The sequence below is a fragment of the Mycobacterium gallinarum genome (genome assembly GCF_010726765.1).
Classification (GTDB): Bacteria; Actinomycetota; Actinomycetes; order Mycobacteriales; family Mycobacteriaceae; genus Mycobacterium; species Mycobacterium gallinarum.
The window spans coordinates 5,575,310-5,687,939 of record NZ_AP022601.1 but is presented as its reverse complement, the minus strand read 5'-3'; the positions used below and the strand labels follow the sequence as shown (position 1 = coordinate 5,687,939).

Genomic DNA, 112,630 nt, shown 5'->3' with positions numbered 1-112,630 from the left:
CCATCCCGCGGCACTCGCGTTGCTCTCCCCCGTCCTGGATCTGACGTTCTCCCTGGCGCGCACACGCGAACGGACTCGCCGAGACCCGGCCATCCGCTCGGCGGACGCCATTCGGTTGATCGAGTTGTACTGCGCCGGAGTCGATTCGACGCATCCCCGCCTGAAGCTCGACGTCGCTGAGGGCCGCACTCTGCCGGCGACGCTGATCCAGGCCGGCGGGGCCGAGATGCTGGCCGCCGACGCCATCGCGCTGGCCGAACACATTCGCGCCGCGGGTGGAACCTGCGAACTCGAGGTGTGGCCGGATCAGGTGCACGTCTTCCAGGCGCTGCCGCGGCTGACACCTGAGGCGCGACCGGCGATGCACCGGCTCGCATCGTTCCTCTCGGGAGCATTGCGCGACAACATCATCGACCAGGCAGCGGGATGACAGGCATGGGCCTGTTCGGATCGTCGAAGAAACGCAGCCACGACGCCGCGGCGGTGATCACCGGCGCGGGCAGTGGTATCGGCGCGGCATTCGCAAGAGAGCTCGCCAACCGCGGCGGGCGCGTGGTGTGCAGCGACATCGACGAAACCGCGGCCGGCGCCACGGTCGACGCGATCATCGCCAATGGCGGTGAGGCGTTGGCATCACGTTGCGACGTCTCACAACTCGACGACGTCACGGCGCTGGCCAAAGAGGCACAGTCCTGGTTCGACGGCCCACCGACCGTGGTCATCAACAACGCCGGTGTCGGTGCGGGCGGCCTGCCCATCGGCGAGATGAGCGTCGACGACTGGCAATGGGTGCTCGACATCAATCTCTGGGGACCGATCCACGGCTGCCACGTCTTCGCACCGATCCTGCGCGAGGCGGGATATGGCGGCATCATCAACGTCGCATCGGCCGCGGCGTTCGGAGCAGCGCCCGGGATGGCGGCATACAACGTCAGCAAGGCCGGCACGCTGTCGCTGTCCGAGACGCTGGCCGCCGAGCTGTCCGGCACCGGCGTCAACGTCACCGTGCTGTGCCCGACGTTCGTCAAGACGAATATCGTCGACGCGGGTCGGATCTCCGACAGGTCAACACAACTGGCCGACATGCTGATGCGTTGGACCGGTTTCTCACCAGAGCGGGTGGCCCGCACCTGCCTGGACACCCTGGACCGCGGCGGCCTCTACTGCATGCCGCAACCCGATGCCCGGATCGGCTGGGGTATCAAACGTTTCGCCCCGACGGTGTACACCCGCGCCGTCGGCCTCACCACCCGTGTCACCACGCCGTAGGAGGATCGAGATGGCCCCAAACTCAAAGATCGATATGGACGCGATGCTCGACAAGATCAAGGACCGACAGTGGGCGCTGGCCGACATCGACTGGGACGCACCGGGCGCGGAGCTGATCACCGATGAACAGCGACCCAAACTCAAGGCCTTCATGGCCGACCTCTGCTGGATCGAGAACATCGGTGCCCGTGGCTTTGCAGCGCTGGCCAAGAAGGCGCCCACGCCGACCATCGCCGAGATCTATCGCTACTTCCATGCCGAGGAACAGCGGCACGCCAATGCCGAACTCGCACTGATGAAGCGCTGGGGCATGCTCGAAGACGGGGAAGTTCCCGAACCCAACATCAACATCCGGCTCGCCATCGACTGGCTGGACCGCTGGGCCGACGACATGCCGCTCTCGCTGCTGGGCACCGTCATTCCGATGCTCGAGGTCGCACTCGACGGCGCACTGCTGAAGTTTCTGCTCGACGAAGTGCACGACCCCGTTTGCCATCAGGTGTTCGAGAAGATCAACAACGACGAGTCCCGGCATCTGGTGGTCGATTTCGAGGTGCTCGACATGATCGGCCACGCCAAGATCCGCAGGCTCCTGATCGACTTCGTCGGCCACAACGCCACCCCGGGACTCATCATCGGCGCGGTCATGGGCGCACCGCTGATCAACAGGATCCGCAACGAGATCACGGCCATGGGCATGGAACCCGAGCGGCTGTACCGAGCTGTAAAGCGATTCAAGGAACTCGGCGATCGCGGCCAGCACACCCACCGGGTACCGACATATCTGTTCCTGCGGCGCTACGCCGGAGTCGTGACCAATCCACGTCACCCGTATCACCTGTTGGCCAACTCGATGGTCTGGCTCTCCGACCGGTATCCGCGGCCACTGCTGCCCTCGGTCCCGAGCTGGGTCAAAGAGGTCACCCACGAGCCGGCGGCGTGACGATGAACATGAGCGTGGGCACCCACACCTACGACACCCTGATCGTCGGCGCCGGATTCACCGGCATAGGTGCGGCGATCAAGCTCAGCGAGGCCGACGTCGACGACTTCGTCATCCTGGAGCGCAGCGACCGCGTCGGCGGTACCTGGCGGGACAACACGTATCCCGGTGCGGCATGTGATGTTCCGTCGCTGCTGTACTCGTATTCGTTCGTGAAGAACTCGTCATGGTCGCGGGCCTACTCCCCCGCTGACGAGATCTGCCGGCATATCGAGGACATGACCGAGAAGTTCGGCATCGAACGCCGTATTCGATTCGGCGTGGAGGTCAACGGCCTGGAGTTCGACGAGACGACCGGCACCTGGACCGTGCAGACCAAGGGGCGAGAGAGTTTTCGGGCCCGCACCGTGGTGATGGCCTCCGGCCCACTGCCCGACCACAAATGGCCGGACATCCGCGGCCTCGACACCTACCAGGGGCACAAGATCCACAGCGCCCGGTGGGACCACGATTACGACTTCTCCGGCAAGCGCGTCGCGGTCATCGGCACCGGCGCCAGCGCTGTGCAGATCGTGCCCGAACTGGTCAAGCGGGCGGAGTTCGTGAAGGTCTTCCAGCGCACTCCGGGCTGGATGCTGCCTCGTCTGGACACCGCCGTCCCTGCCGCGGCACAGGTGTTGTTCGCGAAAGTGCCTGCCGTACAAGAGCTTGCACGGCAGGCATTGTTCTGGGGTCACGAGCTCAGCGCGACGGCGCTGGTGTGGAACACGCCGCTGACCGGACTGGTCGCCAGGCTGGGCAAGGCGCACCTGCACAGGCAGGTCAAGGATCCATGGCTGCGACGGCAGCTGACGCCGGACTTCACCCCCGGCTGCAAACGGATGCTCGTCTCCAGCGACTACTATCCGGCGCTGCAGAAGGACAACTGCAAGCTCATCGACTGGCCGATCGCCACGATGAGCCCGGTGGGAATCCGCACCAGCGACGGTATCGAGCATCATCTGGACTGCGTCGTTTTCGCCACCGGTTACGACGTGCACCTGACCGGACCGCCGTATGAGGTCACCGGCATCGGCGGCCGCTCACTGTCGCAGGAGTGGGCGTCGGGCGCACAGGCCTACAAGAGCATCAACGCTCACGGCTATCCGAACCTGTTTTTCATGACGGGACCGAACTCCGGGCCGGGCCACAATTCGTTGCTGGTCTACGTCGAGGGCCAGCTCGACTACGCGGTCAGCGGCATCACCACGATCCTGCGGGAGAACCTGAAATATCTGGACGTGCGCCAGGACGTCCAGGAGCGCTACAACGACCGCATCCAGCAGCGCCTGACCAGGACGACATGGATGTCGGGCTGCAGCAGCTGGTATCTGACGGCCGACGGCTTCAACGCCTCGATGTACCCCGGCTTCGCCACGCAGTATCTTCGTCAGATGCGCGACTACCGCTTCTCCGACTACGTCGCCGTCGAGCACGGCGCGCGCACGGGCAGCGGTGCCCTCTCGAGCGCATGACCAATCCGCCGGAGAAGCCACCGCGCCAGCAGGCGGGGGCGATCTCGGCGATCCTGAAGAGCCTGCGGCGCGCTCCCCGGCGTGTGCGCCGCGGCTCCCGCGATGTCATCGAAACCGCCGTATCGCAGTTGTTCGACGCGGCCGTGCTTCATCCGCACCCCGAATCCACTTCCGGCGAGTACCGCATCGACGAGCTCGCGCGCCTGGCCGGTACCACGACCCGCAACATCCGGGTGTACCGCGACCGTGGACTGCTGCATCCGCCGTTGCGGGTCGGGCGGATCGCGCTTTTCAACGACACACATCTGACGCGGCTGCGCCTCATCACCTCGATGTTGAATCGCGGCTACAACATCGCGCACGTCCACGAGATGCTGTCGGCCTGGGAGCAGGGCAAGAACCTGGGCGACATGCTGGGCATCGAATCGGCGATCGCGGGTAGCTGGGCGACGGAGAAGCCCGAGCGGATGAGCGTCGCCGACGCGCGCCGGCTGGTCGACGACGATCCGGGATTCGACCGCATGGTGGGACTGGGCGTGATCAAGCTGGAAGACGGCGAGGCGGTCGTGGTGCGCCCCAAGCTGATCGAGGCGTTCAACGAGATCAGGCAGTACGGTGTCGCGACCGACAAACTGATCGACCTGCACGAGCAGATCTCACCGCTGCTCGATCAGATCAGCGGACTGCTCGTGCAGGCCGGCATCGAGGAGGTACTGCACCGGGTCAACCCGGGCGCCGCGCTTCCGCCGGATACCGAAGTGGCCGAGCTCATTACGATGCTGGTGCGGTTCCGCACCCAGGCTGTGTCGGCGGTCTCGGCCACGCTGGCCTTCTCCATCGAATCGACCATCGAGTCGACGGTCGGTCAGATCCTCGGCGAGTTCATCGAGAAGGAACCGCCCCCGGACGCCGACGTCTGATCATTCCCATTCGATGGTGCCCGGCGGCTTGCTGGTGATGTCCAGCACGACGCGGTTCACCTCGCGGACCTCGTTGGTGATGCGTGTCGAGATGCGTTCGAGCACTTCGTAGGGCACTCGCGTCCAGTCCGCGGTCATCGCGTCCTCGCTGGACACCGGGCGCAGCACGATCGGGTGACCATAGGTCCGCCCATCGCCCTGCACCCCCACGGAACGAACTCCGGCGAGCAGCACCACGGGGCACTGCCAGATCTGGTGGTCCAGCCCTGCGGACGTCAGTTCCTCCCGCGCGATCGAGTCGGCCCGCCGCAGCGTCTCAAGTCGCTGCGCGGTCACCTCACCGACAATCCGGATGCCCAAGCCCGGCCCCGGGAAGGGTTGGCGCGCAACGATTTCCTCAGGCAATCCCAGCTCGCGGCCAACCGCGCGCACCTCGTCTTTGAACAGCAGCCGTAGCGGCTCGACCAGTTTGAACTTCAGGTCGTCGGGCAGCCCGCCGACGTTGTGGTGGCTCTTGATGTTCGCAGTTCCCGACCCGCCGCCGGACTCCACCACGTCGGGATACAGCGTGCCCTGCACCAGATAATCGACCTCAGAACCGGTGTCCCCCACGATGTCTCGGACCGCACCTTCAAAGGCACGGATGAACTGCCTGCCGATGATCTTGCGCTTACCCTCGGGGTCGGTCACCCCGGACAGTGCTTCCAGGAACCGGTCGGCGACGTCGACGGTGACCAGATTGGCACCGGTGGCCGCGACGAAGTCACGCTGAACCTGCGCACGCTCCCCCGCCCTCAGCAGACCGTGGTCGACGAATACACACGTCAACCGGTCGCCGACGGCCCGCTGCACCAACGCAGCGGCCACCGCGGAGTCCACGCCGCCGGACAGACCGCAGATCGCGCGCCCGTCGCCGATCTGCTCACGCACCTGCTCGACGAGCGCATCGGCGATGTTCGCAGGCGTCCACGTCGAGTCGATACCCGCGAATTCGTGCAGGAATCGACTGAGAATCTGCTGACCATGCGGGGTGTGCATCACCTCGGGGTGGTACTGCACGCCTGCCAGGCCCTTGGCCCGGTTCTCGAACGCGGCGACGGGCGCACCGGAGCTGGTGGCTACCACATCGAAGCCCTCGGGGGCGACGGTCACGGCGTCTCCATGGCTCATCCACACCGGCTGGGTGGTGGGCAGATCGGAATGAAGGTCTCCCCCAGTCACTTCCAGCTCCGTGCGGCCGAACTCACTAGTGCCGGTCCGGGCGACGGTTCCGCCGAGCGCCTGGGCCATCGCCTGAAAGCCGTAGCAGATGCCGAAAACCGGTACCCCCAGGTCGAACACCTCGGCATTCAGCTGCGGGGCACCGTCTTCGTACACACTCGCGGGACCGCCCGACAGTACGATCGCCTGCGGATCGCGTGCCTTGATCTCCTCGACCGTCGCGGTGTGCGGAATCACCTCGGAATAGACCCGCGCTTCGCGGACGCGGCGGGCGATCAACTGCGCATATTGCGCTCCGAAGTCGACGACCAGCACGGGCCGGGGAGAACCTGTTGTCACCCGGTCAGTCTAGTCAGCGACTCCACAGCACCGACGAACCTTCTTCGCTCGCATCCCAGCGCACGCCCGTCAGATCCATGCCCAAGTATGCCCACGGACGAAATTGGGAATGGTGAACTGGAAGCACGCACCCGAGAAGCCAAAGCGAGGTACCCAGTGCTCGGTCTACCCGAACGGATCCGTGCCACACTTTTCGACCTCGATGGCGTGCTGACAGACACCGCCAGCGTGCACAAAAAGGCCTGGAAGCTGATGTTCGACAACTTTCTCGAGGCGCAGGCAGAGCAGGCGGGAACCCAATTCGTGCCGTTCGACGTCGACTCCGATTACCTGAAGTACGTCGACGGCAAGAAGCGCGAGGACGGGGTCCGGTCCTTTCTCGCCAGCAGAGGTATCACGCTGCCCGACGGTGCCCCGGATGACGCTCCGGACGCCCAGACCGTCTTCGGGCTCGGAAACCGCAAGAACGAGGCGTTCCAGCACACCCTGCAGACCGACGGGGTCGAGGTCTTCGACGGATCTCGCCGCTACCTCGAGGCCGTGGTGAACGCGGGGTTCGGCACGGCGGTGGTGTCGTCCAGCGCGAACACCCGCCAGGTGCTAGAGCTGACGGGGCTCGACAAATTCGTCCAGCAACGCGTGGACGGCGTGACGCTGCGGGAGCAGAACATCGCGGGCAAGCCCGCTCCGGACTCGTTTCTGCGCGCGGCAGAACTGCTCGGAGTCACCCCTGCCGAGGCGGCCGTGTTCGAGGATGCGCTCTCCGGCGTCGAGGCGGGCCGTGCGGGAGATTTCGGATACGTCGTCGGTGTCGACCGGGTGGGCCACGCAGAGGCGTTGCGGCGCAACGGTGCCGACGTGGTGGTGGCCGACCTCGCAGAGTTGATGTCGCGATGATCACCGGCGAAAACTTCATAGTCGAACCGTGGCACATTCGTGAAACCTCGTTAGACCTAAGCCTGTTGGACGAATCCGAATCACTGTTTGCGCTGTCCAACGGCCACATCGGCATGCGAGGAAACCTCGAAGAGGGTGAACCGCACGGCCTTCCCGGCACCTACCTGAACTCGTACTACGAGGTACGCCCGTTGCCCTACGCCGAGGCGGGGTTCGGTTATCCCGAGGCGGGCCAGACGATCGTCAACGTCACCAACGGCAAGATCGTCCGCCTGCTCGTCGACGACGAACCCTTCGATGTCCGGTACGGCGACCTGCTCGAGCATGAACGCGTTCTGGATCTGCGCGCCGGCACGCTGACCCGCACCGCACATTGGCGCTCCCCGGCGGGCAAGCAGGTCAAGATCGTCACGACCCGGCTGGTGTCGCTGGCGCAGCGCAGTGTCGCAGCGATCGAGTACACCGTCGAGGCGGTCGACGAGTTCACCCGCGTCACCGTCCAGTCCGAGCTGGTCGCCAACGAGCAGCTCCCCTCCTCCGAAGACGACCCCAGAGTGGCGGCCGTGCTCGACAAACCGTTGGAGGCCGTCGGGCACGAGCACTCCGAACGCGGCGCCATCCTGCTACACCGCACACGGGCCAGCCAGCTGCTGATGGCCGCGGCGATGTCTCACGACGTCGAGGTCCCCGGCCGGGTCGAAGTGACCACCGGGGCGGGCGAGGACTGGGCGACCACCACCGTGATCTGCGGTCTGCGACCGGGTCAACGGCTACGCATCGTGAAATACCTCGCCTACGGGTGGTCGAGCCTGAGATCGCGGCCCGCGCTGCGGGACCAGGCCGCCGCAGCGGTCAGCGGTGCGCGCTACACGGGATGGGAGGGACTGCTCAAGTCCCAGCGCGAGTATCTCGACGACTTCTGGGACTGCGCCGATGTCGAGGTCGAGGGCGACCCCGACAGCCAGCAGGCGGTGCGGTTCGGACTGTTCCACGTTCTGCAGGCCAGTGCGCGCGCCGAACGTCGGGCCATTCCGGGCAAGGGGCTGACGGGCACCGGGTACGACGGTCACGCGTTCTGGGACACAGAGGGTTTCGTGCTGCCGCTCCTGACCTACACGGCGCCATATGCCGCGGCGGACGCGTTGAGGTGGCGGGCCTCGACGCTGGATCTCGCCAGGGAACGAGCCGCACAACTCGACCTCACCGGAGCCGCGTTCCCGTGGCGCACCATCCGCGGCGAGGAGTGCTCGGCGTACTGGCCCGCCGGTACGGCCGGCTGGCACGTGAACGCCGACATCGCCATGGCATTCGAGCGGTATCGCATCGTGACGGGTGACGATTCCCTGGAAGCCGAGTGCGGGCTGGCGGTTCTCGTGGAGACGGCGCGGTTGTGGCTGTCGCTCGGACATCACGACCGGCACGGCGTGTGGCACATCGACGGGGTCACGGGACCCGACGAGTACACGGCGGTCGTGCGGGACAACGTGTTCACCAATCTGATGGCGGCACATAACCTTCGGGCCGCGGCCGAGGCCTGCCTTCGCCACCCCGACCGCGCCGAGGGACTGGGCGTCACCGAGGCGGAGATGGCCGATTGGCGCACTGCCGCCGACGACGCGTTCATCCCCTTCGACGACGAACTCGGTGTCCATCCGCAGTGCGCCGGTTTCACCACCCTCCGGGAGTGGGACTTCACGTCCAACACCGAATATCCCCTGCTGTTGCACGAACCGTATGTACGGCTGTACCCGGCGCAGGTGATCAAACAGGCGGATCTGGTGTTGGCCATGCAGTGGCAGAGCCACGCGTTCACCCCCGAACAGAGGGCGCGCAACGTCGACTACTACGAGCGCCGCACTACGCGCGACTCATCGCTGTCGGCGTGTACCCAGGCGGTGATGTGCGCCGACGTCGGCCATCTCGAACTCGCACATGACTACGCGTACGAGGCCGCGCTCATCGATCTGCGCGACCTGCACCACAACACTCGCGACGGCCTGCACATGGCGTCTTTGGCAGGCGCCTGGACCGCGCTGGTGGCGGGGTTCGGCGGACTGCGTGACGACGACGGTGTGCTGTCGCTTGATCCGCAACTGCCGTCCGGTATCTCACGTCTGCGGTTCCGGTTGCGCTGGAGGGACTTTCGGATCACAGTCGATGCCAACCACAAAGATGTCACCTACACCGTCCGCGACGGGCCGCACTCATTCCTGACGATTCGTCACGCACGCGAGGAAATCAAGCTCGGTACGGACCGCCCGACGACTGTCGCGCTGAGGCGCCGCGAGCCGCTGCTTCCGGAACCGCAGCAACCGCCGGGCCGAGAGCCGTTGCGCCGCAGGATGTTGTAGGGGGTTCAGGCCAGTTTCTTGGCATCCGGCAGACCGCCGGTTGCCTCGAACACGACGCGCCTGCCGATCTCGACGGCGTGGTCGGCGAAACGCTCGTAATAGCGGCCCAGCAACGCGACATCGACTGCGGAGCAGACCCCGTCCTGCCACTTGTTGTCGATCAGCAGCGTGAACAGGTGACGGTGCTCCGCATCCACCGCATCGTCCAGGTCGTGCATCTGCGAAGCCTTTTCCGAATCACTGGACAGCAGCACCTCACGCGCAATCCCCGCCATCAGGACTGCTCGTTTGCCCATCTCCGCAAAGCTGGCCCGCACCTCGTCGGGCAGCGCGCACTCCGGGTGGCGCAACCGCGAGATGCTGGCCACATGCACCGCAAGCGCACCCATTCTCTCGATATCGGCGCCGATGTGGATGGCGCAGACCACCGTCCGCAAATCGCCGGCCACCGGCTGCTGCAGCGCGAGCAGTTTGAGCGCCGTATCCTCGGCCTGCCGGCCCATGACCGCAATGCGTTCCTGCTCGGCGATGACCTCTTCGGCCAGCGACAGGTCCGCTTCCAGCAGGGCCCGCGTCGCATCGTCCATCGCCTTGGCTGCCAGGCCGCACATGTCGGCCAGCCGCGCGCCCAAGCCCGACAACTGTTCGCGATAGGCGGTTCGCATCGGCACTAGGTACCCGAGACCGCTCAGGTAAAACCTGTCAGCTGGCGTTTTTTCCTGCCGAGCTGACCGGTTCGATCGGCAGATGGCGCAGCGCCGCGGGCGCATCGGCGGGAACGACAGGATGTGCCGGCGGAATCGGATCGAGGCGCTTGTAGGGTTCCCCCTGCTTTGGACGCTGATCGATCTCACCCTTGTTCGGCCACAGCGATGCCGCGCGCTCGGCCTGCGCCGTGATCGAAAGCGATGGATTGACACCGAGGTTCGCCGAGATCGCCGCACCGTCGTGCACCGAGAGCGTCGGATACCCGTACACCCGCTGATACGGATCGATGACTCCGTGGTCGGCGGTGTCGCCGATCGCAGCGCCGCCGAGGTAGTGGGCGGTCAGCGGGATGTTGAACAGTTCACCCCAGGTGCCGCCCGCGACGCCGTCGATCTTTTCGGCTATCCGGCGCGTGACCTCGTTGCCCACCGGGATCCATGTCGGATTGGGTTCGCCGTGACCTTGCGTGCTGTCCAGCCGCCGGAAGCCGAACTTCGTGCGCCGGGTGAATGTCGTGATGGAGTTGTCCAGGTGCTGCATGACGAGCGCGATCATCGTCCGCTCGCTCCACTTACGCGGGTTCAGCAACCGCAGCAGCTTGCGGGGGTTCGACCCCGCCTGCACGAAGAACTGCTTCCACCGTGGCACGTCAGAACCCTGCGGCCCCGCGCCGTCGGTCATCAGGGTCTGCAACAGCCCCATGGCATTGCTGCCCTTGCCGTAGCGCACCGGTTCGATGTGCGTATCGGAAGTCGGGTGAATCGACGACGTGATGGCCACCCCGTGGGTGAGATCGAGATCGGGTGAAACCTCGAAACGACCTGCACCGACGATCGATTCCGAATTGGTTCGCGTGAGCACACCGAGCTTCTCCGACAGCTTCGGCAGCTTGCCCTTGTCGCGCATGTCGAACAACAGCTTCTGCGTGCCGAACGTCCCCGCCGCGAGCACCACATGGGTGGCGGTGTACTTGCGCCGCTTGAGTGGCAACAGACCCGTCCGTTTCGCGCGCACCTCCCACACTCCGTCGGACCGCTGCGAGAAACTCGATACCGTCGTCATCGGAATGATCTCTGCCCCAGCCTTTTCGGCGAGGCCGAGATAGTTCTTCAGCAAGGTGTTCTTGGCGCCGTAGCGGCAACCCGTCATGCAGGATCCGCATTCGATGCAGCCGGTGCGCGCCGGACCGGCACCGCCGAAGTACGGATCCGGCACCGTCTTACCCGGAGCCTTCGTGCCGTCGGGGCCGAAGAACACCCCGACGGGCGTCGCGACGAACGTGTCCTCGACACCCATATCGGCGGCGACCTCTTTCATGATGCGGTCGGCGTCTGTGAACGTCGGATTCTGGACCACGCCGAGCATTCGCTGCGCCTGGTCGTAATGCGGGGTCAGCTCGCCACGCCAATCGGTGATCTGCTTCCACTGCGGGTCGTTGAAGAACGCGTCCGGCGGGACGTACAGGGTGTTGGCGTAGTTGAGCGAGCCTCCGCCGACACCCGCGCCGGCCAGGATCATCACGTTGCGCAACAGATGGATTCGTTGGATGCCGTACATGCCGAGTTTCGGCGCCCATAAGAACTTGCGCAGATTCCAGGACGTCTTCGCGAACTCGTCGTCGGCGAACCGGCGACCGGCCTCGAGAACGCCGACGCGGTAGCCCTTCTCGGTGAGCCGTAGAGCGGTGACACTGCCACCGAAACCGGAACCGATGATGAGGACGTCGTAGTCAGGCTTCATCGGCCCAGTATCTAACTACCGGCCGGTAACTACCAGCTAGGTCACCCTAACTATCGAGATCTCAGTTACCGACGGTCAGGCCGACCTTCTGGAACTCCTTGAGGTCGCAATAACCAGCCTTGGCCATCGATCGCCGCAGGCCACCGACCAGATTCAGCGATCCGAAGGGATCATCGGACGGCCCGGTCAGCACCTGCCCCAGCGAAGGCCGCTCGCCCAGCGCGACCTGCAGCAGAGCGCCGCGCGGCAACGACGGGTGCGCAGCCGCGGCGGGCCAGAACCAGCCATCTCCCAGGGCCTCGGCGGCAGTGGCCAACGGGGTGCCGAGCACTACGGCGTCGGCGCCGCACGCGATGGCCTTGGCTAGGTCGCCGGACGTGTGGATGTCACCGTCGGCGAGCACGTGCACGTAGCGCCCGCCCGTCTCGTCGAGGTATTCGCGGCGCGCGGCCGCGGCGTCGGCGATCGCGGTCGCCATCGGCACGCTGATGCCGAGCACCTCGTCGCTGGTGGTGACGCCGCGGGTCGATCCGTAGCCGACGATGACGCCCGCAGCGCCGGTGCGCATGAGGTGCAATGCAGTGCGGTGGTCGAGGACACCACCCGCCACCACCGGTATGTCGAGCTCGGAAATGAAGGTCTTGAGGTTCAGCGGTTCGCCGACCCCGTGATCTTGAGCGACCCACTCCGCGGAGATGATCGTGCCCTGGATGACCAGTAAGTCGACGCCTGCGGCCACCAGCCCCGGCGTCAGCGCCTGCGCATTTTGGGGACTCACTCGGACGGCCGTGGTCACACCGGCATCGCGGATCCGCGCCACCGCGGCACCCAGCAGATCAGGATCCAGCGGCGCAGAGTGCAGTTGCTGCAACAGCCGGATCGCCGCCGCCGGTTCCGGCTCTTTCTCGGCCGCAGCGACGACCTGAGCGATCTTCTCCCCGACGTCGGCGTGCCTGCCGATCAGGCCTTCGCCGTTGAGCACACCGAGGCCGCCGAGACGGCCCATCTCGATGGCGAACTCCGGCGACACCAGCGCGTCGGTCGGGTGTGCCACGACCGGGATCTCGAACCGGTAGGCGTCCAGTTGCCAGGCCGTCGAAACATCTTGGGAGGACCTGGTTCTGCGGGACGGGACGATGTTGATCTCGTCGAGTTCGTAGGTGCGGCGGGCGGTTCGGCCCATGCCGATTTCAACTGTGTCACGCACTGCGTCATCTCCCCTTCGAGCACGCTGTCAGCGGGTGTAGTAGTTCGGGGCCTCGACAGTCATCGCGATGTCGTGCGGGTGACTCTCCTTCAATCCCGCTGCGGTGATCTGTACGAACTGCGCCTGCTGCAGGTGCTCGATGGTGGCCGAGCCCGTGTAACCCATCGCGGCGCGCAACCCGCCCGTGAGTTGATGAATCACTGTCGACAGCGGACCGCGGAACGGCACCCGCCCCTCGATGCCCTCGGGCACCAGCTTGTCCTCGGACAGCGCGTCGTCCTGGAAATAGCGGTCCTTGGAGTACGACCGTGCCCCCGCGCGCCCGGCCATCGCGCCGAGTGAGCCCATGCCGCGGTAGCTCTTGAACTGCTTGCCGTTGACGAAGATCAGCTCGCCCGGCGACTCGGCGGTGCCCGCCAGCAGCGAGCCGAGCATGGCCGTGGACGCGCCGGCCGCCAATGCCTTGGCGATGTCTCCGGAGTACTGCAGGCCGCCGTCGGCGATGACGGGAATGCCCTTCGGCGCGCACGCTGCGACCGCCTCGAGGATCGCGGTGATCTGTGGGGCTCCGACGCCGGCCACCACCCGCGTGGTGCAGATCGAGCCGGGACCGACGCCGACCTTCACCGCATCGGCGCCCGCGTCGACCAGCGCGGCCGCGGCGGCGCGGGTGGCGACGTTGCCGCCGATCACCTCGACGCGGTCGCCGACCGTCGCCTTCAGTCGATGCACCATGTCCAGCACGCCGCGGTTGTGGGCGTGCGCGGTGTCCACGATGAGCACGTCGACTCCGGCGTCCACCAGCGTCGTCGCCCGCGTCCACGCGTCGTCGCCGACACCGACCGCGGCGCCGACGAGCAACCGGCCGTCACTGTCCTTGGTAGCGAAGGGGAATTGCTCGGTCTTGACGAAGTCCTTGACGGTGATCAGCCCGGTCAGCTTGCCGTTGCCGTCGACGATCGGCAGCTTCTCAATCTTGTGGCGGCGCAACAGCCCCAGCGCCGCTTCGGCCGAAACACCTTCCTGCGCAGTGATCAACGGAGCCTTGGTCATCACCTCCGACACCGGCTTCGACTGGTCGACCTCGAAGCGCATATCGCGGTTGGTGATGATCCCGACGAGAGAGCCTTGTGAATCCACGACCGGCAGCCCCGAGATGCGGAACCGCGCGCACATCGCGTCGACCTCGGCGAGCGTGTTGTCCGGTGAGCAGGTGACGGGGTCGGTGACCATGCCGGCCTCCGAGCGCTTGACCGTCTCGACCTGGCCGGCCTGTTCGGCGACGGGCAGGTTGCGGTGCAGCACCCCCATGCCGCCGGCGCGGGCCATCGCGATGGCCATCCGCGATTCGGTGACGGTATCCATCGCCGAGCTGACGAGCGGGACCCGCAGCCGGATCCGTTTGGTCAGCTGGCTGGAGGTGTCTGCTGTGGCGGGCACCACATCTGAAGCGGCCGGCAGCAGCAGTACGTCGTCGAATGTGAGGCCGAGCATCGCGATCTTCGTCGGATCGTCGCCGCCGGTGGGTACCGGAACAGCGAGGGGAAGGCTGCTTTCGGCAATCGACATGGGTGGGGCCTCCCGGGACAGACGAGCTAGATTCCCCATCTTATCGGCATTGACGTCGCCGGTTCTGCTCCACACTCCCGGTTGCGCCATGCCGGGCGGACGGCTGGCGCGAAATGTAGGCGGCTGCGTAATGTGGGAGTCGTGCGCGACCACCTTCCGCCGGGTTTGCCGCCCGATCCGTTCGCCGACGACCCGTGCGACCCGTCGGCAGCGCTCGACGCCCTGGAGCCCGGTCAGCCGCTGGACCCCCAGGAGCGGACCGCGGTCGAGGCCGATCTCGCCGACTTGGCTGTCTATGAAGCGTTGTTGGCGCACAAGGGAATTCGCGGTTTGGTGGTGTGCTGCGACGAATGCCAGCAGGACCACTATCACGACTGGGACATGCTGCGGGCGAACCTGCTGCAGCTGCTGGTCGACGGTACGGTCCGCCCGCACGAGCCGGCCTACGACCCCGAACCCGACGCCTACGTCACCTGGGATTACTGCCGCGGTTACGCCGACGCCTCTCTCAACGAGGCCACGACGGACACCGACGGGTATCGCTGACGGCGCAATCGCTAATTAGCTGCCGTCGCCGCCGGAGCCAGACTCCACTTCGGGAACCACGAACGTCGTCGTAACCGGCGCTCGCCGTTGTACCGGCGGTTCCTCGACCGTCGCCGGAGGTTCCTCGACAGTTGCGGGCGGCGCCTCAACCGTCACAGGAGGTGCCTCAACCGTCGCTGGCGGCACTTCGACGGGCGGCGCCTCCTCGGCGGCCTCAGAGACAGTCGATGACGGCGCAGCAGGCTGCTGGGTCCTCGTGGTCACTGCAACGGTGGTCGTCGTCGTAGGTGTCGCAGTCGGCGAACTCGGAGGCGGCTCTTCCTCAGGCGCGGCCGATGGCGGCGGCGTGCTGGGCGGCAACGACGTCGGCCCCGCCGTTGCAGGCACCGACGATGGGGGCGGCACCTGCACCGGCGGACTGGTCGGTGGCGTCTGGGACGACGTCGGACTGGTCGGCGACGTCGGACTGGTCGGCGACGTCGGACTGGTCGGCGACGTCTCCGACGAAGGAGAAGTTGCCGGCGTCGTTTCCGACGGCGGGGTGGTCTCCGACGAGGTGCTGTCCGACGACGTCGGGGTGTCCAGGACAACCACGTCCGGGAAGACCGGCGGCGGCATGTCGGGCGGCAGCACCGCGGCGGGATCCTGCGCCTCGACCTTCACCGTCAGCTGTTGCCACTCGGAAACCAACTCCTGCTTGGCGACATCGTCATTGACCGTCGCAACGGTGGTGGTGAGTGTCTCCAGTTTGTCCTGAGCCTGTTGCCACTGTCCCTGGTCGACGAGCTGCTGCACCTCGGCGAGTTGCTGCGAGGCAAGCATCACGGCGTCATCCCGCGGAGCCGGCGCCTCGCCGAAGATCATCGTGCGTAGACCGTAGAGCGAGTCGCCCGGTCCCGCGCCCGCCACGACGCTGGCGAAGCCACCGAGACACAGCACCGCCGCGGCGGTCGACCCGACCAGGGCCAGCGTCCGGCGGGACCGCTTGCGTGTGCGCTGGGCGGTGTCGAGTGCGATCACCGCGTCGCGGGGCGTCACCGGCACCGTCATCGGCGCATCACGAATGTCGTCGCGCCAACCGGACAGCAGGCTGATCAGCTCAGCGTCTCCGCGATCGCTTGCATACGCCGGCTGCTGATACGCGAGCGCGTCGAGCAACTGGTCAGTGCGGTTGATCTCGTTGAGCGACGGATCGCCCCCGTTGGAAGTCCAGCGTCCGAAGTCAGGCATGGTCGTGCCCCGTCGAGATGATCTCTTCCTTCAGCCGTGCCAGTGCGCGGTGCTGGGCGACTCGGACCGCGCCCGCAGTACTTCCGACCGCCTCGGCGGTTTCTTCGGCGCTCATGCCGACGACCACGCGCAGGATCAGAATTTCGCGTTGCTTCTCAGGCAATATCGCCAGCAGCTTCTTCATCCGGGCCGATGCCTCGGAATCCAGCGCCATCTGCTCGGGGCCGGCGTCCAGCGAGAACCGTTCCGGCACGACTTCCGTCGGGTCGGAGCGATTCCTGCCCGCTGCGCGATGAGCGTCAGCGACCTTGTGCGCTGCAATGCCGTACACAAAGGCCAGGAACGGTCGTCCCTGATCCTTGTAGCGCGGCAGCGCCGTTATGGCGGCCAAGCACACCTCCTGCGCGACGTCATCAGCTGAGAGGCCACTTCGCTCAGTCGACCCCACCCTCGCCCGGACGTACCGGATGACGATGGGACGAATGGTCTCCAGCACCCTCCGGAGTGCGTCCCGATTGCCCGCTACAGCCTCAGCGACGACATCATCGAGACGTTCTCCCGAAATTGTCATCGTGGGCGATCTCTCCAGCGTTACGTAGCGGACACTTACCGGTGGGCTTGGCTCAGCTAAACAATAACTTTCAGGATGGAGTGCTCCCGTCTCAGCGGACGGCCCACACGCCGCCCCGTGACCTGACTGTGTCGGCGGAACCGTCGCGGATCGACGCCACCTCTACCTCTGAGCGCACCCCGCTACCGATACCGGCCAGCAAGGAGGCCAACGCCCAGCGCAGCGGGACCATTCCGTGTTGTTCCGTGACCTCGAGCGCGGCATCGGCCACCCGCCGCGAGCCGTCGAGGTCACCGACGCAGCACAGCGCGGCGGCCATGACAACCTCGGTTTTGACGGTGTGCCGTACCGAACCGAGCGTGGCGGCGGCCGCCCTGGCCGCGTCCGCGTGATGCACCGCGGACGAACCCTGTCCGCGGGCCATCGCCAACTCCGCGGACACCCAGGCGATCCGCACATGCAGCCGCGCAGGTACCGGGCCGTCGAGAAGGTCGGCGGCGCGGAGCAACGCCCGCTCCGACGCCGCAAACCGTCCCGTGCCGAGCGCATCGGCGGCCAGCCCGATCAGCGCGTCGCCGCCCGCTTCCCGATCGGCACCCGCAAGTGCGGACGCCCTGCCGTCCCAGGTGCGAGCCCGGTCGTGCCAGCCGAGCTGGCGCAGAAACGACGCGCGGGTGCTGTGGGCCAGCGATACCAGCGGGCCGGGCTGCTGACGTCGCAACAAGGAGAGGTCGGCCAACGCGCTGCTGTATCGGCCCTGACCGCCGGCCACCACCGCCCGCAGCCATAGCTGCTGCGGAGTGGTCGCGGGGGGCAGCGGCCAGCGTCCCGGATCGTCCCCGAACGCCGCGTTCGCCAGGTCTGCGGTGGAAGTGATCATCAGTGCCGCGACGCTATCAACGCGTACCAATGGGCCAGTGCAATACCCGGTACCGGCGGACTCGTTTTTCAAAGGGGTCAAAATCACTTTGGTTAACAGTTGGTGCTGCCAAAGTTAATTCCATGTAAGACGGCGCAGGGTTGCGAAAAATTGCCGAAATCGCATGTATCGACGCGATCAGGACAAATAGGCCTCCCCGGCCCCCGCATCACGTTTGCTTAAACACCGATCTCGACGGCGAAGTATCCCAAGATGAACGTGACGTAAATTCTGGACCTGCCGTTATGTCAATTAGCACATGTTCAGGCTATTGACGGAATTTCGTGAGCCCCCCTAGTTTGTGTGCACGAGTAGTCATCGGCGACTTGCGCTCGGATCGGTTCCGTAACTCACGCACTTGTGTAGTTGGCGAAATGGGTGTGTAGAGAGGGGTTTTCCAATGCCACAGCCGCAACAGCTTCCCGGACCCAACGCAGATATCTGGGATTGGCAGATCGCCGGCCTTTGCCGAGGCGTCGACTCGTCCATGTTCTTTCACCCCGACGGCGAACGCGGGCGGGCGCGCGCGCAGCGCGAAATGCGCGCCAAGGAGATGTGCCGCAGCTGCCCGGTGATCACGCAGTGTCGCTCGCACGCGCTGGCGGTGGGTGAGCCCTACGGTATCTGGGGCGGCCTGTCCGAGTCCGAGCGCGAATTGTTGCTGAAGCGGGGTATCCGCCGCGCCTCATAGTCACGAACGCAATCGAGAAGGTCCCATCCGGCGTCCCGGGTGGGACCTTTTCCGTCGGCTGCTCAGGCGTCCGGTTCGGTGTCGGGCTTCGCGACGTCCACGTCTGACTCACCGGCGGGCTTGGTCGCGGCCACCGGCTTGGGCTGACGGGCACCGGCCGCGCGGATGACGCCGTAGCAGAGAGCAACGACGGCGGCCACCACGAGCAGCCACGGCAGCATGAGACCGAACAGCAGCACGAGGTTTGCTGCTACGGAAACCAGTGCGTCCCAACCTCGTTCGACCTGGCCCAGAAATCCCTGATACTGCTTGGGTGCCGGGCCGCCGATTGTTTCTGCCACGAAGGTGACATTGACGGTGCTGTATTCGATGCGGTCGCCTAGGGCTTCACGCTGTGCGCGCAGGCTGTCCAAGTCCGCTTGACGCTGAGAGAGCGCGTCCTCGGCGGCGATGAGTGCTTCGGGGTCGCGGGCGTCGCGCATGATCGCCAGCAGGCGGTCCACCGAAGTCTGCAGCGCCTTGATGCGGGCGTCGAGATCGACCCGCTGCGCCGTCACATCCTCGGAGCTGGTTTCGGCGGTCTGCACGGTGCCCAGCATCTTGAGCTCGCGCACCACGCCGTCGAGCTTGTCCACTGGAACGCGCAGCACGACCGACGTGCGCGCCAATCCCGAGTCGGACCCCGCGTCCTCGCTGCGGCTGTCGACGCGGCCGTCGGCGTCCTCGACCATGACGGCCGCCTTGTCCGCGGCCTCGGAGGTGTTGGCCACCGTGATGGTCATCGATGCGGTCTTGACGACGTCGCGCTGGACGTCGTCCACCGGCATGGGCTCCTGCGGCGGTGGGGCCTCCGGTGCGCCTGCGGCGGCGCCATCGGTGGTGAACTTGGACGCGGGCGCGTCATTCTCCTGGCGCGACGGACCCGATCCGGCACATGCCGTCAACAGCGCGAGAGTCGCGATTCCGGTGATCGCCACCGTCAACCATTTGCGGTACAACTTGCAGGAAGTGCTGCTCATGGCAGCCACCATGCCATTAGCTGTGAAGTTCGACCATTTTCGCTGGTTGGATAGGCAGTCAACGAGGTCAAACGTCAATCACGCGGATGATGGTCTTACCCCGGCCACGACGCGTCGGATCGAACGCGGCGGCGGCATCGTCGAGGGGTCGTATCGTCGCGACGCGTGGCGCGATCCGCCCGTCCCGCAGCCTGAGCTCCAATTCGGCGAGTGCCGCACGATCGGGCTCGACGACGAAGAATATGGCGCGAACATTGTCGGGCGGGCTGGGCGGCGGTTCGGCGATGCTGACGAGTGCACCGTCAGGTCGGACCAACGCAGCCGAGCGGCGGAGGATCTCACCACCGATCACGTCGAACACCATGTCCACTGCGCCGACGTCTTCAAGCCGACCTTCATCCAGGTCCGCGAAAACTTCTGCGCCTAGTCCCAGCGCCACGTCACGATCGGCCGCGCGTCCCGTACCGATGACCCGCGCCCCCGCCTCGAGCGCGAGTTGTACCGCCATCGAACCGACACCGCCGGCAGCGCCGTGAATCAGCACCGTCTGCCCGGCGCAGAGCCGCCCGTGAAGGAACAGTCCCTGCCACGCGGTGAGGCCCGAAATCGGCAGTGCCGCAGCCACGGTGTGGTCGACTCCCGACGACAGCGGCGCAAGATTGCGAGCCTCGACTGCCACGAATTCGGCCAGCGTGCCATTTCGGCACCAGTCGGTGATCCCGAAGACTCGTTGGCCGACCGTCAAACCCGTCGTCCCGTAGCCGAGTTCGGCGACGACCCCGGAGACCTCGTGCCCGGGGATGGTCGGTGCCCTGTCACGTCCGGCCCGGTCGGTCCAGGTGCCCGGCCAGTCGAGCTCGCCCGGTGTGAACCCCGCCGCGTGCACTCGGACGACGACATCGTTCTCCGCGGCGTGCGGGTACGGCATCTCCCCCAGCGCTAGGCCGTGCACCCCGGCAGCGCGGTCGCGCGCGATGATCGCTCGCATCAGTTCAGGGTCGAGATATGAAGCTGGGACTAGTCTTTCGACTCGTCAGAGTCCTCGGACTTGTCGTCATCATCCGAGTCGTCATCGCCCGAGTCGTCATCCTCCTCAGAGCCGTCATCCTCCTCCGAGCCTTCATCAGACTCGTCCTTGGTGTCGTCGTCGTCCGTGGTGTCTGCACCCGATTCGCTGATGCCGTCGGCATGTTTCGTCAGCAGCCTCGCCAGTTGACGGGCCTCCTCCGGCGCCAACGAGTCGTCGATGAGCCGCTCGCCGTCCTCGGATACCCGCTCGAGATAGACCGTGTTCTTCTTCGTGGCGACGTTCCATTGGCCGCCTTCATGCTCCGCCATTGGGCCGGGATACCCCGGCTACCGGTTTGTCATTCACTTTCAGGGCACCCGGGTCCAGGGTTGGCAGTTCCGCGATTCGAAGGCCTTCACTTCGGCGTTGACATTCGCGAACATCGGACCGATCGACATGTTCGTGGCGACCACGTGGTCTTTGTTGGTGTCGGGCGTGCTGTACGCGAACCACGCGCACATCGAGTCCACGGTCGGCACGTCGTTGATCCATACGCCAAACGTCGAGGCCGAACCGGCGGTTTGGTAAAGACCCGGCGCGATATCAGGACCGACGAGAAAGAAGCCGTTGCCCGGGATCGGGTCCAGCGGGGCGGCACTCGCACGCGACACGAACGCGACCGCAGCCAGTGTGGCGACAAGTCCGGCCAGCGCGTACCGCCTGATCACCTCGGCAGCGTAACTCTTCAGGTCAGCGCACCGAATACATTCCTGTGACGCCTGAAAGGATCGGCGCGGCCATGTCGCTCTTGGCATTGTCTGCCGCCCTGAACATCGCCCCGGCCCACGCTGACCCGCTGCCCGGTTTCTGTGTGCCGCCGAGCGTCGTCGACGACGTGTGCACCGTGCGGATGACATCGGTGACGGCCGATGCCGTCAATGGGACGATCACCGGCACACCCGTCGGAGGCGGAACTGCGATTACCGTTGCGGGACAAGGAGATGCCTACCTGACGTCGGTGGGCTTCGGCGACGCCCGGCCGCACCCGATACAACGCTGGGACGAGACGATCGACAGCGTGAACGCCCTCAGCGTCGATCCGTCCAACCCGAACTGGTACGGCAATGCCAAGGCCCAGGCGTTCCTGCCCAGGACACTGAATGACCTGGCCAGCCAGTTCCCGCCAGATGTCCTGGTGGTCCGCTTCACTGGCGACGACGCCCAGCCGGGTTCGTACCGGCTCGTCTCCGTTCAGCCCACACCCCGGTAGGGGGGCTCAATCGGCAGGAGCAGTAACCAAAAGACCTGCGTGAACGCCTATCTCAGCCTTCCGTGTAGGTATATGTCGTTGTGGTGCATACGTCTATGCCGGTGCGCACCAGCTCCTCGCCGTCCTCGAACACGGCCTTGAAGTCGTATAGGCACGCCCCGCTGCCGTCATCGATGTTGATGTTCACCGACTGGCCGACCGGCAGGACGTCCTCGCCGAGAATGTCCTCCTCCCAGGTGCCTCGGTCGACGTTCGAGGCGAAGAACTGCACGATCGCGTGCTGCGTTTCGTTGATGACTTCGACGTGGCGGTCTTGTGCGTTGGCCGGGGCGGCGGTCAGCCCAATCAGGGCGAGAGCCGCCATCACGATGCTGATCGTGAGTTTCTTCAACATCCTGTTCATCTCTTGTCTCTCTTCTCGAATTGCGAAGCAACCCGAACCCCTACCCCCGGCTCGCCCCGCCACCGACTACGGCTTTGTTCCAGCGGGGCAAACTTATCTCGTTTCGGCTGGCAATGATGCCGAACTTGCGCATTTGCAAGCCACACGACCTAGGTCGCTGCCCAAGCGTCGCCGACGAAGATTCTTGGTCGGGCCCAGCCCGGCTCAGTAACAATCTGGGCGTTGCATAGCAAACACCCCCGGCCCATCAGGACCGGGGGTGTCTGTAGAGAACTAGCTAGTGATGGTGATGACCGTGGCCGTGGCCATGGCCGTCGTCCTCCGACTCGGCCGGCTTCTCGACGATCGCCGTCTCGGTCGTCAGCACCATTCGCGCAACCGACGCTGCGTTCTGCACCGCTGACCGGGTGACCTTGACCGGGTCCACGACGCCGTCTGCAGCCAGATCGCCGTATGCGAGCGTCGCCGCGTTGAAGCCCTGCCCGGCGGGCAGTTCGGACACCTTGTTCACCACGACCGAGCCGTCGAGCCCGGCGTTGGTCGCGATCCAGTACAGCGGCGCCGTCAACGCGGAGGCGAAGACGCCTACGCCCAGCGCCTCGTCACCGGAGAGCGACTCGCGCAGCGGGCCGAGCACCGAACCGGCCTGGACGAGCGCCGCGCCGCCACCGGCGACGATGCCCTCCTCGACGGCCGCCTTGGCTGCCGACACCGCGTCCTCGACCGCTTCCTTGCGCTTCTTCAGGTCGGTCTCGGTGGCCGCGCCGACCCGGATGACGGCGACGCCACCGGACAGCTTGGCCAGACGCTCTTCGAGCTTCTCGCGATCCCAGTCGGAATCGGATGCCTCGATCTCCGAGCGCAACTGCGCCTTGCGACCATCGATGGCTTCCGCCGTGCCACCGCCGTCGACGATGACGGTGCTGTCCTTGTCGACGACGACCCGGCGTGCGGTACCCAGCACCTCCAGGCCGACCTCGCGCAGCGCCAGACCGACGTCGGGGTTGACGACCTGTCCGCCGGTGACGATCGCCAGATCCTCGAGGAACGCCTTTCGGCGGTCGCCGAAGAACGGCGCCTTGACGGCAACGGCCTTCAGCGTCTTGCGAATCGCGTTGACCACCAACGTCGAAAGGGGTTCACCCTCGACGTCCTCGGCGACGATCAGCAGCGGCTTGCCCGACTCGGCGACCTTCTCCAGCAGCGGAAGCAGATCAGGCAGCGAGCTGATCTTCTCGCGGTGCAGCAGCACCAACGCGTCCTCGAGCACGGCTTCCTGTGCATCGAAGTCGGTGATGAAGTACGCGGAGATGTAACCCTTGTCGAAGCCGACGCCCTCGGTGACCTCGAGCTCGGTGTTCAACGTCGAGGACTCCTCGACCGTCACCACACCATCGACGCCGACCGTGGTCATGGCCTCGCCCACCAGCTCACCGACCTGCTCATCGCGGGAGGACACCGTGGCGACCTGGGCGATGGCCTTCTTGTCGCTGACCGGCGTCGCGGCCGCGAGCAGCGCCTCGCAGACCGCATCGGCGGCCTTGCTGATGCCGAGGCCCAATGCGATCGGGTTGGCACCCGCGGCCACGTTGCGCAGGCCGGCCTTGATGATGGCCTGTGCGAGCACCGTCGCGGTGGTCGTGCCGTCACCTGCCACGTCGTTGGTCTTGGTGGCGACCGACTTGACCAGCTGGGCGCCGAGGTTCTCGAACGGGTCTTCCAGCTCGATCTCGCGAGCGATGGTGACGCCGTCGTTGGTCACCACCGGACCGCCGTACGCCTTGGCCAGCACCACGTGGCGACCGCGCGGCCCCAGCGTGATCCGCACGGCGTCGGCGAGCTTGTCGACCCCGGCTTCCATTGCCCGGCGCGCAGTTTCGTTGAACTCGATCTGCTTGCTCATGAATGTCCTTACTGACTGAAACTGACTCGAAACGACTCGAAACGAGTGCCGCCCCGGAACTCACCCGTCTATACGGGAAGCTCCGGGGCGGGACACGGGTGCTTACTTGTTGACGACAGCCAGCACGTCGCGAGCGGAGAGAATCAGGTACTCCTCGCCGTTGTACTTGATCTCGGTGCCGCCGTACTTGCTGTAGATGACGGTGTCGCCTTCGGAAACGTCCAGGGGGATGCGCTTCTCGCCGTCCTCGTCCCAGCGGCCGGGGCCAACTGCGACGACGGTGCCCTCCTGGGGCTTCTCTTTGGCGGTGTCGGGGATGACCAGACCGGAAGCGGTCGTGGTCTCGGCCTCGTTGGCCTGTACGAGGATCTTGTCCTCGAGTGGCTTGATGTTCACGCTCGCCACGATGGAGCCCTCCACTAATTTCGGGTTGTCGACCCCGGGGGATCCCGGGGTCTCAATTACCAGGTGTTCGGCATAACGTCCGTGCCTCGCTCCGTCGTCGCGGGTGCCGGCGCAGGGTTTGGGCGCGTCTGCCACCTAGCACTCTATACATGAGAGTGCTAGCACTCAAGATCGGCCTATGCCTATCTCGTAAAGCGAACACGCAGGTCCCCGAAGAAGGCAGTGACCAGCGGGTTGAACAGGTCGGCGCGCTCCCACTGCAGGAAGTGGCCCGCGCCCGGCACCACAATCGGACCCGCTCGGTCGGTGAAGGCCACCTCGCACGTGTGCAGGAAATCGGGACCGATCACCTGGTCGTCCATGCCGTAGAGGATCAGGGTGGGCACGTCGACCTTGCGATCGAGGATCGGCGGCTCGCTCATCTTCCGTCCGTGCATGAGCTGATAGCACGCCCAGCTTGCGCGAAGCCGCTCTTCGGTCGAGAACGGTTCGGCCATGAAATCCGCATCGGCTGCGGTGAACGTGCCTGGTGAGGCCCACAACCGATGTCCATAGAACTCGGAGATGTAGCGCCGGCGCTTGGCCGGGGTATCAAGATCTGCCGCCAGGTCATCGGGTGTCACGCCCTGCCGGTAGCGGTAGTCGGCCGTCGGACCATCGGCTATGCCGCGGATGGACGCCACGTCTATTCCGGCCGCCTCGAACTCTTTGAACAGGAACGGCGGCACGGAGTCGAAGAACACGAACTTCTCCACGAATCCCGGATAGCGGTGGAGAAGATCGCACGCGATGGCGCCGCCGAGGTCGCCACCGACCACGCCACATCGCTCATGGCCAAGCACATCGTGCACCAGCAGGTACAGGTCCCGGCTCCACGCCGCCAGGTCGTACACATCCTCTGACGACAGGTCTGAATCGCCGAAGCCACGCAGGTCGGGGACGATCACCTCGTAGCCGGCCTCGGCAAGCGGACCGATATTGCGCCACCAGATGCGCTTCGTCTCGGGGTAGCCGTGCAGGAGGAGCAGCGGATAGCCACCGCTCCCCTCCTGGACGAAGGCAAGGGACAACCCGTCGCGGCCCTCGCTCGGCGCGACCTCTCGGTGGTGGATGGTGAACGCATCCGGCGCCGGAGTCGGCGGCTGTTCGGGTCGCAGGCGCAGGTCGTAGTGCACGCCCACGCAGTCTGCCGCAGCGACGCTCAGAACTTGGTCGGATCGACCATTAAGTGATCAGACACATTGCCGAGCATTTGGATCTCCACCTTGCGCTCGGTGAAATGCCAGCCGTCGGCGTCACGGCCGAACGTGTCGAAGTACCGCCCCACGACGATCGGCTGGATCGGCACGGACTCGGTGTCTTGGACAACGCAGAACGTGGAGCGCGCGGTCGCCGTGTTGTCGGCGAGGTCGATGATCGGATTCAGCACGAGGTGACGTGTCCGGGGCGTGTTGCCATGGTCGGGATAACGCCGGGTGGTGGCCGCGAACAGCTTGGCGATGTTGTCCGCACCGGAGACTCCCTGGGGTCCGGTGCCGCCGAACGAGGCCTTCGACAGCAGCGCTCCGACGCCGTCGAAGTCGCCCGCGTCGATGAATTCGGCGTAGCGGTAGAGCAACTCGGTGATGTCCAACTTGTCGCTCACGCCACCTGTCCCTTCACCACCGGAAGACCGGGATCGCTTGCCGCGTCCAACGGCGACGGCGCCGCACCCGCGGCGATCAGATGAGCCGCAAACGATGCGATCATCGCACCGTTGTCGGTGCAGAACCGTTGCCGCGGGATGCGCAGTGTCAGATCGTTTTCGGCGCAGCGCTGCTCGGCAAGCTCACGCAGCCGCGAATTGGCCGCCACCCCACCGGCAATCAGCAATGTCGACACGCCGAGTTCCTTTGCGGCGCGGATTGCTCTCAGCGTCAGCACGTCTGCCACGGCTTCCTGGAAACCGGCCGCGACGTCGGCTTGCGAAGCATCCGGGTGGCTCTCGACATACCGGGCGACGGCGGTCTTGAGCCCGGAGAAGCTGAACGCGAACCGATCGTCGCGCGGTCCGGTCATGCCGCGGGGAAAGGCGATCGCGTTACGGTCCCCGGTCCTGGCGAGATCGTCGAGCACCTTCCCGCCGGGGTACCCGAGCCCGAGCAGACGCGCCACCTTGTCGTAGGCCTCCCCCGCGGCGTCGTCGACGGTGCTGCCGAGCTCGACGATCGGTTCGCCCAGCGAGCGCACGTGCAACAGGTTGGTGTGTCCGCCGGACACCAGCAGGCCCACGCTCTCGGGTAGCGGGCCGTGGTCGAAGACATCGGCGGCCAGATGGCCCCCGAGATGGTTGACGGCGTAGAACGGCACCTGCCATGCGGCCGAATACGCCTTGGCCGCAGCCACTCCCACCAACAATGCACCGGCGAGACCCGGTCCGATGGTCGCCGCGACGATGTCCGGCTTCGCCACTCCGGCCGTTTCCAGGGCACGGCGCATCGTCGGTCCCAGCGCCTCCAGGTGCGCACGCGACGCGATCTCGGGCACCACGCCGCCGAAGCGGGCGTGCTCGTCGACGCTGGAGGCAACCTCGTCGGCGAGCAGCGTCACGGTGCCATCCGCACCGAGTTCGGCGACGCCCACGCCGGTTTCGTCACAGGAGCTCTCGATGGCCAGGATGATCGTCATGATGGGCTCCCTTGGGGAAGGCGCTTCATCGTATAGGCGTCCGCACCGCTGGCGCGGTAATAGCGCCGACGCAGACCGACGTTGACGAAGCCGAAGCTCTCATAAAGTTTGATCGCGGGCACATTGTCGGTACGTACCTCGAGGAAAACCACGCTGCCGGAGGCTAATTCGAGGATTTCAGTCACCAGCCGCCGTCCGATGCCCCGACCCTGGTACGCCGGATCGACGCCGATGGTGTGAATCTCGTACTCGTAGGGGCGCACTCGGCCCAGCCGCGCGATCCCGGCGTAGCCGATCAGCTTGTCTTCCGTCTCTTCCTTCGTGCGTGCGGCGATGTAGTGGATGTGCTTGGCCTTGAGTTCGGCAAGAAACGCCCGCTCCGGCCACGGGTCGTCCCCCTCGAACAGCAGGGACTCCAGCTCGGCGCACCGCGCGGCGTCCGAGGGCTTCAGCTTTCCGTAGACGACGGTCATCGGGCCGCCCGCTCGGCCAACGTCTTCGCGTCGGGGCGACGCAGATACAGCGGCACCAGGGGCGCCGGCGGCGACGTCCAATCGGCGACCGCGCGCACCAGACCCTCGGCGGTGGGATGCCGGGGCGGTTGTGCGAGCGCCTCTTCCGCGCCGGGCACGTCGGCAGGCGCGGCGACGGCTGGACCCTCGACGCGCACCCCGTCGCGGTAGCGCGCCCAGTACACCTCGCGCCTGCGCGCGTCGGTGACCACCAGCAGATTGCCACCGCCCACGATGGCGATCGCGTCCAGGCTGCACACGCCGTGTACCGGGACACCCAGCGCATGCCCGAACGCCGCGGCGGTGGCCATGCCGACCCGCAGGCCGGTGAACGGTCCGGGGCCACAGCCGACGACGACCGCCGCGAGATCCTCGACGCCGACCCCGGCGTCGGCGAGTGCGCCGACCGCATTGGGGGTCAGCTGCTCGGCGTGCGCACGGGCGTCGACTGTGACCCGCTGCGCCAGCACCTCGATCGTGTCGCCGTCCCGGCGGACCACCCCGGCGGTGACCGCGGGCGTCGCGGTGTCGATCGCCAGGATCAGGCTGCTCACGGCGTGCTCCACTGCCACATCGCTGTGCGCACTTCGGTGTCGGTGCCGCGTTCGAGACGGATGTCCAGATGGCTGTCGGACAGCCGTTCGGCCAGTCCTTCTCCCCACTCCACGACGACGACCGCATCCTCGAGATCGGTGTCGAGGTCCAGCGAGTCGAGTTCGGCGAGCAGGTCGACCGCGTTGTCGTCGAGCAGCCGGTACAGGTCGACGTGAATCATCGCGGGGGCGTCGGCGCGACGCGCCCGGTGCACACGGGCCAACACGAACGTCGGTGACACGACCGGACCGTCGACATCCATCGCCTGCGCAATACCCTTGGCCAACACGGTCTTTCCCGCACCCAACGGGCCGGACAGCACCACGACGTCACCGGCGCGCAGTTCACTTCCCAGCCGCGCACCGAGGGCGATGGTGTCTTCGGCGGTCGGAAGCTCCGCCGTCCCGGCGGCGCGGTCAGCCATGGTGGCGAACTCGGTCCCGGACGCGGCGCGTGAGGGCGACGAGCTTGGAGGGAGTGGCGCGTTCCACCAGCCGGACGAGCGCGTCGTCGATGATCTCTGGCTGTTCGAGCTCGACGAGATGGCCTGCGCCCTCGACGATCACGAGTTCGGATTTGGGCAGGGCGTCAGCCATGTCCTGGGAGTAGTCCATCGGGGTGAGCAGGTCCTCGTCACCGCACGCGATCAGTGTGGGCACCTTCGCGAGGGTGGCCAGCCCTTCGGTTTCGTCGTGTACTTCGAGCGCGTGCAGGAATTCGACCAGCGTCTCGATCGGGGTGTCGTGCATCATCTTCTCGGAGAATTCGACGACGCTGCGGCTGACCTTCAGATCGCCGTACGAGGCCGCGCGCAGGATGGGAGCGATCACCGACTTGGCGGCGCCGCGGGTGCGGTGCACCGTTTTGGGCGCGTACCGGACTGCGAAGCGCACCGCCTCCAGGGCCGGATTCTTCAGAATCTCGCCCAGCGGCGAGCGTGAAACCCCTTCGGCCGCCGATGCGATGAGCGCTGCGCCGACTACGCGGGTGGGGTACCGCTGCGGGAACTGCCGGGCGTGCGACAGGACCGTCATACCACCCATCGAATGGCCGACGAGCACAACGGGTCCGCGCGGCGCCATCACGGCTAGCACCGTCTCCAGGTCCCTGCCCAATTGCGCCACGTTGTAGGTCTCCGGTGGCGCCTGCCCGGATTGGCCGTGTCCACGCTGGTCGTAGAACACCATCCGGACTTGCGAGCCCCACTCATCGGTCAAGCGGGCACGCTGAAAGTGAAAGGCGCCCATGCGGAGACAGAAGCCATGCGCGAACACAACCGTCAGCGGAGCGTCGGGATCCCCCACCTCACGGACAGCCAGGTCGACACCGTCCGGAGTCGTGACGACTACGCTGCGGTCAGCGTCGAGGAGGCCGAAATCCTCGAATTCGTACGGATCGTCGGTGCTGACGCGTCGGCGTAAGGACCTGGCGACCGACACGGCGGTGGCGGTGCCGACCGCGGTCACGCCCGCGGCACCCGCCAGCCAGCGCGCTCCCTGATCGCTCAACGTCGAATTCCACGGTAGGAGCGCACGACTCGGCCGCGGGGACTCGTGACGACCTCATAGTTGATGGTGCCGAGCAGGTCGGCCCAGTCCTGCGCGGTGGGCTCACCGTCGGACCCGGGGCCGAACAGAATCGCGTCGTCGCCCTCGGACACATCGCCGTCGACACCCACGTCGACCACGAGTTGGTCCATGCAGACGCGCCCGACGCTGCGGCGCAGCCTGCCGTTGATCAACACGTCGATGCGGCCGCTGAGGTTGCGGAAGACGCCGTCGGCGTAGCCGATGGGAAGCAGCGCCAGCGTCGTGTCACGTTCGGCGATCCACGTGTGCCCGTATGACACTCCCTCGCCGGCCTGCACTTTACGCAGCAGTGCCACAGGGCATTTCAGCGTCATCGCGGGGATCAGCCCCATGTCGCCACGCTCGGGAATCGGCGTCTGTCCGTACACCGCGATACCGGGCCGCACCATGTCGAACCCAAGATCCGGCCGCGTCAGCGCCGACGGTGAATTGCTCAGGTGCACGACTTCGTACCGCAAACCCGCACTGCGGGCTTGATCGACCATGTCCTTCAGCCGGCCCGCCTGAATGTCGTTGAGCGGGTGGTCGGGAACGTCACCGTGCACCAGATGCGACATCAGGCCGCGCAACGTCAACGCGTCTTCGGCGAGCATGCGCTTGAGTGCCGGAAGCATCGCCGAGTACTCATCAGGGCCGGCACCGTTGCGGTTCAGTCCGGTGTCGACCTTGACGGTGACCTTCGCGCTACGGCCCGTCCGCTCGGCTGCCTCACGCAGCTCGCCGAGCTGGCGCAGCGACGACACGGCGATCTGCACGTCGGCTTCGAGCGCGGGACCGAAGTCGGTTCCCGGCGGGTGCAGCCACGCCAGCACCGGAGCGGTGATGCCGTCGCGGCGGAGTCTGATCGCCTCCTCGACGGTGGCGACACCCAGTTCCGAAGCACCTGCGGCCAGGGCCGCCCGGCCGGTCTGTGTCGCACCGTGGCCGTACCCGTCGGCCTTGACGACGGCCATCACCTGCGCCAGACCCGCACGGTCGCGCAGCACACCCACGTTGTGTGCCACGGCGTCGAGGTCGATGACCGCCTCGGGAGCCACGTGCGTCGTTCTGGTCGTTTGCATGGTCATGTCACCCTGACCGATTCTCCCAGACAGCGACCGCCGATTGCCGCACGCAGCTGGGTCTCACGCGTACGACAGCCAGGCGAGGCGGGCTGACCTAGGGTTTCGTCCGCGACCCCACCCGGGTGTTTTGGCACACACTAGTGGGCGAACGGTTCCAGACTGTCGAAGTGACCTTGCGGCTTCAACGCATCGAGGTGCGACAACACCGTCTTGGTGTCGTCATACAACGCCCTGGCCAGATCGGCGGAGAACCCCTCGCGAACCACGATCCGCAACATGGTGATGTCCTCGGCGCCCTCCGGCATCGTGTACGCCGGTACCTGCCAGCCGTAGGAACGCAGAGCATGCGACACGTCGAACTCGGTGTAGCCGAAATCGCCCTTCAGCCGGAAGCTGACCACCGGGATCGCCGAGCCGTCGGCGACGACGTCGAAATGCTCGCTCTCCTTGAGCTGGTCGCCGAGCCAACGCGCGGTCGACGACAGGCAATGCATCACTTTGGCGTATCCGCCGCGGCCGAGCCGTAGGAAGTTGTAGTACTGGCCGACGACCTGGTTGCCCGGCCGAGAGAAGTTGAGCGTGAACGTCGGCATGTCGCCGCCGAGGTAGTTCACCCGGAACACCAGGTCCTCGGGCAGGTACTCCGCGCTGCGCCAGACCACGAACCCGATGCCGGGGTAGGTCAGCCCGTACTTGTGGCCGCTGACGTTGATGGAGACGACCCGAGGGAGCCGGAAGTCCCATTCCAGGTGGGGATGCACGAACGGCACGACGAAGCCGCCGCTGGCCGCGTCGACATGCACAGGAACGTCGACTCCGCCGTCGGCGGCCACCTTGTCCAGTGCGGCGCAGATCTCGCCGATCGGCTCGAGTTCTCCGGTGTATGTGGTGCCGAGAATGGCCACCACGCCGATGGTGTCCTCGTCGATGTTCTCCAACACCTGCTCGGGAGTGATCACGTAGCGGTCCTCGGACATCGGGAGATACCGCGGTTCGACGTCGAAGTAGCGGCAGAACTTCTCCCACACCACCTGAACGTTGGCGCCCATCACCAGATTCGGGGTCCGGCCCTTCCAGTCCTTCCCCACCTTCTCGCGCCACCGCCACTTCATCGCCAGCCCCGCGAGCATCACGGCCTCGCTGGAGCCGATCGTGGAAACGCCGACGGCACTGTTCGGGTCGTCATCGCGCAGGTTCTCGGCATGGAAAAGGTCGGCCACCATGCACACGCACCGCTGCTCGATGGCGGCCGTCGCGGGGTACTCGTCCTTGTCGATCATGTTCTTGTCGAACGTCTCGGCCATCAGGCGTTCGGCCTGCGGATCCATCCAGGTCGTGACGAACGTCGCGAGGTTCAGCCGCGAGCTGCCGTCGAGCATGAGCTCGTCGTGGATGAATCGGTATGCGGCGTCAGGCTCCATCGCTTCGTCTGGTAAGCGCAACGACGGGATGGGCGCCATCTCCATCCGGCAGGTGTAGGCCGGGGTGATCTGTTGCGAGTGAGTGCCCTTGCGCTTCATGGCAAGACCTTTCGTTAGAGAGATGCGATGGAAGCCCGTACGTGGGCCAGGATGCGGGATGCTGAAGTCGGGGCCGGGTGCGGGCCGGGGTCGGCGGCGGACAGGTTGGCGGCTCGAGCGTGGACGTAGGCGGCTGCGGCGGCGGCCTGGGCCGGCGGCAGGCCCGCGGCAAGCAGCGCACCAACGATGCCGGACAGCACATCGCCGGAACCCGCTGTCGCCGCCCATGATTGGCCCGCCGGGTTCAGATAGACCGGTCCACCGGGTTCCGCGATGACCGTCACGTTGCCCTTCAGCAGCACGGTGACACCGAGGCGGTCGGCGAGCCTGCGGGTTGCGCCGACCCGGTCGTCCCCCGGCGGCGAGCCGGCCAGCCTTTCGAACTCGCCCGCATGTGGGGTCAAGACCGTCGGTGCGGCGCGATCGGCGACCAGGTCCGGGTGTGCAGCGAGGATGGTCAGCCCGTCGGCGTCGACGATCACCGGCAGGTCGGTCTCCAGCGCGAACCACAGCGCGGTCGCACCAGCCTCGTCGGTCCCCAACCCGGGTCCGACGGCCCATGCCTGAACTCGTCCTGCGGAGGAGACGTTGGGCGTGGCAATGACTTCCGGCCAATGCGAAAGCACCTGCTGTGCGCCACTTCCCGCATAGCGCACCATGCCGGACGTTGCGGCGACGGCAGCGCCGGTACACAGCACGGCGGCCCCCGGGTAGGTGGCCGAGCCGGCCAGGATCCCGGTGACACCCTGGGTGTACTTGTCATCTCTCGGGCCGGGACAGGGCCACAGCGCGGCGACATCAGCGGCCTCGAGCTGGAGTAGGTCGGACTGCGGCAGGTCCAGGCCGATGTCCACCAGTTCGACGCGTCCGCAATCACCAAGGGCATGAACCGGTTTGAGCCCGCCGAAGGTCACCGTCGATGTGGCGTGCACATGCGGGCCGTCGGCGGTCCCCGTGTGCACGTCGATACCGCTCGGGATGTCGACGGCGACCACGGGCGCGGTCACGCTTGCGAACACGTCGGCCGCGTTCGGCCGCAAAGGTCCGGAGCCGGAAATTCCGACGACGCCGTCGATCACCAGATCGGTTGTCGGCGGAATGCTTTCGACGATACGACCGCCGGCCCTCCGGAACGCGGCCAGCGCAGCGGCGTGCGTGCGTTCCGGATTGAGCAGGACCGCGGCGGCCGATGCGCCGCGACGACGCAGGAAGGTCGCCGCCCAGAGCGCATCACCACCGTTATCACCGGAGCCGACGACCGCGCAGACCCGGCGCCCGGCGACGCCGCCCATGTGACGTGCGATCGAGTTGGCCAGTCCGTAGGCGGCACGGCGCATCAAGGCACCGTCGGGGAGGCTCGCCAACAGCGGCGCTTCTGCCTCGCGAATTTGGTCGGCGGTGTAATAGTGCCGCATCGACGCCCACGTTACGTGCCATACGTGCGCATGGTCGGGGTTTCAGGTCGCGCCCGTCCCAAGCCGTCCGCGAGCGCTTCAAGATCATTTCGTTGCCAAAATTGACGTTCGCTACAAAATTTTTCCCGCGACGACGAGATCCGAACGCCGAGGCGGTCGATGATCCCTGCAGTACCAGCGCATGGAACGGCAGGTGAGAATCCGGCACAGACCGGCTATTGTGCAGGGGTGAGCACGCCGGTCGCGTATTTGCTGCAGTCGTGGTTGAACAACCGCGGCGCGTGTCAGTGCGGCTGGCAGGGCAAGCGCCGTTGGTTTCGTGGAGCCGCGGTTGTCGATGTGATCGAGCATTGCCAGACGACCAGTCATGTACCGGTGGGCCTGCCGCCCGTCAGCGCGGTCCGCTCCATCGCTGCCTAAAGGCGGTCATGCCCGCCGAAATCGGGCGTATGGTCACGCCATGACCGCGCCGAGCGACATGGGCGGCCGAGCCGAATTCTTCGCCCCGGTCATTCGGGAATCCGACGAGCCCGTGTTCCACGAACGGTGGGAGGGCCGAGTCTTCGGCTTCGCCAACTTTCTGCTGCCGCTGCTCGGTCGCAATGTGGACATCCTCCGCTTCGGCATGGAGCAGCTGCCCCGCGAGGTCTATCTGTCCAGTTATTACCGACGCTGGCTCGGGGGTTTCGAAACGCTGCTCGAGCAGGCCGGCTATCTCACACCGAGCGAGGTCGAGGCCCGAACCGCCGGCCCATCCGCGCCGGCCCGGCGGCGGATCTCGCGATTGCGCCTCAATGTCACGTCACGGGCGGTGGGCTCGCTCCTGCACCCCACGCTCCCCCGCTGGTATGCCGGTCGGGTGGTTCCCCGACTGCTGGGCACGTCGCGGCCGGCGCTGCGTCGCGGCCGCTTCGCACCGGGCGACCATGTTCGAGTGCGCTCTACCCGAGCGGTGCCGTACACCCGACAGCCGGGATACGTGACCGGGAAGCCCGGCGTGATCGTCGCCAAGCTCGGCGCGACGGTGTTTCCCGACGCAAAGGCGACGGGCAGGCACGCACTGCCCCAGCACCTTTACACCGTCGCCTTCCAAGCTGCCGACCTGTGGGGCGCTGCCGCCGAGTCCGGCACCGAAGTGCGTGTCGACCTCTACGAGTCGTATCTGGAGGCGGTGTGAGCGACGCAATGGCAGCGCGGGTCGAGGCGCTCGAAGCCCTGCTCGTGGAAAAAGGGATCGTCGATTCCAGAGTGGTCGACCAGGTGATCGAACACTATGAGACGAACGTGGGACCACTCAACGGCGCCAAGGTGATCTCCCGCGCCTGGACCGATCCCGGGTATCGACAGCGACTGCTCGCCGACGGCACGCGTGCCATCGCGGAGCTCGGCTTCGGGGGCCCCGAGGGCCACCGGATCGTCGCGGTAGCGAACACGCCCACTGTTCACAACGTCGTGGTGTGCACTCTGTGTTCTTGCTATCCCTGGCCTGTACTGGGCTTACCGCCAGGCTGGTACAAGTCGCCGGCATACCGCTCGCGGATGGTCGCCCACCGCGAACCCTCCTCTCGGAGATGGGGCTCGAGCTGCCTCCCGACGTGCTCGTCAGGGTCTGGGACAGCTCGGCGGAAGCGCGCTATCTGGTGGTTCCCGAGCGGCCGGCCGGAACCGAGGGACTGAACGAGGCAGAACTGGCTCGACTCGTCACGCGAGACTCGATGATCGGGGTGGGGCGACCCCTGTCCCCCGCCGGGGCAGATGACCGCTGACCCGCCGAGTCTGGACACCGATCTGCTGGGCCCGCTGTCCCCGCCCCGCGACAACGGTGAGCTCGTTTTCGCGGCACCGTGGGAACGCAGGGTTTTCGGGCTGACGGTCGCCGCGTGCCGATCGGGCGTCTGCGATTGGGAAACATTTCGGCAGCGGTTGATCCGTCGCATCGCTGCCGACGACACGCGGCCCTACTGGCGCAGTTGGGCCGCGGCCCTCGAGGACATTCTTGACGAGACCGCCGTGCTGGCGCGCGGCGAACTCGATGAACAACATCGGGAGCAATTGAGCCGCCCCGCGGGTTCCGACCACCACACGGGCTAGGCGTCGGCTTCAGCCCAGAAGGCCGCCGCCGTCTCGGCAATCCTTTCGGGATATTCGCCGTTGATCGCATGTGATGCCTCAGGCCATAACTCGACCCGACCGTGCGGCAACAGCTTCCGCGCGCTAGCGGCGGCACGCTCGGCATCATGAATCACGCTGCGGCCCGCGATCAATGCAAGGACCGGGACGTCGAGCGTACGCAACTGGTCAGCGGTGAACAACGTAGGTGCGGGCTGGTGCAGCACGAAATCTCTTGTTCCCGAGGCGATCAGCGCTGCGGCCGGAACGGAATCGTCGACCTCAGCCCCGCCGGCGATCCACCTCAACACCCAGCGGCGCAATCCCTCCGGCACAACAGCGGCGGGTAGACCCATGGGAATCATCATCACCATGGTCCGAACCGAAATCGGCGCGAAGGTCATCACGGGGTCGAGCAGGGTCAGCGACGACACCCGGCCCGGCTTCAGGACCGCATAGTTGGTAGCCGACCATCCGCCGAAGGACACTCCCATGAGATGCGGAGACGTCAACGCCAGCCCGGCGAGCATCTCGTCGAACCACTGCGCCTGGTCCTCGGCACTCCCCAATTCGTGCTCCTGCACCGACAACCCCGGCTCGCCAAGCAGGTCGACCGTGAACACGGTGCGATGGGCCAGCAGACCTGGGAGGTTGTCTGCCCACATCGGGGTGGACGCGTTGCGGCCCGGCAGCAGGACAACCGGACGCCCGTCGGGGCCCGGGAAGCGGTATACCCCGACAGTTCCGAAACTGGTTGGGATGTCGAAGGTCTGGTCGTACGGCGGTAGGTCGGCCAGGCAGTACTGATAGACCGCGAGGAAGTGGGCACGGGCCGCATCGCTGCGGAAGCGCCCAATCCTGGGGTTCGGCACTACTCGACGGTGACGGACTTGGCCAGGTTGCGTGGCTTGTCGACGTCGTAGCCGCGGGCCTGCGCGACGCCGGCGGCAAATATCTGAAGCGGGATGGTCGACAGGAGCGGCTGGAAAAGCGTTGACACCGGAGGGATCTCGAACAGGTGGTCGGCGTAGGGCCGGACGGTTTCGTCGCCCTCCTCCGCGATGACGATCGTGATCGCGCCGCGCGCCTGAATCTCCCTGATGTTCGACAGCAGCTTGGCGTGCAGGGTCGGTGAGTTCTTCGGCGACGGCATGATCACGATGACCGGCAGGTCGTCCTCGATCAATGCGATGGGGCCGTGCTTGAGCTCACCGGCGGCGAAGCCCTCGGCATGCATGTACGCCAGTTCCTTGAGCTTGAGGGCGCCCTCGAGCGCAACCGGGTAGCCGACGTGACGACCGAGGAACAGCACCGTCTGCGATTGGGCGAAGCGCCGTGCCAGCTCGAAGACCGGCTCGACGTTGTCGAGTACGCGGGCGACGAGGTCGGGCATGGCCTCCAGGTCACGGAATTCCCGCTCAACTTCCTCCGGGTACTTCGTACCGCGGGCCTGCGCAAGTGCCAGTCCGACAAGGTAATTGGCGGTGATCTGGGCGAGGAACGTCTTCGTCGACGCCACACCGATCTCCGGACCGGCGCGGGTATAGAGCACCGCATCGCACTCACGGGGGATCTGCGAGCCGTTGGTGTTGCAGATGGCCAGCACCTTGGCCTTCTGCTCCTTCGCGTGCCGCACCGCCTCCAGCGTGTCGGCTGTCTCACCGGATTGCGAGATCGCCACGACCAGCGTGTGACGGTCGAGAACTGAATCGCGGTACCGGAACTCGCTCGCCAGCTCCACCTCGACAGGCAGCCGGGTCCAATGCTCGATCGCATACTTGGCCAACAGCCCGGAGTGGTATGCGGTACCGCAGGCGACGATGAAGACCTTGTCGATCTCGCGCAGCTCCTGATCCGACAGGCGCTGCTCGTCGAGCACCACGCGGCTGTCGGCGAAATGGCCGAGCAATGTGTCGGAGACCGCGGTCGGCTGCTCGGCGATCTCCTTGAGCATGAAGTATTCGTAGCCGCCCTTTTCGGCAGCCGAGACGTCCCAGTCGATATGGAATTCGCGCGCATTGGCGGAGTCGTCGTCGCCGTTGAAGTCCGTGATGCGGTACCCGTCGGCCGTCACCACGACTGCCTGATCCTGTCCCAATTCGACAGCATCGCGCGTGTATTCGATGAACGCGGCCACATCCGACCCGACGAACATCTCACCGTCACCGACACCTAGCACCAGCGGCGTGGAACGTCGGGCCGCGACGATCGTGCCCGGTTCGTCGGCGTTCGCGAAGACGAGGGTGAAATGGCCTTCGAGTCGGCGCAGCACGGCAAGCACAGAAGCCGGAAAGTCGCCCGCGGTGGGTCCGTGGCGGTACTGCCAGGACACCAGATGCACGGCCACCTCGGTGTCGGTGTCGCTGGTGAACTCCACTCCCGTGGCTTCCAGTTCAGCGCGCATGACGGCGTAATTCTCGATGATGCCGTTGTGGACGACCACGATCTTCCCGGCGGCGTCACGGTGCGGGTGGGCGTTGCGATCGGTCGGCCTGCCATGGGTCGCCCAGCGGGTGTGCCCCAAGCCGGTGCTGCCGGCAAGGGTGCCCGCCTCGGATTCGGCAAGCGCAGTCTCGAGGTTGGCGAGCCGCCCGGCCCGGCGCCGTACCGTCAGGCCGCCATTGCCGTCGAGCAGGGCGACACCCGACGAGTCGTATCCGCGGTACTCCATCCTGCGCAGCGCGTCGACGACCACGTCGCAGGCAGGACGCTGCCCGACATAACCGACGATTCCGCACATAGCCTTTCAGGGTAGTGCAAGAGCGCCGGCGGACCTGCCTGCGCTACGGTCGTCTGGTGGCGCGGACAGCGAAGCTCTTCAACGGGTTGAAGCGCCGCGGTCCGCACCGCGTTTTGCGGGGTGACCTGGCGTTTGCCGGACTGCCCGGCGTGGTCTTCACCCCGGAGTCGGGGATGAATCTCGCTGGTGTCGTATTCGGTCACGACTGGCTTACAAGTGACGACCGTTACCACGGAACGCTCGAACATCTGGCGTCGTGGGGCATCGTCGCCGCCGCGCCCGCCACCGAGACCAGCCTGGCGCCGTCGGTGCTCAATCTGTCTTACGACCTGGGCACGGCCCTCGACATCATCGCCGGGGTGCGGTTGGGACCAGGCAAGATCAGCGTCCATCCCACGAAGCTCGGGGTGGCCGGACACGGTTTCGGCGCCTCCGCGGCGGTCTTCGCGGCGGCCGGGATGCCCGGCAGGTTGAAGGCTGTCGTGGCGGCGTTTCCGACCGTCACCAAGCCACGCGCCGAAGAGCCCGCATCGACACTAAAGGTGCCCGGCCTCATTCTCGCCGACCCGGGCGACCCGATGTCGTTGCGCTCCAACGCTGTCGAACTCGCACGCGTCTGGAAGAGCGGCACGTTGCGCGACGTAAGCAGCGTGAAGGCCGGTGGGCTCGTCGAGGGGCGCCGGCTGGCCAAAGCGGTCGGACTGCCCGGCGCCGATCGCGGCACGCTGAAGATCGTGCGTGCACTGATGACCGGGTACTTCCTACACATGCTCACCGGCGACAAGGCCTACCGCGACTTCGCCGACCCCGAGATCGCACTGCCCAAGGCGACGACGATGGACCCGTTCGCCGACGATCCGGTGGCTCTCGAGAACAAAGTCGTCGCGCTCTTGAAGCCCTGAGTGCGGCCAACCAACCGGTTGGGTGTATAAAGCTCACATGTCGATGCGCACCGGAATCTTCCTCAACTACGCGGGTGGCTTCCTCGAGGCCGTCGACCAGATCGTCGAACTCGAGCAGGTCGGCGTCGACGTCGCGTTCGTGGCCGAGGCCTACTCCTACGACGCGATCAGCCAGCTGGGCTTTCTGGCGGCGAAGACGACGCGCATGGAGTTGGCCACTGGCGTCGTCCCGATCTACATCCGCACGCCGACGCTGCTCGCGATGACGGCCGCCGGGCTCGACTACGTGTCCGACGGCAGGTTCCGGCTGGGCATCGGCACCTCCGGCCCACAGGTCATGGAGGGCTTTCACGGAGTCCCCTTCGACGCTCCGCTGGGGCGCACCCGCGAGGTCATCGACATCTGCAGACAGGTCTGGCGCCGCGAGCGGGTGACATACGACGGCAAGCACTATCAGATTCCGCTGCCCGCCGATCAGGGAACCGGCCTCGGCAAACCGCTGCAATTGATCAATCACCCTGTGCGCGAACGCATCCCGATCAATATCGCCGCACTCGGCCCGAAGAACGTCGAACTCACCGCCGAGATCGCCGAGGGGTGGCAGCCGGTGTTCTTCCTCCCGGAGAAGGCCGACGACGTGTGGGGCGACGCCCTGCGCGCCGGGTTCGCCAAGCGGGATCCCGCTCTGGGCCAACTGGACGTGACGGTCAGCGCGCCGTTGGCGATCGGCGACGACGTCGATGACCGACTGGCGTGGACGAAACCGCAACTGGCGCTGTACATCGGCGGCATGGGCGCACGCGGCAAGAATTTCTACCACAACCTGGCCACGCGCTACGGCTACGGCGAGGTCGCCAACGACATCCAGGACTTGTATCTGGCGGGCAAGAAGACCGAAGCCATCGCCGCGGTTCCCGACGAATTGGTGCGCGCCGTTTCGCTGGTGGGTCCGCGCGGTTACGTCAAGGAGCGTCTCGCCGCCTTCGCGGAGGCCGGTACCACCACACTTCTGCTACAGCCGCTGTCGGGTGAGCGCGCCGAAACGCGGCGATTCGTCGAGGAATTGCGTGAGCTACTCCCGTAACGATTAAGCCGAATGCGGCCGAGGCTGTAGACTGATCTTCAGCGGCATCGTCTGTTCTGCCTTTTGCCGTTTCTCGATCGTCAACCGAGCGCCGCGGATTGATCCGCGCCGGGCAGGACGACCACACTCTACTTTCGGAGCTTCAACCTTGTCTGTTCAAATCACTGACGGCACAACCGTGCCCACTTTCGCCGACCTCGGCCTGCCCAAGGCTGTCGTCGATGTCCTTGCCGGTAACGGCATCGACTCCCCGTTCCCCATCCAGGCCGCGACGCTGCCCGATTCGTTGGCCGGCCGCGACGTATTGGGCCGCGGCCGCACCGGTTCCGGCAAGACGTATGCGTTCTTGTTGCCCATGGTGACGAGACTCACAGCGAGTCAGTCGAAGCGAGCACCTGGCCGTCCGCGTGCGCTCATCCTTGCCCCGACCCGCGAGTTGGTCGCTCAGATCGACGCCGCGCTCGCGCCGTTGGCCGCCGCAACGAACTTGCGGTCCGTCGTCGTATTCGGTGGCGTCGGACACCAGCCACAGATCGACAAGCTGCGTGCCGGCGTCGACATCGTGATCGCGTGCCCCGGGCGTCTGGAAGACCACGTGAAATCGCGCCACGCGGATCTGTCCGCCGTCGAAATCACCGTGCTCGACGAGGCTGACCATATGGCGGACCTCGGCTTCCTTCCTCCGGTGAAGCGACTGATGGACAAGACGCCCCGCAATGGCCAGCGAATGCTGTTCTCCGCCACCTTGGATGGTGGCGTGGATGTCCTGGTCAAGCGGTACCTGACCGATCCCGTCGTGCACAGCGTCGACTCGGAGCAGTCGCCGGTCGCGGCAATGGAGCATCACGTGCTGCATGTCGAGAAGGCGGCCCGCATCAACGTGCTCGCCGACCTGGCGGCCTCGCCGGGACGCAAGATCGTCTTCGCCCGCACCAAGCATGGCGCCAAGAACCTTGCCCGCCAGCTGAATTCGCGCGGAGTTCCTGCAGTCGAGTTGCACGGCAACCTGTCTCAGAATGCCCGCACGCGCAACCTGGCGGCATTCTCCGATGGATCGGCTTGGGTGCTGGTCGCGACGGATATCGCTGCGCGCGGTATCCACGTCGACGACGTCACCCTCGTGGTACACGCCGACCCGCCGGTCGAGCACAAGGCGTATCTGCACCGGTCGGGCAGGACGGCGCGCGCAGGAAACGACGGCACCGTCGTGACGCTGATGCTCGACGAGCAGGTGTCCGATGTGCGGCAACTGACGCGCAAGGCCGGCGTGAAGCCGACGATCACCCGCTTCCGCGGCCCGTCACATCCGGTGCTGCACGAGATCGCCCCTGGCGAGCGCTCCTTCGGTAGCCCGATCGTGCCCGCGGCCCCCAACCGGCCCGCACCTGTCAAACCCGAGCAGTCTCGTCGGCGCCGCTCGAACAACCGCCGCAGGCGCCCCGCCAACGCCTGAATCAGCACCGCCGAGAACCGTGGATAACCTCCGCGGGTGTCGGTGAACTGGTGTCTTGAGTCAAGAAGGTGGCAGGGTTTTGCTGTCGAGGTAGGCCTGTTTTGGGGTGCGGTCGGCCAGGGCTTGGTGTGGTCGGATGGTGTTGTAGATGATGCGGAATCGATGGGTTTCCATGTCGAGTGCGTCGCCGTCGCCGATGTAGCCGCGGAAGAGATGCTCGTATTTCAGGGTTTCGAAGAATCGCTCGATGACGCCGTTGGTTTGTGGTGATTTGATGCGTGTGCGGATGTGGCGCAGGAGCGGATCATGGCCGGTGAACAGGGTGTGGAAGTCTTTACCCCGGTAGCAGGGACCGTTGTCGGACACGATCGCAATCGGTGCAGGGGCGTGGCCGATGACGTTGTCCTCGGCGTCAAGGACCTCCATTTCGCCGCGGTCGACTCGCAGGTCGGTGAGGTTCAAGATGCGGGTGGCTTCCTCGACGGCCAACCGAATGCAGTGCACGGCGTCGCGGCCGCGGCTGGTGGGCGTGACGGTGATGGCCAGGCAGTATTTGGTGACGTAGTCGATGACGGCACTAATTCGCCAGATCCCGCCGTGGGCGGTCTCGAACTCGGAGAAGTCGGTCTGCCACACCCGGTTGCGCTCAGTCGGCGGATCGTGAAATACCCGGCGGCGCAACGCAGCCCAAGACTTTCGATCGGCCCGAAAGCCCTGGGGTAACAGCAGGCCACGCCGCCGCAGCGCGCGTTGCACCGACGAGTTGGTTACGTCGTGACCATCAGCGCGCATCAGTGCGGCGATCTTGCGGTAGCCCCAGGCCGGCCACGCCTCGGCGTACTTCGCCGCGATCGCTTCGATCCGGTCGACGACCGGCGCCGGCCAAGGCCCCTTGGCCGGGTCACCAGCGCGCAGTCGGGCCAGCCGGCGGCGATAGGTCCGCTCGGCGATGCCGGCCAATGGCGCGAACCTCGAAACCGGCAGACCTGCTGCTTCTCTTAGGGTTTCGAGGTCCTGGAAGGGACCTGATCGGCCAAAGCTGCACCGCGCTGCCAGATCCGCAGCTGCACCGTGGCTTCGGCCAGCGCGAGTTTGAGCTGCTCGTTTTCCATCCGCAGCCGACGCTGCTCAGGGCTACCCGCGCCATGCGCGGCGCCGCTGGGCACCTCCTGCAAGCGTTGGGCCCCAGCCTCAAGGAACTGATGCTTCCACTTCGTCACCTGAGTCGAGGCCACCCCACACCGCCGGGCCGCCTCAGCACAGGTCATCTCACCGGCTAGAACAGCCAGCACCAACCGGGTCTTCTCCTCGGCAGCAATCTTTGTTCGTCGCGATCTGACCATGACCCACTCAACCTCCTCAACATCAGCCGCGTATGCACAACGCGACCCTGCCAAGAAGTTTGAGTCAGTGGACTGGTTTATATTCGAATGTATGTTCGAGTTCTCCGAAGCCGACGACGCCAGCGTCGTCGCGGCGATCGCGGATCTGACTCGGGCTGAAGCCGCGACTGCGGCGCGGCGGTTGGCGGCGATCGCTGAACTGAAGCGTCGTCGTGTTGTTGATGATGATGAGCGGGCGCGGTGGGCGTGTGATTGGTGGGACTGCACAGCGGCTGAGGTCGCGGCAGCGATGAACATCAGCGCGCGCAAGGCCTCAGGTCAGATGCGCATCGCGGTGGCGTTGCGGGATCGTCTGCCTGCCGTGGCCGCGATGTTCGCTCGTGGCGAGGTGAGTGCGCGGGTGGTGGGGGCGATCACCTGGCGCACGCAGTTCATCACCGACGACGCGATATGGGCGGTCATTGATCGTGCGATCGCGGAGCGGGCTGGCAGGTGGGGTCCGTTGGGCGAGGACAAGTTGATCGCGGCGGTGGATGGGTTGGTGTTGGAGTTCGATGAGTCGGCGCTGATGGTGGTCAAGACCGTCGCGCGGAGCCGCGACTTCGTGGTCGGTGACCTCGAGGATGAGGCGGGCACGACATCGGTGTGGGGCCGGTTGACCGCCGCGGATGCGGCGGTGTTGAAGAAGAAGATCGCGGCGATGGCGGCCACGGTGTGTCCCAACGATCCCCGCTCGGCCGGTGAGCGTCGCGCCGATGCGATCGGGGCGTGGAGCCACGGTAATGATCATCTGCGGTGTGCGTGTGAATCCCCGACCTGTGAGGCGCGGGCGGGCCAGCCGGCGCCGAAGTCGTCGGTGGTCGTCACCGTCTACACCGACCAATCCACGGTGGACGGGCTGAAAGGTGACGTGCCTGCCACCACTGCATCTTCTACTCCGGGGCCGCAGACCCCAGCCCCGGCAAGGCCCAAATCCTCTGGCACCGCATTGTTGTCGGGGACCGAGGTGCTGCCGACTCCGCTGTTGGCGGAGTTGCTGCGCAACGGCGCCAAACTACAGCCCTTGTGCACCCCGGCCGGCGAGCCCGAGTCGGGGTATCGGCCGTCGGCGAAGCTGGCGCGGTTTGTGCGGGCGCGGGATCTGACGTGCCGGTTTCCCGGCTGCACCACGGCGGCGGAGTTCTGCGATATCGATCATGTGATCCCCTACCCGCTGGGGGCCACGCATGCGTCGAATCTGGCGTGTCTGTGCCGAAAACATCACTTGCTCAAGACTTTTTGGACCGGGGATTGGGAGCTGACACTGCGACCCGATGGTGGCGCGGTGTGGACCTCGCCGACCGGACACACCTACACGACTCATCCGGGATCACGGGTTTACTTCCCCGACTGGGACACCACCACCGGGGGCCTGCCACCCCCACTGAAGCCGCAGACGTTCAGTACCGACCGGGGGTTGATGATGCCCCAACGTAAACGCACCCGCACCCAAGACCGCGAAGCCCGCATCAAAGCCGAACGCGAACAAAACTCGGACCCGCCACCGTTCTAACGGTCCTTGGCGGCGATCTCACCCAGCATCGCGACGACCACACCGAACGCGAAATACAGTGGGACAAGCCATGGCCCGACACCGAACAGTTGGTCACACTCGTCGTTGTATGCGAACACGCCAAACTTGACGAGCACGATTTCGACGATGGGTCCGATGACCGCTGCGAGTAACCCGCACACCACTGACGGCCGGTCTCCCAGTGCGCACCAGGTGATCACTGCCATTGCGACGATGAGAGTAGTACTGGGTACGGGTGGCGCACTGTGCACCAGTGCTGTCGTGACGTAGGCACCGAGAACCGCGGCGATTCCTGCAAGCCCTTGCCGCGCGATGACCGTGGTACGCGGTTCAGGCAAGTGCAGCCGCAATTCGGCCAGGGCCACCGTCGCGGCCCCGACCATGACCGGGAACCAGATCGGGCTGCTCCACACGAACGGCACTGCGTCCGTGAGGTACTCCGTGGTGCCGGTGACGACGTGGCTGTGATCGCCGACCAGCGACGCGGCCGCCCCCACCAAGAACAGGACCAGCAGCTCACGCGCCCGCAACTTCACCAAGCGAACGTTACTCCCGAGTTCTATGCCAATTCAGAGTCATTCGCCCACCTGTGGCAGTTCATCGGCCGCGATCTCGCACGGCGTACCCGCTGCAGACTCGGGCGCGGCAAGGGGCTCTATCGGAGGCGGGACGGGCGTGGGTGGTGGGACCGGCTCAGCCTCGGCGGCAAGCGGTTCGGCGGGCGGTCCTTCGATAACCTCATCTGAGGCGTCGGTTACGGCAGGCTCCGCCTCGGGCTCCTCAGTCGTGGATTCCTCATCGTGTTCCTCGTCAGCATCTTCGGATTCGTCTTCGTCTTCGTCTTCGTCGTCTTCGAGCGGATCGAAATCGTCGGGCTTGTCCAGCTCGTCGGACCCGGGCAGATCAGAGAGCGCGTCTTGCGACGTGCCCACCAAACCGCCGAGCAACTCGCCGAGTTGTCCACCGAATCCCGACAATCCGCTGCCGATATCGGGCATCCCTCCACCCATCGACGGTATCGACGGCATCGCGGCGGCAGGTTCAACCGGAGCCGTGGGCGCCGCCGGCCCTGCGGGCGCCACTGGCTCTGCGGGCGGAGGGGGCGCCGGAATCGGTGCGGGGGGCACCGCCGCGGGCGCAGCGGACCACGCCGCGGGCCCACCCGCGGGCGCGGCGGCGCCAATTGGCGCAGCCGCAATCGACCCCGCAACCGAACCCGTGCCCGCAGGGACGGTCACGGCCTCGTCGCCCGAGGGTGGTGACCACGACGGGCCGAGCTGACCGGGGACGTCGAACGCGATGGCCACCTCGGACGCGAGTTCAGCAGCGGCGGCGTCGTAGGCCTCCGTCACGGCAGCCATCGCGGAGCGCATCGCCGTCAACCATTCGGAGCGAATGTCGTTGACAACAAACGGCCTGACCTCTTGATCGACCAACTCACTGGCGCTGGCGCGATCACCCGCGCCGGTCGTGACCGTCTGCGCTGCGGCCTGCCAATCGGGCCCCGCGCCCCGCCTCTCGGCTGCCATCGTCGCTGCGACTTTCCCGTCGACGCTGTACCACAACCGATCCCGCAGCGATGCCAGCGACTCCGCGGCGGTCCGCACTGCCGCCACTACAGCCGCCGATGCCTCCCCGTGGCGACGCAGAAAATCCCCGGACGACTGCGCACCAACGCCGTCCCACGCGACCGCCATCGACGCGAGCTGCGCGCGCTGACGGGCGAGCGCTCCCTCAGCCGCAGCCGCAGCTGCCCGCAGCGCCTCACAATCGGAGTCCAGCGCCTGCAGGTCGATTCCGTCCTCACTCCCGTACCAATCGCGCACCTGCGATGCGTGCAGCGTCAGTTCCGGATCCTGGTATCCGAGCAGATGGCAGGCCCACACGTAGTCCTGGATGATGCCCGCGGCGGGCCGTCCATCGGCCAATCGTGAAGCAGCGTCGAACATCTCAGCCCACCATGCGCCCGGCGCGGCTATCGGCTTCGTCATATCGATGCGCGGTGGTACGCAACGTCGCCGCGATCTCCGCTGACGCCCTCGACCACTCCCGCAGTCGGTCGCCTACACCGTCGACGGCAATTCGCACCGCCTCACCGCGCGCGACGTGCATCCGGCCCGCGGCGGCGCCGCCGAACTGCAACCCGGCGAGCCGGTTGCGGACGACGGCGTCGACGGCATCGGCTACCGACTGATACTCGTCGGCGATTCTCAGCAGTGCTGCGACGTCGACACGCGCAACGTCTCGTTCTCCCATGTAGAGCTAGGACGCGGAGCAGGCCTTACAGGTTCCCGCGGATTTCAGCGCTGTTCGCTGACCGATTCCGCAACTCGGACGGCTAGTTGACGTGCGGTGTCCTCGTCGGCGGCCTCGACCATGACGCGGACAACCTGTTCAGTTCCGGAGGGGCGCAACAGGATTCGACCGGAATCGCCAAGCGCGCGTTCGGCCTCGGCGACCGCGGTGCGCACCGACGGCGCTTCGGCGACCGTCGCCTTGTCCGCGACCGCGACGTTGATGAGGACCTGCGGCATCGTCTGCATCGGCGCGGCAAGTGCGGCCAGGGATGAGCGGGTGTGCGCCATCCGTGCCATCAGGCAAAGACCGGTGAGGATGCCGTCCCCCGTGGTGCCGAACGCCGGCATGACGATGTGACCCGATTGCTCACCGCCGAGCGAATACTCGCCCGCGCGCAGTTCTTCGAGGACGTAGCGGTCGCCGACACCGGTCGTACGCACCTCGATGGAGGCCGCGCGCATTGCCAGGTGCAGACCCAGATTGCTCATGACTGTGGCGACCAACGTGTTGGATGCGAGCTCGCCCGCCTCCTGCATCGCGAGCGCCAGAATCACCATGATCGCGTCACCGTCGACAGTTTGACCATTCGAGTCCACGGCCAGGCAGCGGTCGGCATCTCCATCGTGCGCGAGGCCGAGATCGGCACCATGAGCCACCACCGCGGCCTGCAACGCCTCCATGTGTGTGGAGCCGCACCCGTCGTTGATGTTCAGCCCGTTGGGTTCCGCATTGATGGCGATTACGTTGGCGCCCGCGGCGCGGTACGCGCGTGGTGCGGATGCCGATGCGGCTCCGTGCGCGCAGTCGACGACGACGGTCAGCCCGTCGAGGCGCGTCGTCACTGCCTTTCCGATGTGGCGCAGATAACGGTCCAGCGCATCCTCGGCGTCAACCACGCGTCCGATGCCAGCTCCGGTCGGACGGCGTCCGGGTCCCTGGTGGACCAGCTCCTCGATGCGATCCTCGGCCGCGTCGTCCAGCTTGTGGCCACCCGGTCCGAAGATCTTGATGCCGTTGTCCGGCATGGGGTTGTGCGACGCGCTGATCATCACGCCGAAGTCGGCGTCGTACGCCCCCGCGAGATAAGCCACCGCCGGGGTCGGCAGCACCCCGACCCGCAGCGCATCCACGCCCTCGCTGGTGATTCCTGCGATCACCGCCGCTTCGAGCATCTCGCCGCTGGCCCTGGGATCGCGACCGACCACGGCCACGCGACGCGCGTGGCCACCGACGCTGCCAAGCCGTCGGGCCGCCGCCGAACCAAGAGCCATTGCCAGCTCAGCGGTCAGATCCTGGTTGGCGACGCCGCGCACCCCGTCGGTGCCGAACAGTCGACCCATGCGGACAAACTTCTCATAAGTGACGTCCAAAGAGCCAACGAACGCCGTCGAGCGGCGTGCCTCCATCGAATTGGTACCCAAACGCGACTCACCGCCCGCATCCGGAGGATACGGGCGGTGAGGGCCTCGATTTACTTACCGGTTAGCGATTGCCGCCGGGCGTGGGATTGCCCGGAGCGGTTGCCGGACCGCCGCCGGGCGCTTGACCCGACTGGCCGGGAGTCCCGGCGTTCTGCGTCAGAAGCACGTCACCACCGGGGACGTCGCAGACAGTCTGCTGCCCGCCATCCGCATCGACCTGCGTGGCCAGCACGTTCACATCGGACACGTTGATGCCGCAGATCGCGGCGGCCACCGTGGCGGCCACGCCAACGTTCACGTCCTCGAGGATCGTGACGTCCCCCACGCCCACGTTGACGAGCCCGTCCTGCAGGTTCAGAGGTTGGGCACCCGCCATACCCAGGCCTGCGGTGAACAAGAGCGAGCCGCCCAGTACGGCGCCGGCTGACGCCCTCTTCATGATGCTATTCATCGAATATTCCTTTCATTAAGGAAGCAGTGATCCGCCCCGACCCCGTGGCCTCGGTGACCACCCTCGGCAGGAGCTGCCTGCCCAGCGCGAAAGGGTTGCGCCTCTGCTCCTCGGGGACTGACTTCCACCATCGGCAGACAGCTAAACGAGATTTCAGAAAAAAAGCTGATCCAAGATATTTTATCGTCTACTAGCTAATTAGCTCATTTTATTATTAACGTTACCTTCAAAGTCCTGGCGAGAGCTCTATTTGTCTGTCGGCAGACCGACCCAAGATCGTTACTGACGCCGACAAAAATATTTTCGATCCGAACCCCATCGCGCTGCCGCGGGCCAGTCGATAACGTCGCCGCCAACGTCGAAAGGACATTCCATGCGTAGTGATTTGTTCTCCCCCCAGAACGCCGAAGCCCAGATGCAACAGCCGGGCATGAAGTTGCAGAACAGCAAGATGCTCAAGATCGGGCTCAACGGCGACATGATGGTGCGCCAGGGGGCCATGGTTGCCTACCAAGGCAATATCCAATTTCAGGGCCAGGGCGCGGGCGGTATCGGCAAGTTCGTCAAGCAACAGTTGACGGGCGAGGGGGTACCCCTGATGAAGTGCACAGGCGCCGGCGATCTCTTCCTCGCCGACCTCGCCTCCGACATCCATCTCCTCGATCTCGAGGGCCCGCACGACGGGCTGACGATCAACGGCAAGAACGTCCTCGCGTTCGAGCCGTCGCTGTCCTACGACATCCGTCGGGTGCAGGGCGCGGGGATGCTGTCGAACGCCGGACTGTTCAACTGCGTGTTCTCCGGTCAGGGCCGCATCGCGGTCACCACCAAGGGCACCCCTGTGGTGTTGAGCGTCGACCAGCCGACCTACGCCGATCCGCAGGCCGCCGTGTGCTGGTCCACCTCGTTACAGACCGGCTTTCACAGCGCTGAACAGTTCGGCCTCGGCACATTCATGGGGCGCACTACCGGTGAGGGCTTCACCATGTCGTTCTCGGGTCAGGGTTTCGTCGTCGTGCAGCCGTCCGAAGAGGCGCCCGGCGGGTTCGTCGGCGGCACCGGCGGAGGGCAGCAGGCAGGCAGCGCCGCCGGCAATATCCTCGGGAACTTCTTGGGCCGCTGAACAGAAGACCGCCGGGCACGCGGTTGCGTGCCCGGCGGCTCCGAGGGGTCTCGATCAGCGCTTGCTGTACTGAGGCGCCTTGCGGGCCTTCTTGAGGCCGTACTTCTTGCGCTCGATGGCCCGCGGGTCGCGGGTCAGGAAGCCGGCCTTCTTCAGCGCGGGCCGGTCCTCCGGCTGCACGAGGATCAGCGCGCGGGCGATCGCCAACCGCAGCGCACCGGCCTGCCCGGACGGGCCGCCGCCATCGAGGTGGGCGTAGATGTCGAAGGAATCCACCCGGTCGACGGTCACCAGCGGCGCCTTGATGAGCTGCTGGTGCACCTTGTTCGGGAAGTAGGCCTCCAGCGACCGGCCGTCGAGATGGAACTGGCCGGTGCCGGGCACCAAACGCACCCGGACCACAGCCTCCTTGCGGCGGCCGACGGTCTGGATCGGACGGTCGATGATGACCGGCTCGCGCGCGGGAGCCGCTTCAGCGGCGGCCGTCTCGGTCGCCGTCTCCTCGACGGGGGCCTCGGTCACTTCTTCGGTCGTGTCAGTCGTCTCGGTCACTGGGCCACCTGCTTGATCTCATACGGAATGGGCTGCTGTGCGGCGTGCGGATGATCCGGCCCGACGTACACCTTCAGCTTCTTCTGGATCTGATGGCCGAGCTTGGTGTGCGGAATCATGCCGAGGATCGCCTTTTCGACGACGCGGTCGGCGTGCTTCTGCATCTCGTCACCGAGCGCTCGCGCCCGCAGACCGCCGGGAAAACCCGAGTGGCGGTAGGCGAACTTCTTCGTGAGTTTGTCGCCGCTGATGGCGACCTTGTCTGCATTGATGACGATGACGAAATCGCCACCGTCGACATTCGGCGTGAATGTCGGCTTGTGCTTGCCACGCAGCAGATTCGCTGCTGCGACGGCGAGCCGGCCGAGCACCACGTCGGTGGCGTCGATGACGTACCACGAACGTGTGGTGTCACCCGCCTTCGGCGTGTACGTAGACACAGCGCTACCTCTCCATATATCGGGTTGATCCCGGAGCGATCCGGGGGCCGGTCATGGTGTGCGATCAGGGAATCCTCGGCGACCGACGTAGACCCGAGGTACCGGCGTATCGCACGCCAACGGAGCAGCTTACCCGTGGACGTCCGCGCAGGTCAAAACGCCTTCGACGGCGGCACCGCAGCGTCTGACCTGGGGTGAAGCGCCGAGCGGGCCAGACCCTCGATGCCACAACCGACAAGACATAGGGAAACACCCGATTTCTCCGTCGGCCATGCCGCCGTAGCTTCGTCTGCGCGGGTCCACTGGTGTTTGCCGTGGAACCTCCCGATATCAAGATCACAATGGAGTCAACATGTTTCGCACTTTCATCGCCGCAGCACTGGTTGCCGCGGCAGCTGCCGTCGGCGCTGCTTCGGCGGCGCACGCCGACACCTACTACAAGAACTGCACCGCGGCGCGCGAGGCTGGTGTAACGCCGATCCTGCAGGGCCAGGACGGTTACGCCGAGCATCTCGACCGCGACGGCGACGGTGTCGCCTGCGAGTAACCGGAGTTCGAGCAAGTTTGGGCCACCGCAGCCGCCTCTCCAAACGGCCGCGGTGGCCCAAACCTTTCCCTGGCAATCCCCCCAGGCTCCCCTCCGAGTGGGACCGCGCAGAGTCGAGGGGCTATCCGCCCCAGGCGTTGGCTGCCATCCGGTCGGTGGCTGCTACTTCGTCTGAGCCGTCGCGGACCGCGTTGCCCAGCTTGACGAGGATGTCGTTCAGCGCACTCGCTGCCTGCTCCCAGCGGGCCTGCTCAATGCGGTACGCCTCGGCGGCCTGCCGTGTCCAGATCTCGTGCAGCGGCGCGATCTGAGCGCGCAGCTCGTCTAGCACTGCGTTGAGCCGCGCCGAGGTTGTGTGGATCTCCTGCCGGACGGTGTACTCGATTTCACCGAAGTTGTAAGAAAGCACGTTCTCCATGTCGGACTCCTCAAAGGTCGCCGGCGACGGCGTTGATCTGGTGCGAGTGGGTGTCCGCGGCTTCACGAAGCGTCTGCTGGTTCAGGCGGATCGTTTCGGCGATCCGCTGAAGTGCGGCGTGAAGCTTCACCGACTCGGCGTTCCATCGATCCACGACGTCGTGAAAGCGAGATGCGGCCACCCCACCCCAGACCGATGGCGGCACGCCACCCATGCGGCCGATGAATGACTGCAGCATCGCCCGGATTTCCTCATTTCGCGCATCCGTCTTTCCGGCGATGGCAGCCATCAGCTCGAAGTCGGTGTTGAGTGCGCCACCTGCCGGTGTCGTCATCGATGTCCTTCCGGTCGGTCTGTGTTGTTATGAAGTTCGACGCGATCGCCGCCCATCCGGTTCCATGAGATTTGCGGTCATTCTTGGGACACCGCATGCGCCGAGCGAATCGCGGTTTCGCAGGCCTGCTGTACGAGGTGTTCGCGACCCGGCGCGCTTTGGCAGCCGATCGCGATGCGGGCGGCCCCATCGACCATCACGGTCCACGCGACGTGGCGCTCCGACCGAACCTCGCGATACGTCACCGCATCTCGGTCCGCGCGACGCGCCGACGGGTTGAAGTCGACGAAAGCGCCGTCGGGCGCCTCGGCGAAGGCAGCGTGCAGAGAATCCGCGGTACTCGCGAGGCTGGACGGCAGTGGAGCGACGGACTGCGTAATCTGGAGGGCGATATCCGCATCCGTCGGTGAAATCACCTGTACGCGCGCCGATCCCGGGCCGGAGGTGATGCGCTGCGCGGTCCACGCAGTGGGTACCATGACACCGACCCTGCCCTCGACGAGCAACGTCATCGGCATGCCGTCGGCCCGCGGCGCCTCGTCATACATGACGGCGACCCCGCCGCACAGCACTGCCGTCGATAGAGCGCCGAGCAGCACCGCCAGGGCCTTGCGATCGCGGGCTTGGACGGGAGTGCCCGGCTGCGGTGACCGGTGTTCTTTCGCTGCGCGCAGTACCCAACCGTCGTCGGCGATTCTGACGGGCACGCCGATCGTCCGCATGCGGCTTGCGATCAGCGAGGCGAGGGCGTCGGCGCCGGGTACCGCCGACGGGGCGTCCACCAGAACCCCCGCGGGCGCAGCGACGGCCGCCGCTATCGCATCGGCGTCCGCGGCGGACTCCTGCCGCGGCACGACGGCGACGATCGCTTCCGCGACGGTCACCACCACGACATCCGCGGTGATCTCGACGATCGTCGTCTCAGCCGGAATCCCTTGCCGCAGCATCGCTATTCGCTCCACCACGACGACCTCAGCCGCCACCGTGTACGCGGCCCGCCGCACCGTGTCGATTCGCGTTGGCGACCACCATGCCGGACAGACGACGACTGCGGCGTCGACGCCTGCTCCAATGACTGCGCGCATCACGTCTTCCCACACGTCGCGTACCGGCACCGGGCGATCGTCGAGCAACGCCAGCTCGTCGTCCACGGAGTCGAGCGCAACCGAAACCCACTCCGGGCAAACATCGTTGGGCCCTCGAATCGTCGCAGGCCCAACCTCGATGAGGACTTCGATCATGGTGGATCTGTCCAGGCAACCTGGACCAGCTGATCCGCATCGCCCCGGGTGATCAACGTTCCCCGACCAGGCGGGAGCGCCGATGGTCTCACCGTTCCGAGCAGCACACCCTCTTCCGCACTTGCGCTCATCATCAACCCCATGCAGCCGAGCTCGCGCATCCTCGCCAGGACGGGATCGAACATCGCGCGCGCAGCACCCCCGGAGCGCCGGGCGACGACGACATGAAGCCCGAGATCTTTGGCGTGCGGCAAGAAATCGGCGAGCGGTGCCAGCGGGTTTCCCGTCGCACCCGCCACCAGGTCATAGTCATCGATTACCAGGTAGATGTCCGGCCCGGCCCACCAGGACCGCGTACGCAACTGCTGCTGGGTGACGTTGTCGCCGGGCATGCGCGCCGCGAGTCTGTCGATGATCGCCGGCAGCCGCGACGTCAGCGAAGCCGGCGACATCGCATAGCCGCTCAGATGTTCGGACTCGACCACGCCCAGCAGAGCCCTGCGAAAGTCGATGATCTCGAGTTGAACCTCGTCGGCGGTGCTGACGCGGATCAACTCACGACACAGCAGCCGCAAAGTCGCAGTCTTCCCACACGCAACTTCGCCGAGCACGAGCAGATGGGGCTGCTCTGCGAAATCAACATGGACGGGGCTCAATTCGCGTTCGCCGACACCGAGCAGCACACCGCCGTCCTCGAGTTCGTCACGCTGCACCCGAGTCGGCAGCAGTTGGACCATCGGTGCAGTGCTCGGTGCCCATCGGCCGCGCAGACGTTGGGTGTCGGCGGCGATCACCTCGGTAAGTCCGTTCACGGTCGGTGCGTCGTCCCACCGCGGCAATGCGACCGCGAATTCCCGGCCGCTCGGCGTGATGCCGCGACCGGCTGGTCGTCCGGAAAGGTCACGCGCACGCTTGCGATTCATCTCGGATTCGGCGGAGTCACCGAGACGCAGCTCGATGCGTGTCGCGATCTGATCCTTCAAGGCAGGCCGCAACTCGGCCCACCGCGACGCGGTGATGACGACGTGGACGCCGAACGAAAGGCCCTGAGCGGCAATCGCAGTGATCGTACCTTCGAGATGATCGAACTCCTGACGCAGCGTCGCCCAGCCGTCGATGACCAAGAACACGTCGCCGAACGGATCGTCGTCGGCCTTATGACCGCGATAGGCGGCCATTGAATCGACGGCCAGCCGACGGAACAGCGACTCCCGCGTCCGCATCACCGATGTCACCACCGCAACGGTGCGACGACACAGGTCGCCGTCCAGACGTCCGGCCATCGATCCCACGTGCGGCAGATCACGTAGTGACGACAAGGCCCCACCGCCGAAGTCGAGACAGTAGAACCCGACGTCCGCGGGGTCGTGGTGCTCCGCGAGCGCCAGCAGCATCGTTCGTAACGCCGTCGACTTTCCGGACCGCGGTGCACCCACGATTGCGACGTTGCCTGCCGCGCCGTCCAATTCGACGACGAACGGATCGCGACGCTGTTCGTAGGGGTTGTCCACCACGCCAATCGGCACCGTCAACCTGCGATGACCGGGCCCCGGCAACAACGCATCCAGGGTCGGCGACTGCGTCAGCGGCGGCAACCACACCTGATGCGCGGCCGCACCGCGGCCGGCCACCCGGTCCAGCATGGTGTCCAGTAGGGTTCGCGCCGACGGCGGCGGCTCGATATCGGCGCTTTCGCTGGGAGTATCGACGGTCGCGGCGGTGAACAGTCGAGCACGTGGTGGTGCCGCCGATGTGCGTTCGGTACGCGACTCGCGGCCAGGACCCGAGACGAAGGCGGTCTGGAACCGTACGAGATCTCCCGAGGCGGACTTGAGATAGGCCGATCCAGGCGTGCTGGGCAGGTGGTAGGCGTCGGGAACTCCGAGGACCGCTCGAGATTCACCGGCGGAGAACGTCTTCAGGCAAATCCGGTAGGACAGATGTGTCTCGAGGCCGCGCAGTCTGCCTTCGTCGAGCCGCTGGCTGGCGAGCAGTAGATGCATGCCCAGTGATCGACCCAGCCGTCCGATCGCCACGAATAGGTCGGCGAAGTCGGGATGCTGGCTGAGCAGTTCGGAGAATTCGTCGACCAAGATGAACAATGCGGGCAGCGGCGGCAGGTGGGCGCCATGGGATCGTGCACGCTGATATTCGGTGAGATTGGCGAATCGTCCGGCAGCCCGAAGTACCTCCTGACGCCGGTTCATCTCGCCCAAGAGCGCGTCGCTCATCCGGCTGACGAGGTGCGCTTCACCCGCCAGGTTGGTGATCACGGCACCCACGTGCCTGGCGCGCTCCATGCCGATAAACGTCGCCCCGCCCTTGAAGTCCACGAGGATGAGGTTGAGCGCATCCGGCGGGTGAGCCGCGATCATCCCGAGTGCCAACGTGCGCAGCAGTTCAGACTTACCAGAGCCCGTTGCGCCCACACACAATCCGTGCGGCCCCATGCCATTTCGCGCTGCCTCGTTGATGTCGAGAAGCACTCGGGTTCCGTTGTCCGCGACGCCGATCGGAACCGGCACGATGCGTCCGTCACCGGTTGCCTGCCAGAGCTTCTCGGGATCGATTTCTCCGATACCCATCAGTTTCATCCAGTCGATCCCGCGCCTCTCGGCATCGGATGTCGTTGCAGTGATCAGCCGATACCGGGCGAGACGACGAGCGCACGCTGTCGCCTGTGCCACCGTCAACAGATCAGGTCTCGCATGCACCTCTTCGTCACCCTGCCCATGGACGACCAGGGCTTCCTCGGTGATGCGCAACTGGAGCCGCTCTCCATTCGCGACGACATCTCGTGATGTTTCGATCCGAAGCTCAACCGCTTCTGCGTGATCCAGGATTCTCACGATGTCGCGCGAGGGTGTATCAGCGTGCGAGTGCCGCTGGTGTGGAAGCCATTTCAGCCAATCCCATTCGCCGCACGGATCAGCGGCAACGGCAATGTCGTCCGGGCCGTGAAAGACCGCGAGCTGACATACGAGGGCTCTGAGGAATGCTCGTGCGACCCGTACGTCACCGTCAAGTGTGATCGCCGAAAACCTGCGCAGCGCCAACGTGATCGGTACATCGGCGACGACTGACCGGCAACGAATCAGCCGCCGTACCGCATTCACCGTGACCGGATCCTGCTCGTCGGTGCCGTCGAGTTCCGGCTCGGTCAACGCGGTGGACAGGGGTTGCTCACCGATCCCCACCCTGATGACGCAATGATCCGGGTCATTCGGTGTTCGCTCCCACATCCGTCTGCTACCCGCCAGGGTCCACAGCGCCGCCGGTTCAGGGTGGCGCCACCGCAGTGACTCGCGTTGTGCATCGGCAGTGCCTTGGGCCTCACGGTCGACAGAGTCGAGGTAATCGAGGTACTTCTGCCGACCACGGTTGATCTCAGCGGTGGTGTTGGTTCCCCTGGCGCCGTAGACCAGCGACCCGAGCACCGACGTCAGCATCATCACTGGGAAGAACATGTACATCGGGTTGCGCATCGACTGCCCACCCGACGTGAGATAGACCGCCATCATCCCGACGGCCGCGACGAGCATGGCCAGCGGCAGTAAGCGGGCGAGCGGGTTCAGCGGCTTCGGCGCCGGAATCCGCGGTGGAGCTTCGACGAGGACGGCGCCGGCAGGCAATAGCGGCGGCGACACGCGTGGCTGACGTACGAATTCCATCGAAGAATGGACGTCGTCGCGGTGATTCCGGTTCCATCCCCAGCCAATCAAACTGGCGCGATTGCGTTCCCGCTAAAGAGGTTACGGTTGACACGGCAGGGTGAAGGGGGACTTGATGCCAGATTCGCTGTGTCGGCTGACCGTGGCGTCCTGCACCGATGACGCACATCGCGCGGTCGATCTGGAGCTTCCGGCTGATGTGGCCGTCGGTCAGCTCATGCCGCAGATCGTCGATCTTGTTCACCGCGACAGGACGCCGACACCGGGCCTCGACTGGGTGTTGTCGAGACTGGGTGAGCCTCCTATGGCCGAGTCAGAATCGCTGAACAGCAATGATATTCGCGACGGTGATCTGCTGATACTGACGACTACCGAGCCCGCGCCTGCCGAATGGTCCTCGTGTGACCCCTCCCACGCCGTGGCGGCGGACCGAACTACCGCGCCCCGAATGCTGCCCGCCATCGCCTGCGTGCTGCTCGGCGGCTGTGGTGCGGCCCTGTTGACGTGGCCAGCAGCGAGCGTTTCGATGAGTAGCCGCATCGTCGTCGGTGCGTGTCTGGCGGTCGCCGCCGGGGTCGGTGCTGTTGTCGTTCGGCGGCTACGCGGCGACCCCCTGATATGTGCGACGCTGAGTCTGATCGCGGTGCTATACGCGGGGGCTACCGGATTTCTGACGGTGCGGACGGGCACGGCGGTGGCCGGCCTCCTGCTGGCATCCGCGGCTATTTTCGCTGCAGGCATTCTCCTGCTGCGTGTGACGGACTGCGGCAGAACACTTTTGACGGCGACGACCACACTGGCCGTGCTGGTGTCGGCCACTGCGGCCGCCGCCGTGTCGTGGGGTCTGCAGCTGAGCGCGGGTGGCGCGACGCTCGTCGGTCTGTCCCTCGCCACGCTGGGTTTCACGCCCAGGCTGGCGATGGCTTTCACCGGTATCACACCGGACGCCACACCCAACGTCAGGCGTTGTCACCAAACCTTGACTGGACTGGTGGCGGGTTCGTCGGCGGGCGGCGCGCTCGGCGCGATAGCGGTTGCCGTCGGGGAGGTCCGTGATGCGGGTTCGACGCTCCGCGGGACGTCCTTCATCGCGATGGTCGCATTGGTGCTCCTGCTGCGCGTGCGCACCCACGTCGATGCGACCCGCCGCGCGAGCCTCGCAGGCGCGGGAGTGCTCTGTCTCCTCGCGGGTTTCGCTGCGGCTGCGGTCGCTGTACCGGCCCACGCGCATGTGATCAGTGTGGTTGCCGCGACCATGGGTGCCGCCGCACTGGGCGGCATCGTCGGGCCGACGGTGAGTCCGACCGTGCGGCGCACCGTCGAGGTCATCGAGTGCGTCGCGCTCGCTGCGGTCATCCCCATGGCCTGCTGGGTCGGGGGGATCTACGGCTGGGCGCGGGGAGTGAACCTCCTATGACGGCGGTCGCACGACTGGTCGCCGCCGGCGCCCTTGCGGTCTGGCCGCTGTGGACCGCGCCGGTCTCCGCCGCGGTGACACCACCGGCCGTCGATATGTCGATACTGCCCAAGCCGGGATCTCCCGCACCTCCGCAACTCACCGAACAACAGGGGCAGTGTGCCGGTGGCACCATTCGCATCGAGAGACCGGCCGACGGACCGCTGAGAACTCTCCGCTTACCGGATGTCTGGCCACTCACGCGTGGCGAGGGCCAGACCATCGCGGTCATCGACACCGGAGTATCGCGACACCGCCTGCTCCCCCACCTCGTCCCCGGCGGCGACTACGTGTCATCCGGTGACGGCACGGCGGACTGCGACGGCCACGGCACGATCGTCGCCGGCATAATCGGCGCCTCGCCCGAGGCCGACGGCGCATTCAGCGGCATCGCACCCGACGCCACGATCATCGGTATCCGTCAGTCCAGCAACAAGTTCCGGGCAGCTGACGATCCGTCCAGCCTCGGATTCGGCGATGTCGACACCCTCGCGATGGCCGTACGTACCGCGGCCGACATGGGTGCCACGGTGATCAACCTGTCGACCGTCGCCTGCCTGTCCGCCGATGACGTCCTGGATGACCGCGCCCTGGGGGCAGCGCTGGCTTACGCCGTCGACGTCAAGAACGCGGTGGTGGTGGCCGCCGCCGGGAACGTGGGGTCGGCCGGCCAGTGCCCCGAACAGAACCCGACGACCGATCCCCTTAAGCCAGGCAGCCCCGACTGGTCCAACGTGAAAACGGTGGTGACTCCGGGCTGGTATGACGATTATGTGCTCACGGTGGGCTCGGTGGGCCGCGACGGCAACCCTTCTTCGTTCAGCCTGGCAGGACCGTGGGTCGACGTCGCCGCGATAGCCGAAGACGTCGTGTCACTGGACCCCGACGGCGAGGGGTTGATCGACAGGCTCACCACAAGCGGTGATGAGTCACCGATCTCTGGCACGAGTTACGCCGCACCGGTCGTGAGCGGAATCGTCGCGCTGGTGCGGTCACGGTCACCCGAACTGACTGCGCGACAGGTCATGCACCGCATCGAAGACACTGCGCACCGGCCGACGGCGGGCTGGGATCCCATCGTCGGCCACGGGACCGTCGACGTGATGGCAGCCGTGAGCGCAGGCCCGACTTCCGCAACGGCACGACGCTCGAACGCATCGCAATCGACGGCGATTCCCCCGTCCGGGCCCCCTGAACAGTCCGCAGACTTCGCAATGCGTGCCGCTGCAATTTGTGTCATCGCGTCAATCGCCATCGTGGCGATGGCGGCGGCGGCGACTCGGCTACGCCGACGGACCGAGGCTGTCCCGCCCGACTGATGCAGCTTCGATGCTGAGTTCGGGGCCGCGCGGCAGTTGAGCAAGCAACGCCCATGGTGCGGGCACCGGGTCGGTCAGCCCCAGGCGGGTGGCCGCATCCGTGTCACGTACGCCGAACAGCACTCCGGAGTCGTTGACGAAGAACAGCGCTCCGGTCGTCGCGCTGTCACCGGACACACTTGCGGCACGCACGAATGCGCTTCGTCCGGGCGGCATCGAGAAGCGGTCGACGCGTGGGCCAGCGTCGTCGCCCTGCGCCAGCTGCACGCCTGCATCGTCGTCGGACGGTAGCGAGTCACCCGCGAGTACCGCTCCCGATTGCGCACAGAGCACCGGACTCTCGTCAGCGCCCCCGTGGTCGGGGAAGGTGGTGACCGGAAGATCGTCGACGATTGGCGCCCGGCCGATGAGATCCGGTGCCACGGTGGCGATATCACGTCGACCCGTATACGTGAATCGGATGAGATCTGCCGCTACCTCGCCGACTCGTTGGACACCGGCCGCGAGCGCGACGTAATACTCCGTGGATCCGGCACGGGTCATTCGCACCACGGTGCCCACCGGCACACCGGGGAGCACAGACGGTGAGGCGCCATTCCGAGCTATGGCAGGGGCGGTGATCTCGGGCACCTCCGGTAGGACGTCGAGCAGTGCACGCGAAACCTGCCGGGGCACAATGCGGTCGAGCCTCAGCGCGCGGACGGTCGCGGGGTTCCGCAGGTCCACCCGGGCCCGGCGCCCGTCGTACAGCAGGTAGGTTGTCGCCGCGCTCTCACCTCGCGGGGTGACGAGCGCACTCTTCCCCGAATCCAGTTGAGCGGGTGGGCGGCCCACCATCACGGTGGTTCGCGCGTCGGCATCTTCGCAGACCGACCAGGCCGACTCAGTGTCGTCGAGTGGTGCGCCGATCATGTCCGGGGCTCCGGGAATGCCAACCAGGGGCCCGCGCCTGGCGCGGTTGAGCGCAGAGATGCTGACGAGTTCGGGTTTGCCGGCCACACCGGTGATCAGCCGTGCGGAGGCGAGATTGAAGGTGGGGTGCATGGTGTCGCCGATGCGCACATACAGCGCGCCGGATTCGCGGGCCATGACGACGGCGGCGTCGCCGACATTTCCCCTTGGCTGCAGGAATGCGAGGATCACACACCCCGCGACCGCGATCGCTGCCAGCACACAACCGGCAGCCAGTGAAAGCGACTGTGCGCGTAGCGGATCGTCGAGCATGCGAACGTCGCTGCGTACGAGCGCATGCGCCATCCGCCGCATCAAGAAACGGTACCCGCTGACCTGAAGCCTGTTCGTCGATTGCCCAGCCATCTCCTCTCCCGCAGTCAGCCTAATGGCCGGTGATGGGCGGCTATGTCACCGATTTAGCGCCAGCGGGCCCACACGTACGGTACTAACGCGCGCAGGAAGTCAAGGTCCGGACCCGGTTGGGCGTCGGCGAATGCCTCTTCGAAGTAGTCCTCGGCGACCGAGAGAATTCCCTCGGCGTACTGGCTCGTGAACTGAATGCTGCCGTAGGCGTCCATCAGGTCGCGGACAGTGTGCACCAGTTCTGACGACCGTTCCTCGCGGCTGCGTCCCACGTAGTCCCGCACCAGATCGCCGTCGCGGCCTTCGGCGTTGGCTAGCAGATGCACAAGAGGCAGAGTGCGTTTGCCCTCGTAGAGATCGCCGAGAATCTCCTTGCCGTACATGTTCTCGTCACCGACAAGGTTAAGCAGATCATCGCGGATCTGGAACGCGGCGCCGAAGTGAAACCCGAAGCGCACCAACGGCGCCAGCTCGGCCGTGCCGCTCGATCCGATGATCGCGCCTACCCGCAACGGGTGAATCGTTGTGTACCAGCACGTCTTGTGCATGATCAGTTCGAGGTAGTCCTCGGGCTTCAGCTGCTGGACATTGTCAAGCTGCCAACCCACCTCGGTCGCCTGTCCCTCCAGGGTGCGCATCGCCATCGTGTCGAACTCGGCCCAGATCACGTCGCCGAGGTCGCGATCGAACCGGCGAGTGGCCCGACGCAGCACCTGGCCCGCCACCACCGCCAGGCCGTCGCCCGCGTTTATCGCCGCCGCCAACCCGTACGTCGACGCCAGCGTCGGCCTACCGCGGCGCATCTCGCTGCCGTCCGCGACATCGTCGTGCACCAGAAAGGCATTGTGCAGCAGCTCTATTGCGACGGCGACGCCGAGAAGGTCTTGGGCCTCGGCGCCGAAGGCGCGCCCAGCGGATATGCACAGTGCGGGACGTAGCGCCTTGCCAGGCCGTGAGGGATACTCCCGCATCGGCCCATACAGCCAACGCACCGGCTCACCGTCGGGCATCGCGTCGAGCATGGAGCGGCGCACCAACCTGCCCACTTCGCGTAACCGATCCTCGACCGAATTGGTGAGCTCGGCCGGATCGGTCGTACTCGTCATGACGATCGCGGTGCGATGTGTAGCGATACCGGCAGCCAGACGTCGTCGTGGCCTTCGGCGAGCATGGTGCCTCGATACCAGCCCGGCGAATAATGCTCCGCTACATCGACTTCTACTGTGATGCCCCGGCTGCTGCGGGCCGGCATCGGAACAACGTCGGGCTCGAATCGGATGGCCGACGATTCGATCAGCGCGCCGTCGTGCGCCAGCAGATCGCTGCAGCGCAGCCGCACCTTGCCCATGTCCTGCGGGCCACGGTTATGAAGCCAGATCTCAGTGACCGCCGGTCCGGGCACGCTCGCCTCCAACTCGGCCTGGCCACTCGATGCGGAGTTGACCAGGTCGAGCGCGGCTTCGGCTGGGGCCGCGTTGTTGTTCCCGAGCACCGACTGGCCCAGCTGGCTCACCACGCCCTGCAGCGACGTGAGGATCCGCCCCAAATCCGGATACGTCGCGGCGCTACCGTCCTCCTCTGTTCCGGACGAGGGCGCACCGACCGCGCCGAGACCCCTGTCGGTCATGCGGACGAACCGGCTCACGACATCGGTCGCGGCGCGGAACCCGCGCTCCTGAATTGCCCCCATGGCGCGAACATTGTTTGCAGGGTCAAATATTGAGGCCCACGGCAAATCCGCGATACTCGCGTCGTCGCTGTCCATAGCCCGACCGGACATCAAACTCTCCCCCGATTTGATCTTGTGGACGGCGTACCACTCGATATGCTAGGCGTCAAGGTCGGGGAAGGCGGGGGCATGTCAAAACTCCATGCTCAGGTGGCACTATTCGGCACGATCGATGAGGTGCTGCGCGACAGTGAAGACCTCGAAATCGTGGCAACCGTCGAAGAGTTCATGCCGGGATTCACAGGCTTCGGCAAGCGCGGCTGGTTCGGCGAGCTGGCGGCGTTTTTGGCGAAACCAGAACTCGCTCCGCGAAACCCGCCGAGCGATACCGGTCCCCGCACCGCCGACAAGATGTTCCCTTCGCTACCCAAGGCGGTCAGAGAACTCGAGGTTCCGTCTGAGCCGGAGCCGAGTGGTGAGCCGTCGAGCGGCGAGCCGGGATCCGACGAGCAGACACCGACAGATGTCCTGCGGATGCTGTATGCGTCGACAATTCTGTGCAAGCTGCACGATTTGGTGGTGGCACGCGGCGGCGCGCCACCACCTCCAGGCCTCAACTTCGCGGATAGCGGCGACCCGCTGACCCAGCTCCTCGATAAGCGAATCGCCGCGCTGCCAACGGGCAGCGAGGCGATCCCCCACATGGACCCGGTCCTTGCCGAAAAGGATCCCATCGGGGCCGTTCGCCAATACCTGGTTAACTCAAAGAATCTCGCCGAATTCCATTCGCGCATTGGAGTTCTCGCCACGGCTCGGGTCCTCGATGAGGCCGTCGCCGACGGGAAGCCGCTGTGTACCGGCGGCCTACGCAAGATCAACGGGCAGTACTGCTCGGTGCTGACCACCGACTACAAGCGGACCGACCTGACCGTCGACGACATCAAGAGGGTCATAGAGCCCCACAACTGGCCGAAGCTGTGCCCATCCTTCTTCAGAGAGATCAACGATCAGAACCCGAAGGAAGTCCGCGGCTGGACCCGTGTCCTCGAGGTCGTGAGTGGCGATCCGAATCTGTGGGAATTGCGCACTGCATTGCGCTACTGGAAGGGCGAGACCACGCCCAGTGGCGGGTTCTACATCAACTACGACCTCGACAAGACCAGGACCAATGACGGCATGCTGGTCCAGGTCGATGCCGGTTACTTGTTGATCACCCCGCTGCCACCCGACAGCCCTAAACCCGGCGTCCGGATCCGGACGTCCAAACAGGTACGCATCCGCGGGATGAGTTCGACGGCGTCGGCCGTACTCGCGTGTTTCATGGGTTGGGGGGATATCTCGAGCCGCATGCTGACCGACCGCGCGAAGCCGCCCTTCGGCGGCGCGGTCGAATTCGGAAAGCTCTCGCGCGACCCCGGCGCGCTGAAGGGCGACCCCGCCGAGACTCCGTCGATTGGAGACAACCCGACGGACGACCAACTCGATGAGGCAGCACAGCAAACGCAGCTCCCGAAGGGCTGGCGCGGCGCGCTGATCAGCGGTTTCCAGAAGGAGTTCACGAAGTTCAGCAGCGTGGCGACCGTCGGTGCCAGCGATTTCTACAAGCGCTACAGCGACGGAATGACACAGGGCGACGTCAAGGCGTTCGGCGCTCGGCTCGGTGAGGACCTCACGAACTACGCCGCGGGATTGCTGAACGCCGCAACAAATGCGACCACCCCGCCAGATCCAGCCAAGGCTGACCCTGACCCATCCGACAAGGACGGCGGAGTCTGAATATGCCCGAATACGAAAAGCCCGAGGAAGTACCCGAAAAGCACCGTCTGCTCGCCAAAGCCGCGGATATCGCGACGACCGTTGTGAACGAATCGGCGACTGCGATGACGGCGGAGTCGAAGAGGATCGACGCCGGGAACTACGATCTGTCGGACATGGTTGCGACGATCACCAAGGTCGTCAACGCCGGCCTCGCCGGCGCCACCAGCCTCGCTCGGATCCCGCTCGAGGAGAAGTGGCCGGAACGGCATCTGGTGATGGGCGATTACATCTCAACTGTGTTGCGTGGCATGGTGACTCAAGCAGGCGTCGTCGCTCAGGACGCTGCCCAGGACATCGAGAACAAACAATTTGCCACGAAAGAGTGGCTGCAGTCGATGACCCGGCTGATCGACATCGCCGTCGCGGGCGGCATGGACATCGCCGAGACGTTGGGCGCCGGCCCGGCGCAGTTCCAGCCTCAGCCCATCGCCACGCCGTTCTACACCGTGGACCCCGGCGATGAGCCGCGGGAGCTCAGCTGGAAGACGCGGCCGACGCGGGATGGAGCGAAGGACTATATCGATGACACCAAGCTGCAGTTCGAACCCAAGATCCTGCTGCCGGGCGCCATACAGTTCCGGGTTCTCGTCGTTGCTGGCGACCTACTGAGTGGTGTGTACAAGGGAGAGGTGAAGATCGGGACAGAGGGCAAGACTACGCCCACCCAGATCGATACCATTCCCATCCAGATCGAATTGTGAGGCGCGAGCGGGTCGCGATCCTCGGCGGCGGTATGGCCGGTTTGAGCGCTGCCTGGCGGCTCAGTGAGCCCGGTTGGCAAGACCGCTATGAAGCCATCACGGTATACCAGCGCGGCTGGCGATTGGGCGGCAAAGGTGCGTCCAGCCGCGGCGAGAACGGCCGCATCGAAGAGCACGGGCTCCATGTGTGGATCGGCTCCTACGAAAACGCCTTCACTCTGATCCGCGAGTGCTACGCAGAACTCGACCGTGCCAATACGGACCCGCTGGTGCCGATCCAGACCTGGGACCAGGCGTTCACTCCCGCCAACGACGTTGGTGCGATGGACCGCTGGGATGGCAAGTGGCAGCTCTGGCTCGGCCGGTTCACGGGTAACAACGAATTGCCCGGTGAGCCCGACGCCCCCACCGGGGATCTGTCCGTGGTGCGCTTCCTGCAACGTGCCCTGCAGGTCATCACCGACTTCTCGAACTCGTTGCGGGCAATGGCCGGAACCGGTCTGACCCTTTCGGCGTCGGCCGAACCTCCACCGTCGCCGAAGCGCTCCCTGGACACCGTGCAGCGCGCCGTGATAGCTGCGCTGGCAGCTCTCGCTGACCCCCGGCCGACGAATGACGAACAGCTGCTACCCCTTTCGCGTGCGTTGGAGGCAATTCGCGGCACCCTCGACTACGAGCGCAGATCTGACCACCGGCTGGGATGGACACTACTGTCACTCGTCACCGCGACCGTGCACGGCGTGATGGCCGACGGCATCGTCACCGATCCACGCGGCTTCCGCGCCGTCAACGACGAAGACTACGCAGAGTGGGTGATCCGCCACGGCGCGCACCCCGACGTGCTCGAATTTCCAGTGCTGCGTGCGATGTACAACATGGTGTTCGGCTACGAGAAAGGGCATCTGGAACGCCCGAAAGTCTGTGCTGGCGTGGGCATGCTGCTGGTCGGCATGATGCTTTTCACGTATAAGGGCGCGATCTTCTGGAAGATGAACGCCGGGATGGGCGATATCATCATGGCGCCCCTTTACGAGGCGTTGCGCAGACGTGGCGTGGATTTCGAGTTCTTCCACCGCGTCGACGCGCTGCATCTCGATCCGAAACGGCAACACATCGACGCGATCACGATGGGCAGGCAAGTGCGCCTCGCCGACGGGGTCGACCACTATGAGCCGTTGGCGCGGGTGCATGAGCTTCCCGTTTTTCCGAACAGGCCTCTGGCGCAACAGATTCACATCAAGGACGCCATGGAGGGCCTGGAATCGCATTTCGGCAGTCGCGACGATGCGGAGAGGCGGGTGCTGTGCCGGGGCGTCGACTTCGACCGAGTGATACTCGCTGTTTCGCTGGGCATAATCCCGATTGTCGCGAAGGAGCTGATCGACGACCGGCCAGAGTGGCGAGAAATGACCGAGCACGTAAAAACGATCGGCTCTCTGGGATTACAGGTCTGGCTGCGCGCCGACGCCAAGGAGTTGGGTATCGCGGCGCCCGCCATCACCACGAGCGGCTATATCCCTCCGATCGACACATTCGCCTCGATGCCGCAGACTTTGTGGGCCGAAGATTGGCCCGAGCACGACCGTCCGCAAACGGTTGCCTACTTCTGCGGCGCGCTCGACGTCGACTGGCCCGCGGCCAACGAGGCCGAGTATCTCGAACGGTGTCATCACATCGCCAAGACGGAGTCATTGAACTTCCTCGACAACCTCGTCGGGGTGCATCTGCCCGGAGCGGTCACCGAAGAGGGGTTTGCCTGGCACCTGGTGGCGGGCGCGAACGGTCAGCGCGGCGGCGCAGCGCTGGATACCCAACACCTCAGCGTGAACGTCGACCCGTCCGACCGTTATGTCCTGTCAGTTCCGGGCTCTGATAAGTACCGGCTGCGCCCCGACGAAGGTGGCTACGACAATCTAGTGCTGGCCGGCGACTGGACCGATACCGGCCTCAACTCAGGCTGTATCGAAGCGGCCGTACTCTCGGGGCTACAGGCAGCGAACGCTGTTCTGGGACACGGCCGATACCACCGCATTCGCGGCGTGTACCTGCCCTAGTGCGGCCGCAGCGGCAAGAATTCACCACGCGCACCCGTGCGCTGTACCGCCTCTCGATATCGGGCTGCGGCGGTGGTTCTGTCGCCTGTCGCGGCGTCCAGGATCATTCGACAGAACGCCACCGCCACGTGGAACGCCGACATAGACAATCGGCGAATCTGGAGTTCGAATGCTTGCACCAACGCGTGGGCCTCCGCGATGTCTTCGGAGCGGCCACGGTCTATCAGGAGTTGGACGAACGCCGTCGACGTCACAGCGATGAACGTCACGTCCATTTGGGCGATCTGGCGGTGCAGAACGACACGCAGGCTTTCGATGGCAGAATCCGTGTCACCCGTGCGGGCAATCTCGAGAGCCAGGTCGGATTCGATGGGCCCCTGCGCAACCGTGAGGATCCGGTGCTTAACGATGATGCTCAGAGCCCGTTGAAGGCACTCGACGGCTGAGGACGCAGATCGACGATCAGCACGCAAAAGAATTGTGCCGTAAGCCCATAGGGCGGCGGCGAGTGCGAGATTATCTCCGAGCGCCTCAGCCCGGACCAGAGCCTGTCGCGCATCCTCCAGCGTGCTCGCCATTGCAGGCTCGAGGCCGATCGCTGCCAGCCCACACTTCATGGTCATCACCGTCGCGTAGGTGACCGGATCGAGTTCGCGTGCCTGCGCGATGCCGAGTTGCATAGCGCGCTGACCCTTTTCAGGGTTCCCACCGACCAGCCAGCTGACGCCGCACGCCGCGTTCGCTCTGGCGACCGAGCTGTTCACCTCGTCACCGGCCAACTCGCGGATCCACTGACCGACCTGCAGCACCCCTTCCGCATCGACCGTCAGGAACTTTGTCCACAGGACCGCAAACAACAGGTCGACTTTGAGCATCGCGTCGGCGTCGATATTTGCGACCATCTCCACCACGCCGTTCGCCATATTCGCGGCTTCAGCGAACCGGCCTTCGTTCTCACAGAGCGTGATCATCCGGCCCGCGGTAGCGACCGCGAGCGAGAGTGTGTCGCCAGATTGCGTTGCCAACCAGCGCAATTCCTCGTAGGAGGTGTCGGCATCAGGATCCTGGCCGACCAGCCAATCCGTCCAGGCCAGCATCTTGCGGGGTTCGATGCGCATGTCGATGATCTTCGGATGTTCGGCAGGAAGTCGGTCGGCAATTTCCCGAGCCTGCTGCCAACTCGAGCGGGCCGCGACCATGTCGCGCTTCTCCAGCCATTCCGCGGCCCGCATGTGCCAGCGGTAGGCGTCTGCGTGATCACCTGCGGCCTCGAGATGTGTTCCGATCAGGGCCGCGTTCTCCTCGACACCCACCGGTCGCAGCTCCTGTAAGGCGCTGGCGAGCCGACGATGAGCGCTCGCGCGGGTGGCGGTCAGCTGAGACTCATAGGCGACCTTGCGGATCAGCGCGTGTCGGAAGCAGTAGCGGTCGCGCGGCACGAACTCTATCTGGTCGATCAGCTCGACGGACACCAGGTCGGCGAGATCCGTACGGTCCGCATCAGGCATGAGTGCCTGCATGACGTCAAGATCGAAGTTCGAACCGATGACAGCCGCCGCATTGAGAACGGATTTGGCATGGGGCGGAAGCCGATCGATACGGGCAGCGACAACGCTGTGAACCGTTGGAGGCAGGGCGGTCTGGTCGATCTCGCCCTCTCGACGATAGCTACCGCGGCTGCCAACCAGCACGCCGCGGTCAACCAAATCACGGACCATCTCCTCTACGAAGAAGGCGTTGCCCGCCGCGGAGCCCACGATGCGTTCGGCGATCCCCTTCACCGTTGAATCAGTGCCGATGAGCGCTGTCGCGATGGCAGTGGTGGCCTCGTCGCTCAACGCATCCAAGGTGACCGTGGCCTCGGCGGTGCCGCGTAACGGGCCGCGGTATTCAGGCCGGTAGGTGGTGACCAGAGCGGATCCCAGCGCGGCCAATGTCTCAGCGAACTCCGCGACCGTCGCCTCGCTGGCTGTGTCGATCCAATGTACATCCTCGAGAATGAATACTGTTGGACACAAACGTAATTCGGTAGCCTTCGCCATGGCGGCAACTAGACGGTGGCGCCTCGCATCGAGGGTGAGCGCCACCGCCGGGCCATCGGGGTCGGCGATGCCGAGCAGATCGAACAGGATCTGCGCGGTATCGGCGTCCTTCGCCAGCGACTCCGGCAGACGCGACATGACCTGGCCGCGGGCCGCGATCTTGTCGAGCCGATCAACGCCAAACATCGCGCGCAGCATGCGCGATAGGGCACGCAGCGGCACCTGGGTGGTATGCGCGTCGCACCTCGCCACCACGATGTCGGCTCCCCCGTTCTCCAGCCGGACCGCGAATTCACGGACGAGCCTGCTCTTGCCGATGCCGGGCTGACCGACGACACCGATTGGTGACGCACTGTGCGAGTCGAACAACCCCACAAGCTCGGCCAGCTCGGCGTCACGGCCGAACATCGGTCCTTCGTCACGCCCGATCACCAACTCCTGCACGGGAACAGATAGCAGCCGGCGAGCGGGCATTGGCGTGGTTTCACCTTTGATGGCCACCGACTCCGTGGGCCCCAGCTCGGCGACGCCCTCGACCAACCGCGCCGTCGACGCGGAACACAGCACGCCGCCGGGCGACGCTGCCGACTCCATTCGTTGCGCCATACCGACGGGATGTCCGACGGCGGTGTAACGACCCGGCCCTAGGCCGATTTCGCCCGCGACGACCTCACCGGAGTTCAGCCCCACTCTCATTTGAAGTTCGATGTTGTCGCGGCGGCGTACCTCGAATGCCATCCGCTTGGCGGCGCCTTGAATTTCCAGCGCAGCAATACATGCGCGTTTGGCATGGTCCTCCAGTGCCACTGGTGCGCCAAACAGAGCCATCAGTCCGTCGCCGGTGAACTTGTCAACAGTGCCCTGGTAGCGCTGAACGACAGCGGCAGATGTATTGAACAGCTCGTTCATAATTTCCTGCAGCCGCTCGGGATCGAGCGCGGCTGCAAGTTTCATCGAGCCGACCACGTCACTGAACAAGACGGTCACCTGCTTGCGCTCGCCGGGAGTGGCCGTCGCGACGACCGACGCTCCGCAGGCATCGCAGAACCGCGCTGCGGCCCGCAACTCATTTCCGCACGCCGAGCATCTCCGGACTGACTGACGCCCGGAATCGTCGCGCCGACTCTCGCCCACCGAAGTCCACCCCTTCTAGGGGAGGATTATGCAAGCTGGCTATTCATTTCCGCTCGTCAATTCTCTTTCGCGCGGCGCTCCCGATAGGCCGCAACGTGTTGACGGTTGCCGCAGTTGCCGGTGTCGCAGAACTTCCCTGAGCGATTTCGCGAAAGGTCCACCAGCACCGCGTCGCAATCGGACGCCGCGCAGATCTTGAGCCGGCGCAGTTCTCCAATACGAATGAGGTCGGCCAGCGCCATGGCCATCTCGGCACCCATCCGCTGCCAGAGCGGATCGTGAACGGACGCGAGGTGCAGATGCCACTCCGGCATCTCCGGATGGCGGGTCAGCCACGGCGCCGCCTCGGTGTCACTCAGCAGGGCATTCACCTGACCTACGGCTCGTTCCTCGTCGTCGGCGACCGCCCAGATCTTGCCGAGCCGTTCGCGTAGGCCATGCACCGAATCGAGTTCTGCGTCGTCGCGGTCGCGCCTACCGGTCCAGCCGAAACCGTCGAGGTAGACATCGAGCTCGGCAAGGCTCCCAAGCTGCTCGCCATCGATCCGATCGCTGTTGATCAGCACACATGCCGCGCGCAGTGTGAGCTCGGTGTCATGACTGAAAAGCATTTGACTCATGACCCCCTTCCCGGCTAGCGTCATGACCAAAGTTGATTTTACTCATTACATGTCGGAGGTGCACCCCGTGACCGCGAATCAGGCCCGCGCGTCGGTCGACAACTTTCGGCTCGGCCTGTTGTTCGCCGTCGGGTCCGCACTCGCATTCGGGTCGTCCGGACCTTTCGCCAAGGCACTCATGGAAGCCGGCTGGAGCCCGACGGCAGCTGTCGTCGCCCGCCTTGCGGGCGGCGCCCTGGTGATGGCGGTCTTCGCGTCGTTCGTGCGCCCCGGCTGGGTCCGCGAGGCGCTGGGCCACGCAAGAACCGTCGTGCTCTACGGCGCGATCCCGATCGCGGGGGCGCAGCTGTTCTACTACAACGCGGTCGCGCACCTATCGGTCGGCGTCGCGCTGCTGTTGGAGTACACCGCGCCGATCCTCGTCGTCACCTGGGTCTGGATGACCACGCGTCGCAGGCCGACCAACCTCACGCTCGCCGGTGTCGCCTTGGCGGTGGCCGGAATCATGTTGGTGCTCGGGATTTTTGATGCCGGCGGCTTCAGCGGCGCCCGCATCAACCTGATCGGTGTCGGCTGGGGGCTGGCCGCCGCGGTGTGCGCCGCGTGCTACTTCGTGATGTCGGCCAACGCGAGCAACGGTTCCGCGGACAGCGACGGCGTCAACCCCATCACCCTGGCCGCAGCCGGTCTGGTGGTCGGTGCCGCCGCGGTCACGCTGCTGGGCGTCGTCGGCATCATGCCCCTGACGTTCACGACCAACGACACCGTCATCGCCGGATGGACCACCTCGTGGGTGGTGCCCGTTGTCGCGCTGGGAGTCGTGGCCACCGCGATCGCATACACGCTCGGCATCGTGGGCATCTCGATGCTGCGCCCGCGATTCGCCTCACTGGTCGGCCTGTCCGAGGTGATGTTCGCCGTGCTGGCCGCCTGGATTCTTCTCGGCGAAGCGATGACGACGATTCAGGCCGTCGGCGGAGCCATCGTCCTGATGGGCCTGGCGCTCGCTCGTCAAGGTGACCGCGGCGAGGAGTCGGCCGACGTGACGCTGCCCGACGCCGTTCCGTCAGCGCCCGTCGCAGGTCGTTGACCTCGATAATTGACGCGACCGTCGATCCCAAAGGGTTGGCTGCCAACGCCTCCGGTGTGGAAAAATAGCCGGCGTGAATTTGCTCCGCATGTCGTCACGACTGGCCGCGGCCGCTGCCACCGTTGTCTGTGCCGCCTCGACGCTCGCCCTCGCTCCGTCGGCGCAGGCCCAGCCCGGCCATCAGCCCGGAGTACCCGGACCGGGACCGGCGCCAGGGCCGATCGCGGCCAACGCCCCCGGTCCCGTCGCCAGTCAGTCATCGGCATGCCCCGACATCGAGGTCATCTTCGCGCGCGGAACCGACGACACACCGGGTCTCGGAACGCCCGGCTCGGCATTCGTCAGTGCGCTGCGCCCGCTCGTCGGCGGTCAAACCGTCAGCTCCTACGCGGTCAACTATCCGGCGTCGTACGACTTCCTGGCCGCAGCCGATGGCGCCCGTGACGCGGAGAGCCGCATCGCCATGATGTCGCAGCAGTGCCCATCGACGAAGCTCGTGCTCGGCGGATACTCGCAGGGCGCCGCCGTGATGGACATGCTGGCCGGTGTCCCGCCGCTGGGCAACAAGATCGGCGACATCGGTTCGGCGGCCCCGCTGCCCGCAAGCCTGCAATCCAACATCGCCGCGGTAGCCGTGTTCGGCAACCCCGCAACGAAATTCAGCAATCCGCTGACCAGCTCGGTTTTCGGTGGGAGGGCCATCGACCTCTGCAAGGACGGCGACCCGATCTGCTCGGGCGGCAGGAACCCGTTCGCACACAACGATTACGTGTCTGCCGGCCTGGTTCAGCAGGCCGCGAACTTCGTCGCGGGCCGGGTCTGACCGCAACAGCCGCTACCCTGTTGATCTTGTGACCCTCGATCGACTCCGCGGCGCGCTCATGGGCACCGCAGCCGCCGTTCTGACCGCCTCCGTCCTGCTCATCGCACCCGCCTTGTCCCCCACGCCGATTGGCGGCGCCGGGACCGCATCGGCTCAAGGTTGTCCCGACATCGAGGTCGTGTTTGCGCGCGGCACCAATGAGGACGCCGGCCTCGGCGCGGTGGGCGGCACCTTCGTCGACCAGTTACGGGGCAAGGTCGGCGGCAGGTCCGTCGGCGCGTACGCGGTCAGCTACCCCGCGACCTTCGACTTCCTCAAGGCGGCCGCCGGAGCCAACGACGCGAGCGCCCACATCCAGTACATGGTCAACACCTGCCCCAACACGCGACTGGTGCTGGGCGGGTATTCACAAGGCGCCGCGGTCATCGACGTCATCAGTGCCGTCCCCGTGCCGGGCGTCGGATTCGACAACCCGCTTCCGCCCGACGTGCCCGAGCACGTCGCAGCGATCGCCGTGTTCGGCAATCCGTCCGCCAAACTCGGTCTGCCGCTGACGGCCAGCCCGGTGTGGGGCGCCCGGTCCATCGATCTGTGCAATCCCGGAGATCCGATCTGCCAGACCAACGGTGAGGACGTCGCCGCGCACCGGGCCTACGCCGGCGGGCCGACCAATCAGGCGTCCGACTTCGTCGCGGGGCGCCTCTGAACTGGGCTTACACGGTAATTTACGGGTCCGTTGATCGGTTTCCACTAGGATTCGTGTGGTGATTCGCCGATACCTCGTCACCGGTCTCGTCGCCGCACTCGTTTTCAGCATCCTGCTCATCGCACCCCAGACCGTCACGCCGCTGATGCCGTCGGCGAATGCCCAATCGTGCCCGCCGGTCGAGGTGATCTTCGCCCGCGGTCGCCTCGAGTCGCCGGGGGTCGGCAGGCTAGGCAACGCGTTCGTCAGTGCATTGCGCTCCAAGTCGAACAAGAACATCAACGTCTACGCGGTGCAGTATCCCGCCGACAACGAGATCGATGTGGGCGCCAACGACATGAGCGGCCACATCCAATACATGATGAACACCTGCCCCGATACCCGGTTGGTGCTCGGCGGGTATTCGCTGGGCGCCGCGGTCACCGACGTGGTGCTTGCCCTGCCGTTCAGCTTCTTCGGTTTCGAGGCCCCGCTGCCTCCCGGCGCGGACAGGCACATCGCCGCAGTCGCGTTGTTCGGCAACGGAATCACCTGGGCCGGTCCGATCGGCAATTTCAACCCGATCTATCGCGACCGGACCATCGACCTGTGCCACGGCGCCGACCCGATCTGTAACCCGGCCGATCCGAAAACGTGGGAAGACAACTGGCCCGCTCACCTCGCCGCCGCGTACATCGACGCGGGGATGGCCAATCAGGCGGCCGACTTCGTCGCTGGTCGTATCTAGTCGATCACTCGCAGCTCGCGGGTGACCTTCGTGCGGGCCTCGAGCTCGTCGTCGGGCGGATAGTCGACCCCCTCGAGCGTCAGACCCTGCGGCGGCGCCGCCGCGAAATCACTGGACCGGCTGGTGGACTCCAACAGCGTCGCGCACCAGCCAGGTTCGCGGCGGTGTTCACCGACGGCCAACAACGCGCCGACCACCGACCGCACCATCGCCCAGCAGAACGCATCCGCGGTGACATGCGCGGTGACCCGGTCACCCTCGCGTATCCAATCCAGCCGCTGCAGATCACGGATCGTCGTCGCGCCCTCGCGGTGACGGCAGAATGCGGCGAAGTCGTGCAGCCCCACCAGATCCCGCGAGGCCGCAGCCATCGCGTCGACGTCCAGCGGCCTCGGCCACGGTGTGACGAAGCGCGCCTGCTGCGGTGCGACACCGTACGGGGCCGTCGACAAGCGATAGGCGTAGTGCCGGCGCAGCGCCGAGAACCGCGCATCGAAACCCGTTGCCGCGCGGTCGATGTCGAGCACGCGAACATCGGCAGGGAGGAACCGTGCGAGCCGCTGCACGAGGGGCAGGAACTCGCGTTGACCGGGACGGGTTGTCCGCGGATATGCGTTGGGTAGCGCGCCGTCCGGCACATCGACATGGGCGACCTGACCGGCGGCATGGACACCGGTGTCGGTGCGTCCGGCCGCCCGCAACTGCACCCGGGTGCGGAACACCGTCGACAGGGCGTCGTCAAGCACGCCCGCGACGGTGCGTTGCCCGGTCTGCGTGGCCCAGCCCGCGAACTCCGTTCCGTCGTAGGCGATGTCGAGACGAAGACGAACAAGCCCGCCACCGTTGTCGATGGCGGGCTTGTTCATAGCGTCACTACTTGGCGTCGTCGGCCTTCTCGTCGTCGGCCTTCTCGGCCTCAGCCTCGGCCGAGGCCTCGTCGGCGGCTTCGGCTGTCTGCTCCTCGGCCGAGGCCTCGTCGGCGGCTGTCTGACCCTCTTCGATGGAGGCGTCCTCAGCCTTGACCTCTTCGACGGTCTCCTCGGGCCCGACCGCGGCCTCCGGCTCGACCGCGGCCTGCGGCGCGGCGGCAGCCGCCACCGGCTGTGCGGCCTTCTTCGAGGCGGCCGACCGGCGAGCGCGGTTGGCCTCATCGGTCACGGTCTTCTCGCGGACCAGTTCGATGACGGCCATCGGAGCGTTGTCGCCCTTTCGCGCCTCCACCTTGATGATGCGGGTGTAGCCGCCATTGCGGTCGGAGTAGAACGGACCGATCTCGGCGAACAGCGTGTGCACGACGTCCTTGTCACGGATCTTCTTCATCACCTCACGCCGGTTGTGCAGCGTGCCCTTCTTGGCGTGGGTGATGAGCTTCTCCGCGTAGGGCCGCAACGCCCGCGCCTTGGGCTCGGTGGTCTTGATCCGGCCGTGCTCGAAGAGCGACGTGGCCAGGTTGGCCAGCAGCGCCTTCTGGTGTGAGGACGACCCGCCGAGGCGAGGACCCTTGGTGGGCTTGGGCATTGCGACTTCTCCTAAATGGGGCCGGCCCCCGTATCAGGTAGGACCGGGACGGCTCTCTTTCGAGATATTGGGGTTTAGAGCTGTTCGGTTTCGGCGTAGTCCTGGTTGTCATCCAGGTCGTAGCTCGCATCGCTGTTCCAGGTGCCGGTGGCGACGTCGTAGCCGGCGACCTCGGACGGATCGAACGTGGCCGGGCTGTCCTTCAGCGACAGACCCAGCTGATGCAGCTTGATCTTCACCTCGTCGATGGACTTCTGGCCGAAGTTACGGATGTCCAGTAGATCGGACTCCGTGCGGGCGACGAGCTCGCCCACCGTGTGCACACCCTCGCGCTTGAGGCAGTTGTACGACCGCACCGTGAGGTCCAGATCGTCGATCGGCAGCGCGAAGCTGGCGATGTGATCGGCCTCGGCAGGCGACGGGCCGATCTCGATGTGCTCGGAATCGGTGTTGAGTTCCCGTGCCAGACCGAACAGTTCGACCAGCGTGCCGCCCGCAGAAGCCAGCGCATCCCGGGCAGTGATCGAGTTCTTGGTCTCGACGTCGATGACCAGCTTGTCGAAGTCGGTGCGCTGCTCGACGCGGGTCGCCTCCACCTTGTAGGTGACCTTGAGGACCGGCGAGTAGATGGAATCGACCGGGATGCGGCCGATTTCGGCGCCCGACGCCTTGTTCTGCACGGCGGGCACGTAGCCGCGGCCGCGCTCGACGACCAGCTCGACTTCGAGCTTGCCCTTGTCGTTCAGGGTGGCGATGTGCATCTCGGGGTTGTGCACCGTCACGCCGGCCGGCGGGACGATGTCACCCGCTGTGACCGCACCCGGGCCCTGCTTGCGCAGGTACATGGTGACCGGCTCGTCCTCCTCCGAGGACACGACCAGACCCTTGAGGTTCAGGATGATGTCGGTGACGTCTTCCTTCACACCGGGGACGGTGGTGAACTCGTGCAGCACGCCGTCGATGCGAATGCTGGTGACCGCCGCGCCCGGGATGGACGACAGCAGCGTGCGCCGAAGCGAATTGCCAAGCGTGTAACCGAATCCGGGCTCCAGCGGCTCGATGACGAACTGGGACCGATTCTCCGACTTGACCTCTTCGGACAAAGTGGGTCGCTGAGAAATCAGCATGTTTTCTTTCCTCCTCCACGGCACCCGCTATTTGATGCCGAGAAATCCGCGCCGCCATCTGGACGGCTCGGTTGCTTACTTCGAGTAGAGCTCGACGATCAGCTGCTCCTGCAGCGGGATGTCGATCTGCGCGCGCTCGGGCAACTGGTGCACCAGGATGCGCTGACGCTCGCCGACAACCTGCAGCCAGCCCGGGATCGGGCGGTCGCCCGCGGTTTCCCGCGCGACCTCGAAAGGCAGTGTGTTCAGCGACTTTTCCTTGATGTCGATGATGTCGTACTGCGACACCCGGTAGCTCGGGATGTCGACCTTGACACCGTTGACGGTGAAGTGGCCGTGGCTGACCAGCTGACGGGCCATCCGACGCGTGCGGGCCAGGCCTGCACGGTAGACGACGTTGTCGAGCCGGCTCTCGAGGATGCGCAGCAGGTTGTCACCGGTCTTACCGGGCAGCCGGTTGGCCTCTTCGTAGTAGCGACGGAACTGCTTCTCCATCACGCCGTAGGAGAAGCGGGCCTTCTGCTTCTCCTGCAGCTGCTGACGGTATTCGCTCTCCTTGATCCGCGCGCGGCCGTGCTGGCCGGGCGGGTAGGGGCGCTTCTCGAACGACTGATCTCCGCCGACCAGGTCGACGCCGAGGCGGCGCGACTTGCGGGTCGCGGGTCCGGTGTAACGAGCCATATCTCTGTGTTCCTCCTAGACCCTGCGCCGCTTCGGCGGACGGCATCCGTTGTGCGGCTGCGGCGTGACGTCGGCGATGGCGCCGACCTCGAGGCCGGCGGCCTGCAACGAGCGGATGGCGGTCTCGCGGCCCGAGCCCGGGCCCTTCACGAAGACGTCGACCTTCTTGACGCCGTGCTCCTGCGCTTTGCGGGCCGCGTTCTCGGCGGCCAGCTGTGCCGCGAACGGGGTCGACTTACGCGAACCCTTGAAGCCGACGTGCCCAGAGGACGCCCACGCGATGACGTTGCCCTGCGGGTCGGTGATCGACACGATCGTGTTGTTGAACGTGCTCTTGATGTGCGCAGCGCCGTGCGGAATGTTCTTCTTTTCCCTGCGGCGGGTCTTCTGACCCTTCTTGGGAGCTCCGCCTGCTGCCTTTTTTGCGGGTGGCATTACTTGGCCTTCTTCTTACCGGCGATGGTGCGCTTCGGGCCCTTGCGGGTGCGCGCATTGGTCTTGGTCCGCTGGCCACGCACCGGCAGGCCGCGGCGGTGCCGCAGGCCCTGGTAGCAGCCGATCTCGATCTTGCGGCGAATGTCAGACTGCACCTCGCGGCGCAGGTCGCCCTCCACCTTGAGGTTGCCCTCGATGTAGTCGCGCAGTTGCGTGACCTGATCGTCGGTCAGGTCCTTGGTGCGCAGGTCCCGGTCGATGCCGGTAGCTTCCAGGATCTCCTGGGAGCGGGTACGGCCGACGCCGTAGATGTAGGTCAGGGCGATCTCCATGCGCTTATCGCGCGGGAGGTCGACGCCCACTAGACGTGCCACAGTGGTGTGTTCCTTCTCGTTGCGGAGGTCTGGTCCCAGTCCGTTCCCGACGTGCCGACGAGCCCTCGGGCGAGGAGCCGTCGATCCCGTGGGGTCCGGCCTCCGTGCCGGACGCAGATGAGCGGCCTATCCGCTCAGTGGTGCTGGGAGTTCGTCATTCAGTTGTGTTGTGGCGGAAGACTCAACTGTGTTGTCTGGCCTTCGCGCCAGCGCTCATCCTTGCCGCTGCTTGTGGCGAGGATCAGAGCAGATCACCATGACCCGCCCATGCCGACGGATCACCCTGCACTTATCGCAAATGGGCTTGACGCTCGGGTTCACCTTCACGGCTGTGTCTGATCCTTCTGTGCTTCTGGTTACTTGTACCGGTAAACGATGCGGCCCCGAGAAAGGTCGTATGGAGACAACTCCACGACGACACGGTCCTCGGGCAGAATGCGGATGTAGTGCTGCCGCATCTTGCCGCTGATATGAGCGAGAACCTTGTGACCGTTCTCCAGCTCAATGCGAAACATCGCATTGGGCAGGGGCTCGACCACGCGACCCTCGACCTCTATGGCGCCGTCTTTCTTGGCCATAATCCTTTTCAGCGATCCTCTGGTTATTCGTACGTTTCGTATCGACGCTCGCGCCCGTTCCGGCGCAGCGTCGGCCCCGACTTCCATTAACGTGAACCGAGACCTACTAGTTCCGGAGAACTTCCGAACAGGGCACGCCGAGAGTCGGCGCGGTAGCCGCACCGTCGATCTATGTTACCTGCTCGGGCGTCGTCCCCAAAATCGTCGAACCCGCAGCTAGGGATCGCCGCGCCAACACCGGAGGGGCCATGACCGCGCTGTTCGTCGCAGTGCTGCGCCGGGCCCCCTGACCTCGGAGTCTCACAACGAGGATTAGCCTGCCGTCGGCGGCTTCGCCGGCATGGCCGCGATCAACGGTGTGTCCACGCCGACGCGTCCCAGCTGCAGCGCTCCCCCGGGCACGCCGAGCGGACGGTCCCGCCCGGGCAGGACCGTGGTGAAGAACGCGGCGTTGTCGGCCAGGTGCACCAGCTCGTCCGCGGACAGATCGGTCTCGTACTCGATCGCTTCGACCCGGCAGATCAACTTGCATGCTCCGCAGTCCACGCATTCGTCTGGGTTGATATAGAGCGACCGCGCGCCCTCGTAGATGCAGTCCACCGGGCACTCGGCCATACAGGACTTGTCCATCACGTCCACGCACGCCGAACCAATCACGTAGGTCACAAGGAAAACGCTAGGCACCGTCGTCGGTCGTTCGCGGCGGGCGAAGGTCCCTTCCGCAGGTGACGTTGGTCCCGTCTGCGCTCGACCCGACGCTGAACTGAAATCGTTTGGACGACGAGCGCATACTTATAACTGATGAGCGCACCCGCCGAGCAGGCTCGTAAACCCGTCATACTCACCGTCGACGACGACCCGGCAGTGTCGCGTGCCGTAGCCCGCGATCTGCGTCGCCATTACGGTGAGCGCTACCGCATCGTCCGCGCCGAATCCGGCGCCGACGCCATCGACACCCTCAAGGAACTCAAGCTGCGCGGCGACGCCGTCGCGGTCTTCGTCGCCGACTACCGGATGCCGCAGATGAGCGGCATCGAGTTCCTCGAGAAGGCGATGGACTTCTTCCCGCTGGCGCGCAGGGTGTTGCTGACGGCCTATGCGGACACTCACGCGGCGATCGACGCGATCAACGTCGTCGACCTCGATCACTATCTGCTCAAGCCATGGGATCCGCCCGAGGAGAAGCTGTACCCGGTCATCGACGGCCTGCTCGAAGAGTGGCGCTCCGTCGGTGACCGCGCCATGCCGTACACGAAGGTGATCGGGCACCGGTACAGCGACCGGTCATGGGAGGTGCGGCAGTTCCTGGCCCGCAACGAGTACTCGTTCCGGGCCGTCAACTCCGAGGAACCCAAGGGACAACAGCTGCTCGAGGCCGCCGGTCTCGATGACAGCCGCCTGCCGGTCGTCATCACCGAGAAGGGCGAAACCCTCGTCGAACCGACCGACGTCGAACTGGCCACGCTGCTCGGCCTGTCGACCAGCCCGCAGCTGGAGATGTACGACCTCGCGGTCATCGGCGGTGGTCCCGCGGGCCTTGCCGCCGCGGTGTACGGCGCGTCGGAGGGTCTCAAGACGGTCCTGATCGAGAAGGCCACCACCGGGGGACAGGCGGGGCGCAGCTCGAAGATCGAGAACTACCTGGGCTTCCCGACCGGCGTCTCAGGCGCCGAACTCACCACGTCGGCACGTCGTCAGGCCGAACGCTTCGGTGCGGAGGTCATCACCACCCAGGAGGCGGGCAGACTCGAAATCAACGGCGTGGGCGCAGCCCATTCGATCCGCCTCAACGGGGACAACACCATCGGGGCGCGCGCCGTGATTCTCGCGACCGGCGTCGACTATCGCCAGCTCCAGATCACCGGATGCTGGGACGATCCCGACGATCCGAACTGCAACTACATCGGCCGCGGCGTGTTCTACGGTGCGTCGGTGTCGGACAACAGCGAGTGCGCTGGTGAGGATGTCTACATCGTCGGTGGCGCCAACTCCGCGGGCCAGGCCGCGATGTACATGTCGCAGACGGCCAAATCGGTGACGATGCTGATCCGCGGTTCGTCACTGGAGGCGGGTATGTCGCAGTACCTGGTCGACCGGATCCTCAAGACCCCGAACATCACGGTCCGGACCTGCACCGAGGTCGTCGACACCGTCGCCGACGACGACCATCTGACCGGGCTGGTGCTCCTCGACAAACGGACGAACGAGACCGAGACGGTCACCTGTGACCGCATGTGCTGTTTCATCGGCGCGACGCCCCGCACCGATTGGCTCGAGGAAGCGGGAATAGCCCGCGACGATCACGGCTTCATCCTGTCGGGACCTGATCTGCGGGACAAGGTCGGCTGGACGCTGGATCGGCCACCGCACCACCTGGAAACAAGTGTGCCCGGTGTGTTTGTTGCAGGAGATGTGCGTTCGGAGTCCGCGAAGCGGGTTGCGGCCGCTGTCGGCGAAGGGTCGATGGCGGTGATGTTGGTGCACAGGTATTTGGCGGAAGCGTGATTGCCGGCTGAGAGGACGACCGATGGGCGCACAAGGCGACGAGGAATGCGTGCGTGACGAGCTGCGGACCCTGTTCCTGTTCGAGGACCTGTCCGATTCCCAGCTCGACATTCTGTGCGCCGCCGGCCACATCGAGACGTTCCCCGCGGGCCCGTTGGTTAGCGAGGGTGACCAGGCCACCTGCTTCTACGTCATGATCGACGGCGAGTTGATCATGTCCAAGCGATCCGGCGGCGTCGACATCCAGACCGGCCGCACCTCTCAGCGGGGGGTGTATTTCGGTGCGTGGTCGGCCTACGTCCCCGGTGAGGAGCACACGTATCAGGCCTCGGTGCGGCTGACGAAGCCGTCGCGATGCTTCGTCCTGGACTCCAACGCGTTCGCGGACTTCATGCAGACGCAGTTCCCCATGGCGGTCCATCTGCTCGAGGGCCATATGGTCGGCGGCCGTCGGCAGAGCCAGATCATCGGTCAGCGCGAGAAGCTGCTGGCGCTGGGCACCATCACCGCGGGCCTGACCCATCAGCTCAACAATCCGGCGGCCGCTGCCGCGCGTGCGGTGGCGGACCTGCGCGAGGGCGTCGGCAAAATGCGCCACAAACTGGCGATGCTGGCGGATGGCAAATTCACTCCCGACGCCCTGCGAGTGCTGGTCAGCATCCAGGACGAGGTGGCCGAACAGGTCGCGAAGTCGAAGGCTCAGGAACTGACAGCGCTCGAATCCTCCGATCGCGAGGAGCAGATAGGTGAATGGCTCGAAGATCGCAACATCGTCGGTGCGTGGGATTACGCGCCGACATTTGTCGAAGCCGGCCTAGACGTCGATTGGCTCGAGCGGGTCGAAGCCTCCATCGATGACGTGGACTGTTCGGCGACGATGCAGAGCGCTTTGGGCTGGCTTAAGTACACGATCGACACCGAACTGCGGATGAATGAGATCGCTGACGCCAGCAGCCGAATTTCCACACTGCTTGCGGGAACAAAGAAGTACTCGCAAATGGATCGGGCCGAGTATCAGAAGGTCAACATCCACGAGTCGCTCTACAACACGATCAAGACGTTGTTCGGCGACAAGGTGGGCCCCGACAAGCCCATCAAGCTCATCAAGGAGATGGATAAGTCGATCCCCGAAATCTCCTGCTACCCAGGCGGTTTGAACGAGGTCTGGGACGTGATAATCAACAACGCTATCCAGGCTATGGATGGCCACGGCACGTTGACAATCCGTACCGGACTTCAGGACGACGGAATGGTGCGCGTCGAGATCGGCGATGATGGGCCAGGCATCCCCGAGGAGAACATCGGCCGCATCTTCACCGCGTTCTTCACGACAAAACCGTTCGGCCAGGGCGACGGGCTCGGGCTGGACCTCGCCCGCAGGATCGTCGTCGAGAAACACCAGGGCGACATCCGGGTCGAGTCCAAACCAGGCGACACCCGCTTCATCGTCTGCCTGCCCCTAGTCGCGCCGCCGCCCATCCTGCCGACACCCGGCGAGCTGTCTGCCGCAGGCACGGAATAGGGTTCGGAGCTCCCGAGTTGGAGCAACCATGACCAAACCTGATCTCGGCAAGTTCGGCGTTTTCGGCCACTACTCGGGGTGGCAGCAGCTGTCCCCGCAACAGCTCAAGGACATCGAATCCCTCGGCTACGGAGCCATCTGGGCCGGTGGCTCACCGCCTGCCGAGCTCGACTGGATCGACCCCATCCTCGGAGCCACCGAGTCGCTGCAACTCGCGACGGGCATCGTCAACATCTGGACTGCCGCGGCCGGCCCCGTCGCCGAATCCTTTCACCGGATCGAGAAGGCCTACCCCGGCCGATTTCTGCTCGGCATCGGCGTCGGCCATCCCGAAGCGCACCAGGAGTACAAGAAGCCCTACGACGCGCTGAACGAGTACCTCGACAAGCTCGACGAGTACGGCGTGCCGAAGGACCGCCGGGTGGTGGCCGCGCTCGGTCCGCAGGTGCTCAAGCTGTCGGCGCGCCGCAGCGCCGGGGCGCATCCGTACCTGACCACACCTGAGCACACCGCGCAGGCACGCGAGCTCGTCGGTCCGGACGTCCTGATCGCCCCCGAGCACAAGGTGGTGCTGACCACGGACGCGGATCGGGCCCGTGCTGTCGGCCGCAAGGCGCTGGAGGTCTACCTGAACCTCGCGAACTACCTGAACAACTGGAAGCGGTTGGGCTTCACCGATGCCGACGTCGCGAAGCCGGGCAGCGACGCGCTCGTCGACGCGGTCGTGGCGTACGGCACCGCCGACGCCATCTCCGCACGGCTCACCGAGCACCTGACCGCGGGTGCCGACCATGTTCCGATTCAGGTCCTGACGGGTACTGACAAGCTCGTGCCCGCGCTCACCGAGCTGGCGGGCCCGCTCGGACTTCAGTGAAGGGGAACCCATGACTGAGCTCAAACCCGACTTCGGTCGTTTCGGGGTGTGGACGTTCGGCACACCCAAGCCCGAGCAGGCGGCCGAGATCGAGCGGCTTGGCTACGGCGCGATCTGGGTCGGCGGCTCACCGGCGGGTGATCTCGAATACGTCGAGCCACTCCTGGACGCCACCGAGACACTGCAGGTCGCCACCGGCATCATCAACGTCTGGCAGGCGCCTGCCGAGCAGGTCGGCGAGGCCTATCACCGCATCGAGGACAAATACCCGGGCCGGTTCCTGCTCGGCGTTGGAATCGGACACCCGGAACACACCGAGGAATACCGCAAGCCCTACGACGTGCTCGTCGAATACCTCGATGTGCTCGACGGCTTGAAGGTGCCGACCAGCCGACGGGTCATCGCCGCGCTCGGGCCCAAGGTGCTCAAATTGTCGGCCCGGCGCAGCGCGGGCGCCCATCCGTATTTGACCACCCCTCAGCACACCGGCGAGGCCCGGAACCTGTTGGGGCCGAGCGTATTTCTCGCTCCTGAGCACAAGGTGGTGCTCGCGCGCGACGCCGAGGCGTCCCGGAAGATCGGGCGCGACACCGTGGACTTCTACCTCAACCTGTCCAACTATCTGAACAACTGGAAGCGGCTGGGATTCACCGACGACGACATCGCCAAGCCCGGCAGTGACCGGCTGATCGACGCGGTCGTCGCGCACGGCACGCCCGAGGACATCGCCAAGAAGCTCACCGAGCACCTCGAGGCCGGAGCCGATCATGTGGCAATCCAGGTGCTGGGCGGCTGGGATGCCCTGCTGCCGACGCTGGAGGAACTGGCAGGACCGCTCGGCCTCAACGCCTGATTGACCTAATGATATGCATGCGCCTACGATAGGCGCATGTACATCACTACGGACGCTCTTCCCCTGCACCGTGCGGCGGTGCTGGCATCTGTCGACGCGGTCAACGCGGTCAGCATCGACGATCTCGACCGCCCGACGCCGTGCGCCGGCTGGAACCTGACGACCCTGCTCATGCACATGACCGTTCAGCACCGCGGGTTCGCGGCGGCAGCCCGCGGGGGCACCGACCTCGAAGTGTGGGAACCCGCGACCGTTGCCGATGCAGTCGCCTCAGATCCCGCGGGCACCTATGCGGCGGCCGCCGAGGACGTGCTCGGCGCATTCGGAGCCGACGGTGTACTCGAAACGACCTTTGCGCTTCCCGAATTCGGCCCTGGCGCAACATTTCCCGGCGCCATGGCGATCGGCTTTCACTACGTCGACTACGTCGTGCACGGCTGGGACGTCGCTCGCACCATCGGCGCCGGATACGAACTGCCGAAGGACGTTGTCGACGCCGTGCTGCCGATTGCATTCGCGGTCCCCGATGGTGAGTTCCGCGCCGAGGAGGGCAGCCCGTTTCGTCGCGCCGTCGCCGTCAACGACGGTGCCAGCGATATGGACCGGCTACTCGCGCACCTCGGCCGTGCACCGGACTGGACGTATGTGAGCGGGGCGCCGGTGGTGTAGGCACGCAGACCGTTAGGGTTTGTCCATGCGGTTGCTGGTCACTGGCGGGGCGGGGTTCATCGGTGCCAACTTCGTCCACGTCGCCGCACGTGAACATGCGGTGACGGTCCTCGATGCGCTGACCTACGCAGGCAGCCGCGAATCGCTGGCGCCGGTGGAAGACAAGATCCGGCTGGTGCAGGGCGACATCACCGACTCGGGGCTGGTCGACAAGTTGGTCGCCGACGCAGACGCCGTCGTGCACTTCGCCGCCGAGACCCACGTCGACAACTCACTGTCCGGGCCGGAGCCCTTCCTGCAAGCAAACGTCGTCGGTACGTTCACCATCCTGGAGGCGGTGCGCGCGCAGGACGTTCGGCTGCACCACATTTCGACCGACGAGGTGTACGGCGACCTGGAACTCGGCAGCCCACAGCGGTTCACCGAGTCGACGCCGTACAACCCGTCGAGCCCGTATTCGTCGACCAAGGCGGCAGCCGACATGCTGGTGCGCGCTTGGGTGCGGTCTTACGGAGTACGCGCGACGCTCTCGAACTGCTCGAACAACTACGGGCCGTATCAGCACGTGGAGAAGTTCATCCCGCGCCAGATCACCAATGTGCTGACCGGCCGGCGCCCCAAGCTCTACGGAACCGGCGCCAACGTCCGCGACTGGATCCACGTGCAGGACCACAACAGCGCGGTATGGCGCATCCTGTCCGACGGGCAGATCGGCCGCACGTATCTGATCGGCGCCGACGGGGAACGGGACAACTTGACGGTGATGCGGACGATCCTTCGGCTGATGGATCGCGATCCCGACGATTTCGACCACGTCACCGACCGCGTCGGCCACGACCTGCGGTACGCGATCGACGCGTCGCCGCTGCGCGACGAGCTGGGCTGGAGTCCCGCGCACACCGACTTCGAGGACGGCCTCCGCGACACCATCGAGTGGTACCGGGCCAACGAAAAGTGGTGGGCTCCACTGAAAGAAGGCGTCGAAGCCAGCTACGCGGGACGTAACCAGTGACGTTTCGCGAGCTCACGGTTCCCGGCGCGTGGGAGATCACCCCGCGCATACACGGCGATTCACGCGGCGCATTCTTCGAGTGGTTCACCGATGCCGAGTTCACCTCGCTGGCCGGGCACCGGTTCGACCTACGTCAGGCCAACTGCTCGATATCGGCCGCGGGGACGCTGCGCGGGGTGCACTTCGCCCAGCTGCCGCCCAGCCAGGCCAAGTACGTCGGATGCCCGCGCGGCAAGGTCCTCGACGTGGTCGTCGACATCAGGGTGGGTTCGCCGACGTTCGGACAGTGGGATTCGGTGGTCCTCGACGACGTCGACCGGCGATCCATCTACATCTCCGAGGGCCTCGGCCACGCTTTCTTTGCGCTGGAGGACAACTCAACGGTCGTGTACCTGTGCTCCGCGCCGTACGACCCCGAGCGGGAGCACACCGTCAACGTGCTCGATCCCGCGCTGGGCATCGCGTGGCCCCACGTCGACGGCGGGCCGATCCTGTCGGACCGGGACCGCGCGGCGCCGTCGCTGGCCGATGCCCAGGCGGCCGGTCTGCTGCCGACGTGGGAGGAGACGCGGGCCTTCGCCGAGGAGCTGCGGCGCCGCTGATCTGCGCCGCGCAGGCCCCTTGCGCACCCCGTCGGCGCATTACTAGGATATCCAAGTATCTAGCAGCGAGGGACGATCATGACCACACAGATTTCACATTTCATCGACGGCAAGCGCGTGGCCGGGCAATCCAACCGGACGGCCGACGTCATGAATCCCAGCACCGGCGAGGTGCAGGCCAAGGTGCCGATGGCGTCGCGGGCCGAGGTGGACGAGGCCGTCGCCGGGGCCGCGGCCGCGCAGAAGGAATGGGCCGCGTGGAACCCCCAACGCCGCGCCCGCGTGATGATGAGGTTCATCGACCTGGTCAACCAGAATGTCGAGGAGTTGGCCGAACTCCTCAGTTTGGAACACGGCAAGACCATCGCCGACTCCAAAGGCGACATCCAGCGCGGCATCGAGGTCATCGAGTTCGCGATTGGCATCCCGCACCTCATCAAGGGTGAGTACACCGAGGGCGCGGGCACCGGCATCGACGTGTACTCGCTGCGGCAACCGCTCGGCGTGGTCGCCGGCATCACCCCGTTCAACTTCCCCGCGATGATCCCGCTGTGGAAGGCCGGTCCCGCGCTCGCATGCGGAAATGCGTTCATCCTCAAGCCCAGTGAGCGTGACCCGTCGGTGCCGGTCCGGCTGGCCGAGCTGTTCTTGCAGGCCGGTCTGCCGCCGGGCGTGTTCCAGGTGGTGCACGGCGACAAGGAAGCCGTCGACGCCATCCTCGAGCACCCCGTCATCCAGGCTGTCGGCTTCGTCGGCAGCTCCGACATCGCGCAGTACATCTATTCCGGTGCCGCCGCCAACGGTAAGCGGGCGCAGTGCTTCGGCGGTGCGAAGAACCACATGATCGTGATGCCCGATGCCGATATGGACAACGCTGTCGACGCGCTCATCGGCGCCGGCTACGGCAGCGCGGGTGAACGCTGCATGGCGATCAGCGTCGCGGTGCCCGTCGGTGAGCAGACCGCAGACCGGTTGCGCGCCAGGCTGATCGAGCGGGTCAACAGCCTGCGGGTTGGCCACAGCCTCGATCCGAAAGCCGATTACGGCCCGCTGGTCACCGAGGCTGCGCTGGCCCGCGTCAAGGACTACATCCAGCAGGGTGTGGACGCCGGCGCCGAGGCGGTCGTCGACGGCCGCGAACGCACCAGCGACGAGCTGACTTTCGACGAGGCTGACATGTCGAAGGGCTACTTCATCGGCCCGACCTTGTTCGACCATGTCACCCCCGACATGTCGATCTACACCGACGAGATCTTCGGGCCCGTGCTGTGCATCGTGCGTGCCAAGGACTACGAAGAAGCGCTGGCGCTTCCTTCCGAGCACGAATACGGCAACGGAGTCGCGATCTTCACCCGTGACGGCGACACCGCACGCGACTTCGTGTCGCGGGTGCAGGTCGGCATGGTCGGTGTCAATGTGCCGATTCCCGTTCCGGTTGCCTATCACACGTTCGGCGGCTGGAAGCGCTCCGGATTCGGCGACCTCAACCAGCACGGCCCGTCGTCGATCATGTTCTACACGAAGACCAAGACGGTGACGCAACGCTGGCCCGCGGGCAGCCACGGCGCGGAGTTCGTCATCCCGACCATGAAGTAGCGATGGGCTAAGTGGATTTTTTCGGGCTGGACGAAGACGAACGCGTGATCGCCGAGACGGCGGCCGCGTTCGCCGAGAAGCGCCTTGCGCCTTTCGCATTGGAGTGGGACGAAAGCCACCACTTCCCCACTGACGTATTGCGGGAGGCCGCCGATCTCGGGATGGCCGCCATCTACTGCCGAGAGGATGTCGGCGGCAGCGAGCTACGGCGCCTGGACGCGGTGCGGATCTTCGAGCAGCTGGCGATGGCCGACCCCACGATCGCGTCGTTTCTGTCGATTCACAACATGTGCGCGTGGATGGTCGACACGTACGGCACCGACGAGCAGCGCAAGTCCTGGTTACCGCGGCTGGCCTCCATGGAGGCGATCGCGAGTTACTGCCTCACCGAACCGGGCGCCGGATCGGATGCCGGCGCGTTGAGCACCAAAGCTGTCCGAAGCGGGAACGCCGCCGGATCAGACTGGGTGCTCGATGGTGTCAAACAGTTCATCTCCGGGGCCGGATCCTCTGATGTGTACGTGGTCATGGCCCGTACCGGTTTTGATGAGACAAAGCCGGGCCCACGTCAGATCTCCGCCTTCCTCGTCGAAAAGGACACGCCGGGGCTGAGTTTCGGTGCTCAAGAAGCGAAGATGGGTTGGAACGCCCAACCGACCGCACAGGTGATCTTCGATGGTGTGCGGGTGTCCGCGGACGCGATGCTCGGCGGCGCCGACGGTGAGGGCACCGGCTTCGGTATTGCGATGAATGGGCTCAACGGTGGCCGCATCAACATCGCCGCGTGCTCGCTCGGTGGCGCGCAGGCCGCGCACGACAAGGCGCGCAGCTATCTGGCGGACCGCCAGGCATTCGGCGGCTCGCTGCTCGACGAACCGACCATCCGGTTCGCCCTCGCCGATATGGCGACGGCGCTGCAGGCGTCGCGAACGTTGTTGTGGCGCGCGGCGTCCGCTCTCGACGACGACCATCCGGAGAAGGTCGAGCTGTGCGCGATGGCCAAGCGCTATGTCACCGATGCCTGCTTCGATGTGGCGGATCAGGCGTTGCAGTTGCACGGCGGCTACGGGTATCTCCGCGAGTACGGGCTCGAGAAGATCGTCCGCGATCTACGGGTGCATCGAATTCTCGAGGGCACCAACGAAATCATGCGCGTGGTGATCGGCCGGGCCGAAGCGGCCCGGGGCCGCGCGTCTTAATCAGGAGGCGTCAATGTCGACGATCGCGTTCCTCGGGCTGGGCCACATGGGCGGTCCGATGGCGGCCAACCTCGTCGCCGCGGGGCACACCGTCCACGGCTTCGATCCAGTTGCCGCGCTGAAGGATGCGGCCGCCGAGAAAGGCGCACAGGTCTTCGACAGCGTCGCCGCGGCGGCGTCGGGAGCCGACGTGGTGATCACCTCGCTGCCCAACGGCGACGTCGTGAAGGCGGTGTACGCCGATGCGCTGCCGGCGGCGCCCAAAGGTACGCTCTTCATCGATACGTCGACCATCTCCGTCGACGATGCACGCACCATCAACGCGCAGGCCACCGATCACGGGCATGCCCAGCTCGACGCGCCGGTGTCGGGCGGGGTGAAGGGTGCGGTCGCGGGCACGCTGGCCTTCATGGTCGGTGGCGACGAAGCCGCGGTCGAGCGGGCACGGCCAGTGCTGGAACCGTTGGCCGGCAAGATCATTCACTGCGGCGGTTCGGGCACCGGGCAGGCCGCCAAACTGTGCAACAACATGGTGCTGGCCGTGCAGCAGATCGCCGCGGGCGAGGCCTTCGTGCTGGCTGAGAAACTGGGATTGTCCGCCCAGTCCCTGTTCGACGTGATCACCGGTGCAACAGGCAACTGCTGGGCGATCCACACGAACTGCCCGGTGCCGGGACCGGTTCCGACCTCACCGGCCAACAACGATTTCAAGCCGGGCTTCGCGACCGCGTTGATGCACAAGGACATCGGCCTGGCGATGGACGCGGTCACGTCGACGGGTTCGACGGCTCCGCTGGGCACGCACGCCGCCGAGATCTACGCGAAATTCAACGATACCGACGCCGACAAGGACTTCAGCGCGGTCATCGAGCTGATCCGCAAGGGTCAGGCCTGAGGCCTCGCCCCGAGCACGTCGCGGAACAGCGCTTGTCGCAGCGCTAGTTCTCGCGGGTCGCTGTAGGCGTGATAGCCCAGCTTGTTCAGCACATACCCGTACCCGATGCCGGTGTCGGGATCGGCGAAGCCGAACGAACCACCGAGCCCTGGCCATCCGAAAGCCTTTTCGGTGGAGCCGAATACGAATTTGGACGTGGGCTTGCCGAAGCCCAGCGAGAACGACGCGTCGAGGAACATCACCTTGTCGCGTATACCCCGCGTGGGCGGTACGGCGGGCGCCTCCAGCGCGTCACGGACCGGTCGGCTCAATCCCAACTCCGGGGCGCCGGTTGCGGCGGCACCGTAGAGTTTGGCAACCGAGTCAGCAGACGTCGTCCCGTTGACCGACGGCATCTCCGGTATCCGGACGTCGTCGCGGTTGAAATCGCCGGCGTCCTTCACACCTGCGACCACCACAAAGGCTCGCGCGGGAAGACTTTTCGGGTTGAACAGACTTGCGACGAACAACGGCGGCATCGTGTGGAGATGCAGCAGCATTTCGCGCCTGGTGACCGGTTCGAGACGCGCCACCCGGTTGCGGTCGACCGACGGCGGCAAGCCGATGTGAAGGTCCAACCCCAGTGGATCGGCGATCTCCTCGGCGAAGAACCGGCCGAGCGTGCGGCCCTTCGGGTCCACCTTGCGGATGAGCGCGGACTGATACCAACCGAGCGTCGCCGCGTGATAGCCGTGCCTCGTGCCGGGCGGCCAGGCAGGCACCTGCGCGGCGATTCTCGCCGACATCCTTTCCGGATCAGCGATCTCGGCGAGTGTCAATGGCGGGGTGATCGCGACCAGCCCGGCCTGGTGACTGAACAGCTGCCGCACCGTGATCGCGTCTTTTCCGCCCTCCGCGAACTCGGGCCAATAGTCGACGACCTTCGCGTCATAGCCGATCAGTCCGCGCGACGCGGCGACCGCGACCGCAAGTGAGGCAATACCTTTCGTGGTGGAGAAGACGTTGACGATGGTGTCCTGCTGCCACGGCTCCCGGGTGACACCGTTGCGGTAACCGTCCCACAGCTCGACCACCTTGCGCCCGTCGCGATATACCGCGACGGCGGCACCGGTTTCCTTGCCGGCTTCGAAGTTGCGACGAAACGCGTCGACGACCTTTCCATAGCCCTCGTCGGCGTCACCGCCCATGAGCGTCCCGTTGTCTCATCTTTGCGGCCTCGCCCCCAGTACGTCGCGGAACAACGCCTGCCGCAGCCGAAGTGCGCGCGGGTCGCTGATCAGATGGAATCCGAGCTTGTTCATCACGTAGCCGAAGCCGACACCGGTATCGGGATCGGCGAAACCGACCGAACCGCCCGCACCCGGCGCACCGAACGCCTTGTCCGAGGATCCGATCACGTATTTCGCAGAGTTCGGAATGGGTCTGCCGAACCCCAGTGAGAAGGACGTGTCGACGTGCAACACCTTGTCGCGCAAACCCTTTGTCGGATACGCCGGGGGCGCCGTCAGGGCGGCGAAGACCTCCGGCGTCAAACCGATCTTCGATCCGCCGATGGCGGCGTCGCCGTAGAGCTTGGCCACCGATTCAGCGGTGCCGGTCCCGTTGGCGGCCGGTATCTCGACGACACGGACGTCTTCGCGGTTGAACGTCGAGAGGCCGTTGGCCCCTTCGAATGCGACACCGGCCTGCGCGGTCAACGTCATCGGGATGAACCAGGCGGCCGCCAGCCTCGGTGGCAGCACATGCAGATGCAACAACGTGGCGACCTGGGACGGCACATGCAGATGCGCAACCCGATCGCGATCGATCCAGTCCGGCAGCCCGATGTGGAAGTCCAGGGCCAGCGGTCTAGCGATCTCCTCGGCGAAATACCGGCCGAGAGTGCGCCGCTCGGGATCGACGTGGCGGATGAGTTCGGACGCATACCACCCGAGCGTGACGCCGTGATAGCCGTGGCGGGTCCCCGGCGGCCAAGCGGGCGGCTGTGCGGCCAAGCGCTCCGAGAGACGCTCCGGCACCGCGATATCGGCAAGGGTCAGCAGCGGTTTGATCACCGGCAGCCCGGCCTGATGGGCCAGCAGTTGCCGAACGGTGACCGATTCCTTGCCGCCCTGGGCGAACGCGGGCCAGTAGTCGGCCACTCGTGCGTCGTAATCGAGGAGCCCACGCGAAACGGCTCGCGCGACGGCCAGCGCGGCAACACCTTTGGTCGTCGAAAAGGTGTTGACCAGGGTGTCGTTCGTCCACGGCGCGCGAGTGGTCCCATTGCGGAATCCACCCCAGAGATCGACGACTTTGCGGCCGTCGCGATAGACCGTCAGCGCGGCGCCGACTTCCGCGCCGCTGGCCATGTTCAGCCGAAACGCGTCGGCGACTTTCCCGTAGCCTTCGTCGACCTCGCCGCAGACAAGCTCGGCTGCGACCCCGGTTTTCTGAGCCATGACCTAGTTCACCGCCTCGACGGCGGCTCCAGCCAACGACACACCGCCGTGCGCGCGAATTTTATCTGCGCAGACGGTGCCGAAACGGCACTTTCGGTTAAGCGGCGGTCCGCTTGTGTGTCGCCCACCAACGGCCGTGCATACGCTGGCAGTCGGCGACATGCAGCGGTGCGCTGCCGGCGAAGTCCTCCCGCACCGCGACAGCGGCCGGGATATCGGGCACGCCTTCACCAGTGATGACGACCGTGGCCAGCCCGGATTTCGTCGCGGCCCGCAGCCCGCAGGCCGAGCCGCTGACCGCGAGCGCGTTCTCGGCGGTGATCCCGAGCTCGGCGAGTGCCAGGCGATGGGCTTCGGAATCCGGCATGGGCTTCTTGACGTCCTCGGCGGTCACCACCGTCTCGACGATTCCCTCGCCGACCAGCTGGCGCACCAAGGGCTCCGCCCAGCTGCGCTGTCCGCTCGTCACGACGGCGACCTGCACACCGGCCCCGAAGGTTTCGGCGACGAAGTCGACGAGGCCGGGGCGCGGCGCGAGATCGCGCTCGAGGATCAGCTCGTCGAACAACATCGTCTTGGTCGTGTAGATGTCGTCGGCCAGCAGCCTGGTCAGCACGTCCGACTCGGTGGCCACCCCTCGCTTGCGCAGCTCGGCCGCGACGCGCTGTCGCTCATCGGTGAGCGCGAGCAGCTGCCGGTACCGCGTCACCGACCACTGAAAGTCCAGACCATGCGCCGCGAACGCGGCGTTGTACGCCTCTCGGTGGCCCTCGCACTCGATATCGGTCAGGGCATCGAGGTCGAAGATCACCGCGCGCAGCGGACATCCGGTTCCTGCCGGCGATGCGGAGTCCCACCAGAAGCGGCCCGCGCGCCAAGTCGTCTCGTGCGTTGTCGGCATGCAGCTAGGGTGGCCCACGTCACAGCGTTACAACCTCCCCCATTTGGGGGATCGTCGATGCCAACTTCGTTTCCCCGAGAAAAGGCCAGGTCATAAGGTGGTGCACATGGCTTCCGAAGAGCTGAGCCCACCGGTTCGTCTGGTGCTCGTCGATGACCACGAGATGGTGATCGAGGGTCTCAAGGCCATGCTCGCGGCGTTTCGGGAGCGCGTGGAGGTCGTCGGACAGGCCATCGGCGCCGAACGTGCGCTCAGCGTCGTCGACGAGTTGAACCCCGACATCGTGCTGTCCGACGTCCGCATGCACGGGTCCAGCGGCCTGGACCTCTGCGTGGCGTTGCGCGGTCGCGATCCCAAGCGCAAGGTCGTCATGCTGTCCGTCTACGACGACGAGCAATACCTCTTTCAGGCCCTGCGGGTAGGCGCGTCCGGATACCTCCTGAAAAGCATCAGCAGCGACGAGCTCGTCCGTCAGCTCGAGTTCGTGCACCGCGGTGAGACGGCGATCGACCCGAGCATGGCCGCCAGGGCGGTGGACACCGCCGCACGGATGCAGCGCGACGAATTCTGGCCCGGTGCGCGCCAGGGTTTGACGCAGCGCGAGAGCGAGATCCTCTCGTACGTCGTGAACGGCCTGTCCAACCGCGCCATCGCGTCCAAGCTGGTGATCGGCGACGAGACCGTCAAGACGCACCTGAGCTCGATCTACCGCAAGCTCGGGGTCAGCGACCGCACCGGAGCCGTGGCGACCGCCCTCCGCGAGGGCATTTACCAATGAGCCCGGACGCCCGCCCCCCGAACGCGGTCCGCGACCTCGTCGACACCGACCGCGAACTCGCACTGCTGCGCGAACTGATCCAGGCCGCGTCCAAGGGGCCCGGGGTCGAGCCGCTGGCCGCGGCGGCCGCACGGATGATCACCGCCGCCACCGCCAGCGACGTGTGCTTCGTCCACGTCCTCGACGACAGCGACCGGTCGCTGACGCTCGCGGGCGCGACACCGCCGTTCGACGCCGAGGTGGGCAAGATCCGCTTGCCGTTGGGCCGGGGCATTTCCGGATGGGTCGCCAGCCACCGCGAGCCGGTGGTGATCAGGCAGGACAAGGAAGCCGATCCGCGCTACATGCCGTTCGAGTCCCTGCGCGGCAAGGACTTCACGTCCATGGTGTCGGTGCCGATGGAGACCGACCCGGGCGGGCTGGTCGGCGTGCTCAATGTGCACACCGTCGAGCACCGCGACTTCACCTCTCGCGACGTCGAACTGCTGCTGGTGATCGGCAGGCTGATCGCCGGTGCGCTCCATCAGGCCCGCTTGCACCGCCAGCTGGTCGCTCGCGAACGAGCCCACGAGAACTTCGTCGAGCAGGTCATCGAGGCCCAGGAGCTCGAACGGCGGCGGCTGGCCGGCGATATTCACGACGGCATCTCGCAGCGACTGATCACCTTGTCGTACCGGCTCGACGCGGCCAGCCGCGCGGTGTCCGACGATCCAGAGGCTGCCTCCGAACAGTTGGAGAAGGCCCGCGAACTCGTCGATCTGACGCTGGGCGAAGCGCGCGCCGCCATCAGCGGACTACGTCCGCCTGTGCTCGACGATCTCGGGCTGGCGGGCGGCCTCGCCAGCCTCGCGCGGTCCATCCCCCAGGTCGGCATCGACGTCGAGCTGGTGGAGACCCGCGTGCCCGACCACATCGAGCTCGCGCTGTACCGAATCGCGCAGGAATGCCTGCAAAATGTCGTCAAACATGCGAAAGCCACGTCCGCGCGGCTCACCTTTGCCGTCGACGCGGGCGAGACCGGGGACATCGCCCGGCTCGAAATAGTCGACGACGGAGTCGGTTTCGACACTTTCGAGCATCCCCTGGGCAGCGACGAGATGGGCGGCTACGGCCTGCTGTCGATGGCCGAACGAGCCGAGATCGTCGGCGGCCGGCTGAACATCCGGTCGCGCCCGGGTTCGGGCACCGCGGTGACCGCGACGATCCCGCTTCCGCGCTCTTAGAAGTCGCCGGAATTACGGCGCAGCGTCTCGATCGAGGCCGCGAGCGCACGGGACTCGCTGTCGGACATGCCGATGTCGGCGAACACCTCGCTGTTGAGCGTGACGGTGGCGTCCTCGACCGTCGACCGGCCGAGATCGGTGATCCGCACCAGCGTGGTGCGGCCATCGGTCGGATGGGGTGTGCGCTCCACCAGGCCGTCGGCCTCCAGCCGCCGGATCGCGTGCGTGACGCTGGTGACGTGCACCTGCAGCCGGTCCGACGCCTTGGTGATCGGCAGCGCGCCGCCGCGGCTGAAGGCCAACAACCGCAGCAATTCGTATCGGGAAAAGCTCAGGTCGTACGGCCGCAGCGCGTTCTCGACCCGGGCCAGCAGTATCTGGTGGGCCCGCATCACCGACGTGACCGCCACCATGCCGTCGGCGACGTCACCCCAGCCGAAGCGCTCCCAGTTGGCGCGCGCCAACTCGATGGGGTCGCGCTTGCGCGGCCACGACGGTTGCGAGGGCACGCCCCTTCATACCGCACAGGGCAGGCTCGGGTCCGTGCGATGACTCTCGCGTCTGCCACGAGTCTGTCCTTAACGACAAGGAAGGGAATCGATGTCCATCCAGCATGTACTCGCCGTCGTGCCGGTGTCCGACCTACAGGTGAGCGGCCGCTGGTACGAGACGCTCTTCGGGCGCCCGGCCGACAACAACCCGATGCCGACGCTCGTCGAATGGCAGGTCGTGCCCGGCGGTTGGGTCCAGGTCTTCGTCGACGCCGCACGCGCGGGGTCCGGGCTGCTGAACTTCGCCGTCGACGATCTCCAGACCCACATGGCTGAGCTCCGCGAACGCGGACTCGAGCCCGGCGACGTCACCGGCGCCAGCAAGGGGGTCCACCTGTCGGCGCTCACCGATCCCGATGGCAACACGATCAGCCTGATCGGCGGATTCAGGGTCGAATACTGATCCACGCAGTCACTGCAGCGCAGCCTGCACAGCGCTCACCACCGCACGGGTGGACTGACGGCTGCCGACGGTGATTCGTACACCGCCGTCGGCATAGCCGCGGACCTTCAGGCCGGTACCGTCGAACACCTCGCGCCACTGCCGGCCCCAGGGTGGCAGATAGACGAAGTTGGCGTGAGCATCGGTGCTGTACACCCCCATCGCCCGCAGGCGCATGCGCAGGTAGCGACGTTCGGCGGTGATCATCCGAATACGTTGTTGCAGCTCGCTTTCGGCGTCATACGACGCGGCGACGGCCACCATTCCGGTGATGGCGATACCGAACGGCTGCTGCATGGTCCATAGCTTGCGGGCCAGCTCGGACGCACAGAATCCGTAGCCGACGCGAAGACCCGCCAGCCCATATGCCTTCGAGAAAGTCCGCACCACAACGACATTCGGATAACGGGCGACGAGTTCAGGACCGTCGATGCGATGGTGTGGCGCGAGGAACTCGACATACGCCTCGTCGAGTACGACAACGGTGTCGGCCGGGATGCGCTGAAGAAACCGCCCGATGTCGGCCGCCGACTCGACCGTTCCGGTCGGATTGTGCGGCCGGCACACCACCACGACTCGGGCCTTCGCGGCAGCGTCGGCCATGGCGTCTAGGTCGTGGTGGCCGTGCTCGTCGAGGCTGACGGTGACCGACTCCAGCCGGGCCATGTGGGCGAAGATCGGATAGCCGTCGAACGTCGGTGACGTCATCACCATTTTGTCGCCGGGGCTCGTGACAGCGTTGAGCACCTGCATGATCACGCCCGTGGCACCGACCCCGATGACGACCTGCTCGTCGCGTACACCGAGATGACCGGCGATCAATGTACGAAGCCGCTCGGGAAGGAACTCCGGATACCGGTTGCCCGCATCGATGGCGGACACCAGCGCGGACCGCACCGACGGCAGCGGCGGGAACGGATTCTCGTTGAGCGACAGCGCCATTGGGTTCACCGCACCGGGTAGCGCGCTCACGGCTGCGTCCGTCACCTCGCGATTGGGGGTGGACATCAGATCCTCCCACCCCACCTGACGGCTGCGGCTCCCGCGAAGTCTCCGGCGTGCGCGAACGCCGACATCATGACGACATCACCCTTTTTCAGCTGGCCGTCGGTGATGGCACGGTCCAGGTTGATCGGAATACCCGCGGCGAACAGGTTCCCGCAGTCATCAAAAGTATCGAGGTGTCTCGATTTATCCAGCTCCATCGCTTCGCGCCAGTTCCGCAGGAATGCGCGATTCGGCTGGTTGGTGACCAGGAGGTCGAGATCCCTTGGCTTCACGCCGATCCGATCACAGACCGCGTAGGACACCTCGGGCACCTGTCGGTTGCCCCGGGCCAGCACCTTGGTGATCTTGCTTTCGGTGAACCCGATGCAGCCCTCCCCCGGACCGGCTTGCCACCACTTACGGGGCGGATCGACGGCGAGCGTCATATCGCCGGCGAATTCACCGTAGGTGCGGCATTCGATGTCGAGGATCGGCGACTGGTCGGACAGGGTCACCAGCCCTACCGCGGCACCGTCGCCCGGCACTGACGCCTGCGCCTTGCGCCGAATCGTCGGCTGGTCGAACGCCTGGCCGGCCGCATTCTGAGCGATCGCGATCAGTGCGGTGCGCCCTTCACCCGACTCGATCAGGTTGCGTGCCACCTTCAGTGCGAGCACGAACGCTGCACATCCGCCGTTGTGCAGATCGAGGACCCAATTCGGTTTCATCCCAAGGCGATGCGCCATTCCGCCGCCTCCGCCGTAGAACGGCATGTCCGGCATCTGGGTGTGGGTGATCAGGATATCGGCGCCCGCGACCGTGTCCTGGCCGTGGCGTTCGATCAGCCCGGCCGCGGCACTTTCCACCATGTCGATGGCCGTCTCGTCCTCGGCGACATGATGACGGAACTTGGGCGCCTTGAACATCACGTTGTCCCGCAGGTCGTCGGATTCGGCGAACTGGGCGTAGTAGTCGGCGCTGATCGGTTTCCCAGGCAGATACGTCGACACATCGATCAGACTGACAGTCATCACTTCATCCAATCCGGCTTGACGGCGAGGCCGTGGTGATGGCGATACTCGGCGATCGCCTTGAGGTTCTTGAGCTCCAGCAGATGACCGGGGCCGAACATGTCCCAGAAGTCTCCGACCCACACCGGGCGCTTGGGCGGTGCGGTCTCCGGGTAGGGATTTTCGTCGTAGAACGGATGATGGCAGTTGGTCCACAGCACCACCGAGCCGGGCTTGTCGAACACCAACTGCGCGTCGACGATTCGCATCAGATAGATCATCCAGAGGTGCTTGCCCTGATCCCAGGCGCAGTGGTAGTCGATCGTGCGCGCGTCGGGGTTGGCGACGGTTCGCGTGTAGATCGGGCTTCCCGTGTCGCCGCCGAGCTTGTCGTAGGCCACCCAGAGTCCGGGTTCATCGGTCTGCTCGAACCCGCGCAGGCTGTAGGTCCACTCCTCGAGGCAGCGGGTGTCCGCCAGCCATTCGTAGAGCTCGTCGGGCGGACAGTCGACGTAATCGTTGACGGTGCAGTATGTTCCGAACACCTCGTCGTGGGGATACACCGACCTCATCATCTCCATGATGATCGGTGTCGCCTTCTCCTTCGGAGAGGTTTCGACGCGGGTCACACCGTCGATCGGGTCGGTGGTGCCGCGGTCGACCGCGATGTCCTCAAGTGCGGGCAGCGACATAGGGGTGCTCCTCCTTGGTGATGTCGGGCTTCTTGTCAGCGTCGGCGTCGTTGCCGAGAAATGCTGCGAACGGTGGGATTTCATCTGCGGAACACTCGATGCTCACGACCGAGGGGCCCTCCGCGCCGAATGCGGTCTCGAGCGCGGCGGGCAGGGCGCCGATATCGTCGACGTCCACCGAACGCAGGTCCGGGAACATTGCTGCGAGTCCGGCGCCCAGCCGGCTCGGCCCGAACCGGTTGTAGCTGTACAGGTCGCCGTAGAACTGCTGTTCGCGCGTCACACACATCGCGTGCGCGTGGTTGTCGAACAGTAGAAAGGTGACGGGCAGTCTGTACTGCAGCGCGGTGTGAATCTCCATGCCGTGCATGAAGAACGAGCCATCGCCCGAGATGACGACGGTGCGGCTGTTCGGATCGGCGGCGTTGCCGAACGCCACGCCGATACCGGCACCGAAGCTGTACCCCATACCGCCCATCCCCAGCGCGACGATGAACCGGCCGTCACGGCGGACCGGCAGGTGATGTATGGCCGCAGCGCCGATGTTGCCCGCGTCGACGACGACGTCGACGCCGTCGGGCAGCATCCGGTCGAGCAACGTCATCGCGTCGCGATACCGAATCCCCGGCCCGCCGTGCGCGGGTGGGTGCAACTCCGTGCGGCGCACCGCATCGGGGACTCGGAGCCGGGGCGGCCTGCCGCGACCTGACAGTGCCGTGGTGAGCCTGGACAACGACCCGCGCAGGTCGTCGGTTTGCACGTGGGTCCACGGCAGAAAGGGAGCCTCGGCCCCGATCGAGTAGACGTTCGTCGACCGCAGCGCATGGTCCAGACCGGCGCGCGCCGTCACCGACAGCCGGGTGCCGACCACGAGGCACAGGGCGCTTTCGGCGATGGCGGTCGCCACGCTGGGATGGCCCATCACACCGGTCACGCCGAGGGCGGACGACGAGCCCATCCCCGGTGTGCCCGCGACGTCTTTGGCGTCGGGCACGCATGCCACCCGCGCCCGCAGCAGTGCCCGCAGCTGTTCGAGTTCGGCACGGGCGTCGTCTCGGGCCACCTGTTCACCGGCGATGATCGTGACCGGACCGTCGACCCGCCGAAGTGCGCGCACAATCGGATGCGGATCACCGGTGTGTACGTCGCGTTGAGTGATCGAGATGTCGGCACCGTTCACGGCCTTCATTGCCGCCTGCTGAATATCCTTGGGCAACAACAGGACTGCGGGACCGCCCGTCTTCGCTGCGGCAATGGCCTCCGGCAGCGCCGTGATGATGTCTTCTGGGGTCGTCACACGCCGGCAATAGACCGACACCGCCGAGAACAGCGCCTGCCCGTCGAGTGCACCGTTGCGGCCGCTGGTGTCCTGGAACGCACCTCGACCGTCGAGTGTCGTCGGGGCCTGCCCGATGAGTGCCAGCACCGGCACCCGGCTTGCATAAGCTTCGCCTAGGCCGGGAACCGTGTTGAGGCATCCGCCGCCCGACGTCGCGGCGACCACGCCCAGTCCGGCGCCGCTGCGGCTGTAGCCGTCGGCCATTGTGGCAGCGGAGAACTCGTGCTTGGCCAGCACCGCGGTGATGTCAGCGCGGTAGAACGCAGCGTCGTACAGATCCTCGATGTTCGCGCCGTCGACGCCGAAGATGTATTCGACCCCCGCCGACGCGAGATACCCGACCACGTGGTCGACAACTCGATGCCCTGCCATATAGAGGACACGAATGGCTGGAAGATTCGGTTCACCCGGTGTCTGGAATCACAGCTGTTTTTCGAGCAGTACCTGGCCCGAATCGGGTGAAACCAGTTGCACAGCAGCGATTTCGTCGATCGGGAGGGGCGTGTTCGCGCTGGGTAGCGCCGTCGCGCCCGACAAGCCCAGCCACGTCGCGACCTGGCTTTGACTACCGTCGCGGCCGACCACAACCATGCCCAGATTCTGCGGCGGTGCATCGCGCCTGCCCCAGTCGCCGTACGTGCACGCCATGTCGATGCGGGTACCCCAGCCGTAGCCGGTCAGGCTGATGGTCGCGTTGATCGGTGTCTCGGACACCTTCGACATCTCCATCGCGGTTCCGGCGATCTGGTCGGTACCGGTCCCAAATCCCAGCGCATCGGGTCGAATGGCGATCACCAGTCCAACGGCGAGCACCGCAGCCGCGGCGGCCAGCGCGGCGGTCGTCATCCAGCGGGAGCGCCTGCGGCTCGCGTTGACGCGATGCAACAGCGAGTCCAGCATCTGCGGTCGCAGCTGCGGCTCGGACTGTTCTCCGTCGAGCCAGGCCACGTCGGCCTTGTCCAGTTTGGCGAGCAGCGGAGGGATTTCACCCAGTTCCTCGACGGCGGCGCGGCACCGCGGACACGTCTGCAGGTGCGCCTCGTACTCCAGGCGCTCGTCGGTGGACAACGCGCCGAGGACGTAGGCAGCGTCCCACGTCGCATAGCGATCGTCGTCCACGTCGCCACCACCCTTCGGTAGCCCGAACAGTGTCATCTCCTCACCCCCATCTCCTGCAGCCGCAGGCGCAGGGCCTGCATCCCGTAGTGCAGCCGCGATTTCACGGTCCCTTCGGCGATCTGCAGATCGGCAGCCATCTGGGCGGTCGAAGCGCCCTGGTAGTACGCGCGGCTGATGACGGCGCGGTGGTCCTCGGACAGCTGGGCCAGCGCCTCGCTGAGCAACATGCGGTCCAGCGCCGCCTCCACCTCGTCGGGTCCCGCGTGGTCCGCCGCCTGTTCCATGTCGGGGGTGCCCGATTCGCTGCGGAACCTCGCGCTTCGTCTCTCGTCGATGACGAGGTTACGCGCGACGGTGAACAGCCACGCCCGCGCGGATCTCTCGCTGTCGCCGGTCACCTCGGGATGGCGCCACGCACGCAGTAGCGTCTCCTGCACGACATCCTCCGCTCGAGCTGCATCCCCGGTGAGCCGCACGACATAGCGCCAGAGAACTGCGGCGTGCTCCTGATAGAGCACCCGCATGACCTGGCTTTCTGCGGTCCCCGGGTCGTCCAAATTTCAACCTCCGTTGGTAATACGAGGTTGCGGGTCATCCGGTTCAGTGTCGCAGTCGCGGCACAGAGGTGAGGGCGCTCTAGAGCGACGTGAGGATCCGCGGCCCGTCGTCGGTGACGGCGACGGTGTGTTCCCAGTGGGCGGCGCGGGATCCGTCCGCCGTGACGACGGTCCACTGGTCTTTGAGCACAACGGTCTTCGTGGTGCCCAGCGTGAGCATCGGTTCGATGGCCAGTACCGAACCAGCCGCCAGATGCGGGCCCCTTCCGGGCGCCCCTTCGTTGGGCAGGAACGGGTCCATGTGCATCTGCCTACCGATGCCGTGCCCGCCGTAGCCGCCGACGATCCCGAACTTGCGGCCGTACCGCTTCTCGGCGGCATGCGACTCGACCTCGATCGCGTGGGAGACGTCGGTGAGCCGGTTGCCGGGCACCATGGCGGCGATGCCCGCCTCCATGGCCTCGCGGGTGGCTGCGGACAGCGCTTCGTCGACGGCAATCAACGGACCGATACCGAAGGTGACCGCGGAGTCGCCGTGCCAACCATCGAGGATCGCCCCGCAATCGATGGACACCAAATCGCCCGATGAGAGGATGTCGTCCGCGGACGGAATGCCGTGCACTACACGATCATTGACCGACGAGCAGATGCTGGCCGGAAAGCCATGGTAGCCGAGGAACGACGGGGTGCCGCCACCGTCGCGGATCACCGCTTCGGCGATCTCGTCGAGCGCGAGCGTGGACACACCGGGGACCGCGGCTTCGCGGACCGCGGCCAACGCGGAGGCAACCAGTGCACCCGCAGCGGCCATCGCGTCGAGTTCGGCGGGGGTGCGCTGCGGCACGACCCGGCGGCTCCGCAGCCCTGGCAGACCCATGACCGAACTACTTGCCGAGCGCTCGTAGCGCCCGGGCGAACACCTCGTCCAGCGGGCCCACGGCATCGACGGTCTGGAGGTTGTTGTGGGAGTAATACTCGAGCAGCGGCTCGGTCTCGTCCCGGTAGACCTGCATCCGGTTGCGGATGACGTCTTCGGTGTCGTCGTCGCGGCCACGGGCCTTGAGCCTCGTGAAGAGCTCGTCCTCTGAGACGGCGAACTCCAGCACGGCGTCGAGCTTGGTGTTGTGGTTCTTCAGCATCTCGTCGAGGGCCTTGGCCTGCTCGACCGAGCGCGGGTAACCGTCGAGGATGAACCCGGCGGCCGCGTCCTCCTGCTCGATCCGGTCTTCGACGAGTGCATTGGTGAGGGTGCTCGGCACCAGGTCGCCGGCGTCAAGGTAACGCTTGGCCTCGACCCCCAGCTCGGTGCCTTCGTTGATGTTCTTGCGGAACAGGTCGCCGGTCGAGATCTGCGGGATTCCGAGCTTCTCAGAGAGCTTCTGCGCCTGGGTGCCTTTACCCGCGCCGGGCGGTCCGAGTAGAACGACTCTCACTTCAGGAACCCTTCGTAGTTGCGTTGCATCAGCTGGCTCTCGATCTGTTTGACCGTATCCAAGCCGACACCGACCATGATCAGAACCGCAGTACCGCCGAAGGGCAGGTTCTGCACTGAGCCTGTGTTGCCGATCTGCAGGAACAGGTTCGGCAACACGGCGATGACACCCAGATAGATCGAGCCCGGCAGGGTGATCCGATTGAGCACATATCGCAGATAGTCGGCGGTGGGCGCACCTGGACGGATGCCTGGAATGAACCCGCCGAACTTCTTCATCTCGTCGGCACGTTCCTCGGGGTTGAACGTGATCGACACATAGAAGTACGTGAAGAAGATGATGAGCCCGAAATAGACCGCGATATAGACCGGGTCAGCGGGGTTCGTGAGGTACTCGGCGACAAACCTGGACCAGCCGCTGTTCGACGCGTTCGGGTCACCGCTGGTGATCAGCTGCGTGATCAGGTGCGGGATGTAGATCAGCGACGACGCGAAGATGACCGGGATGACACCCGCCTGGTTGACCTTCAGCGGCAGATAGGTCGACGTACCGCCGTACATCCGCCTGCCGACCATGCGCTTGGCGTACTGGACCGGGATGCGTCGCTGGCCCTGCTCCACGAACACCACGCCGACGACGATGCCCAGGGTGGCCAGGCAGACCATGGTGAACACCAGACCGCCGCGGCTGTCCAGGATGGACTTGCCCTCGCCGGGGATCGCCGACGCGATGCTGGCGAAGATCATCAGCGACATGCCGTTGCCGATGCCGCGCTCGGTCACCAGCTCGCCCATCCACATCACCAGCGCGGCCCCCGCGGTCATCACCAGCACCATCACGACGAGCGTGAAGATGTTCAGGCCGTCGCTCTGGCCCTGAATGATGTCGAGCGTGCAGCCCTGAAGAAGGCCACCGTTGGCGGCCAGCGCGACGATGCTGGTGGATTGCAGCAGCGCCAGGGCGATCGACAGATAACGCGTGTACTGCGTCATCTTCGTCTGGCCGGCCTGGCCCTCTTTACGCAGCTGCTCGAAGCGCGGGATGACGACGGTCAGCAGCTGCACGATGATGCTGGCGGTGATGTAGGGCATGATGCCGACCGCGAACACCGAGAGCTGCAGTAGTGCGCCGCCGGAGAACAGGTTGATCAGTGAATAGACCTGGCCCGAGTCGCCGCCGCTGACCTCCGCGATGCACTGCTGAACGTTCGGGTAGTTGACGCCGGGCGACGGAATCGAGGCGCCCACGCGGTAAAGGATGACGATGCCGATGGTGAAGAGGATTTTGCGCCGCAGGTCCACTGTCCGCAGTGACGAGATGAAAGCCGAAAGCACTCTTCCTCCTGCGCAGCCGACCTGTGACTAGCGGCATGCAAATGTGGCTGGTCTGACCAGCGGGTTCTTGGCTAAGTCTGGGTATCGATCATGAGCGACGTCCGTCAGGCGCGCAGCCTGCGAAGTCACGCGTCAAACAGTCTACGAGACTAACAGTTGCAGCTCCTTTGCCCTGCATCCTGCCGCCCCGATGTGCACTCACAGTTGCTTCTCAGCCGGGGAACATACCGTGGGACTTATCTCGTTATATCCACTAAGTAAATGACTTCTTCGACTAGGGGCTGATGATGGCTAGGACTGAGAACGACACGTGGGATCTCGCGTCGAGCGTCGGCGCGACGGCGACGATGGTCGCCGCGGCGCGCGCGATCGCGACCAAGGCCGACGATGCATTGATCGACGATCCGTTCGCCGAACCTCTGGTCCGCGCGGTCGGGGTGGACTTCTTCACCAAGCTCGCAAGTGGAGAGCTGCGCGCTGAGGATGTCGACGTCGACCACGCATCCGTCGGAATGGCGCGGATGACCGACAACATGGCGGTACGGACCAAGTTCTTCGACGAGTTTTTTGCTGCCGCCGTCGGAGGCGGCAATTCAGCAGACGCCGCCGCCTCGGGGGTCCGCCAGGCGGTGATCCTGGCGTCGGGCCTGGACTCCCGGGCATACCGGCTGGCGTGGCCCGCGGGGACGACCGTCTACGAGATCGATCAGCCCGAGGTCATCGAGTTCAAGACCAGGACGCTCGCGGACTTCGGCGCCGAGCCGACTGCCGACCGCCGGACCGTCGCGGTGGATCTTCGCTTCGACTGGCCCTCGGCACTGATCGCCGCCGGGTTCGACCCGAGCAGGCCCACCGCGTGGAGCGCAGAGGGCCTGTTGGGCTATCTGCCGCCGGAGGCACAGGACAAGCTGCTCGACACCATCACCGAGCTCAGCGCCGTCGGCAGTCGCGTCGCGGTCGAGAGCACGCCGGGCATCGATCCGGCGGACCACGAGAAGGCGATCGAGCGGATGCAGGAAGCCGCCCAGCAGTGGCGGAACCACGGCTTCGAACTCGACTTCGCCGACCTCATCTACTTGGGTGACCGCAACGAGGCGTCGGCGTACCTGGCCGATCGCGGCTGGCAGGTCTCTTGGCAGAGTGTCAAGCAGCTGTTGAGTGAGAACGGATTGCCTGAAATCACCGAAGAGGACGAGGACGTCGCCCGATTCGGTGACCTGCAGTACGTCACGGGCATACTCGGGTCATGAGCCGGGCGGACAGCCGAACCGAAGGAGACAGCTGGGATCTGGCGTCCAGCGTCGGCACCACCGCCACGATGGTGGCCGCGGCACGCGCGGTGGCGAGTCGTGATGCCGACCCACTGTTCGACGACCCCTATGCCGCAGCGCTGGTGCGCGCCGTCGGCCTGGACTTTTTCACGAAGCTCGCCGACGGGGAGGTCGAATTGCCCGACGACGGCGAGCCCGGCGGTCCGGCGTTCCTCGCCACCTCGATCGCGGTGCGAACGCGATTCTTCGACGACTTCTTCACCGAGGCAGGCGCGGCCGGAATACGCCAGGCCGTGATTCTGGCGTCGGGGCTGGATTCGCGCGCCTACCGGCTGTCATGGTCGGACGGCACCGTCGTCTACGAGATCGACCAGCCCCAGGTGATCGAGTTCAAGTGCGCGACGATGGAGTCCATCGGTGCCACCCCTGCCGCCGAACAGCGCACGGTCGGCATCGACCTGCGTGAGGACTGGCCGAAGGCGTTGCGCGGCAGTGGTTTCGACCCACATCAGCCGACGGCCTGGAGTGCCGAAGGTCTGCTGGTCTATCTGCCGCCGGACGCACAGGACCGGCTGTTCGACGACATCACGGCACTCAGCGCGCGGGGCAGCCGGCTGGCCACCGAGTATCACCCCGACGCCGCCGCCAGCATCGGCGCGCGGCTCAAGGACATGAAGGACCGCTGGGGTGACGCCCCCGATATGGACATCACGAAGTTGTTCTACGACGGTGAGCGCAACGGGGTCGTCGAATACCTGGGCGAGCACGGCTGGAACGTCTCAGCCCGTCGCCGCCCGGAGGTGTTCGCCGGGTATGGCCGCGAGTTTCCCGACACCGAAGCCCTTGTACCACTCCGCGATTCGCTTGCAGTCATCGCGACTCGAAAGTAGGAATCCATGCCACGCACCGACAACGATTCATGGGATCTGGCGTCCAGCGTCGGATCGACAGCGACGATGGTCGCCGCGCAACGGGCGCTGAGCAACCGTGAGGAACTCATCCACGACCCGTATGCCGAGCCGTTGGTGCGCGCCGTCGGAATGGACTTCTTCATCCGCGCACTCGACGGCGAGATCGACCTCGACGAGGTCGACCCTCGGTTCAACGTGCGCAACGCAGCAGAGGGAATGGCAGTGCGCACACGCCATTTCGACACATTGTTCACCGACGCGGCCGCCGCCGGTGTGCGGCAGGCCGTGATCCTTGCCGCGGGGCTGGACGCGCGTGCGTATCGGCTGGCGTGGCCCGCGGGGACCACTGTCTACGAGCTGGACCAGCCCGAGGTCATCGCGTTCAAGAGCGACACGTTGGCGCAATTGGGCGCCGAGCCTGCCGCCGACCGGCGACCGATCGCGATCGACCTCCGCGAGGACTGGCCGAAAGCGCTGGTGGATAACGGCTTCGACGCCACCCAGCCGACGGCGTGGATCGCCGAGGGATTACTGATCTACCTGCCACCCGACGCTCAGGACCTGTTGTTCGACCGCATCGACGAGCTCAGCGCGCCCGGTAGCCGTGTCGCGACCGAGCACATCCCGGACATCAGCGCGTTCTCCGACGAAAGGTCGCAGGAGATCGCGGACCGGCTCAAGAAGTACGGTCACGACATCGAGATGTCGGAGCTGATCTATCGCGACGAGCGCAATGACGTCATCGACTACCTCACCGCCAAAGGTTGGGACGTCTCAGCGCAGGCGATGCGGGACGCCTACGCCGCCAACGGGTTCGAATTCCCGGAGGACAGTGCGATGGGCTTCTTCGCCGACATGAGCTACCTGTCCGCGATCAAGCGCTAGGTCCGCCTGCCAGTTCGAGGAACCTGGCGTACCGGTCTTCTACCGGGTCGGTCCACGCGGGGTCGGGTTCTACGATGCGGTCGACAGAGGCCCATCGCGCGGCGTCGCCGACGGCGGTTTCGAGTCCGGCCGCCATCCGTGCCAAAAACGCCGCACCCAGCGCGGCGCCCTCGGCGACGCCCGACACGCTCACGGGCAGCCCGGTGGCGTCGGCGATGGCCTGCATCCACGGCGCGACGCGCGTGCCGCCGCCCGTCGCGACAATGCGCGTCGCCCGGGCGCCGCTCATCTCGACGATCTGCCGCACAACGAATCCCGACGCCTCATAGGCGGCGCGTCGCACCGAGGCACCGTCGTGGGTGAGGTTCAGCCCGTCGAGCACGCCGCGGCGATCGGGATCGTGCAGCGGGACGCGTTCACCGCGCAGGTAGGGCGACCACACCGGCACCCGCCCGGGGTCGACGTCGCCGTTTCCGACGAGGCGGTCCACCCAGCCGAGGAACAAACCACCCGCGTTACTCGGCCCGCCGATCTGGAGCTTGCCCGCGGCGGTGTGTGGCAGCGTCCAGAGGCCGGGCACCTCACGGAACTCACTGATCGTCACCCACACGATCAGAGTCGTGCCGCACAACACGAGGACGTCGCCGTCCTGGTCGGCGCCCGCGACGATCTGTTCGCACACCGCATCGACCGCGCCCGCGGCCAACACGGTGTCGGAGTCCCGCAGCCGACCCACCGCGACGCCGGTCGTCTCCACGCGTGGCATCGCCGCCGGGTTCGTACCGCACTCGGCGCAGACCGATTCGCTCCACCGCTCGCCGTCGAACAACGGATAAGCGGTGCTGGCGGTGGAATTGTCGATGATTGCCTCGCCCGCGAGCACGTGATTGGCCACCGCCGCCGCGGGCCAGTACCCGTGGGCGCCGGGCGCCTCCCCCACCGTCCAGCGCAGGAACTCTTCTGCTTCACCGGAGAGGAACGTGGTGTCCGGGCCGGCGTCCCGCCTACCGCGGACGTCGCCGTAGAGCAGGCCCGGGGTGAGCGGCCGTCCCTCGTCGTCGACGGCCGTCAGGGACGGCACCATCGCGGTGACCGCCACCGCCGCGGCATCGGGCCGACGCAATTCGGCAAGGGCCGCCAACGGTCCCCGCCGCCACGCCTCGTCGGCGTCATGTTCGAACTGATCTGGTGCGGGGACCCGCAATCGGTGCGGGATCCGGACCCGCGCGGCCACCTGACCATCCTCGTCGGCGGCCACCGCCTTCACGGCCGTCGTACCGATGTCGATGCCGATAGTGACCGCTTTGGCTGACACGGGCGCCACCGTACGCCAGCATGTCCATACGTGAGCAGACTTCGCGCGCTCGTGACCGCACCACTGCGCGGTCCCGGCCTCGACAAGCTGAACCAACTGGTCGACGTCGTGTACGACCCGTGGATCGAGCTACGCCCGCTGCGGATCTACTCGGCCGAACAGCTCGCCGAGCGTGCGAGCGCCGAGCACGCCAACATCCTTGTCGTGGAGGCTGATTCGGTGAGCGGGCCGGTACTCGACCTGCCGCTGCGGGCGGTTGCGTCCACGCGCGGGGACCCCAACAATGTCGACGTGGCCGCGGCGACGGCGGTCAAGGTGCCGGTGCTGAATACGCCGGGTCGCAATGCCGACGCCGTCGCGGAAATGGCGATCGCGCTGCTCTTCGCCGCTACCCGTCAGGTGCTGACCGCCGATGCAGACGTCCGCGCTGGAGAGGTGTTTCGCGACGGCACCATCCCCTACCAACGGTTTCGGGCATGGGAGGTCGCGGGGATGACGGCCGGGCTGGTGGGTCTCGGCGCCGTGGCCCGAGCGCTGCGCTGGCGGCTGCAGGGGCTCGGCCTGACGGTGATCGCCTGCGACCCGTACAACGACGAGGCCACCCACAGCCTCGACGCCCTGCTCGCCGAGGCCGACATCATCTCGCTGCACGCGCCCGTCACCGACGACACCGTGGACATGATCGGCGCCGACCAGTTCGCAAAGATGCGCGACGGCGCGGTGTTCCTCAATACTGCTCGCGCGCAACTGCACAACACCGACGCCCTCGTCGACGCGCTGCGCTGTGGCAAGCTCGGCGCGGCCGGGCTGGATCACTTCGTCGGCGAATGGCTGCCGGTCGATCATCCGCTCACGGGGATGTCCAACGTCGTGCTCACACCTCATATCGGCGGCGCCACGTGGAACACTGAGGCGCGGCAGGCGCAGATCGTCGCCGACGGCCTCGAGATGCTGTTGTCCGGACGCTCGCCCGCGCACATCGTCAACCCGGAGGTGCTGACATGGTGAGATACGTCGCCAACCCCGAGGACGCGGTGCTCGACGCTGCCAAGGACATGCTGCGCCGCGGCCTTGTCGAGGGCACCGCGGGCAATATCTCGGCCAGGCGCGAGGACGGCAACATCGTCATCACGCCGTCGTCGGTGGACTACGCCGACATGGTGCTGGACGACCTCGTCCTCGTCGACTCCGAAGGTGCTGTGCTGACCGCCAAGGACGGCCGGAGCCCGTCGACGGAGATGTCGCTGCACCTGGCGTGCTATCGCGCATTCGACGACATCGGCAGCGTGATCCACAGTCATCCGGTGTGGGCCACGATGTTCGCGGTCGCCCGTCAGTCGATTCCGGCCTGCGTCGACGAGTTCGCCGTGTACTGCGGCGGCGAGATTCGGTGTGCGGAGTACGCGGCGTCAGGAAGTCCCGATGTCGGCGACAACGCAGTGAAAGCGTTGCAGGACAGGGCGGCAGCGCTGATCGCCAACCACGGGCTGGTGGCGGTGGGCCCGCGGCCCGACAAGGTGCTGCATGTCACCGCGTTGGTGGAGCGCACCGCGCAGATCGCCTGGGGCGCAAGAGCTCTCGGTGGGCCGGTCCCCATTCCCGACGAAGTCAACAAGAACTTCGCCTCGGTATACGGCTACCTACGCCAGAATCCCATGTGACGGGTGGGGTTCTAGAAGCGGTAATCGCCCAGCCAGAGCGCGCTGACGCCGGTTACCGACCGTTCGGCCTGGCTGAGCACCCCGGCCACCGAGCGGCCGACGAGGACCGCCAGGGCCTCAGGCATCGACGCGGCCGCAGGCTGCGACGACGGTTTCGGC

The 112,630-nt window shown here is 65.9% G+C and carries 114 protein-coding genes and 2 pseudogenes (2 of these 116 cut by a window edge); 47 read left to right on the top strand and 69 right to left on the bottom strand.

Annotation, left to right across the window (positions count from 1 at the left end):
* The 5 genes in view from G6N42_RS28125 to G6N42_RS28105 are tightly spaced (at most 10 nt apart) and all read left to right on the top strand, a layout consistent with a single transcriptional unit that may run on beyond the window.
* Positions 1–430, top strand: the 3' portion of a protein-coding gene (locus G6N42_RS28125; protein WP_286201654.1) for an alpha/beta hydrolase. It extends 539 nt beyond the left edge of the window; only the last 430 of its 969 coding nucleotides appear in the window; the start codon falls outside the window, past its left edge; it ends in the stop codon at positions 428–430.
* Positions 431–435: 5 nt separating this feature from the next.
* A complete protein-coding gene (locus G6N42_RS28120) occupies positions 436–1,269 on the top strand; it encodes an SDR family NAD(P)-dependent oxidoreductase (protein WP_163738475.1) in 834 nt (277 codons plus the stop codon).
* Positions 1,270–1,279: 10 nt separating this feature from the next.
* On the top strand, positions 1,280–2,212 hold the full coding sequence (locus tag G6N42_RS28115) for a ferritin-like domain-containing protein (RefSeq protein ID WP_163735782.1): 933 nt from the start codon (positions 1,280–1,282) through the stop codon (positions 2,210–2,212).
* Between the two features lie 2 nt (positions 2,213–2,214).
* Positions 2,215–3,726 (top strand): flavin-containing monooxygenase, encoded by a 1,512-nt coding sequence (locus G6N42_RS28110; protein WP_163738472.1) that lies wholly within the window; start codon positions 2,215–2,217, stop codon positions 3,724–3,726.
* A complete protein-coding gene (locus tag G6N42_RS28105) occupies positions 3,723–4,646 on the top strand; it encodes a MerR family transcriptional regulator (protein ID WP_174262183.1) in 924 nt (307 codons plus the stop codon). The genes G6N42_RS28110 and G6N42_RS28105 overlap by 4 nt, the downstream gene beginning before the upstream one ends.
* On the opposite strand, the gene guaA is transcribed toward G6N42_RS28105, so the two are convergent.
* Complete coding sequence (gene guaA / locus G6N42_RS28100) at positions 4,647–6,206, bottom strand: glutamine-hydrolyzing GMP synthase (protein WP_163735779.1); 1,560 nt, start codon at positions 6,204–6,206, stop codon at positions 4,647–4,649.
* Between the two features lie 156 nt (positions 6,207–6,362).
* Here guaA and G6N42_RS28095 point away from each other — a divergent pair, with 156 nt between their 5' ends.
* Positions 6,363–7,103 (top strand): beta-phosphoglucomutase family hydrolase, encoded by a 741-nt coding sequence (locus tag G6N42_RS28095; protein WP_163735777.1) that lies wholly within the window; start codon positions 6,363–6,365, stop codon positions 7,101–7,103.
* Entirely contained in the window at positions 7,100–9,454 is a 2,355-nt protein-coding gene (locus G6N42_RS28090; RefSeq protein WP_163735774.1) for a glycoside hydrolase family 65 protein, read from the top strand. The genes G6N42_RS28095 and G6N42_RS28090 overlap by 4 nt, the downstream gene beginning before the upstream one ends.
* Positions 9,455–9,459: 5 nt before the next feature.
* Here G6N42_RS28090 and phoU read toward each other — a convergent pair whose 3' ends face one another.
* From phoU to guaB, 4 genes are all read right to left on the bottom strand, one after another.
* Complete coding sequence (gene phoU, locus G6N42_RS28085) at positions 9,460–10,119, bottom strand: phosphate signaling complex protein PhoU (protein WP_163735771.1); 660 nt, start codon at positions 10,117–10,119, stop codon at positions 9,460–9,462.
* Between the two features lie 37 nt (positions 10,120–10,156).
* Positions 10,157–11,902 (bottom strand): GMC family oxidoreductase, encoded by a 1,746-nt coding sequence (locus G6N42_RS28080; RefSeq protein WP_163735768.1) that lies wholly within the window; start codon positions 11,900–11,902, stop codon positions 10,157–10,159.
* 61 nt (positions 11,903–11,963) lie between these two features.
* Positions 11,964–13,085: a GuaB3 family IMP dehydrogenase-related protein gene (locus tag G6N42_RS28075; protein WP_232076734.1), complete on the bottom strand. Its 1,122-nt coding sequence runs from the start codon at positions 13,083–13,085 to the stop codon at positions 11,964–11,966.
* Positions 13,086–13,136: 51 nt separating this feature from the next.
* Entirely contained in the window at positions 13,137–14,678 is a 1,542-nt protein-coding gene (guaB, locus tag G6N42_RS28070; protein WP_163686905.1) for an IMP dehydrogenase, read from the bottom strand.
* A 141-nt stretch (positions 14,679–14,819) separates the two neighbouring features.
* Between guaB and G6N42_RS28065 the strand changes: the two genes are divergently transcribed.
* A complete protein-coding gene (locus G6N42_RS28065; protein WP_014209027.1) occupies positions 14,820–15,224 on the top strand; it encodes a DUF5319 domain-containing protein in 405 nt (134 codons plus the stop codon).
* A gap of 15 nt (positions 15,225–15,239) precedes the next feature.
* Here the strand turns inward: G6N42_RS28065 and G6N42_RS28060 are convergent, their stop codons facing one another.
* From G6N42_RS28060 to G6N42_RS28050, 3 genes are all read right to left on the bottom strand, one after another.
* The gene (locus G6N42_RS28060) at positions 15,240–16,454 is read right to left on the bottom strand and encodes an anti-sigma-D factor RsdA (RefSeq protein ID WP_163735762.1); all 1,215 of its coding nucleotides are present in this window, start codon (positions 16,452–16,454) and stop codon (positions 15,240–15,242) included.
* The gene (locus tag G6N42_RS28055) at positions 16,447–17,025 is read right to left on the bottom strand and encodes a sigma-70 family RNA polymerase sigma factor (RefSeq protein WP_083124837.1); all 579 of its coding nucleotides are present in this window, start codon (positions 17,023–17,025) and stop codon (positions 16,447–16,449) included. The genes G6N42_RS28060 and G6N42_RS28055 overlap by 8 nt, the downstream gene beginning before the upstream one ends.
* Positions 17,026–17,116: 91 nt before the next feature.
* Complete coding sequence (locus tag G6N42_RS28050) at positions 17,117–17,905, bottom strand: hypothetical protein (protein WP_174262181.1); 789 nt, start codon at positions 17,903–17,905, stop codon at positions 17,117–17,119.
* A gap of 439 nt (positions 17,906–18,344) precedes the next feature.
* Here G6N42_RS28050 and G6N42_RS28045 point away from each other — a divergent pair, with 439 nt between their 5' ends.
* Positions 18,345–18,635 (top strand): WhiB family transcriptional regulator, encoded by a 291-nt coding sequence (locus G6N42_RS28045; RefSeq protein WP_083124835.1) that lies wholly within the window; start codon positions 18,345–18,347, stop codon positions 18,633–18,635.
* Between the two features lie 62 nt (positions 18,636–18,697).
* Here the strand turns inward: G6N42_RS28045 and G6N42_RS28040 are convergent, their stop codons facing one another.
* From G6N42_RS28040 to G6N42_RS28025, 4 genes are all read right to left on the bottom strand, one after another.
* The gene (locus tag G6N42_RS28040; protein ID WP_163735758.1) at positions 18,698–19,654 is read right to left on the bottom strand and encodes a DUF4349 domain-containing protein; all 957 of its coding nucleotides are present in this window, start codon (positions 19,652–19,654) and stop codon (positions 18,698–18,700) included.
* Between the two features lie 67 nt (positions 19,655–19,721).
* Positions 19,722–20,642 carry an NADP-dependent oxidoreductase gene (locus G6N42_RS28035; RefSeq protein ID WP_163735755.1) on the bottom strand — a complete coding sequence of 307 codons (921 nt, stop codon included), beginning with the start codon at positions 20,640–20,642 and terminating at the stop codon, positions 19,722–19,724.
* 29 nt (positions 20,643–20,671) lie between these two features.
* Entirely contained in the window at positions 20,672–20,992 is a 321-nt protein-coding gene (locus G6N42_RS28030) for a hypothetical protein (RefSeq protein WP_163735752.1), read from the bottom strand.
* A gap of 39 nt (positions 20,993–21,031) precedes the next feature.
* The gene (locus G6N42_RS28025; RefSeq protein ID WP_174262180.1) at positions 21,032–21,391 is read right to left on the bottom strand and encodes an Rv1352/Rv1906c domain-containing protein; all 360 of its coding nucleotides are present in this window, start codon (positions 21,389–21,391) and stop codon (positions 21,032–21,034) included.
* A 71-nt stretch (positions 21,392–21,462) separates the two neighbouring features.
* Between G6N42_RS28025 and G6N42_RS28020 the strand changes: the two genes are divergently transcribed.
* Positions 21,463–21,933 (top strand): hypothetical protein, encoded by a 471-nt coding sequence (locus tag G6N42_RS28020; protein ID WP_163735749.1) that lies wholly within the window; start codon positions 21,463–21,465, stop codon positions 21,931–21,933.
* Between the two features lie 52 nt (positions 21,934–21,985).
* Here G6N42_RS28020 and G6N42_RS28015 read toward each other — a convergent pair whose 3' ends face one another.
* The 13 genes from G6N42_RS28015 to G6N42_RS27955 all read right to left on the bottom strand — a co-directional run bounded on the left by G6N42_RS28015 (position 21,986) and on the right by G6N42_RS27955 (position 34,005).
* The gene (locus tag G6N42_RS28015) at positions 21,986–22,327 is read right to left on the bottom strand and encodes a hypothetical protein (RefSeq protein ID WP_232076393.1); all 342 of its coding nucleotides are present in this window, start codon (positions 22,325–22,327) and stop codon (positions 21,986–21,988) included.
* 286 nt (positions 22,328–22,613) lie between these two features.
* Complete coding sequence (gene groL / locus G6N42_RS28010; protein WP_163735746.1) at positions 22,614–24,239, bottom strand: chaperonin GroEL; 1,626 nt, start codon at positions 24,237–24,239, stop codon at positions 22,614–22,616.
* Between the two features lie 102 nt (positions 24,240–24,341).
* Positions 24,342–24,644, bottom strand: a complete 303-nt coding sequence (groES, locus tag G6N42_RS28005; protein WP_046754122.1) for a co-chaperone GroES — start codon at positions 24,642–24,644, stop codon at positions 24,342–24,344.
* Positions 24,645–24,826: 182 nt separating this feature from the next.
* Complete coding sequence (locus G6N42_RS28000; protein ID WP_163735742.1) at positions 24,827–25,819, bottom strand: alpha/beta fold hydrolase; 993 nt, start codon at positions 25,817–25,819, stop codon at positions 24,827–24,829.
* Between the two features lie 26 nt (positions 25,820–25,845).
* On the bottom strand, positions 25,846–26,289 hold the full coding sequence (locus G6N42_RS27995) for a nuclear transport factor 2 family protein (protein WP_163735739.1): 444 nt from the start codon (positions 26,287–26,289) through the stop codon (positions 25,846–25,848).
* On the bottom strand, positions 26,286–27,311 hold the full coding sequence (gene tsaD / locus G6N42_RS27990; RefSeq protein ID WP_163735736.1) for a tRNA (adenosine(37)-N6)-threonylcarbamoyltransferase complex transferase subunit TsaD: 1,026 nt from the start codon (positions 27,309–27,311) through the stop codon (positions 26,286–26,288). Before tsaD ends, G6N42_RS27995 begins: the two co-directional genes overlap by 4 nt.
* Positions 27,308–27,784, bottom strand: coding sequence for a ribosomal protein S18-alanine N-acetyltransferase (gene rimI, locus G6N42_RS27985; protein ID WP_163735731.1), 477 nt, complete (start codon positions 27,782–27,784; stop codon positions 27,308–27,310). The genes tsaD and rimI overlap by 4 nt, the downstream gene beginning before the upstream one ends.
* Complete coding sequence (gene tsaB, locus G6N42_RS27980) at positions 27,781–28,377, bottom strand: tRNA (adenosine(37)-N6)-threonylcarbamoyltransferase complex dimerization subunit type 1 TsaB (RefSeq protein ID WP_163735728.1); 597 nt, start codon at positions 28,375–28,377, stop codon at positions 27,781–27,783. Before tsaB ends, rimI begins: the two co-directional genes overlap by 4 nt.
* Positions 28,374–28,841, bottom strand: coding sequence for a tRNA (adenosine(37)-N6)-threonylcarbamoyltransferase complex ATPase subunit type 1 TsaE (gene tsaE, locus G6N42_RS27975; protein WP_163735725.1), 468 nt, complete (start codon positions 28,839–28,841; stop codon positions 28,374–28,376). The genes tsaB and tsaE overlap by 4 nt, the downstream gene beginning before the upstream one ends.
* Entirely contained in the window at positions 28,834–29,925 is a 1,092-nt protein-coding gene (locus tag G6N42_RS27970) for an alpha/beta fold hydrolase (protein ID WP_163735722.1), read from the bottom strand. Before G6N42_RS27970 ends, tsaE begins: the two co-directional genes overlap by 8 nt.
* The gene (gene alr, locus G6N42_RS27965) at positions 29,922–31,073 is read right to left on the bottom strand and encodes an alanine racemase (RefSeq protein ID WP_163735719.1); all 1,152 of its coding nucleotides are present in this window, start codon (positions 31,071–31,073) and stop codon (positions 29,922–29,924) included. The genes G6N42_RS27970 and alr overlap by 4 nt, the downstream gene beginning before the upstream one ends.
* 134 nt (positions 31,074–31,207) lie before the next feature.
* Positions 31,208–32,590 (bottom strand): glutamate decarboxylase, encoded by a 1,383-nt coding sequence (gad, locus tag G6N42_RS27960; RefSeq protein WP_163735715.1) that lies wholly within the window; start codon positions 32,588–32,590, stop codon positions 31,208–31,210.
* 14 nt (positions 32,591–32,604) lie between these two features.
* A complete protein-coding gene (locus G6N42_RS27955) occupies positions 32,605–34,005 on the bottom strand; it encodes an NAD(P)H-hydrate dehydratase (RefSeq protein ID WP_163735713.1) in 1,401 nt (466 codons plus the stop codon).
* Positions 34,006–34,233: 228 nt separating this feature from the next.
* Here G6N42_RS27955 and G6N42_RS27950 point away from each other — a divergent pair, with 228 nt between their 5' ends.
* The 4 genes and pseudogenes from G6N42_RS27950 to G6N42_RS27935 all read left to right on the top strand — a co-directional run bounded on the left by G6N42_RS27950 (position 34,234) and on the right by G6N42_RS27935 (position 36,096).
* The gene (locus G6N42_RS27950; protein WP_163735711.1) at positions 34,234–34,425 is read left to right on the top strand and encodes a hypothetical protein; all 192 of its coding nucleotides are present in this window, start codon (positions 34,234–34,236) and stop codon (positions 34,423–34,425) included.
* Between the two features lie 40 nt (positions 34,426–34,465).
* On the top strand, positions 34,466–35,182 hold the full coding sequence (nthB, locus tag G6N42_RS27945; protein ID WP_163735708.1) for a nitrile hydratase subunit beta: 717 nt from the start codon (positions 34,466–34,468) through the stop codon (positions 35,180–35,182).
* Between the two features lie 8 nt (positions 35,183–35,190).
* Positions 35,191–35,771 (top strand): annotated as a pseudogene (gene nthA / locus G6N42_RS27940) (nitrile hydratase subunit alpha).
* Positions 35,761–36,096, top strand: coding sequence for a nitrile hydratase accessory protein (locus G6N42_RS27935; protein ID WP_163735705.1), 336 nt, complete (start codon positions 35,761–35,763; stop codon positions 36,094–36,096). The pseudogene nthA and the gene G6N42_RS27935 overlap by 11 nt, the downstream one beginning before the upstream one ends.
* Here G6N42_RS27935 and G6N42_RS27930 read toward each other — a convergent pair.
* Together G6N42_RS27930 and glmS are read right to left on the bottom strand one after the other, a co-directional pair.
* Positions 36,093–36,986, bottom strand: a complete 894-nt coding sequence (locus G6N42_RS27930; RefSeq protein WP_163735702.1) for an alpha/beta fold hydrolase — start codon at positions 36,984–36,986, stop codon at positions 36,093–36,095. The genes G6N42_RS27935 and G6N42_RS27930 overlap by 4 nt on opposite strands.
* Positions 36,986–38,854: a glutamine--fructose-6-phosphate transaminase (isomerizing) gene (glmS, locus tag G6N42_RS27925; RefSeq protein ID WP_163735700.1), complete on the bottom strand. Its 1,869-nt coding sequence runs from the start codon at positions 38,852–38,854 to the stop codon at positions 36,986–36,988. Before glmS ends, G6N42_RS27930 begins: the two co-directional genes overlap by 1 nt.
* A gap of 56 nt (positions 38,855–38,910) precedes the next feature.
* On the opposite strand from glmS, the gene G6N42_RS27920 reads away from it, so the two are divergent.
* The 3 genes from G6N42_RS27920 to G6N42_RS27910 all read left to right on the top strand — a co-directional run bounded on the left by G6N42_RS27920 (position 38,911) and on the right by G6N42_RS27910 (position 42,293).
* Positions 38,911–39,756, top strand: coding sequence for a dienelactone hydrolase family protein (locus G6N42_RS27920; protein WP_163735697.1), 846 nt, complete (start codon positions 38,911–38,913; stop codon positions 39,754–39,756).
* 43 nt (positions 39,757–39,799) lie between these two features.
* A complete protein-coding gene (locus G6N42_RS27915) occupies positions 39,800–40,840 on the top strand; it encodes an LLM class F420-dependent oxidoreductase (protein ID WP_163738460.1) in 1,041 nt (346 codons plus the stop codon).
* A gap of 178 nt (positions 40,841–41,018) precedes the next feature.
* Positions 41,019–42,293 carry a DEAD/DEAH box helicase gene (locus tag G6N42_RS27910; protein WP_163738457.1) on the top strand — a complete coding sequence of 425 codons (1,275 nt, stop codon included), beginning with the start codon at positions 41,019–41,021 and terminating at the stop codon, positions 42,291–42,293.
* A 60-nt stretch (positions 42,294–42,353) separates the two neighbouring features.
* Here the strand turns inward: G6N42_RS27910 and G6N42_RS27905 are convergent, their stop codons facing one another.
* Positions 42,354–43,253: an integrase core domain-containing protein gene (locus tag G6N42_RS27905; RefSeq protein WP_163729599.1), complete on the bottom strand. Its 900-nt coding sequence runs from the start codon at positions 43,251–43,253 to the stop codon at positions 42,354–42,356.
* 38 nt (positions 43,254–43,291) lie between these two features.
* Positions 43,292–43,636 (bottom strand): helix-turn-helix domain-containing protein, encoded by a 345-nt coding sequence (locus tag G6N42_RS27900; RefSeq protein ID WP_163729789.1) that lies wholly within the window; start codon positions 43,634–43,636, stop codon positions 43,292–43,294.
* A gap of 91 nt (positions 43,637–43,727) precedes the next feature.
* Between G6N42_RS27900 and G6N42_RS27895 the strand changes: the two genes are divergently transcribed.
* A complete protein-coding gene (locus G6N42_RS27895) occupies positions 43,728–45,188 on the top strand; it encodes an HNH endonuclease signature motif containing protein (RefSeq protein WP_163735694.1) in 1,461 nt (486 codons plus the stop codon).
* Here G6N42_RS27895 and G6N42_RS27890 read toward each other — a convergent pair.
* The 5 genes from G6N42_RS27890 to G6N42_RS27870 all read right to left on the bottom strand — a co-directional run bounded on the left by G6N42_RS27890 (position 45,185) and on the right by G6N42_RS27870 (position 49,379).
* Positions 45,185–45,745: a diacylglycerol-binding protein gene (locus tag G6N42_RS27890; RefSeq protein WP_163735692.1), complete on the bottom strand. Its 561-nt coding sequence runs from the start codon at positions 45,743–45,745 to the stop codon at positions 45,185–45,187. The two genes, G6N42_RS27895 and G6N42_RS27890, sit on opposite strands and share 4 nt — an antisense overlap.
* Before the next feature lie 39 nt (positions 45,746–45,784).
* Positions 45,785–47,158, bottom strand: a complete 1,374-nt coding sequence (locus G6N42_RS27885; RefSeq protein WP_163735689.1) for a hypothetical protein — start codon at positions 47,156–47,158, stop codon at positions 45,785–45,787.
* Between the two features lies 1 nt (position 47,159).
* Positions 47,160–47,465: a DUF7162 family protein gene (locus tag G6N42_RS27880; protein ID WP_163735686.1), complete on the bottom strand. Its 306-nt coding sequence runs from the start codon at positions 47,463–47,465 to the stop codon at positions 47,160–47,162.
* Positions 47,466–47,509: 44 nt separating this feature from the next.
* On the bottom strand, positions 47,510–48,847 hold the full coding sequence (gene glmM, locus G6N42_RS27875) for a phosphoglucosamine mutase (protein ID WP_163735684.1): 1,338 nt from the start codon (positions 48,845–48,847) through the stop codon (positions 47,510–47,512).
* A 142-nt stretch (positions 48,848–48,989) separates the two neighbouring features.
* Positions 48,990–49,379 carry a hypothetical protein gene (locus G6N42_RS27870; protein ID WP_163735680.1) on the bottom strand — a complete coding sequence of 130 codons (390 nt, stop codon included), beginning with the start codon at positions 49,377–49,379 and terminating at the stop codon, positions 48,990–48,992.
* Between the two features lie 322 nt (positions 49,380–49,701).
* Between G6N42_RS27870 and G6N42_RS27865 the strand changes: the two are divergent.
* Positions 49,702–50,502: pseudogene (locus tag G6N42_RS27865) on the top strand (AIM24 family protein); the annotation flags it as partial.
* 54 nt (positions 50,503–50,556) lie between these two features.
* Here G6N42_RS27865 and rpsI read toward each other — a convergent pair.
* Together rpsI and rplM are read right to left on the bottom strand one after the other, a co-directional pair.
* Positions 50,557–51,024 (bottom strand): 30S ribosomal protein S9, encoded by a 468-nt coding sequence (gene rpsI, locus G6N42_RS27860; RefSeq protein WP_163738452.1) that lies wholly within the window; start codon positions 51,022–51,024, stop codon positions 50,557–50,559.
* 26 nt (positions 51,025–51,050) lie between these two features.
* The gene (gene rplM, locus G6N42_RS27855) at positions 51,051–51,494 is read right to left on the bottom strand and encodes a 50S ribosomal protein L13 (RefSeq protein ID WP_083124789.1); all 444 of its coding nucleotides are present in this window, start codon (positions 51,492–51,494) and stop codon (positions 51,051–51,053) included.
* Between the two features lie 352 nt (positions 51,495–51,846).
* On the opposite strand from rplM, the gene G6N42_RS27850 reads away from it, so the two are divergent.
* Positions 51,847–52,041, top strand: coding sequence for an excalibur calcium-binding domain-containing protein (locus tag G6N42_RS27850; protein ID WP_163735675.1), 195 nt, complete (start codon positions 51,847–51,849; stop codon positions 52,039–52,041).
* Positions 52,042–52,162: 121 nt separating this feature from the next.
* Here G6N42_RS27850 and G6N42_RS27845 read toward each other — a convergent pair whose 3' ends face one another.
* The 4 genes from G6N42_RS27845 to eccCa form a co-directional block, all read right to left on the bottom strand.
* Positions 52,163–52,459 (bottom strand): WXG100 family type VII secretion target, encoded by a 297-nt coding sequence (locus G6N42_RS27845; RefSeq protein ID WP_163735671.1) that lies wholly within the window; start codon positions 52,457–52,459, stop codon positions 52,163–52,165.
* A gap of 10 nt (positions 52,460–52,469) precedes the next feature.
* Positions 52,470–52,793: a WXG100 family type VII secretion target gene (locus tag G6N42_RS27840; protein WP_163735668.1), complete on the bottom strand. Its 324-nt coding sequence runs from the start codon at positions 52,791–52,793 to the stop codon at positions 52,470–52,472.
* A gap of 77 nt (positions 52,794–52,870) precedes the next feature.
* A complete protein-coding gene (locus G6N42_RS27835; RefSeq protein ID WP_163735664.1) occupies positions 52,871–54,034 on the bottom strand; it encodes a type VII secretion-associated protein in 1,164 nt (387 codons plus the stop codon).
* Positions 54,031–57,705: a type VII secretion protein EccCa gene (eccCa, locus tag G6N42_RS27830; RefSeq protein WP_163735661.1), complete on the bottom strand. Its 3,675-nt coding sequence runs from the start codon at positions 57,703–57,705 to the stop codon at positions 54,031–54,033. Before eccCa ends, G6N42_RS27835 begins: the two co-directional genes overlap by 4 nt.
* Before the next feature lie 115 nt (positions 57,706–57,820).
* On the opposite strand from eccCa, the gene eccD reads away from it, so the two are divergent.
* Both eccD and mycP read left to right on the top strand, forming a co-directional pair.
* The gene (gene eccD / locus G6N42_RS27825; RefSeq protein WP_163735658.1) at positions 57,821–59,122 is read left to right on the top strand and encodes a type VII secretion integral membrane protein EccD; all 1,302 of its coding nucleotides are present in this window, start codon (positions 57,821–57,823) and stop codon (positions 59,120–59,122) included.
* Positions 59,119–60,480 (top strand): type VII secretion-associated serine protease mycosin, encoded by a 1,362-nt coding sequence (gene mycP / locus G6N42_RS27820; protein WP_163735653.1) that lies wholly within the window; start codon positions 59,119–59,121, stop codon positions 60,478–60,480. Before eccD ends, mycP begins: the two co-directional genes overlap by 4 nt.
* On the opposite strand, the gene eccB is transcribed toward mycP, so the two are convergent.
* The 3 genes from eccB to G6N42_RS27805 are packed head-to-tail and all read right to left on the bottom strand — an operon-like array spanning position 60,445 to position 63,487.
* On the bottom strand, positions 60,445–61,797 hold the full coding sequence (gene eccB / locus G6N42_RS27815) for a type VII secretion protein EccB (RefSeq protein WP_163735650.1): 1,353 nt from the start codon (positions 61,795–61,797) through the stop codon (positions 60,445–60,447). The genes mycP and eccB overlap by 36 nt on opposite strands.
* 53 nt (positions 61,798–61,850) lie before the next feature.
* A complete protein-coding gene (locus G6N42_RS27810) occupies positions 61,851–62,903 on the bottom strand; it encodes a polyprenyl synthetase family protein (protein WP_163735646.1) in 1,053 nt (350 codons plus the stop codon).
* Positions 62,900–63,487, bottom strand: coding sequence for a hypothetical protein (locus G6N42_RS27805; protein WP_232076390.1), 588 nt, complete (start codon positions 63,485–63,487; stop codon positions 62,900–62,902). The genes G6N42_RS27810 and G6N42_RS27805 overlap by 4 nt, the downstream gene beginning before the upstream one ends.
* A gap of 168 nt (positions 63,488–63,655) precedes the next feature.
* Here G6N42_RS27805 and G6N42_RS27800 point away from each other — a divergent pair, with 168 nt between their 5' ends.
* Genes G6N42_RS27800 through G6N42_RS27790 form a run of 3 tightly spaced genes read left to right on the top strand, consistent with a single transcriptional unit; the run spans position 63,656 to position 68,039 of the window.
* Positions 63,656–65,242 carry a hypothetical protein gene (locus G6N42_RS27800; RefSeq protein ID WP_163735643.1) on the top strand — a complete coding sequence of 529 codons (1,587 nt, stop codon included), beginning with the start codon at positions 63,656–63,658 and terminating at the stop codon, positions 65,240–65,242.
* 2 nt (positions 65,243–65,244) lie between these two features.
* Positions 65,245–65,985, top strand: coding sequence for a hypothetical protein (locus G6N42_RS27795; protein ID WP_163735638.1), 741 nt, complete (start codon positions 65,245–65,247; stop codon positions 65,983–65,985).
* Entirely contained in the window at positions 65,982–68,039 is a 2,058-nt protein-coding gene (locus G6N42_RS27790; RefSeq protein WP_286201653.1) for an FAD-dependent oxidoreductase, read from the top strand. Before G6N42_RS27795 ends, G6N42_RS27790 begins: the two co-directional genes overlap by 4 nt.
* Here G6N42_RS27790 and G6N42_RS27785 read toward each other — a convergent pair.
* Complete coding sequence (locus G6N42_RS27785) at positions 68,036–71,215, bottom strand: ATP-binding protein (RefSeq protein ID WP_232076389.1); 3,180 nt, start codon at positions 71,213–71,215, stop codon at positions 68,036–68,038. The genes G6N42_RS27790 and G6N42_RS27785 overlap by 4 nt on opposite strands.
* Before the next feature lie 56 nt (positions 71,216–71,271).
* Complete coding sequence (locus tag G6N42_RS27780; RefSeq protein ID WP_163738441.1) at positions 71,272–71,826, bottom strand: CGNR zinc finger domain-containing protein; 555 nt, start codon at positions 71,824–71,826, stop codon at positions 71,272–71,274.
* A gap of 58 nt (positions 71,827–71,884) precedes the next feature.
* On the opposite strand from G6N42_RS27780, the gene G6N42_RS27775 reads away from it, so the two are divergent.
* The 4 genes from G6N42_RS27775 to G6N42_RS27760 all read left to right on the top strand — a co-directional run bounded on the left by G6N42_RS27775 (position 71,885) and on the right by G6N42_RS27760 (position 75,181).
* Positions 71,885–72,925 carry an EamA family transporter gene (locus tag G6N42_RS27775; RefSeq protein ID WP_163738438.1) on the top strand — a complete coding sequence of 347 codons (1,041 nt, stop codon included), beginning with the start codon at positions 71,885–71,887 and terminating at the stop codon, positions 72,923–72,925.
* An 88-nt stretch (positions 72,926–73,013) separates the two neighbouring features.
* Entirely contained in the window at positions 73,014–73,748 is a 735-nt protein-coding gene (locus G6N42_RS27770) for a cutinase family protein (protein ID WP_163738437.1), read from the top strand.
* A gap of 28 nt (positions 73,749–73,776) precedes the next feature.
* Entirely contained in the window at positions 73,777–74,454 is a 678-nt protein-coding gene (locus G6N42_RS27765) for a cutinase family protein (protein ID WP_232076387.1), read from the top strand.
* A gap of 58 nt (positions 74,455–74,512) precedes the next feature.
* Entirely contained in the window at positions 74,513–75,181 is a 669-nt protein-coding gene (locus tag G6N42_RS27760; protein ID WP_163735633.1) for a cutinase family protein, read from the top strand.
* Here the strand turns inward: G6N42_RS27760 and truA are convergent.
* The 9 genes from truA to fdxA form a co-directional block, all read right to left on the bottom strand.
* Positions 75,178–76,047 carry a tRNA pseudouridine(38-40) synthase TruA gene (truA, locus tag G6N42_RS27755; RefSeq protein WP_163735630.1) on the bottom strand — a complete coding sequence of 290 codons (870 nt, stop codon included), beginning with the start codon at positions 76,045–76,047 and terminating at the stop codon, positions 75,178–75,180. The two genes, G6N42_RS27760 and truA, sit on opposite strands and share 4 nt — an antisense overlap.
* A gap of 7 nt (positions 76,048–76,054) precedes the next feature.
* Positions 76,055–76,699, bottom strand: a complete 645-nt coding sequence (gene rplQ / locus G6N42_RS27750) for a 50S ribosomal protein L17 (RefSeq protein ID WP_163735626.1) — start codon at positions 76,697–76,699, stop codon at positions 76,055–76,057.
* Between the two features lie 74 nt (positions 76,700–76,773).
* Positions 76,774–77,826, bottom strand: coding sequence for a DNA-directed RNA polymerase subunit alpha (locus G6N42_RS27745; RefSeq protein WP_083124751.1), 1,053 nt, complete (start codon positions 77,824–77,826; stop codon positions 76,774–76,776).
* A gap of 75 nt (positions 77,827–77,901) precedes the next feature.
* Entirely contained in the window at positions 77,902–78,507 is a 606-nt protein-coding gene (gene rpsD, locus G6N42_RS27740; RefSeq protein WP_163735623.1) for a 30S ribosomal protein S4, read from the bottom strand.
* Positions 78,508–78,522: 15 nt separating this feature from the next.
* Positions 78,523–78,942, bottom strand: coding sequence for a 30S ribosomal protein S11 (gene rpsK, locus G6N42_RS27735; protein ID WP_163686952.1), 420 nt, complete (start codon positions 78,940–78,942; stop codon positions 78,523–78,525).
* Positions 78,942–79,316, bottom strand: a complete 375-nt coding sequence (gene rpsM, locus G6N42_RS27730) for a 30S ribosomal protein S13 (RefSeq protein ID WP_006245170.1) — start codon at positions 79,314–79,316, stop codon at positions 78,942–78,944. Before rpsM ends, rpsK begins: the two co-directional genes overlap by 1 nt.
* A 213-nt stretch (positions 79,317–79,529) precedes the next feature.
* A complete protein-coding gene (gene rpmJ / locus G6N42_RS27725) occupies positions 79,530–79,643 on the bottom strand; it encodes a 50S ribosomal protein L36 (RefSeq protein ID WP_003879483.1) in 114 nt (37 codons plus the stop codon).
* A 29-nt stretch (positions 79,644–79,672) separates the two neighbouring features.
* Positions 79,673–79,894 (bottom strand): translation initiation factor IF-1, encoded by a 222-nt coding sequence (infA, locus tag G6N42_RS27720; protein ID WP_003418601.1) that lies wholly within the window; start codon positions 79,892–79,894, stop codon positions 79,673–79,675.
* A gap of 312 nt (positions 79,895–80,206) precedes the next feature.
* Positions 80,207–80,560, bottom strand: coding sequence for a ferredoxin (gene fdxA / locus G6N42_RS27715; RefSeq protein WP_163735620.1), 354 nt, complete (start codon positions 80,558–80,560; stop codon positions 80,207–80,209).
* 135 nt (positions 80,561–80,695) lie between these two features.
* Here fdxA and G6N42_RS27710 point away from each other — a divergent pair, with 135 nt between their 5' ends.
* From G6N42_RS27710 to mmsB, 10 genes are all read left to right on the top strand, one after another.
* On the top strand, positions 80,696–82,399 hold the full coding sequence (locus G6N42_RS27710) for an NAD(P)/FAD-dependent oxidoreductase (RefSeq protein ID WP_163735617.1): 1,704 nt from the start codon (positions 80,696–80,698) through the stop codon (positions 82,397–82,399).
* A gap of 22 nt (positions 82,400–82,421) precedes the next feature.
* On the top strand, positions 82,422–83,921 hold the full coding sequence (locus G6N42_RS27705) for an ATP-binding protein (protein WP_163735614.1): 1,500 nt from the start codon (positions 82,422–82,424) through the stop codon (positions 83,919–83,921).
* A gap of 28 nt (positions 83,922–83,949) precedes the next feature.
* A complete protein-coding gene (locus tag G6N42_RS27700; RefSeq protein ID WP_163735611.1) occupies positions 83,950–84,795 on the top strand; it encodes an LLM class F420-dependent oxidoreductase in 846 nt (281 codons plus the stop codon).
* 10 nt (positions 84,796–84,805) lie between these two features.
* Positions 84,806–85,648, top strand: coding sequence for an LLM class F420-dependent oxidoreductase (locus G6N42_RS27695; protein WP_163735608.1), 843 nt, complete (start codon positions 84,806–84,808; stop codon positions 85,646–85,648).
* 36 nt (positions 85,649–85,684) lie between these two features.
* Positions 85,685–86,317: a TIGR03086 family metal-binding protein gene (locus G6N42_RS27690; protein WP_163735605.1), complete on the top strand. Its 633-nt coding sequence runs from the start codon at positions 85,685–85,687 to the stop codon at positions 86,315–86,317.
* A 25-nt stretch (positions 86,318–86,342) separates the two neighbouring features.
* A complete protein-coding gene (gene rfbB / locus G6N42_RS27685; protein ID WP_163735602.1) occupies positions 86,343–87,329 on the top strand; it encodes a dTDP-glucose 4,6-dehydratase in 987 nt (328 codons plus the stop codon).
* Entirely contained in the window at positions 87,326–87,931 is a 606-nt protein-coding gene (locus G6N42_RS27680) for a dTDP-4-dehydrorhamnose 3,5-epimerase family protein (protein WP_163735598.1), read from the top strand. Before rfbB ends, G6N42_RS27680 begins: the two co-directional genes overlap by 4 nt.
* A 78-nt stretch (positions 87,932–88,009) precedes the next feature.
* Positions 88,010–89,527 carry a CoA-acylating methylmalonate-semialdehyde dehydrogenase gene (locus tag G6N42_RS27675; RefSeq protein WP_163735596.1) on the top strand — a complete coding sequence of 506 codons (1,518 nt, stop codon included), beginning with the start codon at positions 88,010–88,012 and terminating at the stop codon, positions 89,525–89,527.
* Between the two features lie 11 nt (positions 89,528–89,538).
* The gene (locus G6N42_RS27670) at positions 89,539–90,726 is read left to right on the top strand and encodes an acyl-CoA dehydrogenase family protein (protein WP_163735593.1); all 1,188 of its coding nucleotides are present in this window, start codon (positions 89,539–89,541) and stop codon (positions 90,724–90,726) included.
* A gap of 13 nt (positions 90,727–90,739) precedes the next feature.
* Positions 90,740–91,621, top strand: a complete 882-nt coding sequence (mmsB, locus tag G6N42_RS27665; protein ID WP_163735590.1) for a 3-hydroxyisobutyrate dehydrogenase — start codon at positions 90,740–90,742, stop codon at positions 91,619–91,621.
* Here the strand turns inward: mmsB and G6N42_RS27660 are convergent.
* The 3 genes from G6N42_RS27660 to G6N42_RS27650 form a co-directional block, all read right to left on the bottom strand.
* Positions 91,612–92,808, bottom strand: a complete 1,197-nt coding sequence (locus G6N42_RS27660) for a serine hydrolase domain-containing protein (RefSeq protein ID WP_163735587.1) — start codon at positions 92,806–92,808, stop codon at positions 91,612–91,614. The two genes, mmsB and G6N42_RS27660, sit on opposite strands and share 10 nt — an antisense overlap.
* A gap of 15 nt (positions 92,809–92,823) precedes the next feature.
* A complete protein-coding gene (locus G6N42_RS27655; protein ID WP_163735584.1) occupies positions 92,824–94,062 on the bottom strand; it encodes a serine hydrolase domain-containing protein in 1,239 nt (412 codons plus the stop codon).
* A gap of 97 nt (positions 94,063–94,159) precedes the next feature.
* Complete coding sequence (locus G6N42_RS27650; protein WP_163735581.1) at positions 94,160–94,963, bottom strand: HAD family hydrolase; 804 nt, start codon at positions 94,961–94,963, stop codon at positions 94,160–94,162.
* Between the two features lie 106 nt (positions 94,964–95,069).
* Here G6N42_RS27650 and G6N42_RS27645 point away from each other — a divergent pair, with 106 nt between their 5' ends.
* A complete protein-coding gene (locus G6N42_RS27645; protein ID WP_163735573.1) occupies positions 95,070–95,741 on the top strand; it encodes a response regulator in 672 nt (223 codons plus the stop codon).
* Positions 95,738–96,964, top strand: a complete 1,227-nt coding sequence (locus G6N42_RS27640) for a GAF domain-containing sensor histidine kinase (protein ID WP_163735571.1) — start codon at positions 95,738–95,740, stop codon at positions 96,962–96,964. Before G6N42_RS27645 ends, G6N42_RS27640 begins: the two co-directional genes overlap by 4 nt.
* Here G6N42_RS27640 and G6N42_RS27635 read toward each other — a convergent pair.
* Positions 96,961–97,473 carry a MarR family winged helix-turn-helix transcriptional regulator gene (locus G6N42_RS27635; protein WP_163735569.1) on the bottom strand — a complete coding sequence of 171 codons (513 nt, stop codon included), beginning with the start codon at positions 97,471–97,473 and terminating at the stop codon, positions 96,961–96,963. The genes G6N42_RS27640 and G6N42_RS27635 overlap by 4 nt on opposite strands.
* A 91-nt stretch (positions 97,474–97,564) precedes the next feature.
* Here G6N42_RS27635 and G6N42_RS27630 point away from each other — a divergent pair, with 91 nt between their 5' ends.
* The gene (locus G6N42_RS27630; protein ID WP_163735566.1) at positions 97,565–97,918 is read left to right on the top strand and encodes a VOC family protein; all 354 of its coding nucleotides are present in this window, start codon (positions 97,565–97,567) and stop codon (positions 97,916–97,918) included.
* Between the two features lie 9 nt (positions 97,919–97,927).
* On the opposite strand, the gene G6N42_RS27625 is transcribed toward G6N42_RS27630, so the two are convergent.
* The 9 genes from G6N42_RS27625 to secY form a co-directional block, all read right to left on the bottom strand.
* Entirely contained in the window at positions 97,928–98,965 is a 1,038-nt protein-coding gene (locus tag G6N42_RS27625) for a pyridoxal phosphate-dependent aminotransferase (RefSeq protein ID WP_163735563.1), read from the bottom strand.
* Positions 98,965–99,975 carry a 3-oxoacyl-ACP synthase III family protein gene (locus G6N42_RS27620; protein ID WP_163735560.1) on the bottom strand — a complete coding sequence of 337 codons (1,011 nt, stop codon included), beginning with the start codon at positions 99,973–99,975 and terminating at the stop codon, positions 98,965–98,967. The genes G6N42_RS27625 and G6N42_RS27620 overlap by 1 nt, the downstream gene beginning before the upstream one ends.
* Entirely contained in the window at positions 99,975–100,646 is a 672-nt protein-coding gene (locus tag G6N42_RS27615; RefSeq protein WP_163735557.1) for an SRPBCC family protein, read from the bottom strand. Before G6N42_RS27615 ends, G6N42_RS27620 begins: the two co-directional genes overlap by 1 nt.
* Positions 100,627–102,357: a thiamine pyrophosphate-binding protein gene (locus G6N42_RS27610; RefSeq protein WP_163735554.1), complete on the bottom strand. Its 1,731-nt coding sequence runs from the start codon at positions 102,355–102,357 to the stop codon at positions 100,627–100,629. Before G6N42_RS27610 ends, G6N42_RS27615 begins: the two co-directional genes overlap by 20 nt.
* 48 nt (positions 102,358–102,405) lie before the next feature.
* On the bottom strand, positions 102,406–103,140 hold the full coding sequence (locus tag G6N42_RS27605) for an anti-sigma factor family protein (protein WP_163735551.1): 735 nt from the start codon (positions 103,138–103,140) through the stop codon (positions 102,406–102,408).
* The gene (locus G6N42_RS27600) at positions 103,137–103,661 is read right to left on the bottom strand and encodes a sigma-70 family RNA polymerase sigma factor (protein ID WP_163735548.1); all 525 of its coding nucleotides are present in this window, start codon (positions 103,659–103,661) and stop codon (positions 103,137–103,139) included. The genes G6N42_RS27605 and G6N42_RS27600 overlap by 4 nt, the downstream gene beginning before the upstream one ends.
* A 79-nt stretch (positions 103,662–103,740) precedes the next feature.
* Positions 103,741–104,538, bottom strand: a complete 798-nt coding sequence (gene map / locus G6N42_RS27595; RefSeq protein WP_163735545.1) for a type I methionyl aminopeptidase — start codon at positions 104,536–104,538, stop codon at positions 103,741–103,743.
* 7 nt (positions 104,539–104,545) lie between these two features.
* Positions 104,546–105,094, bottom strand: a complete 549-nt coding sequence (locus tag G6N42_RS27590; protein WP_163735541.1) for an adenylate kinase — start codon at positions 105,092–105,094, stop codon at positions 104,546–104,548.
* Positions 105,091–106,428: a preprotein translocase subunit SecY gene (gene secY, locus G6N42_RS27585; protein ID WP_163735538.1), complete on the bottom strand. Its 1,338-nt coding sequence runs from the start codon at positions 106,426–106,428 to the stop codon at positions 105,091–105,093. The genes G6N42_RS27590 and secY overlap by 4 nt, the downstream gene beginning before the upstream one ends.
* 287 nt (positions 106,429–106,715) lie before the next feature.
* Here secY and G6N42_RS27580 point away from each other — a divergent pair, with 287 nt between their 5' ends.
* The 3 genes from G6N42_RS27580 to G6N42_RS27570 are packed head-to-tail and all read left to right on the top strand — an operon-like array spanning position 106,716 to position 109,495.
* Complete coding sequence (locus G6N42_RS27580) at positions 106,716–107,678, top strand: class I SAM-dependent methyltransferase (RefSeq protein WP_163735534.1); 963 nt, start codon at positions 106,716–106,718, stop codon at positions 107,676–107,678.
* Positions 107,675–108,589 carry an SAM-dependent methyltransferase gene (locus G6N42_RS27575; protein WP_163735531.1) on the top strand — a complete coding sequence of 305 codons (915 nt, stop codon included), beginning with the start codon at positions 107,675–107,677 and terminating at the stop codon, positions 108,587–108,589. Before G6N42_RS27580 ends, G6N42_RS27575 begins: the two co-directional genes overlap by 4 nt.
* Before the next feature lie 6 nt (positions 108,590–108,595).
* Entirely contained in the window at positions 108,596–109,495 is a 900-nt protein-coding gene (locus G6N42_RS27570; protein ID WP_163735528.1) for a class I SAM-dependent methyltransferase, read from the top strand.
* On the opposite strand, the gene G6N42_RS27565 is transcribed toward G6N42_RS27570, so the two are convergent.
* Positions 109,485–110,810 carry a xylulokinase gene (locus G6N42_RS27565; protein WP_163735525.1) on the bottom strand — a complete coding sequence of 442 codons (1,326 nt, stop codon included), beginning with the start codon at positions 110,808–110,810 and terminating at the stop codon, positions 109,485–109,487. The two genes, G6N42_RS27570 and G6N42_RS27565, sit on opposite strands and share 11 nt — an antisense overlap.
* A 30-nt stretch (positions 110,811–110,840) precedes the next feature.
* On the opposite strand from G6N42_RS27565, the gene G6N42_RS27560 reads away from it, so the two are divergent.
* Both G6N42_RS27560 and G6N42_RS27555 read left to right on the top strand, forming a co-directional pair.
* The gene (locus tag G6N42_RS27560; protein WP_174262179.1) at positions 110,841–111,818 is read left to right on the top strand and encodes an NAD(P)-dependent oxidoreductase; all 978 of its coding nucleotides are present in this window, start codon (positions 110,841–110,843) and stop codon (positions 111,816–111,818) included.
* On the top strand, positions 111,812–112,471 hold the full coding sequence (locus G6N42_RS27555) for an L-fuculose-phosphate aldolase (protein WP_410506719.1): 660 nt from the start codon (positions 111,812–111,814) through the stop codon (positions 112,469–112,471). Before G6N42_RS27560 ends, G6N42_RS27555 begins: the two co-directional genes overlap by 7 nt.
* Positions 112,472–112,482: 11 nt before the next feature.
* Here the strand turns inward: G6N42_RS27555 and sppA are convergent, their stop codons facing one another.
* Positions 112,483–112,630 carry the 3' end of a signal peptide peptidase SppA gene (gene sppA, locus G6N42_RS27550; protein ID WP_163735522.1) on the bottom strand. The gene runs 1,649 nt beyond the window's last position, so the window shows 148 of its 1,797 coding nt (coding positions 1,650–1,797); the start codon falls outside the window, past its right edge — the gene reads right to left on this strand; it ends in the stop codon at positions 112,483–112,485.

What these genes read in the sequence shown, in the direction of transcription:
- G6N42_RS27810 (WP_163735646.1), bottom strand. Translation starts at nt 62,903, where the DNA reads ATGACGAGTACGACCGATCCGGCCGAGCTCACCAATTCGGTCGAGGAT.
- G6N42_RS28060 (WP_163735762.1), bottom strand. Translation starts at nt 16,454, where the DNA reads ATGCCTGACTTCGGACGCTGGACTTCCAACGGGGGCGATCCGTCGCTC.
- G6N42_RS27645 (WP_163735573.1), top strand. Translation starts at nt 95,070, where the DNA reads ATGGCTTCCGAAGAGCTGAGCCCACCGGTTCGTCTGGTGCTCGTCGAT.
- guaB (WP_163686905.1), bottom strand. Translation starts at nt 14,678, where the DNA reads ATGTCGATTGCCGAAAGCAGCCTTCCCCTCGCTGTTCCGGTACCCACC.
- G6N42_RS28080 (WP_163735768.1), bottom strand. Translation starts at nt 11,902, where the DNA reads ATGAAGCCTGACTACGACGTCCTCATCATCGGTTCCGGTTTCGGTGGC.
- G6N42_RS27630 (WP_163735566.1), top strand. Translation starts at nt 97,565, where the DNA reads ATGTCCATCCAGCATGTACTCGCCGTCGTGCCGGTGTCCGACCTACAG.
- G6N42_RS27695 (WP_163735608.1), top strand. Translation starts at nt 84,806, where the DNA reads ATGACTGAGCTCAAACCCGACTTCGGTCGTTTCGGGGTGTGGACGTTC.
- infA (WP_003418601.1), bottom strand. Translation starts at nt 79,894, where the DNA reads ATGGCCAAGAAAGACGGCGCCATAGAGGTCGAGGGTCGCGTGGTCGAG.
- G6N42_RS27615 (WP_163735557.1), bottom strand. Translation starts at nt 100,646, where the DNA reads ATGTCGCTGCCCGCACTTGAGGACATCGCGGTCGACCGCGGCACCACC.
- phoU (WP_163735771.1), bottom strand. Translation starts at nt 10,119, where the DNA reads ATGCGAACCGCCTATCGCGAACAGTTGTCGGGCTTGGGCGCGCGGCTG.
- G6N42_RS28050 (WP_174262181.1), bottom strand. Translation starts at nt 17,905, where the DNA reads ATGATCACTTCCACCGCAGACCTGGCGAACGCGGCGTTCGGGGACGAT.
- G6N42_RS27625 (WP_163735563.1), bottom strand. Translation starts at nt 98,965, where the DNA reads ATGTCCACCCCCAATCGCGAGGTGACGGACGCAGCCGTGAGCGCGCTA.
- truA (WP_163735630.1), bottom strand. Translation starts at nt 76,047, where the DNA reads ATGAACAAGCCCGCCATCGACAACGGTGGCGGGCTTGTTCGTCTTCGT.
- G6N42_RS28045 (WP_083124835.1), top strand. Translation starts at nt 18,345, where the DNA reads ATGCCACAGCCGCAACAGCTTCCCGGACCCAACGCAGATATCTGGGAT.
- eccB (WP_163735650.1), bottom strand. Translation starts at nt 61,797, where the DNA reads ATGGCTGGGCAATCGACGAACAGGCTTCAGGTCAGCGGGTACCGTTTC.
- G6N42_RS27805 (WP_232076390.1), bottom strand. Translation starts at nt 63,487, where the DNA reads ATGGGGGCAATTCAGGAGCGCGGGTTCCGCGCCGCGACCGATGTCGTG.
- G6N42_RS27610 (WP_163735554.1), bottom strand. Translation starts at nt 102,357, where the DNA reads ATGGCAGGGCATCGAGTTGTCGACCACGTGGTCGGGTATCTCGCGTCG.
- eccCa (WP_163735661.1), bottom strand. Translation starts at nt 57,705, where the DNA reads ATGGAATTCGTACGTCAGCCACGCGTGTCGCCGCCGCTATTGCCTGCC.
- G6N42_RS27895 (WP_163735694.1), top strand. Translation starts at nt 43,728, where the DNA reads ATGTTCGAGTTCTCCGAAGCCGACGACGCCAGCGTCGTCGCGGCGATC.
- mycP (WP_163735653.1), top strand. Translation starts at nt 59,119, where the DNA reads ATGACGGCGGTCGCACGACTGGTCGCCGCCGGCGCCCTTGCGGTCTGG.
- G6N42_RS27700 (WP_163735611.1), top strand. Translation starts at nt 83,950, where the DNA reads ATGACCAAACCTGATCTCGGCAAGTTCGGCGTTTTCGGCCACTACTCG.
- rpsD (WP_163735623.1), bottom strand. Translation starts at nt 78,507, where the DNA reads ATGGCTCGTTACACCGGACCCGCGACCCGCAAGTCGCGCCGCCTCGGC.
- G6N42_RS27795 (WP_163735638.1), top strand. Translation starts at nt 65,245, where the DNA reads ATGCCCGAATACGAAAAGCCCGAGGAAGTACCCGAAAAGCACCGTCTG.
- G6N42_RS27650 (WP_163735581.1), bottom strand. Translation starts at nt 94,963, where the DNA reads ATGCCGACAACGCACGAGACGACTTGGCGCGCGGGCCGCTTCTGGTGG.
- G6N42_RS28040 (WP_163735758.1), bottom strand. Translation starts at nt 19,654, where the DNA reads ATGAGCAGCACTTCCTGCAAGTTGTACCGCAAATGGTTGACGGTGGCG.
- G6N42_RS27660 (WP_163735587.1), bottom strand. Translation starts at nt 92,808, where the DNA reads ATGGGCGGTGACGCCGACGAGGGCTATGGAAAGGTCGTCGACGCGTTT.
- G6N42_RS27640 (WP_163735571.1), top strand. Translation starts at nt 95,738, where the DNA reads ATGAGCCCGGACGCCCGCCCCCCGAACGCGGTCCGCGACCTCGTCGAC.
- glmS (WP_163735700.1), bottom strand. Translation starts at nt 38,854, where the DNA reads ATGTGCGGAATCGTCGGTTATGTCGGGCAGCGTCCTGCCTGCGACGTG.
- G6N42_RS27620 (WP_163735560.1), bottom strand. Translation starts at nt 99,975, where the DNA reads ATGACTGTCAGTCTGATCGATGTGTCGACGTATCTGCCTGGGAAACCG.
- G6N42_RS28110 (WP_163738472.1), top strand. Translation starts at nt 2,215, where the DNA reads ATGAACATGAGCGTGGGCACCCACACCTACGACACCCTGATCGTCGGC.
- alr (WP_163735719.1), bottom strand. Translation starts at nt 31,073, where the DNA reads ATGACCATGCAAACGACCAGAACGACGCACGTGGCTCCCGAGGCGGTC.
- mmsB (WP_163735590.1), top strand. Translation starts at nt 90,740, where the DNA reads ATGTCGACGATCGCGTTCCTCGGGCTGGGCCACATGGGCGGTCCGATG.
- G6N42_RS28020 (WP_163735749.1), top strand. Translation starts at nt 21,463, where the DNA reads ATGTCGCTCTTGGCATTGTCTGCCGCCCTGAACATCGCCCCGGCCCAC.
- G6N42_RS27835 (WP_163735664.1), bottom strand. Translation starts at nt 54,034, where the DNA reads ATGATCGAAGTCCTCATCGAGGTTGGGCCTGCGACGATTCGAGGGCCC.
- G6N42_RS27655 (WP_163735584.1), bottom strand. Translation starts at nt 94,062, where the DNA reads ATGGCTCAGAAAACCGGGGTCGCAGCCGAGCTTGTCTGCGGCGAGGTC.
- G6N42_RS27880 (WP_163735686.1), bottom strand. Translation starts at nt 47,465, where the DNA reads ATGGGAGAACGAGACGTTGCGCGTGTCGACGTCGCAGCACTGCTGAGA.
- rimI (WP_163735731.1), bottom strand. Translation starts at nt 27,784, where the DNA reads ATGACCGTCGTCTACGGAAAGCTGAAGCCCTCGGACGCCGCGCGGTGC.
- G6N42_RS28105 (WP_174262183.1), top strand. Translation starts at nt 3,723, where the DNA reads ATGACCAATCCGCCGGAGAAGCCACCGCGCCAGCAGGCGGGGGCGATC.
- G6N42_RS27580 (WP_163735534.1), top strand. Translation starts at nt 106,716, where the DNA reads ATGGCTAGGACTGAGAACGACACGTGGGATCTCGCGTCGAGCGTCGGC.
- G6N42_RS27575 (WP_163735531.1), top strand. Translation starts at nt 107,675, where the DNA reads ATGAGCCGGGCGGACAGCCGAACCGAAGGAGACAGCTGGGATCTGGCG.
- G6N42_RS28015 (WP_232076393.1), bottom strand. Translation starts at nt 22,327, where the DNA reads ATGTTGAAGAAACTCACGATCAGCATCGTGATGGCGGCTCTCGCCCTG.
- G6N42_RS27870 (WP_163735680.1), bottom strand. Translation starts at nt 49,379, where the DNA reads ATGAATAGCATCATGAAGAGGGCGTCAGCCGGCGCCGTACTGGGCGGC.
- G6N42_RS27800 (WP_163735643.1), top strand. Translation starts at nt 63,656, where the DNA reads ATGTCAAAACTCCATGCTCAGGTGGCACTATTCGGCACGATCGATGAG.
- G6N42_RS28120 (WP_163738475.1), top strand. Translation starts at nt 436, where the DNA reads ATGGGCCTGTTCGGATCGTCGAAGAAACGCAGCCACGACGCCGCGGCG.
- G6N42_RS27780 (WP_163738441.1), bottom strand. Translation starts at nt 71,826, where the DNA reads ATGCTTTTCAGTCATGACACCGAGCTCACACTGCGCGCGGCATGTGTG.
- rplQ (WP_163735626.1), bottom strand. Translation starts at nt 76,699, where the DNA reads ATGCCCAAGCCCACCAAGGGTCCTCGCCTCGGCGGGTCGTCCTCACAC.
- G6N42_RS27955 (WP_163735713.1), bottom strand. Translation starts at nt 34,005, where the DNA reads ATGCGGCACTATTACACCGCCGACCAAATTCGCGAGGCAGAAGCGCCG.
- groL (WP_163735746.1), bottom strand. Translation starts at nt 24,239, where the DNA reads ATGAGCAAGCAGATCGAGTTCAACGAAACTGCGCGCCGGGCAATGGAA.
- G6N42_RS27690 (WP_163735605.1), top strand. Translation starts at nt 85,685, where the DNA reads ATGTACATCACTACGGACGCTCTTCCCCTGCACCGTGCGGCGGTGCTG.
- gad (WP_163735715.1), bottom strand. Translation starts at nt 32,590, where the DNA reads ATGAAGCGCAAGGGCACTCACTCGCAACAGATCACCCCGGCCTACACC.
- G6N42_RS27675 (WP_163735596.1), top strand. Translation starts at nt 88,010, where the DNA reads ATGACCACACAGATTTCACATTTCATCGACGGCAAGCGCGTGGCCGGG.
- G6N42_RS27885 (WP_163735689.1), bottom strand. Translation starts at nt 47,158, where the DNA reads ATGTTCGACGCTGCTTCACGATTGGCCGATGGACGGCCCGCCGCGGGC.
- G6N42_RS27555 (WP_410506719.1), top strand. Translation starts at nt 111,812, where the DNA reads ATGGTGAGATACGTCGCCAACCCCGAGGACGCGGTGCTCGACGCTGCC.
- G6N42_RS27705 (WP_163735614.1), top strand. Translation starts at nt 82,422, where the DNA reads ATGGGCGCACAAGGCGACGAGGAATGCGTGCGTGACGAGCTGCGGACC.
- map (WP_163735545.1), bottom strand. Translation starts at nt 104,538, where the DNA reads ATGGGTCTGCCAGGGCTGCGGAGCCGCCGGGTCGTGCCGCAGCGCACC.
- G6N42_RS27745 (WP_083124751.1), bottom strand. Translation starts at nt 77,826, where the DNA reads ATGCTGATTTCTCAGCGACCCACTTTGTCCGAAGAGGTCAAGTCGGAG.
- G6N42_RS27775 (WP_163738438.1), top strand. Translation starts at nt 71,885, where the DNA reads ATGTCGGAGGTGCACCCCGTGACCGCGAATCAGGCCCGCGCGTCGGTC.
- G6N42_RS27605 (WP_163735551.1), bottom strand. Translation starts at nt 103,140, where the DNA reads ATGACACTGTTCGGGCTACCGAAGGGTGGTGGCGACGTGGACGACGAT.
- G6N42_RS27770 (WP_163738437.1), top strand. Translation starts at nt 73,014, where the DNA reads ATGTCGTCACGACTGGCCGCGGCCGCTGCCACCGTTGTCTGTGCCGCC.
- eccD (WP_163735658.1), top strand. Translation starts at nt 57,821, where the DNA reads ATGCCAGATTCGCTGTGTCGGCTGACCGTGGCGTCCTGCACCGATGAC.
- G6N42_RS27570 (WP_163735528.1), top strand. Translation starts at nt 108,596, where the DNA reads ATGCCACGCACCGACAACGATTCATGGGATCTGGCGTCCAGCGTCGGA.
- G6N42_RS27915 (WP_163738460.1), top strand. Translation starts at nt 39,800, where the DNA reads ATGCGCACCGGAATCTTCCTCAACTACGCGGGTGGCTTCCTCGAGGCC.
- glmM (WP_163735684.1), bottom strand. Translation starts at nt 48,847, where the DNA reads ATGGGTCGACTGTTCGGCACCGACGGGGTGCGCGGCGTCGCCAACCAG.
- rfbB (WP_163735602.1), top strand. Translation starts at nt 86,343, where the DNA reads ATGCGGTTGCTGGTCACTGGCGGGGCGGGGTTCATCGGTGCCAACTTC.
- rpsK (WP_163686952.1), bottom strand. Translation starts at nt 78,942, where the DNA reads ATGCCACCCGCAAAAAAGGCAGCAGGCGGAGCTCCCAAGAAGGGTCAG.
- G6N42_RS28055 (WP_083124837.1), bottom strand. Translation starts at nt 17,025, where the DNA reads ATGACAATTTCGGGAGAACGTCTCGATGATGTCGTCGCTGAGGCTGTA.
- G6N42_RS27935 (WP_163735705.1), top strand. Translation starts at nt 35,761, where the DNA reads ATGACCGCTGACCCGCCGAGTCTGGACACCGATCTGCTGGGCCCGCTG.
- G6N42_RS27850 (WP_163735675.1), top strand. Translation starts at nt 51,847, where the DNA reads ATGTTTCGCACTTTCATCGCCGCAGCACTGGTTGCCGCGGCAGCTGCC.
- tsaD (WP_163735736.1), bottom strand. Translation starts at nt 27,311, where the DNA reads ATGACGATCATCCTGGCCATCGAGAGCTCCTGTGACGAAACCGGCGTG.
- G6N42_RS27710 (WP_163735617.1), top strand. Translation starts at nt 80,696, where the DNA reads ATGAGCGCACCCGCCGAGCAGGCTCGTAAACCCGTCATACTCACCGTC.
- G6N42_RS28115 (WP_163735782.1), top strand. Translation starts at nt 1,280, where the DNA reads ATGGCCCCAAACTCAAAGATCGATATGGACGCGATGCTCGACAAGATC.
- G6N42_RS28090 (WP_163735774.1), top strand. Translation starts at nt 7,100, where the DNA reads ATGATCACCGGCGAAAACTTCATAGTCGAACCGTGGCACATTCGTGAA.
- tsaE (WP_163735725.1), bottom strand. Translation starts at nt 28,841, where the DNA reads ATGGCTGACCGCGCCGCCGGGACGGCGGAGCTTCCGACCGCCGAAGAC.
- G6N42_RS28030 (WP_163735752.1), bottom strand. Translation starts at nt 20,992, where the DNA reads ATGGCGGAGCATGAAGGCGGCCAATGGAACGTCGCCACGAAGAAGAAC.
- G6N42_RS27840 (WP_163735668.1), bottom strand. Translation starts at nt 52,793, where the DNA reads ATGACGACACCGGCAGGTGGCGCACTCAACACCGACTTCGAGCTGATG.
- G6N42_RS28035 (WP_163735755.1), bottom strand. Translation starts at nt 20,642, where the DNA reads ATGCGAGCGATCATCGCGCGCGACCGCGCTGCCGGGGTGCACGGCCTA.
- G6N42_RS27900 (WP_163729789.1), bottom strand. Translation starts at nt 43,636, where the DNA reads ATGGTCAGATCGCGACGAACAAAGATTGCTGCCGAGGAGAAGACCCGG.
- G6N42_RS28075 (WP_232076734.1), bottom strand. Translation starts at nt 13,085, where the DNA reads ATGGGCCGAACCGCCCGCCGCACCTACGAACTCGACGAGATCAACATC.
- nthB (WP_163735708.1), top strand. Translation starts at nt 34,466, where the DNA reads ATGACCGCGCCGAGCGACATGGGCGGCCGAGCCGAATTCTTCGCCCCG.
- G6N42_RS27845 (WP_163735671.1), bottom strand. Translation starts at nt 52,459, where the DNA reads ATGGAGAACGTGCTTTCTTACAACTTCGGTGAAATCGAGTACACCGTC.